Below are 115,343 nucleotides of genomic sequence, written 5' to 3' on the forward strand. Positions count from 1 at the left end.
ATTCTGTAATGCAGACTTCTTCCATGCATCGGCATACCATTTTATGGACATAGCAACCAAGCTATTCACGCCAATCTTTGTGATGAGTCGTGTAACAGGTTGGGCTGCACATGTCATGGAGCAACGTGCAGACAATCGTATTATTCGTCCAAGTGCGGATTATACGGGTTATGAACTTCGTAAAGTATTGCCGATTGAAGAGCGTGAAGCTGCTTAATCATATATTAGTTTCATGCATCAGTTTATAAATGCATGATGTAAAAGATAAAAATGCCCAATCTAATGATTGGGCATTTTTAATTCTATTTTTTTCCGCTGTATAGATTTCTTTGAACGAAATGGATGAATTCACTACAGATGCGATATAGCGATCATTTCAGCAAAACGGTATGATGAAGATACTGAAATGTGGAATAACACTATGAACATCGTTGCAGATGAAAATCTCGCATTTACTGAATATTTTTTTGCCGAATTTGGAGAAATTAACAATCAAGCAGGGCGTACAATTACACATGAAGATGTAAAAAATGCAGATGCTTTATTGGTGCGTTCAGTGACGAAGGTGAATCAGCAACTGATTGAAAATACAAAACTAAAATTTGTCGGTAGTGCAACCATTGGCACAGATCATTTAGATATTAACACATTGGAACAACAGGGAATTGCATGGTCAAATGCAGCTGGTTGCAATGCGCAAGCGGTTTCTGAATATGTCATTACTGCTTTATTGCACATTGATGCTCAATTTTTAGATTTGGGTAAACAATTTACTTTAGGTATTATTGGTTTAGGGAATGTCGGTTCACGTTTGGCATATATGGCACAACTTTTAGGTTGGAATGTGATTGGTTATGATCCATTTGTAAAAAATTTAAATATTCAACAGGTTGAGCTAGATACATTATTAAAGCAAGCTAATGCCATTACTACGCATGTACCACTGACCCAAACAGGTGAGCATCCAACCTATCATTTAATCAATGCAGAAACTTTGGCAATGATGAAACCTGAAACCATTTTAATTAATTCAGCACGCGGTGCAGTGGTTGAAGAAGCGGCTTTAATTGCAGATATTTTAAAAAATCAGCGTAGAGTAGTGCTTGATGTTTTTGAGCATGAGCCAGAAATTTCAGAAGAATTATTAAAAATTATTACGCTTGTTACGCCACACATTGCTGGTTATAGCCTAGAAGGTAAAGCTCGTGGTACACAGATGATTTATGATGCATTTTGCAAAACATTTGATTTTAGCGCGCATAAAAAATTTGAAACGAAGTTACCTGCCTGTGAACAATATTTTTATGGCAATAACATTAAACAAACCCTGAAAAAATATTTATCAACCATTTATGACATTGCCCGCGATGATGCCAATTTAAGAGCAACATTAAAAGATGGCAAAGTGGATCAAAAAGCTTTTGATTATTTACGAAAAACCTATCCTTTACGTCGTGAATGGGCTGCACATGGTGGGCCAAAAGCATGAATGATTCTCGTATCAAATATCAGCCAACGTGTGACCTCAACGCCTTAAAAGCCCGTGCCAAAATGTATGCACAATTGCGTCAGTTTTTTTCTGAACGTAATGTGTTGGAGGTTGAGACTCCTGTACTTTCGCAAGCTGGCGTCACTGATATACATTTGGCTTCTGTACAGGCATTGCGTCATATCGGTGGTCGAAAACAAACGCATTATTTACAGACTTCACCTGAGTTTGCCATGAAGCGATTATTGGCGAATGGCAGTGGGGCGATTTATCAGATTTGTAAGGTATTTCGTGATGATGAACATGGACGTAAGCACAATAGTGAATTTACCATGTTGGAATGGTATCGCCCTGAGTTTTCATTGAAAGATTTAATGCTTGAAGTGACCGATTTGCTCAATGTCGTTTTAGCACAACGTTTCGGAGAAGTTCGTCCGACCATTTATAGCTACAAACATGCTTTTATGGATCGTTTGGATCTCAATCCGCTCAAGGCGACTTTGCAGGAATTGAAAAATGCCTGTCACCGTGTTGGTTTAAATCTAGATTTGGGCAATGATCGTTTGGGTTATATTGACCTGTTGTTCTCTCACATGGTTGAACCGAGTTTAGGTTTTGATACGCCTGTATTTTTAACCGATTTTCCACCTGAAATGGCTTCTCTTGCCAAAACACGTATTGATGCAGATGGTGAGTTGGTTGCAGCTCGTTTTGAGTTATATATTGAAGGTTTAGAGCTTGCCAATGCTTATGATGAATTGATTGATGCCAATGTGTTGCGTAGTCGTTTTGAAGACGATAATGCAGAGCGTGAAAAGTTAGGTTTACATGTGATGCCAATTGACGAGTATTTACTCGCAGCTTTGCCGAATATGCCTGAGTGTTCAGGAATTGCTTTGGGAATAGACCGCTTGTTGATGGTGGTACAAAATCAGATGAAGTTAGAAAAAGTCATCAGTTTCCCTGCTGAGGTGTCGTAATTTATAAACGATAAATAGATGAAAATGGGATTTAATATAATTTTTCTTTTCTGTAAGGAACAAAAGTTCTCCACAAAAAGATGTATAGATAGCGATGCTTAACTAAATAAGGTTTATTGGTACTTATCCAAAAATATTATTTTTAATTGTAAAATGGATCAAAATAAACTAAACAAATCCGATATGGTTTCATATCGGATTTGTTGTAGATGACAAGTCAATTTTTCGATATAAGCATTTAATTTTAAATAAAAATATTTTTCATAAGTGCCATTATATAGAATGATTACGTTACATTTGTATCAAGACCAACCTTGTTGACGATTACGTACGTAAGGCAGAAGTGAAGCCAATGCCAATATTGCCAATACTGCACCAATCCATAAGCCTGAACGTAAGCCATAACCATTTGTAATTGCTAAACCACCTATATAGGAACCTCCACCTAAGCCAATGTTAATCACTGAGGTATGTACTGCATTGACCATAGGACCCGGATGCGCAACACTGACAATTCTTGCCATCATTGCAGGATTCATTGGAACACCAGATAATCCAATCAAAATTATTGCAATGATTGCTACAGTTTTATATTCGGCAAATATTGCAAAGGCAAACAAAGATATACTTAATACGGTTAGTCCAATCAGCATAATTTTAAGGCTATGGTCATGTGCTAAGCGACCTGTGATCATATTCCCTACAATGTTTGAGAAACCAAATGCCATTAAAATAAATGGAACGACTTGCATACTAAATCCAGTGATATCGACCAAAACAGGAACGAAATAACTAAAAGCTGCAAAGCTAGCACCTAAAATTAGGCAACTTGTTGCACAAGCTTTCCAATACGCTTTATTTTTAAAGGCTTTGATCTCTTCTTCCATTCTAAGTTGCCCACCGCCTGATACTTCAGGTAAAAGACGTACTAGAGCAATCAAACAAATGAATACCAATACTGCGACTAAACCAAAGGTAATACGCCAGCCCCATTGTTGATCAATCATTGTCGCAAGAGGGACTCCAAACACATTGGAAATCATAAAGCCGCCAATAACAATGGCTGCTGCTCGAGGTTTATTATGGTTTGGAACCATCGCCATGCTTATGGCAAGAGAAAGACTCAGACAGCCTGCGCATAAGACACCCGTGACAAAACGGATTACAATTAAAATAGCATGGCTAGAGTTGAAAGCGCTTAAACCTTGGATCACAACATAAAGTATGAAAAGAATTAGCAAAACTTTTCGATATTGGACTTTATATTTTAGAAAAAAGTAGGTGAGTACAGGCCCGCCGAACATGACACCAAAGGCATAATATGAAATTAAATGTCCAACGTCACCTACGCTGATTCCAAAGGCTTGGGATAAAGTGGCGGTCATACCTGCGACCATCAATTCGGCTGTACCAATTGAAAAAATTGCTAGACCTAATATATATACTGCTAACGGCATTTTGTTAATACATTCCTATTTCTTTAACGATCATTACAAAAATAAAAAGTTTAATTACTTTCGCAGTGATGACGCAGTTAGAGGTTGGCTAAGAGACCATTAACGACATCTTCTAGAAAGCTTTTATCTGAAATATTTTTGTTTAGTACACGCAAACCGTAGTATCCAGCTAAAAAGCCTCTTGCCATTTCAAGAGCTGAGGCTTTTGTACTGAATTCCCCATTTGCTTGTCCTTCGACAAATACCGTGAGGAGAGAATTCTCTAGGCGTTGTCGATATTCTAGATTCAGGCTTGAAACAACCTGATCTTTATCTCCCATCTCTAAAGCAGAGAATAAGACCATGGCTTCATGCTGTTCTGATTGTGAAAGATCCTCAGCAATCCCCCAAAGTAAAAGGGATCGTAATCGTTCTTTGAACAGTCCTGACTGTGTGAGAATGGATAATTGTGCTGCCATGGTTTTTTCATGGCTACGTAGCAAAGCTTGTTCATATAAAGCTTGTTTGCTACCAAAGGCGTTATATAAACTTCCTCGCCCTAATCCAGTAACATCACATAAATTTTGCGCAGAAGTACCTGCATAGCCATTACTACTAAAGACAGTTATAGCGGCATCAATGATTTCTTTATCTTCAAACTGTCTAGGACGGCCTGGATAATTAGATTTGTCATCACTCATGGATGATCCTGAGTGGGAGTGAACTGAGAGGAATACTAAATATTATGGAACGACTTGTCAAATATTAAATCAAAAAAATAATTGCTAGTTCATGGATTGTCTAAAATTAATGCTATACTCCTTCTGGAAAATTAAATAAATGAATTAAATCAATATTTTATAATAAGTTGTGAAGAATATTATATTAGATACTTAATAGTTTAGAAATTTTTATTAAAGAAAACAACATCCATATTTAAAAAATTAGATCTGAAAGTTGTACTGAATCCTAACTTCTTTAGAAGATTATGAGCTGGTAAGTTTTGTTCTTCAGAAAAGGCTATTACATTTTTAAAGCCTCTATTTTTCATATTTTCTATTAATTTAGAGGCAGCTTCAACGATGTACCCTTGACCTCGTTCACTTTTGATTAATCTGAATCCTAATTCGGCTTGATCTCTTCCATCTAAAGTACATATTTCAAAACCACAGTAACCAATAATCTTAGTTGTATTTTTGGAGATAATAGCCATTTTTCCAAATCCGTATTTTTCATAATGCTCTAAAATTTCATAAAAACGGTTTGTAGCATCTTTAACATTTAATGAACCATTAGGTGAAAAAGCCATAAAGTCCTCATCTTGAAATAGTAAGATAGCTTCATTTAAATTTTCTTTAGAAAATGGTCTTAAAGATAAATTTTTGGTCTCAAATGTGCTCATCTTTTCAATTCACCTAAAATTATCATAATAAAACTTATACGGAAGAGATGGAATAAATTAATTAATTTCAATGTGTTATGGGAAATAAAATAGCTGGTCTTAAAAAATGGAAGTTTTTAAGTAAATTTTTATGATTGCATGAAAACCACGATCAAGAAGTTCCTGAAAATTGTAAATGCTTTATATTAGCTGAAGAGCTATTAAAATCTGCTAGCTCTTCGAGCGTTCCCGCTATTTCTGAGTAGGATTTTTAAACCACTTGATCAGGCTGAGTATAATTTTGCTTAAAGTCAGAAATCGCTTCAATTCGCTTTTGAATGAGCATTTCACCAATATCAGGACCTTTTACATCCGCAGGTAAGTCAGAAGCCTTAATGTTACGAACCTTATGCATCACATCCAACAAATACTGCGCTTGCGGATAAGCACGATCTTCTAAACCTAATCGACCTTTAGCATCACACTCACAGGCTTGAAGGAAAGCTTCAACACGTTCAGGGCGACGCAGCACATCTAAACGCTGTAACAAGCGCCAAACAGTACCTGCTTTTAAGGTAAATGCTTGATGACACTTTAAATGTTCCTTACACACAGCAAGTGCAAGTTGCTTAGTATTGGTTGGTACACGTAAACGATCACAGACTTGAGTGACAGGTGCGATACCACGTTCTTCATGCATAATATGACGAGGCAATTCATCGACTGGCGTCAGGGCTTTACCTAAATCATGTACCAAAACGGCAAAACGAACATCCAATGAATAGTGAGCTTTACAAGCTTGTCGTAAAGACATCATGGTATGAATCCCACAATCAATTTCAGGATGATATTCAGGACGTTGCGGCACACCATACAAAGCATCAATTTCAGGAAAGAGGATTTTTAAAGCACCACATTCACGTAATACTTCAAAATAAACATCAGCATGATCTTCCATAAGTGCACGAGAAGTTTCTTTCCAAACTCGCTCAGGTGTCAATGCATTGAGTTCACCCGATTCAGTCAATTGACACATTAAAACTAGAGTTTCATCGGCGACAGTAAAACCATACTGTGCATAACGAGCTGCAAAACGAGCCACACGTAAAACACGTAAAGGGTCTTCGGCAAAAGCAGGAGAAACATGGCGTAAAATTTTGTTGGCTAAATCTTGTTGTCCACCATAAGGGTCATAAACTGTACCCTCGTCATCCATAGCCATCGCATTGATGGTTAAGTCACGACGAATCAGGTCATCTTCAAGGGTAACAGAAGGGTCGGTATAAAATTCAAAGCCATGATAACCATGCCCAGACTTACGTTCAGTACGGGCAAGTGCATATTCTTCTTTTGTTTTAGGATGTAAAAACACAGGGAAATCTTTACCCACAGGTTGGTAACCTTGAGCAATCAGTTGTTCAGGTGTTGCACCGACAACCACATAATCTTTTTCGTGATAGGGATGCCCTAACAAACGATCTCGGACAGCACCACCGACTAAATAAACACGCATGAAAAAACCTCTATTCTTAATGCCATCATGCAACAGAATAGAGGTTTTCTCAAGTGACTCGATGTGAATTCAAGTCACAAAGTGAATACCAATTACAGAGCGTCTTTTTCAGCTTCCTGAATTTCAGCAACAGTAAGTGCAGTCATATTCACTAAACGACGAGTTGTTGCCGTTGGTGTTAAAATATGAACAGGTTTCGCTGCACCCAATAAAATTGGACCAATGGTGACATTGTTGCCTGAAGTTGCTTTTAACAAGTTGAATGAAATGTTTGCAGCATCCAAGTTTGGCATAATCAACAAGTTTGCAGAACCCTTGAAGCGTGAGTTCGGGAATGCAAAATGACGAATATTTTCATCAAGTGCAGCATCAGCATGCATTTCACCCTCAACTTCAAGCTCAGGTGCAATTTCAGTCAAGATTTCAAACACTTTACGCATTTTTTGTGCGCTCGCATCGTTTTGATCTGAACCAAAGCTCGAGTGAGAAAGGAGTGCAACACGAGGTGTCATACCAAAACGGCGCACTTCTTCAGCCGCTAATATGGTCATTTCAGCCAATTGTTCAGCCGTTGGATTACGGTTGATATATGTGTCTGCAATAAACAAATTACGATCTTCAAGCATCAATGCATTGAGAGTAAAGAAGTTATTACGACCTTCTTTTAAACCAATGACATTTTGTACGAAATCTAAATGAATATCATAGCTTGAGTAAGTACCGCAAAGCATACCGTCCGCTTTACCAAATTTGACCAACATTGCAGCAATGAGCGTAGAGCGACGGCGTGATTCACGTTGTGCATACTCAGGTGTAACCCCTTTACGCTGCATAATGCTGTGGTAGTCGGCTGCAAACTCTTCATAATCAGGATTTTTTTCCTGATCAACGATCGTGATATTTTCACCATTTTCAAGGCGTAAACCAAGCTTTTTGATGTTTGCTTCAATCACTGAAGTACGACCGACAAGAATTGGATGCGCTAGACCTTCATCAACGGCAATTTGTACAGCACGAAGTACACGTAAATCTTCGCCTTCTGCGTAAGCGATACGCTTAGGATCAGATTTAGCTTGTGCAAAAATCGGTTTCATCATAAGTGCTGAGTTATAAACAAACTCAGAAAGACGTTGACGATATGCTGAGAAATCTTGAATTGGACGGCTTGCAACACCTGAATCCATTGCCGCTTGTGCAACAGCAGGCGCAATTTCCAAAATCAAACGCTGATCAAGTGGACGTGGAATAAGATAATCACGACCAAATGATGCAGATTTTTCACCATAAGATGCGGCATCTGCTTCAACGTGTGCCATACGTGCAATTGCATGTACACATGCAATCTTCATTTCTTCGTTAATGGTGGTTGCACCAACGTCCAAAGCACCACGGAAAATATATGGGAAACAAAGTGCGTTATTCACTTGGTTCGGATAGTCTGAACGACCTGTTGCCATGATCACATCATTACGAACTTCGTGTGCATGTTCAGGTAAAATTTCTGGATCTGGGTTGGCAAGGGCAAAGATAATAGGATCTTTCGCCATGACTTTAACCATTTCTTTGGTTAAAATACCTGCGGCAGAAAGACCTAAGAACATATCTGCATCTGCAATAACATCAGCAAGTTGAGTGCCTTCAATGTCTTGTACATAACGTTTTTTAGAGTCGTCTAGACCTTCACGTTTTGTTGTCAGTAGACCTCGTGAGTCCGCAACAATAATGTTTTCTTTTTTCGCACCAATCGCACAAAGCAAGTCTAGGCAAGACAGTGCCGCAGCACCTGCGCCTGAAGCAACGATTTTAATTTCGTCAATTTTTTTGCCATTTAATTGCAACGCATTCAGTAGAGCAGATCCAACGATAATGGATGTACCGTGCTGATCATCGTGGAACACAGGGATATTCATACGTTCACGAAGTTTTTGTTCAATATAAAAGCATTCTGGTGCTTTAATGTCTTCTAAGTTGATACCACCAAAAGTAGGTTCGAGTGCAGCAACAATATCGACAATTTTGTCTGGATCATTTTCGTCAATTTCAATGTCAAATACATCAACACCAGCGAATTTTTTAAATAAAACGCCTTTGCCTTCCATCACAGGTTTAGAAGCAAGAGGACCAATATTCCCTAGGCCCAATACAGCAGTACCATTAGTGATCACGGCAACTAAGTTACCACGTGCTGTATAAAGTGCTGCCTTAGATGGGTCTTTTTCAATTTCAAGACATGGTGCAGCAACACCTGGTGAGTACGCTAAAGCTAAATCGTGTTGATTAACAAGCTGTTTGCTTGGCGTAACACTGATTTTTCCTGGCGTAGGAAATTCATGATAATAAAGGGCTTGTTGCTTTAATGATTGATCGTCCATCTGAATCTCTATTGTTACAATGTTCCAGCGAGGCTGGCAGTTTTGGCTAAATTCAACCGAATATAACACTTGTTGAGCAATACGGACAGTCATTCAGCCCGTTTTTTAGGCTAACTTAGACTTAAAAAGTTATTTTTAAGAGAAATTAGCAATCAGCTCATTTTGTTCAAGATACTGTGTACTTTGAGTGGCAGTCAGTGGTTTTGAGTAATAAAAACCTTGGAAAATATAACAACCACGATTTTTTAAAAACTCAATTTGTTCAATAGTTTCGACACCTTCAGCCACCAACATCATGCCAATGGTTTGTCCTAAAACAATTATGGCATTTACAATGGCTTCATCTTTTTCTTTCCCAATACGGCTAATAAAAGCTTTATCAATTTTTAAAGTATCAATAGGGTAGTTGGTAAGGTAAGCGAGGGAAGAGTAGCCTGTGCCAAAGTCATCTAATGAAATTGAAATTTTTCGCTCTTTAATTTGTTTTAATAATTCAATGACATGATCGGATTTATCGAGTAATGATGATTCAGTCAATTCAACTTCAAGCATCTCACCCGAAAGTTGATTACTTTCAAGTGCATGATCAATATCATTTAGTAAATGACCTCGGTGAATTTGTTGCGCCACAATGTTGACCGAAACACGAATGTAATCAAAACCTGCATTTTGCCATTTTTTCAGTTGTTTACAGGTTTCGAATAGTACAAATTGTCCAATTTCATTAATTAAACTCGTTTCTTCTGCAAGGGGAATAAACATATCTGGACGGACTAATCCGAGTTCAGGATGTTGCCATCGAACCAATGCCTCAAAACCAAAAATTCGATTGGTCTTAATACATACTTTGGGCTGATAATAGACCATAAATTCTTTATTTTTAATGGCTTTTCTTAGCTCACTTTCAAGGTTTACTCCATGATTAAGCAGTTGTCCCGATTTATTGGCATAAAAATGTATGGTATTGCCCCCAACATTTTTCGCTTCTGACAGTGCAAGCTCAGCGTGGCTATTTAGGCTATCAATTTGACGACCATGTTCAGGGTAAAGTGCAACTCCAATAGAAATGGAAATTGTTTGTTCTTTTTTTAAAATAGTAAAAGGTAATTGGAAGGCATCTAAGATGATTTTTGCACGTTTCTGAATAGAAAAATTATTCTGATTGAGATTGTAAATAATCGCAAAATCATCATTGTTTAAATAGGAAATTAGCAGCGCATCTGAGCATGATTGACGTAGGCGTTCAGATACTTGTTTTAGCAGTTCATCGCCTGCATCATTACTTAAAGACTCATTGAATGATCTGAAACGGTCAATATTAATGCGAATAAGTGCAAAGTATTTTAAAGCCTGATTTTTACTCGTAACATAATGATGTAATTGCTGATTGAAATAAAAGCGATTTGGTAAATCTGTCAGTAAATCAAAGTTTTCCAAATAGGAAAGTCGTTGCTCACGTTCAATACGTTCAGTTAAATCGGTAATAATACCAACATAATTGATGACTTTATTTTTATCATCTTTAATGGCATTAATATGCACCCAAAGGGTCAGTTTTTTACCCGAAATAAATTGCTCAGTGATTTCAATTTCATGTTCGCCTTTGGTAATGAGTTGTTTCGCAAACTCAGTATGTCTCTGATAGTCTATAGGCTCATCATGAATGGTGACATCAAAAAGGTGCTTTCCAATGATTTCATTGAGCTTGAAACCTAAGAGTTGTTCAAAATAAGGATTCACATCGAGGTAACATAAATTATTATCGAGGACAAATACACCTTCAGCAACCTGATCAAAAACATTGGTCGCTAAGCGAATTTGTTCTTGATCTTTCTTTTCTTTTTGTACATCACGATGTATTCCAACCATGCGAAGTGGTTTGTGATTGGTTGGATGTCTTGCAATTACTTTGCCAATATCTTGAATCCATGTCCACTCATCATTATGTTTTATACGATAAGTTGCTTCAAAACGTTCTGTACGACCACGTAAATGTTGACGCATATTTTGACGGTAATATCCAAAATCATCAGGATGAATATTTAATTCGGTCATGATTGTCGATGGGAGTGTCTGGCTAAAATTATTTACGAATTTATTTTTGGATAAAGAAAAAACTCGTTTTTCAATATTCCATAGCCAAGAATTTATACCCGCTGTTTCATGAGCAAAATCTAAGTTTGCCTGATGATCTTCAAGATGATCATTAATCTGTTTAATGTCGTGTGTACGTTCTTTAACTTTTTGTTCAAGCAATTGATTGTTAATTTGTAGTTCTTGTTTCACAGTTTTTGTGATTGTGACTTCTGCTTGTAATTGTTGCTGTAATTGTTGTGCTTCTTCTAAATGTTTTTGTGATTGGTTAAATAGCTCAATATTTTTAATATTCATACTATCAAGTTTTTGATGATTTTTATGAGAAATAAAGGCGCCCATAAAAATCATGACAAACCAAATATCTTGCATTAATAGATATTGTATTGGAATTGATTTAGGAAACAATAATTCAATACAAAATGCAGGAAGAATGGAGGGGAGATAGATCCAAAGAAAGTAGCGAAAACGTTGTGTGAGATAAATAATTCCCATGATATATACCATGCTCAGCATGGTATTTGCCATAATCATAAGGTGTAAAATGGTTTGGTTATCACTTTTAATCACAAGATAATGGTGAATGAGATATACCCCCACTCCAATTACACAACCAGTCAATAAACAATACAGTTGATTTAAGGCATCAAGATTGAGCGGGTTTAAACTTGAACGGGATATACCATGATGAATGTTGAACCAAGCAATCCCTGCAATTAAACAAAGGGCTAAAAACCAATACTTTAACGTGATTGGACCATGAGTAAAGTTTAATTGAAAAAGATTTAAGGTAAAAAAACCAATAAATACAACCCATATAAAAAAAACTCTTACATGATGGCTGACACTTTTAATTTGTGATGCATACGAACTCGGAGAAAGAGGCTCGCCTTGAACTTCAATCATATGCATTACACCTATCGCTGTATTAATTTAATATATTGGAAGTATGATTGAACAATATTTTCAATATAAAGCCACGTTGAATCAATGATTAAATTTATTCTTTTCATCAATATTACGTTACTTTTGTTAGGCTTAAAAATCAATATAATTCTAACTAATTAACATTTTTTATGTAAATGTTGATTTAGGTAAAGTTTATGAGTGTAAGTGCGACTACGGGTGCGGTTTCTGTGCGTAAAATCCGATCACCAATACACCAACTCATAAAGCCTGTCTCGTTGGCCATATTGATTTCAGTTTCACTCAATCCGCCTTCAGGACCAATCAGTACAGCAAGTGATGAGCCTGTATTTTGTAAGACATTTTGTTGATTTTTATTGGGTGCTAGGACAAGACGGCTTTCAGGTAAATCACTTTGTAGCCATGCCTCTAATGAGATTGGTGCTAAAATTTCAGGTACACGGTTCATACCACATTGTTCACAAGCAGCAATAGCAATACCTTGCCAATGTTCAATTTTCTTTTGGTCACGATCGTATTTAAGGCGCATTTCACAACGTTCAGAGGTTAAAAGTTGAATTTTTACAACACCCAATTCTACAGCCTTTTGAATAGCGTAATCCATCCGATCACCTTTGCTCATGACCTGTCCGAGCAGAGTGCTTTTGGACGGAGTACGATTATCAGCATTAAAAGCATCAACAAAAACCTGTGCAGATTTTTTATTGATTTCTGACAATGTCACATAATATTCACCACCTTGTCCATTGAACAAGGTGGCTGTTTCACCCAATTTAGCACGTAAGACTTTAACCCAATGATGAAATACTGTTTCAGTCAGTTCAACCGTAGTATTTACTGCTAAATCAGTTTCAATATAAAAACGAGGCATTCAGGCTTACTCTTTTAAATGTACAAAATTGGATGATATATAATTAGGCTAAACCGAGGTCAAGCACCAATTGGCGATTTGGTTCTGTATGGTTCATGGTATAGAAATGCAGACTTGGCGCACCACCTGCAATCAGGCGTTCGCAAAGCTTAACATTCACTTCATGACCGAATGCTTTAATACTTGCAGTATCATCACCATAGGCCGCAAGTTGTTTGCGAATCCAACGCGGAATTTCAGCACCTGTACCATCAGCAAAGCGAATTAAGTTGCTTGCATTTGTGATTGGCATAATGCCTGGTGCAACAGGAATATCAAGACCTTCTTTTTGAATGCGATCGATAAAGTAGAAATACGCATCTGGATTGAAGAAGAATTGAGTTAATGCTGCATTTGCACCTGCACGAACTTTTTCACAAAAACGTTGAATGTCTTTATCAAAACTATCGGCTTGAGGATGCATTTCAGGGTAGGCTGCTACTTCAATGTGGAAATGATCACCTGAATGTTCACGAATAAAGCGAACTAAATCCTGTGCATAAGGCAATTCACCTAAGCCGACTTGACCTGAAGGTAAGTCACCACGAAGCGCTACAATACGGTCAATGCCTTGATTTTTATAAATATCTAAAAGCTCAGCGATACGGACTTTGTCATCACCAATACAAGACAGGTGAGGGGCAACAGGCGTACCTTTACCATTAAAATCATTAATTGCAGCTAAAGTGCGTTCACGAGTTGAACCACCCGCACCATAAGTAATGGAAAAAAACTCAGGGTTTAATCGCTGTAATTCTTGATGAACGATTTTAAGTTTTTCCGCACCTGCATCGGTTTTTGTTGGGAAAAACTCAAACGAAATAGGAACACGTTTGGTCATGGTTAAATCCTTTTTATCAAAGACTTGTTTTTTTATTAACCCTCATTCCAACCTTCTCCCTGAGCCATATATGGCGTAAGAAAAAGAGAATCCATTACATTATTTAAAACCGTAATGAAAAGTCCCTCTCCTAACAAGAGAGGTTAGGAGAGGTGAAAAAACTTAGTACTTATAAGTCTCAGACTTAAACGGACCTTCAACAGCTACACCTAAGTAATCTGCTTGTAATTGAGTCAATTGAGTCAAGACGCCGCCAAAACCAACAACCATTGCAGCAGCAACTTCTTCATCTAATTTCTTAGGAATAAGTTCTACACGAATTTGAGCTGCTTTTTCAGATTCTGGAAGATCAGCAAATTTTTCTGCAAATAAATGCATTTGACCCAATACTTGGTTAGCAAAAGAACCATCCATAATACGTGATGGGTGACCTGTTGCATTCCCAAGGTTCACTAAACGACCTTCAGAAAGAAGGATTAGGTAGTTATTTTCGTCTTCTGAACGATATACTTGGTGTACTTGTGGCTTAACTTCAACCCATTTGTAACTACGTAAGTAGTTGGTGTCGATTTCAGTATCAAAGTGACCGATGTTACATACAACTGAACCTGCTTTTAATGAATCAAGCATAGCTGAGTCACAAACGTGATAGTTACCTGTTGTTGTTACGATCAAGTCAGTATTTTGAAGAAGATCAAGATTGATGTCTTCTTTCTTACCTGTTTGTACGCCATTTTTGTATGGAGAAACAACTTCATAACCATCCATACATGCTTGCATAGCACAGATTGGATCAACTTCAGTTACACGTACAATCATACCTTCTTGACGAAGTGATTGTGCAGAACCTTTACCAACGTCACCATAACCGATCACAAGCGCACGACGACCAGATAAAAGCATATCTGTACCACGCTTAATCGCATCATTTAACGAGTGACGGCAACCGTATTTGTTGTCGTTTTTAGACTTCGTTACAGAGTCATTTACGTTGATTGCAGGCACTTTCAACGTACCGTCACGAAGCATTTCATACAGACGTTGAACACCTGTAGTTGTTTCTTCAGTAACACCGTGAATTTTTGCAATCACTTGTGGATATTTTTCATGAACAAGTAATGTTAAATCACCACCATCATCCAAGATCATGTTGGCATCCCAAGGCGTACCATTTACATTAACTTGTTGATCTAAACACCAGTTGTATTCTTCTTCAGTTTCGCCTTTCCAAGCAAAAACAGGAATACCTGCAGCAGCAATAGCAGCAGCAGCATGGTCTTGAGTTGAGAAAATATTACAAGATGTCCAACGAACTTCTGCGCCTAATTCTACTAGGGTTTCAATAAGAACCGCAGTTTGAATGGTCATATGAATACAACCAAGAATTTTTGCGCCAGCAAGTGGTTTTGCAACAGCATAGCGTTTACGCAAACCCATTAGAGCAGGCATTTCAGCTTCAGCAAGTTTGATTTCTTTACGGCCGTAATCTGCAAGTGAAATATCGGCAACTTTATAATCTGTAAATGAAGCATTAACCGCGTTCATCACGATCTCCTATATGAAAAAATGGATCAGTATGTTCGCGGATGCCGTTTTTGGTTGTTCTAAATAGAAATACCGATGGTCGAGCCTAGCGATTTCACATTTATGAGCCTGTGAAAAAGTCGCAGCACCCCTCGACTGCGGGCTATTGTACTTGGATTCGAAAAGTGTTCCAAGTTGAAAGCGCTAATATTCTATATTTTCGTCAGACTCATTTTTTAATTGATCAAAAACTTGTCAGCGTGTCATTTGATCTTTTAGCATGTATTGATGAGGGTTTATTGTGATGCATGAGAAGGGAACGCGATGTTAAAGCTGATTTATTATGTGCCTGAGGCTTATTTAGAAAGTACTAAAACTGCCATTTTTAATGTAGGTGCAGGTGGAATAGGAAATTATGAGCATTGTGCATGGCAAGTATTAGGCACAGGGCAATTTAAGCCTATTAAAGGTGCAAATCCGTTTATTGGTGAATTGGATACTTTAGAGCTAGTGCCTGAATGGCGAGTGGAAACTATCGTACCTGATGAATTTGCTGGTGCAGTGGCAAAAGCATTAAAAGTAAGCCATCCTTATGAAGAGCCTGCATTTGAGTTTATTCAGATGGTTGAGATTGGATAAATAAAGCCCCTCCTTTTTAAAGGGATAGGAGCTTAGCTTCGCAAAGAGGGATTAAAGTACAAAAAGTAAATGAAAATAAGTCAATCTCTATGTCTAAAGGTTAAGGACTTATAAAAGGTTAAACTTTCTGAATAAATAATTCACGATCAAAGCGATATTGTGGGAAGAATACGCCATCTTCAGCACGTTCGCCTGCACCAATCACCATGACAGGGTATTGTTGATCATTGAGGTCTAAAATTTTACGTACTAAAGGTTCATCAAAGCCTTCCATCATACAGCTGTCAAAACTATGTGCGCGCAAAGCTAAAACTAAGTTTTCACAAGCCAAAGCTGTGGTTTTACTTGCCCAAAGTACAGCATCGGCAGGGGTAAATGCAGTCACTGGGAGCTGCTTGTCGAGTGTACGTGCAACCTTAAATGCCACTTTCTTAAAGTTACCCAATGCATTGAAGTAACCTGTTTTATAGTTCAGTGGAATATACGTGTAATATTTTTTAACCAAAGGTGGAACTTCAGGAAATGGAAATTCGTTGATATTACGTTTTGCCATGTCATCAATACGGTCAGTACGAGCTACACAAACAATCAGTTCAGCAGCAGTTTTTGCCGCAAGTTGACCTAAACACGCTTTAATTAATAGCTTCTTCTTAGATGGATTTTGCACAACATAAAATGTCCATGGCTGTAAATTGGACGAGTTTGGTGCTAATAATGCCATGTCGAGACAATCATCTAAAATTTCAGCAGGAATCACCTTGTCGGTAAATTTACGTACGGAACGTCGGCTTTGAACCACTTTTTTAAAGTTTTCAACATCAATATCTTGAGGTGCAGGTTCATAGTAACGTTTTTTTTCTGTATTGGCTTTAGACATGATTTTTAACCTTTTTAATGATTTACATTGTTTTAAAATAATATGTTTTAAAAAATAAAACCACTGTACTCATAAAGTCAGTGGTTTTATTTTCAATTCATTTTTAGTTTTAAAACTTAGTTGAATTGTGCAAAATCAGGTTTGCGTTTTTGCATAAATGCGGCAACAGCTTCAGCCATTTCAGGAGATTTAACACGTTGCATAAAGATAACAGCTTCATCATCAACACATTGGATGATTTCTTCAAGATTATGTTTCATCATCGCTTTAGTTTGTTTGATTGAAGCCAATGGAAGAGCAGCAAGGGTTTGCGCTTGACGTAATGCGTGACCGTAAACATCATCTTCAATGCTATTGATTAAACCTGCGCTTAAGGCTTTTTCACTGTTAAATTTCTGAGCAGTTAAAAGTAATTCAGCCGCTTTATGATAGCCTGCTTGCTGAATGAGTAATTTACTCGAAGCACCTTCTGGAGAAAGACCAAGGCTCACAAACGGAATTTGGAATAGGGCAGTATTGTCTGCATAAACCATATCTGCATGTAATAAAACAGTTACACCGATTCCAATTGCAACACCACGCACAGCACAGATCAATGGTTTAGATAAACGTGCGGCAGATTTTAATAGCACAAAAGGTGGACCATCACCTTCTTTACCTTCAAGGGGTTGTGAAATGAAAGCCATGAAGTCTTTCATATCATTACCTGCGCTAAAATCAGTATCTGCACCACGTAGAATCACGACACGTACATCATTATCTTGATCTGCTTCATCGAATGCTTTGGCAATCCAAAGGTACAATTCACCATACAATGCATTTTTTGCTTCTGGTCGGTTAATGGCTAAAGTCAGTACACCATTTTCCAAATTTGCGTTTAAATGTTGATGTGGTTGTTGAATACAACTGAGTGTCATCGTACTATCCTTGCTTTCAATTGAAATATTCTTATGAGTCCATTATGTCGCATATTTGCAAATGTGGTGCAACTCATGAGTTCATAAAAAAGAATCAGCATGAACTATATATTTGATTACCTCGTTTTTATTGGTCGTTTTCAGCCTTTTCATTTGGCACATTTGGAAACTGTGAATATTGCGCTACAACACAGTAAACACGTTATTTTGGCATTAGGTTCTGCCCAAAATGAACGTAATATTAAAAATCCATTTCTTGCTGATGAACGTGCACAGATGATTTTATCGAATTTTTCTGCTGAGGATCAAAAACGGATTCATTTTGTTCCTGTAATTGATGTTTATAATGATGAAAAATGGCAAAAAATAGTTAAACTCAAAGTGGGTGGAGTGATTCAAAAAGGGGATCGGGTCGGTTTAATTGGGCACTTTAAAGATGACTCTTCGTATTATTTGAAATTTTTTCCTGAGTGGAAAATGCTTGAGCTTGACAGTTTAGTCGGAGCGATGTCTGCAACACCACTGCGTGAAGCTTACTATCGTGGAGAAATTTTGAAGAACGCCTTTCCACAAGGGAGCATTGATTTTTTACACAATTTTCAACAAACGCCTATTTATACACAATTAAGTAAAAAATTTGCACTAAATGATAAGTCTAATCTTGAATAGATTTTTTATATAAATATTAATGTTCTATATATGAATCTTAATGTGTGAGGTTTTGAGCGAGATTCATCGCATGATTTGCATGAATTTTAATATGTTCAGTTAATATTGACAACGGTTCAGATTGTTGTTTCCAATGATGCCAATACAGTTGCAGATCAATCGCTAATTCATTTGATATCTCAACTAATTTTCCGCTGTCTAAATGTGGATTAAGTTGATAATCAGGTAGCCATCCATACCCCAATCCCATGACAATCGCATCAACAAATGCACTTGATGACGGAATAAAATGATGTGGATATTGGGTTGGATTTAAGCCAAATTTTTGCTGAATATATCCAGTGTGCATATGATCTTTCTCATTGAAAATCAGTGCAGGTGCGTCACGTAAAGCATCACGGTTTACGCCGTGTGGAAACCACTGTGCAATATATTGTGGTGTAGCAACAAAACGATAATGCATTTGTCCTAAAGAATGTGCTACGCAACCTTTCATTGCATTCGGCTCAGTTGTTAGACAAGCATTAACTAAGCCAGCTTCTAGCAAATGATGCGTTTGTGATTGATCATCCAATTGAAAATGCACAACAATTTTATGTTCAATCAAAATATTTTTGAATAATGGCAGTAGCCAAGTGGCAAGTGTGTCGGCATTGGTGGCAATGTTAATTCGATAAAACTGTGATTTTTCAGTTTTTCCTGTCAAATTTTGCAATAAATTTTGTTCAAGTAAACGACTGTGCTGTAGATAGTGCAATAAAGACTGACCTGCTTGTGTGATTCGACATGGACGCTCACGAACAATCAGTAAATGTCCGAGTAGTTTTTCTAAACTTTGCACACGTAAAGTCACTGCCGAAGCTGTAATGCACAACTGTACTGCGGCAAGATCAAAGCTACCTGTTTCTGCAACAGCTAAAAATGCTGCACAATGTTTATGATTAAGCATAATTTTTAATCCTACTTGAAATTTTCTATTCGTGTAAAAATAGTACTTTTAGTGTATTTAATTCCAATTATAAACTTAATTAAATTTAGTTAGATTGATATTTTCTAAGAAATAATCAATATTATGAAAATTTCAGGATAATACATCCACAATTTTTTGAATGTTACATGGTCATGGTAAATAGTTACATACAGGGACTAATGATGGGTTTTAGCCTGATCATTCCAATTGGGGCACAAAATGCATTTGTACTGAAACAAGGCTTAAAAAAACAATCTGTGTTTTGGGTCTGTTTGGTATGTGCATTGTCCGATTCTATTCTCATTATTTTAGGTGTAACGGGTTTTTCAGTGGTGATACAACAGTACCCTCAATTAATACAATGGGCTAAATGGGGTGGGGCGCTGTTTTTATTTTGGTATGGATTACAACATGCCTTGCAATCCTTTGGTTCAGAACAAAAGATGCAAATTAGTGCAGATGAAACGCAACATTTAAGTAAAATCATTTTAATTTGTTTGACTTTAACATGGCTCAATCCGCATGTATATTTGGATACGGTGGTTTTGCTCGGTTCAATTTCGACACAATTTGAAAATACGAAATTATATTTTGCTTTAGGTGCAGTGACGGCATCTTGGTTATTCTTTTTTGCATTGGGCTATAGTGCAAGAATATTTATTCCTATTTTTGAAAATCCAAAGGCTTGGAAGATTTTAGATGGAGTGATTGCATTGGTAATGTGGGGAATTGCAATTTCACTGATTTTAAATGTATGATATTTAGATGAATGATTTGAAATTTAAGGCTGTTTATATTTGTTTTAGGATAGGTTTTTTAACTATAAGATCAGCCCAAATATTCAATCATCAATATATTTATACATCTAAAAAATGAAGTATGTGGGCTAATCGTTATACAGCGTAATTACTTAAGCTTGAAGTGCTTTTAAATCTGCTAAAACTTGTTCAGCATGCCCTGCAGCTTTGACTTTACGATATTCTTTGACCAATGTACCGTTATGGAAAATAAACGTTGAGCGTTCAATGCCCATCACTTTCTTACCATACATATTTTTTTCTTTAATTACATCAAAATGCTGACACAGTACTTCTTCTTTATCACTAATCAAGTTAATGCTGAGATTTTGCTTCTCAGTAAAATTCTGATGTGCTTTTACAGAATCACGAGATACCCCAATAATCGTGGTATTTAGTGCAGAAAACTGCTCTTTCAGTGTTGAAAAATCAACAGCTTGGACTGTACAGCCTGGTGTTGAATCTTTTGGGTAAAAATAAATGAGTAACCATTCTGATGTAACTTCAGCTAAATTAATTTCGCCTGAAGTTGTTTGGAAAGTTTGATTTGGTAAAGTAATACTTGAACTCATATTCATATTCTCCATAAAAATTCAGCCACATAAAAGTGGCTGAATTTAGACTGTGGTTAACGATTATTTTTTCGCTTGTGCAGCTTTCATTTCAGCTTCAGCAAGTGTTTGAATCTTGCTAACCAGTGGTGCACCAAGACATGCCTTCATGTCTGCATTTTGCTTCTGAACAAATGCTAACGTAGATGGGCTTTTCTTCGCATTGAGTGTGCTTTGTAGCTCCCACTGTTGAGCAAGTGTTGTTTTACCTTTGATATCGGTATCACAAGTACAGTATTTACCTGCTTCAGTTGCAGTTAAACCACCTTTTTTAGTGATTTGAGTTTTACACTCAGCAATGATCGCAGCTTTCACGTTAGTGCTTTTTGCAATACTTGCCGCATCTGCTGAAGCAAGTGTAGAACCGAACATTGCAGCAGAAAAAAGTGAAGTCAGTAGTAAACCTGTTTTAGAAATTTTCATCATCATTACCTATTATTACGGTATATAGCGTGTAGGATCTGTTACACCTGCATCAGCAAAACCTTGTTTGCGTAAACGGCAGCTATCACATTTTCCACAAGCACGTCCCTGGTCGTCAGCTTGGTAGCATGACACTGTTTGACTGTAGTCTACGCCATGTTCTATACCCAAGCGAATGATATTTGCTTTGGATAAATGTAACAGAGGTGTTTCAAATTTAAGTGGTTTTCCTTCCACGCCAACTTTAGTTGCAAGGCGCGCCATATTGGCAAAGGCATCAATAAACTCAGGACGGCAATCAGGGTAACCTGAATAATCAACAGCATTAATACCAATGACAATGGCTTGTGCATCAAATACTTCGGCAGCTGCAAGCGCATAAGACAAGAAAATGGTGTTACGTGCAGGCACATAAGTAATTGGGATACCAGCTTGTTCATGATCTGGGATTTCAATACTATGATCGGTGAGGGCAGAACCACCCAAATTACCTAAATCAATATTGATTACACGGTGTTCCACACCAGCACGTTGAGTTAATGCACGGGCAGCATCTAACTCAGTTGTTGAGCGTTGACCATACATAAAGCTGATTGCAATACAGTCGTAATTGGCTTGAGCCCAAGCTAAACAAGTGGTGGAATCTAAACCACCTGACAATAAAACGATCGCACGAGGACGCATAACACTTCTCCAATTTTATAACAGGGCGGATTAACGACCAGTTTCATCATTCCATAACAATTTATGCAATTGTAATTGAAAGCGAACAGGGAGTTGGTCGTCTAAAATCCATTGCGCTAAATCACGCGCTAAAGCAGGTAGCCGAGCTGTATTTTTTTCGACAGCAAAAGCTGGTGAAAACCACACAGTACTGACCCGCTCATTTAACTCAAATTCTGCAACTTGCTGTTTTGACCATTCGTAATCCTCACGATTACAGATGACAAACTTAATTTGATCATGTGGGGTTAAATGATCAAGGTTACTTAAAAGATTACGTGTGTGCTCACCAGATGTAGGCGTTTTGAGATCGAGCACTTTTGATACACGTGTATCTACAGAAGATACATCAAGTGCACCACTTGTTTCGAGTGAAACATCAAAACCTAAATCACATAATTGTTGTAATAATGGAATGCAATTTGGCTGTGCAAGTGGTTCACCGCCTGTAACACAAATATAAGGGGTATTAAAATCTGTTGCGGTTTGGATAATACTGTCCAATGACTGACGTTGACCACCCTCAAAAGAATAAGTTGTATCGCAGTAGGTGCAGCGTAAAGGGCAACCCGTTAAACGAATAAAAACAGTCGGTAAGCCTGCTGCATTGGCTTCACCTTGTAGGGAATAAAAAATCTCCGTAATACGTAAACCCGCAGACGGATCAGAAACAGGAATAGCAGAAGAGCGGAGAGTATTCATAACATTTACCACAGTGTACAAAATGAAAAATCTCTACGATCAGAATTGACCGTAGAGACGAGGAGCTATTGCGCCAATAGGCGGCGAAAGTTCCGCAACAAATAAAGGAATTAGTCTTCGCGAAGTAAGTCGTTTAAGCTCGTTTTTGAACGAGTTTTTGCATCAACTTTTTTCACGATAATTGCAGCGTAAAGGCTGTAAGTACCGCATTTAGACGGCAAGCTACCCGCAACAACAACTGAACCTGCTGGGACACGACCATAGTGAACTTCGCCGGTTGCACGGTCAAAGATTTTAGTTGATTGACCAATGAATACACCCATTGAAATCACAGAACCTTCTTCAACAATCACGCCTTCAACAATTTCAGAACGTGCACCAATGAAGCAGTTATCTTCAATAATGGTCGGGTTTGCTTGAAGTGGCTCAAGAACACCACCAATACCTACGCCACCTGACAAGTGTACATTTTTACCAATTTGAGCACATGAACCAACAGTTGCCCATGTATCAACCATAGTACCTTCATCAACATATGCACCAATGTTCACATATGAAGGCATCAAGATCACGCCTTTTGCTTGGAAAGAACCTTTACGTGCAACAGCAGGAGGTACTACACGTACGCCAGCGGCTTTAAATTGTTCTTCAGTCCAACCTGTAAACTTAGTATCAACTTTGTCATAGAACTGAAGGTCGCATGATTCAATTGGTTTGTTGTCGTTGAGTTTAAACGATAATAATACCGCTTTTTTCAACCATTGATGAACAATCCATTCACCGTCAATTTTTTCAGCGACACGTAATGTACCGTTATCTAAAGCTGAAATCGCTTCTTCAACTGCAGTACGGATTTCAGCTGGACAATCTGCCGCTGTGAAATTTGCACGGTTTTCAAATGCTTGCTCGATGATCGTTGAAAGCTGAGACATGATCTTCTCTTTCCAAAAAATTTTACAGATTCTACACCAAATTGGTTGGTAAATTCTCTAAAAATCAAATCACAATGCTAAAAGTAGTAAATAAAAAAATGGCGCTTACAGAAATGTATAAAAGCTGAAAAAATTTGTAAATTTTAAGCGTTTAAATACCGATACTTATACTAAATTGTATCAAAAGTTAACATAATTAAGCAAAAATTCATCAAGAAGTCACCTTTTTATCAGGGGTTTTGAACTAAGATAAAACTGAAATCAAAAAAACATGAATGAATTAAATAACAAGCTCAATTTTTGAGGAGATACAAATGAAAGTGTTTAAACTTTTTGCGATTACAGCAGCATTAACTGCATCTGGTTTTGCAATGGCAGATTATCAAGTGGTTGATAGCGGTAAAACTTTTGATACAAACCAACTCATTCCAACAGGTGCGCGTGTAGAAGTCGGTACGACAGGTTACGGTGGTGCACTTTTATGGACAGCTAATCCATATGTTGGTTTGGCACTGGGTTATAACGGGGGAGATATTTCTTGGTCAGATGATTTATCTATCAATGGTACAAAATACGATGTAGATATGGATAATAAGCTTGCGTATTTAAATGCGGAGATTCGTCCATGGGGTACAAGTCAAAGCCGTTGGGCTCAAGGGGTGTATGTAGCCGCTGGTGTGGGCTATATCGATTCTGAATATGATCTTAGCAAACGTTCAAGTGATGGCGTAATTAAAGTGAATGGTAATAACTATAACTTTAATGGTGAAGTGAATGGTAAAATGGATTATGAGAACAAAATTTCCCCATATGTAGGTTTAGGTTTTGCACCTAAAATTAATAAAAACTGGGGTGTATTTGGTGAGGTTGGTGCATATTACACAGGTAATCCTAATGTGAATTTACAATCTCGCGGAGATTTTGTAAATGTCAATGGTGCAGATTTCGATAGAGATTTAGCCGCTGAAGAAGATAAAATTAGTAATGATGACAAGTACCAATGGTTACCCGTTGGTAAAGTGGGTGTAAGTTTCCATTGGTAAGTTTTGATCCGAATGTAATGTAACAAAAAAAAACAGGCATAAGCCTGTTTTTTTTGTTGTTGGGGTTATTAAAAATACGTTTTAGTCTTCAGGGTAAGCAATTTTTTTCAATGCTTTAACATCGGCATCGGGTGCACAAATCGAAATGAATTCATAGCCATAACCACGTAGAAGATGTCCTTTACGGACAGCTATCCATGTTGTATTGACTCCAAATAAATCGGTATCAATTTGTTTTAAACGATGATCACGTTCAGTGTCATAAGCCACATCATTGACAATACCGACACCCATACCGAGTTCAACGTAGGTTTTAATGACATCGGCATCGAGCGCTGACATCACAATATCGGCATTGAGTCCTGCATCATCAAAAGCAGTATCAATTTTAGAACGTCCTGTGAAACCACCGTGGTAGGTAATAATTGGATATTGAGCCAATTTTTCTAAGGTGATTTCTCTTGGATTAAGCTGTGCTAATGGGTGATCATTAGGTGTAATGATGCAGTGCTTCCAATTATAAAATGACACACTTCCTAAATTATCTTCAGCCATGAGTGATTCAGTCGCAATACCAATATCAGCTAGACCCAGTAACAGCATTTCAACAATTTCAGTCGGGCTTGCTTGTTGCAAAATCAAATGGACTTTTGGAAATAATTTTTTAAATGCATTGACGATAGGTGGAAGAACGTAACGAGCTTGTGTATGTGTTGTTGCAATCGTTAACGTTCCTTCATCGACTTTATTAAAGTCATCAGCAAGGCGTTTAATATTATCTGAATCAATGAGCATGCGTTCAACAATACTGAGCAGTGCTTGACCAGGTTCTGTTAAACCCAATAAGCGTTTACCTTTACGTACAAAAAGTTGAACACCTAGCTCATCCTCAAGGTCTTTGATGTGTTTACTCACGCCCGATTGAGAGGTGTAGAGTGCAGCCGAAGCTTCGGTTAAATTATAATTTTGACGAACTGTTTCTCGGATAATTCTTAATTGCTGAAAGTTCATGTTCTTCGGTACCTTAAATAAGGACGAGTCAGCTAATGTACTGCTCATCCTGAGGTTGTGTTACGCAACCTGATTTGCAAAAAGATGTAGTGTAGATGCGCTGATCCATACGGTTTGGTTTGGTCGGAACTGATGTAATTTAGCATCTTCCGAACTGAGTGCAATTTCAATCAGATTACCTGCGCTGTCTTGTAACTCAGCCATGATTTTTCCTGCAATCCAAATTTCACGTAAGAAGGTTGCTTGGAATGCATTTTCAGTCGGTTGTGCATGAATACGTAATTCATGTGGGCGTGCAAAAGCAATCACCTGACCGTCTGATACATTTTGTGGCTCAGGCAGTAGAATGCTGTCAGAACCGATTTGAATCAGTCCTTGAGATTTCGTACCTTCAAAACGATTGGCTTGACCTAAGAAGTCAAAGACAAATGGCGTGGTCGGATTTTCATACACTTCTCGTGGTGAACCAATTTGTTCGATATCACCTTTGTTCATCACCACAATTTGGTCAGCAACTTCAAGTGCTTCCTCTTGATCATGTGTCACAAAAATAGAAGTGATATGTAATTCATCATGTAAAGTACGTAACCAACGGCGTAATTCTTTACGGACTTTAGCATCGAGGGCACCAAAAGGTTCATCAAGTAAAAGTACACGAGGTTCAACCGCCAAGGCACGCGCAAGCGCAATACGTTGACGCTGACCACCTGAAAGCTGAGCAGGGTAACGATCAGTAAGGAAGCCAAGTTGTACCAAATCAAGCAAACGTGTCACACGCTTTTTAATTTCTGCTTCATTTGGACGTGTTGCGCGTGGACGTACACGTAAACCAAAAGCAATGTTGTCAAATACAGTCATATGACGGAACAAAGCATAATGTTGGAATACAAAGCCGACTTGGCGTTCACGAACGTGAATATTCGTGGCATCTTGACCTTCTAAAATCACCTGACCTTTGTCTGCAGATTCAAGACCAGCAATGATGCGAAGCAGTGTTGTTTTACCACAACCCGATGGTCCAAGTAATGCAACCAACTGACCTTCAGGAAAGTCTAAAGAGATGTCTTTAAGTGCATGGAACGCACCAAAATGTTTTTCAATATTTTTAACTTGAATACTCATAATGTAATTCCTTAAACAGTTGCATCGTCATTGCGTCGGTCTTGTTTTTCCTGACGGATTTCAACCCACGTTTTTAAAATTAGGGTAAGAATCGCAAGCAGAGCAAGCAGCGATGACACAGCAAATGCTGCACTAAACGTATATTCGTTATATAAAATTTCAACATGGAGAGGCAATGTATTGGTTTCACCACGAATGTGACCAGAAACGACAGAAACTGCACCAAACTCACCCATTGCACGGGCATTACACAGAATGATGCCGTAAATCAGACCCCATTTAATATTGGGTAAAGTCACATTCCAAAATGTTTGCCAACCAGATGCACCTAGTACAATTGCTGCTTCTTCTTCCTCTGTGCCTTGTGCTTCCATTAGAGGAATCAATTCACGAGCAACAAAAGGGACGGTAATGAATATAGTCGCCAATACAATTGCAGGAGTCGCATACAAAATCTTGATGTCATTGTCCATCAACCAACCGCCGAACCAACCTTGTGAACCAAAAATCAACACAAGCATTAAACCTGCAATTACAGGTGATACTGAAAATGGTGTATCAATAATGGTGGTGAGAATAGCTTTACCACGAAAGTTAAATTTCGCCACACACCATGCAGCAGCAACACCAAATACCACGTTAAGTGGAACAGCAATAGCAGCAGTGAGTAATGTTAATTTAACAGCAGACAATGTATCAGGATTGACCAATGCTGAAAAATAAACAGCAACACCTTGTTTAAACGCTTCCACGAAAACTAAAATCAGAGGAAGAATTAAGCAACTTAAAAAGAAAATCATTGCAATGACAATAAGGGTGACTTTGACCCAAGTAGGTTCTCGTGTCGCATCTCGAGATTGTAATTTTTGTGCTAAAGCACTGCTAGAAGATGAACTCATCGTGCAGTTCTCCCTGTACGGCGACTTGCCCAAGCTTGAATAAGATTAATCAAAAAGAGAATAAAAAATGAAAGTACAAGCATCACCACAGCAATCGTGGTTGCACCAGCATAGTCATATTCTTCGAGGCGTGAAATGATCATCAATGGTGCAATTTCAGTTTCAAAAGGTTGATTACCTGCAATGAAAATCACTGAGCCGTATTCACCGACGCCCCGTGCAAATGCAAGTGCAAAGCCTGTCAGTAATGCAGGAAATAAAATTGGTAAAATGATTTTGGTGATAATTTGAAAACGATTTGCGCCAAGCGCAGATGCCGCTTCTTCAAGTTCGGTTTCTAAATCGGCAAGGACGGGTTGTACCGTACGTACCACAAAAGGAATACCAATAAAAATTAAGGCCAAGGTAATCCCAATCGGGGTATATGCGACTTTAATACCAATAGGTTCAAGGTATTGCCCAATCCAGCCTGTAGGTGCATACAGCGATGTGAGTGCAATACCTGCCACAGCCGTTGGCAGTGCAAAAGGTAAATCAACCAATGCGTCAACAATACGTTTGCCGGGAAAACTATAACGAACAAGGCACCAAGCAAGCAATAAACCAAAAACAACATTAATAAGTGCAGCAATAATCGCTGTACCAAAACTCAGTTGTAGTGATTTTAAAATTCGTTCAGAACTGAGGATTTCCCATAAACCATCCCAACCAATTCCAAGGGATTTGATGAATACGGCAGACAATGGGATCAGCACAATTAATGATAAATACGCTAGGGTGAAGCCTAGTGAAAGACCAAATCCTGGCAGCACTCGGGAACGCTGCGACATGAGAACTCCTCAAAGAGAGAAAGCTGACTGAAATCAGTGAGCTATAAAATAAATTTTGCCAAGCATAAAAGGCAGGGACTAAATTGCAAATTTAAAAAACAACTTGTTATCATCAATATTATTGATATAAGCGTGCTGTGGCTCACTGATGAGGTGGTCATAAATTTCTGGAAAAGATCCAAAACCTGAAGCAACATTGATGTGTCCGACTTGACCTAAGTTGCGAGGTTTAATTCGCCAAGCTTTCGCCAAAGCAAGTGCATCATCGAAGTTTAACCAAGGATCATTTTCAGAAATAATCATTTCAGTGGGTACGGCAATTTTGAGTTGATGAAAGTAAGCTGCATAATCATTTGGACTATTGCGTGCAAAACCATTCGCACCGAAGCGGGCAGGGTTAGCAGGCGCAACTAAAATCAATTTTTTGATTTTTGATGTAAGCTCTGGATGTTGTGCTAATGCAGCAACACTGGTCAAACAACCGAAACTATGTGCAACGATTTGGATTGGTGCTTCAGTTTTGGCAACTAAAGTCACAAAACTCTTCATCCAATCTTTGAGTATAGGAAGATTCCAATCCTTTTGTTGCACACGAGAGCAAGACATAAGTTCACGTTGTAACCAAGACTGCCAATGATCAGAATCACTGCCACCCACTCCCGGAACAATTATCGTGTGAATCATGTCTTTACTCCTTACTTTTACCTACGTGATGCGTATTGATTGATGATTATTTACTATTCTCTTTTACAATTTGATCAAATACACCGTTATTCTCAAAATGTTGCTTTTGAACTTTAGCCCAACCACCAAACTCTTTATCAATCGTTACCAGTTTTAAAGGTTTAAATACAGTGCTGTATTGCTTCAAAATGCTTGCATTACGTGGACGATAGTAATTTTTTGCTGCAATAGTTTGTCCCGCAGGCGAATACAAGAAGTTTAAGTAAGCTTTTGCGACATTGGCATTACCATCTTTTTGTACATTTTTTTCGACAATTGCTACAGGTGGCTCAGCCAAAATAGATAAAGTTGGTGTGATGATCTCAAATTTACCTGGTTGCTCACGTTGTGCTAAGAAAGCTTCATTTTCCCAAGCAAGTAACACATCACCAATACCGCGCTCGGCAAAGGTTGTGGTTGAACCACGTGCGCCTGAATCGAGTACTTTGGTTTGTTTGTAAATTTGACGAACAAAATCTTGTGCTTTTGCATCTGTGCCGTATTTATGTTTTGCCCAAGCCCATGCAGCAAGATAGTTCCAACGCGCACCACCTGAAGTTTTTGGATTTGGTGTCACAATTTCTACGCCTGGTTTAACCAAATCCCCCCAATCTTTAATGCCTTTTGGGTTGCCTTTACGTACAAGAAATACAATGGTTGATGTATATGGTGTTGAGTTTTGAGGGAATTTCTTTTGCCAATCTTTTGGAAGTAAATTCGTCTTTTCAGCAATTGCATCAATATCGGCAGCTAAAGCCAATGTAACAACATCTGCACTTAAGCCATCGATCACGGCGCGCGCTTGTTTACCTGAACCGCCGTGTGATTGTTTGAAGTTAATATCTTGCCCCGTACTTTTTTTCCAATAAGCACCGAACTGTTTATTAAAATCATCGTATAATTCACGAGTTGGATCATAAGAGACATTTAAAAAGTCTTTTGCAGCAAAAGTGATTGATGAAACAGAAACGAGAGCGACAAGTAAGCTTACTTTTAGTTTTGAAAATTGCATGGTGATTGTTCCCATATTTTTGTGAAGTTCATAAATATGGATGAAGCATAGCGGTTGTCTTTATTCATAAAAAATAATAAAAAATGAATTTTATATGAATATTTATGCTAATTGGTGTCGTAATTTAGAGGTGGATTATGCTGAATACAGGAAGGTTTTGATCAAATGTTATATCTTAAAAATGCTCAATGGGTTGATTCAGTTTCAATTTTAGATCGAGCATTTCAGTATGGTGATGGTTGTTTTACCACCGCACGTTTTCATCAAGATATTTTTGAGCTTGAAACCGCTCATCGAAATCGTTTGGTTGATTCGGCACATCGCTTATTGCTTGATGTAGATTTCACGTTAATCGATATTAGTATTGCATTATTAAGACAGCATTTTGAGCAGTTGAATGGCACATTAAAAATTATGCTTTCACGTGGAGAGGGCAATCGTGGCTATGCATTGCCTGAGCATCCTGCTGATATCTATGTTTTGTTTTATCCGCAAGAGACATCTGATTTTAAGTTTGAGCAGATCAATAGCGGTGTATTAGAGCGGAAAATAGGCTTAAATATGCCTGAATTGGTCGGTATAAAGACATTAAACCGACTTGAGCAAGTTATGTTGAAGCAAGAAGCTGTACAGAAACAGTGGTTAGAGGCATTGGTTTGCGATTTAAATGGGCAGATTGTTGAAGGTATAAGCAGTAATTGTCTTCTACGCATAAACAATACATGGGTTACGCCTGAACTTCGTTATAATGGTGTGCATGGTGTGATGCGTGCAGAAATTTTGCAACGTATGCAACAACATAGTATTGCTTGTGAGCGACGTCAGGTGAATATTGATGAAATTCAAACTATACAAAGCTTATTTTTCTGTAATGCACTGAGTCCCATGAAAGTTGTAGAGACATTTGACTTAGATGCATTTCAACAACGCAGATTAGACCTTCAACCTTGTGTTGAGTTATTTGAAACTTTAAAATTGAATCAGTTTAAGCCTTATGTCTAAAACCCAGCCTAAATCTAATAAAAAAGCACAGCAACAGCTTGCTCTAAAGCGTAAAAAGATTTTAAAAGTGATTGCAATAGCCCTTATTGCAATTCTCGTTGTTATTGGTATTGTTTTGAAAATGAGCTTGTTTAAACCTTTTCCTGTAGCAGGAGAAAAACAAAAGCTTTCAGTGACTAATGGTGAAAATTATACTCGTTTTATTGATCAACAAGCACAAGATGGTAAGGTTAGCTTTCCACTTGTTCTAAAGTTATATCGTAAATTTTTCATACACGACACCATGAAAGCAGGTGTATATGAAGTAACTCAGGGCATGAGTTATCGTCAAGTTTTGGAAATGGTTTCTAATGCTGAAAATGCGCAAATGAATCGCATTTTGGTCATTGAAGGAACAACTGCTAAAGATTTAATCAAAGCACTCAAAAAAGACAGCTTGGTTGTGCATGAGGTGACAAACCTACCAACTCGTGAAATGTTGCAAGCGCTTAATATTCCTTTTGAGCATCCTGAAGGATTATTTGCCCCCGATACGTATTTTTTTGCAAAAGAAACTTCAGATAAACAAATTTTATTAGATTTGTATCAGCGTCAAATGAAAATTTTAGACGATGCTTGGGAAAAACGTGATCCAACTGTGCCGTATAAAACCAAATATGAGGCGTTGATTATGGCGTCAATTATCGAGAAAGAAACCAGTGTTGATCGTGAATTAGAACAAGTTTCAGGTGTTTTTGTGCGTCGTTTAAAATTGGGGATGCGTTTGCAAACAGATCCAACTGTAATTTATGGTATGGGTGATCAATATAAAGGTAATATTACCAAGCAAGATTTACGCACACCAACAGTATATAATACTTATACTATCAATGGCTTACCGCCAACACCAATTGCACTTCCAAGCAAAAAAGCCATTGAAGCTGCAATGCATCCTGATAATTCAGACAATATTTACTTTGTGGCAACAGGCAATGGTGGTCATAAATTTACCGCTAATTTGTCTGATCACAACCAAGCAGTGCAAGAATACCGCGCTGTTATGCAATCTAAAAATTAAGGAGCGGTGATGTTTATTAGTTTTGAAGGCACCGAAGGTGTAGGAAAAACCACACTGATCCAAAAATTGTATGATCATTTTCAGTTTGCAGGTAAAGATGTTGTTTTAACTCGTGAGCCAGGTGGAACACCGCTTGCAGAGCAAATTCGTTCTTTATTACTTTCAGTCAATCATGATGAAAAAATGAGTCATGATACTGAGTTGCTCTTGATGTATGCCGCACGTGCGCAGCATTTAGAACGTGTGATTTTACCTGCATTGGCAGAAGGTAAAATTGTTCTGTGTGACCGTTTTAGTGATTCAAGTTTTGCCTATCAATGTGCAGGGCGGGGGTTAAGTCGTGACAAGTTACAGTTACTAAATATTAACTTTGTCGCTAAAATGCCTGATATTACGTTTTGGTTAGATGCACCTATTGAACTTGGGATGACTCGTGCACGTGAGCGCGGTGCATTAGATCGTTTTGAGCAAGAAAAAGTCAGCTTCTTTGAAAAAGTTCGTACAGGTTTTGAGGAAATTCATCAAAATGAACCTGAGCGTATGAAACGCTTGGATGCGACTCAAGTGCCTGAACAGGTCTTTAAAGAGGCTTTGTCTTATCTAAATTAATATTTTGTTTACTTGATAAAATAGAACCATTGGGTTCATGTTTTTCAATGATAAAGTCTTTATATTTTGATGTACAAAAGAACATAAAGATGGAATTTCATGAAAAGTAATAAACAAGAAATTATTCAATTTTTACAGCAATACTTTCCACAAAGTTTGGAAAAGTGTGAAATCGAAGAAGTCACTGATTGCGGTGCAACCATGTTATGGCATGTTGGTGGCAATGATTTACGTCCAGGTGGCACGATTTCAGGACCAACTATGATGACACTTGCCGATTTTGCCATGTATGTTGCTATTTTAGGTGAAATTGGCATTATTGGTTTGGCTGTGACTACCAACATGAATATCAATTTTTTACGCAAGCCTTCAGGTGGTGTTGATTTGCGTGGGGTATGTAAATTGATGAAAGTAGGTAAAGTCTTAATTGTGGCTGAAGTTTGGATTTATTCTATAGATCAGGATGAACCTGTTGCGCATGTGACAGGAACCTATTCAATTCCACCGCAAAAATCTTAATTGATATCTTTGATATATAAAATTTGATGAATAAAAATGCCTGAATTAATCAGGCATTTTTTATGGTCTTAATCGACTGATTAAGCAATCGATGCGACTTGAGATACATCGACATTGACCAATGGTGTTTCAATGCCAAAATCAGGTGGCGTTAAAATGGTTTTTCTTAATTCATTGGACTGTTCAGGATAATCAAGCGTGTAATGCAAGCCACGAGATTCTTTGCGCTGCATCGCACAGCGTACAATCATTTCTGAAACCAAGACCAAATTACGCAGTTCAATTAAGTTTTTACTCACATGGTAATCTTGATAGTATTCGGTAATTTCACGCTTCAACATTTCAATGCGGTGCAAGGCACGTTGTAGACGTTTTGTAGTTCGTACAATACCGACATAGTTCCACATGGTCTGTCGTAATTCATCCCAGTTCTGTAAAATTACGACATCTTCATCGGCATTAGTCACTTGTGTCGCATCCCATTCAGGTACAGTCGGTGCTTTGAAATGCTGATTCGATTGCTCGGTCATATGTTTTGCTGCACTCATACCATAAACAAAGCACTCTAATAAAGAGTTACTCGCCATACGATTTGCACCGTGTAACCCTGTATAAGAGGTTTCACCAATCGCATATAGACCGGCAATATCAGTTTGACTGTGTTCATCAACCACAACACCGCCACAGGTATAGTGTGCAGCAGGTACAACAGGAATCATTTCTGTAGTGATATCAATGCCGAGTTCAAGCAGACGTGCATATAAAGTTGGAAAATGTTCTTTCACAAATTCAGGGGGCTGATGAGTAATGTCTAACCACACATGACGGATACCTAAACGTTTAATTTCATGGTCAATGGTACGAGCAACAATGTCACGAGGAGCAAGTTCAGCACGCTCATCAAAACGGAGCATAAAGCGTTCACCATCAGGCAAACGTAAATATGCACCTTCGCCACGCATGGCTTCAGTAATTAAAAAAGAACGAGCTTGAGGATGATACAAACAGGTGGGATGGAATTGGTTGAACTCCATATTGGCAACCCGACAACCTGCACGGTAAGCCATCGCAATCCCATCACCTGTGGCAATGTCGGGATTAGAGGTATATAAATAGGCTTTCATGGCACCACCACAAGCAAGGGCGGTAAAGGGTGCTAAAAATGTATGAACTTTTTCATTGGCTTCATCGAGTGCATAAAGTCCTACAGCACGATTTTCGACATCAAATTGTCCGAGTTTTTGTGTGGTAATGAGGTCAATAGCAATAAAATTTTCAAAGATACTAATGTTTTCTTTTTGTTGTGCACGTTCAACCAAAGTGGTCGAAATAGCTTTGCCTGTAGCATCTGCGGCATGAATAATTCGACGTTGTGAATGTCCACCCTCACGGGTTAAATGCAATTGAGCATCATGATCTAATGTAAATTGAACACCTTGTTCAAGCAGAAAATCTACAGAAGGACGACCCCCTTCAACGGTTTGGCGAACTGCATCTATTTCACACAAATGCGAACCTGCAATCATGGTGTCATCAATATGTTGCTGAATAGAATCAGTTTTATCTAAAACCGCAGCGACACCTCCTTGAGCAAAATAGGTGCTTGCATCGGTTAGGGTTGATTTAGCTAAAACTGCAATTTTAAAATGATCAGGTAGAGACAATGCTAGACTTAGCCCTGCGCCACCACTCCCCACAACGATGACATCAAATTGATGTGATGTTTCGAAATTAGACATGTCCATCAGCTAATTTAAAAAAGTCCGATCATCACACTCTTTTTTTGATCAAAATTCAATAGCTTTATGAGGCAAAAGCGTACTTTTGGCAGATTAATTTAATAAAATATTCATTTAGGCTTAATACTTACTTAAGTAAGCAATTGTTTTATAAAACATCGCAACATATTATTACGCAAAGATATAATTTTGTATGTTACAAACAGTTTTATTAAAAATATCACAGATGGGTTCAAATATTTATGAATAGTCGCCTAATACAAAACGGAATGTATGCCGCTGTTTTTACTGTTGCAGTAACCCAAGCACAGGCAGCCACCCCAGTTGATTTTTCTAATTTAGTTGAGCAAGTCAGTCCTGCTGTTGTGAGTGTCAATGTTGTAAAAAAAATGACTCAGGAAGAGCTTTTACAACAACAAGTGCCTGAGATTTTAAAACGCTTCTTTGGTAATCAGATCATTATTCCACAGCAACAAGCCCCACAAGAAAAAACAGCGTATGGTAGTGCATTTTTTATCAGTAAAGATGGTTATTTATTGACAAACCACCATGTGGTGGAGGATGCATCTAAAGTTACGATTATGTTGAATGATCGCCGTGAAATTGATGCTACTGTGGTCGGAAGTGATGCACGCACAGACGTTGCATTATTAAAAGTAGAGGGCAATAATTTTCCATCACTTGCAACAGGCAATGTTGATCAGCTTAAAGTTGGACAGCCTGTACTTGCGATTGGTTCGCCTTTTGGTTTTGATTATTCTGCATCGGCAGGGATTGTGAGTGCTAAATCTCGTAATATGATGGGTGAAACCTCAGTACCGTTTATTCAGACCGATGTAGCATTAAATCCAGGTAATTCAGGTGGGCCATTGTTTAATCAACAAGGTCAAGTGATTGGTGTGAACTCACGAATTTTTAGTGGGACAGGCGGTTACATGGGCTTGTCATTCTCTATCCCTATTGATGTGGCAATGGATGTTGCAGATCAGTTAAAGAAAAATGGTAAAGTAACACGTTCATATTTGGGTGTGATGTTACAAGATATTGACCGTAATTTGGCTGAAGCTTATAAATTACCAAAACCTGAAGGTTCATTGATTACACAGGTCGCTTCGGGTTCTCCAGCAGATAGAGCTGGTTTTAGATCGGGCGATGTGATTATGAAATATAATGGCTCACCAATTTCAAGAACCTCAGAATTACTCAATTATTTGAACCGAACTCAGCCAAATCAAAATATTCAGCTTGAAGTTTTACGTGATGATAAAGCGAAAGTCATTTCGGCAACATTAACTTCAGCGCCAGATGATACCCCAGCAAAAGCTGAGAATACCAATACGGCAAAACCGCAAAAAGGTCCTATATTGGGCGTGTCTATTCGTGCCTTATCGGATGTTGAAAAGAGCCGTTTAAATATCAAGGGTGGTGTGTTGATTCAAGATGTAGTGCGAGGCGGTTTGGCATATCAATCAAATATTCAAGCGGGTGATGTGATTACTCAAGTTAATAATATAAAAGTTGATAACCCTAATGATTTTGTTTCAGCAGTTTCAGAATTAAAGAAAAATACAGTGGCTCGTGTTGCTATTGTCCGTGAAGGTCAGCATGCAATATTGGGTTTACGCATTCAATAATTGTTAATTGTTTTGTCAAAATAAATGATTGTTGGTTGTTTTATGAAAAATGAATGAAGATTCAATCAACCACTTTTCGGAGTGGTTTTTTGTTGCCAAAGATTTCAACTTGGCGAGTACTTTGTTAAATTGCCGATAAAATACTTGAAAAATCACAGGATGGATACGTGAGCACCTCATATTTTGACCTAAATATTACAGTTAAACCTGAGCATATTGATGTGTTAGGGCATGTTAATAATGTAGTTTATGTGGCATGGATGCAAGATGTCGCAACAGCACATATTGAGGCATTAGGTGTTGGTCTTGAACAATATTTAGAGCTAAAGCATGCTATGGTTGCAGTAGAGCATCATGTTCAATATCGAAAAGCTGCAATGCTTGGTGATGATGTAATTCTACGGACATGGTTCTATGATATCAATGCTTTATATTCTTTTCGTCAGTATGCATTTTTCCGAGCAAGTGACAAAAGCGTACTTTTTACGGGCAATACCAAGTGGGCATGTATTGAAATTGCAACAGGGCGACCAAAACGGATGTCACCGACATTTATTCAGGCTTATCAACCGTTAAATTCTGAACTTGATCCGTATCATTTTTAGAAAAGCCATATATTAATTGTGTTGAGTCGTGATTTGTGAAGGTTACTGTATTGACGGTTGAAAACAGTACATTGAAATAATTATTTAACTGCTATGATTAATATGAATACTTTAAAAAAGTCATCTGTTATAATCTCACGCAATTTATTAATCGCTTTTGTTGTGTATTTTCTTTTTGTACGCAACGCAATTGAATGTTCAAGGTAGCCCATGGCGCAAGCTAAAAAATCTGTAGATATTAAAAATATCCGTAATTTCAGTATTATTGCTCATATTGACCACGGCAAGTCGACACTTGCTGATCGTTTTATTCAAACGTGTGGTGGTTTGCAAGATCGGGAAATGCAAGCGCAAGTTCTTGACTCTATGGATATTGAGCGTGAACGTGGGATTACCATTAAAGCGGCTTCAGTTACGCTGTATTATACGCATCCAAATGGTGAAGAGTATCAACTCAACTTTATTGATACCCCAGGACACGTTGACTTTTCCTATGAAGTATCTCGTTCGTTAGCGGCATGCGAAGGTGCGTTATTGGTTGTTGATGCTGCACAGGGTGTAGAAGCACAATCGGTAGCAAACTGTTATACAGCCATTGAGCAAGGTCTTGAAGTTCTACCTGTTTTGAACAAGATTGATTTACCTCAAGCAGAACCTGAGCGTGTTATTGAAGAAATTGAAAATATTATTGGTGTTGAAGCAACAGAAGCACCAACATGTTCTGCAAAAACTGGTTTAGGCGTTGAAGGCGTTTTAGAAACACTAGTCAATGTTATTCCACCACCAACAGGTGATCGTGATGCTGCATTACAAGCCCTAATTGTTGACTCATGGTTCGATAACTATCTTGGTGTGGTTTCTCTTGTTCGTGTGAAGCATGGTCGTATTCGCAAAGGCGATAAAATGCTTGTTAAATCAACAGGTCAAACGCACATTGTGACATCCGTGGGTATTTTTAACCCGAAACATACAGAAACAGGTATGTTGGAAGCGGGTGAAGTAGGCTTTGTGATTGCAGGTATTAAAGATATTTTTGGTGCGCCAGTGGGCGATACCATTACTTTATCGAATACTCCAGAAGTTGAAGTTTTACCAGGATTTAAAAAGGTTAAACCACAGGTTTATGCGGGTTTATTCCCTATTGACGCTAGTGATTTTGAACCGTTCCGTGAAGCTTTACATAAACTTCAAATTAACGATTCTGCACTTTTCTTTGAACCTGAAAGTTCAGATGCTTTAGGTTTTGGTTTCCGTTGTGGCTTCTTGGGTATGCTCCACATGGAAATCGTACAAGAGCGTTTAGAGCGTGAATACGATCTTGATTTGATTTCTTCTGCACCGACTGTAATTTATGAAGCATTGATGAAAAATGGCGAAACGATTTATATCGATAGTCCATCTAAAATGCCTGAAGGTTCTACAGTTGAAGATTTACGTGAGCCAATTGCTGAATGTAATATTCTTGTTCCGCAAGAGTATTTGGGTAATGTGATGACTTTATGTGTTGAACGTCGTGGCGTTCAGAAAGATATGAAGTTTGTCAGTAACCAAGTTGCAATCACGTTTGAAATACCAATGGCTGAAGTGGTGATGGATTTCTTTGATAAATTGAAATCTTGTTCACGTGGCTTTGCATCACTTGATTATAACTTTGTACGTTTCGAAAGTTCATCTTTGGTTAAAGTTGATGTGTTAATTAATGGTGATAAAGTCGACGCTTTAGCTATGATTTGTCACCGTAATGATGCACGTCATCGTGGTATTGCACTCGTTGAAAAGATGAAAGACTTGATTCCGCGTCAAATGTTTGATGTGGCGATTCAAGCTGCCATTGGTGCACAAATTATTGCGCGTTCTACTGTGAAAGCAATGCGTAAAAACGTATTGGCTAAATGTTATGGTGGTGACGTTTCTCGTAAGAAGAAACTTCTCTCTAAACAGAAAGAAGGTAAGAAACGTATGAAGCAAGTGGGTAGTGTTGAAATCCCACAAGAAGCGTTCCTTGCTGTGTTGAAAGTAGATAGATAAAATAAGAGAAAAAGGTCAGATAGCTCATGGATTTTGATTTTAATTTAATACTCGTTCCTGCAACGCTGTTGTTTTTTGGCATTTGGCTGCTCGATAAATTTGTTTTCAAGCAACGTGCAGAAAAGGGGCGTGGTAATGAAAATTTCATTATTTCATGGGCATATGATTTTTGGCCAGTTTTAGCAGTTGTATTGGTGTTGCGTTCATTTTTCTTTGAACCATTTAATATTCCATCGGACTCTATGGTACCTACCTTAGAAACTGGTGATTATATTTTGGTGAATAAATATCAGTATGGTGTACGTTTACCGATTACCAATACAAAAATTTTAGATATTGGCGAGCCGAAACGTGGTGATGTTGCGGTATTTCGTTATCCAGCAAATCCAAAAATTAGTTATATCAAACGTATTATTGGTTTACCTGGTGATAAAATAGAATCGGATCATGGTCAGTTATTCATTAATGGTCAGAAAGTGACACAAACGCCAACCCAGTTTAGTCGCCCGAAAGATATTTATGATACAGCACAGTCGATCTATTATTATGAAACGATGGGTGAGCATAAGCACTTGGTGCGTTTACTTGAAGGTCAAAATACGCTTGTTTCAGCATTTAATTATGCACAGAAAAAACAAGATTTACCTTATGTTGCCAAAGCTAATGATCGTTTTGTAAAATCTAATGGGGAAAATTGGGAAGTGATTGTACCAAAAGGACATTACTTTGCTATGGGTGATAACCGTGATCAAAGTGCTGATAGTCGTTTTTGGGGTTTTGTACCTGAAGAGAACTTAACAGGTCATGCGATTTATATTTGGATGCATAAGGAACCGGGTTTGAAAGTTCCTTCATTCAGTCGTAATGGTACAATTGACTAATTATATTGCAGCGAAAGACGGATAATAAAAATGCGCAAGACTCAACAAGGTGTATCCTATATCGGGATTTTATTAGGGGTGGTTGCTTTTGCTTTTATGGCAAAGATTGTAATCGCAGTATGGCCATCTTATTGGGATGATCGTGTGATTGATGGGCAGATTGCTGAGTTGGTTAAAAGTAGTCCAAATGATATTACACCATCTAATTTTATCAATCAGATGGATAAACGTTTAGTCATGAACAATATCCATGATATTCATTTCAAAGATATTGCGACTGTTTCAACAAAAAATGGTTTAGAAGTGATGAAAAAATATGAAGTGCGAAAAAAATTCATGCTGAATATTGATATCATCCTAACATTCGAGAAGAGTTTTGATCAAAGGTCAGTTCAAAGTAAGTGATCCACGCTTACTCAGCCGTATCGGTTATCAGTTTAAAAACATTGAATTACTTCAATTAGCACTGACACACCGATCGGTCAGTCATAAAACCAATTATGAACGCTTAGAGTTTTTGGGTGATGCATTGTTGGGTATGATCATTGCAAATTATCTATATCATGCTTACCCAAACGAAAATGAAGGTCGCTTGACACGCATGCGAGCGACTTTGGTTCGTCAGGAAGCATTAGGGAAAATTGCACATGATCTTAAACTTAGTCATAGTTTGATTTTAAGTACGGGGGAGTTGAAATCAGGTGGTCATCACCGAGAATCAATTTTAGCCGATACAGTAGAATCAATTATTGGGGCAATTTATACCGATTGTCAGGATTTGCCTCAACTACAGAATATTGTTTTAAAATGGTATGAACCTTATTTAGAACATATTGAGCCAACAGATCAGTTGAAAGATCCTAAATCACGCTTACAAGAGTATTTACAAGCACGTAAAAAACCTCTCCCGGTTTACGAGGTTGTAGATATTCAGGGCGATGCACCTAATCAACATTTCAAAGTGGAATGTGAAGTGGCAGGTTTACCTGTCATGATGGGCGAAGGCTTAAGTCGCCGCTTTGCTGAACAGGCAGTGGCGGCAGAATTTTTAAAATTACTGGAGCAGTAATCTACATGAATACACATTCCGATCACATCGATGCTGATCACGAGTCGCAAGACAGCGGCAATGATTTAATTAATCAATTCTTTAGCGAGCAAGGCACAGAAATTCCTGCGGACTATAAAAGTGGTTTTGTTGCCATTGTTGGGCGACCAAACGTGGGTAAATCGACATTAATGAACCATATTTTAGGTCAAAAATTATCGATTACCTCACGTAAGCCACAAACGACTCGTCATAAAATTGTTGGTATTGATAGTCGTGAAAAATCTCAAGCTGTTTTTGTCGATACACCAGGTATGCACAAAAAAGAAGTGCGTGCTATCAATAAAATGATGAATAAAGCAGCTTCTTCTGCATTGCGTGATGTAAATCTTGTGTTGTTTGTACTCGATGCGGACAAGTGGACACAAAATGATGAATTGGTTTTAGAGAAACTGAAGAATGCGGAAATGCCTGTGATTCTAGTGATCAATAAAATTGATACGCTTGAAAATAAAAATCATGCATTACCGCTGATTCAAGAACGTGCAAAATTGATGAATTTTGCTGAAATTGTTCCAGTATCTGCGCTTCGTGGTGCAAATCTGGATCATTTACGTAATACAATTGAGAAATATTTGCCGTTTCAACCACCACTGTATTCACTTGAACAAATTACAGATCGTTCTGAGCGTTTCTTAGCATCAGAAGTGATTCGTGAAAAAATCATGCGTCAGTTGGGTGAAGAGTTACCTTACGATTTGACAGTACAGATTGAATCATTTAAGACAGAAGATGCGACTGTTAATGAAAAAACAGGTCGTCCAAAGCCTGCTTGTACTTATATTGATGCCACTATTTTTGTAGATCGTTCAGGTCAGAAAGCAATCGTGATTGGTGAAAAAGGTGCTAAGCTGAAAAAAATTGGTATGGATGCACGTGTCGACATGGAGAAAATGTTCGAACAAAAAATCATGCTAACGCTTTGGGTTAAAGTTAAAGGCGGTTGGTCTGATGATGAGCGTGCACTGAAAAGTTTGGGTTATAGCGATATTTAATCGTTAAGTCCTTCATTCGAGCGATAAATAAGGAACTGTGATGATTCGTATTTTTACTGTGTTGACATGTGTATTCATGTTGCAAGGATGTATTCACAAACTTGTTACAGTTCCTGTTAAAGCTGCGTATGGTGTGACTAAAGGTGTCGTTAAAGGTACGGCTGCTGTCGTTGGCGCAGTCATTCCTGATGGCGATGATGAAGATGAAAAGAAGAAAGATAAAGACGATTAATATCCAATAAAGTGATCGTTGAATGCGTAATGAAGTTCTACATGGTTATTTGATTCATCACCGTAAATACCGTGAGCGTAGCCATATTGTTCATCTATTTACGCAGGAGCATGGGCGTGTCGATGGTATTTTGCGGCAAACACCTCCACCACAATATCAACCGATTACCGTGCAAGCCTCAGGTAAATCTGAACTCAAAAATTTCTCTAAACTGGAAATACTTAATCAGCCTATATTTTTTCATGGTGATGCCTTTTTTTCAGGTTTTTATTTGAATGAAATTATTTTGCGACTTTGTCCTTTAGAAGAGGCAATGGTAGAAACTTTTGCACAATATCATCAAACTTTAAATCAACTACAAAATATGGCAACACAGGCTGATCAAAATGCTTTTCTCAGGCAAATTTTACGTCAGTTTGAGTATGCCTTAATTGAAGAGTTGGGCTATCCGCTCGATTACAGTCAAGATTCAATGCAGAATCAAATATTAAGCAATCAGCGTTATCAGTTTCAATTGACCGATGGCTTTATTCCTGTTTCACATACCGCTTCTACTGTGCTGACAGGGGAGCAGATTCTGTGTATGCAGTATTATGAAAAAGGTATGGATTTCAACTTAGAACAGTTACAATTACTGACGAAGCTTTATCGGCAAATGATTAGTGCTTTATTGGGCGATCGTCCATTGAAAAGCCGTCAATTGTGGATTCAAAACGCACAATCAAAAATTGCAAATCGATAACGTTTTATCGATCAAACTTATTAGGAAAATGTTATGGCTGCATTGCTTGGTGTGAACATTGATCATGTTGCAACGCTTAGACAGGCACGTGGTACGACTTATCCTGATCCTGTAAAAGCGGCATTAGTTTGTGAGCAAGCAGGGGCAGAGGGGATTACACTGCATTTACGTGAAGATCGTCGTCATATCCAAGATGATGATGTGCGCCGTATGCGTCCTTTACTGAAAACTCATATGAACCTTGAGTTGGCTGTGACCGATGAAATGGTTGCCTTTGCAAAAGAAATTCAGCCACAGCATGTTTGTTTTGTACCTGAAAAACGTCAAGAAATCACAACAGAAGGTGGTTTAGATGTGGTTGGACACTTTGATGATGTTAAAGCTGCAACACAGGCACTGTCAGTAATCGGTTGTGATGTTTCTTTATTTATTGATGCTGATTTTGCACAAATTGATGCAGCAGTGGCATGTGGTGCACCGACCATTGAGTTGCACACAGGTGCTTATGCAGATGCTGAGTCAGAAGAAGCACAGCACGCTGAATTACAGCGTATTGTTCAGGGTGCTGAATATGCAGCATCGAAAGGTTTAGTCGTGAATGCAGGTCATGGTTTGAACTTACAAAATGTTGCACCTATTGCAGCAATTCCACAAATTCACGAGTTAAATATTGGTCATTCGATTATTGCTGAAAGTGTGTTTGTTGGGCTTGAGCAAGCTGTACAAGATATGAAGAAAGCGATTCGAGCAGCACGTTAATTCGTGCTTTTGAGTCGAATGTAAAACGGATAGAAAAATCAAGCATGTCAAATTTAAATTATGATGAACTGATGCAACCTGTTATCGCTTTTTTGGGTTGTGAAACACCAAAAGCATGGTTGGATGAGGCATTAAACAATCTTCCATTACTCATGCAAGATCATGCCAATTGTGAAAAAAAAGCCGCAGGAACAGCAATGAATTTGATGTTCCGATACAGTTTTTTCACTGATTTACAGGTCAAGCTTGCGCAGTTGGTACGTGAGGAAATGTTGCACTATGAACAAGTACTTGAGTTTATGACCAAACGTGGTCAGAAATGGGAAGGTTTGAGTGCAGGGCGTTATGCGGGTGGTCTCCGTAAAGAAATTCGCACTTATGAGCCTGAAGCACTGATTGATGTTATGGTGATTGGTGCATTTGTGGAGGCGCGTTCATGTGAGCGTTTTTATGCGCTTGCACCGCTTGTTGATGATGAGTTGGGTAAATACTATCGTTATTTACTTAAGTCGGAATCACGTCATTATGAGGATTACTTGGCGCTTGCTCTCGATGTTGCTAAATCAGCGAAATTGAAAGATCCTGAAGAGGATATCCAAAAACGCATTGAGTATATTCGTGAAGTGGAAAAAAATCTGATTTTAGAACCTGATGCGCTATTTCGTTTTCATAGCGGTGTACCTGTATCGGCTTAATCAAACCTCCTACGGGAGGTTTGTTTATGATTGAATATTTTTTATATCATCGGATTGATTTGATTTCTTATTCAAATAAAGTTTGGAAATAGTGGGCAGAAAAAAGCCCACTTCAGATGAGTGGGCTTTTTAGTATTTGGCTCTCCAACCTGGGCTCGAACCAGGGACCTGCGGATTAACAGTCCGTCGCTCTACCGACTGAGCTATTGGAGAATCTGAGTGCGATTATAAGGGGATTTTAAATTGGGTCAAGTTAAAATTGTCATAACAACTTCATTTTTTTATCGTATGGTTTTTATTTAATCGAAAAAATGAGAAATCGTAAAAAAATGAATTTCTGCCTTGCATCCTTAGTTTTAGCTTGCTAGATTTAATGCATAACTTAATGTTTAAGTACAAACTTAAACTGTGTGGATTTCAACCAACTTGCCAGCACTAAAATGGCTAAACAGGAGACAGCGAATGAATACGCTTAGCATTTCAGATATTTTCCAAAACCTTGATTATTACAAGACACATTATCTTTCTATCTTATCTCACCCTGACCAATATTTTACACCTGTTGAAAATGCTTATATTCGTGTGTGGCCTTTGGGGCATATTGATTTATTTTTAGGTGATTTATTACATCTTTGGTTTAGTGAAAAATGGTTAATCAATGATTCATGCTTACGTTTAGGTGAGCATAAAGATGATGGTCGTAAAACATCATTTCAACGTGAAAATGATTTATATCTATACCAATTGGCAGGCAGTGCATTGTCAGGGAGTAATCGTTCTCAGGTATGGTCACAGTCTGAAAATAAAGCAGTACATGTTAGTTTAAATAGGGTATTTCAATATTATGCGAACTATAAAGGTACTTCAGCACACAAGTTGGATCGTAAGCAATTACTAACTGCTTTAAAGTCAGCAGTTTAATGTACTCAAAATACTTGATTCAAATAGTTTCTGTGTTTATTTTTAAGTGCAATCGAGTGATTGCACTTTTAAAGTAATCGATGCGTATATATTTAAAACTATTTATTTGGATGAATAATCATGCATGTTGCCGTTGCATGGGCATAGAGTTTTCCATCCTCATCGACAATTTTTCCTTCAGAAATACCTAGGTTTTTACTCATATTGATGGTTGTACCAATTGCAGTCAGTTCTTTATCTTTGGGAATAGGACGGCACATTTTAATATTCAAATCAATTGTACCGTAGCCTATACCTGCATCGAGTAGGGTGTGAATCGCACAACCCGTTACAGAATCAAGCACCGTTGCTGCAAAACCACCATGTACGCCCCCTAAAGGATTGAGGTGTTGATTGCCTGCTTTAACCATGAAAATAGCCGTGCCTGCTGAAAACTCTTTCATTTCCATTGGAATGGTTTCACTGATGCTTGCACGTGGAATATGACCTGCAGCCATGGCTTGTAAAAATTCAATACCTGTCATTTCTTTTGGGTGCTTCATTTTAAGATCCTTTATCTGGTTTGTTATGTTTTTATAGTTCCAAAAAGGAACTTATAAGTCAAAGAAATAGTGTGAACCAATGAGGTTGAAAATTAAATAGCAGGGTAATATTATTATTTTTGTTCTTTTAGTGGTCAGATTCGTAAAATTTATCGAGGCTATCTGCGCTGTGGAGAATATTTAAGGCAATATTTTCACCTGTCGCCCATGATGCAGACATGAGATTGAGATTGACATCAATAATATCAGTTTCTTTACACAATATACGACTGCTAGAAATAATAATAAAACGAGGAGAGTGTTGCTTTAGGCATTGAGCGATGTATTGAGGGAGGTTTTGTTGTTGGAATACATCAATAATTTTGTAGCGCATATTTCTCCAAACAGTATATTTAATTTGTTGTATTTGCATATTTAAAAATATTTTTATTAAATATTCAAACAAAAAAATGTTTTTTTAATTTTTTGTATAATTTTCAACTTTTAATTTATACATAAAATATAAGCGTAGTTAAGTGAATGGTTTGTCATCATACAGAATTAAAATTAGAGTTTTAACTGCGTGTGATGAATTAAAGCGTTGTATTGTTGTGACCTATAACATTATTACTAGATTCATTACTTTGGGCGCGCTTTATATTTATCTAGATGTTTTTGATAAACGTATTTTGAAATTTAAAAACCTCGCCATTTTTTCAAAAAACGAGGTTTTCTAAACATCAACTGGAGAGGTTTAAATTATTTTTCGGCAGCAATTGATGCAATCGCAGCGTCAACGCCTTCAATTGAATCAGCCGCTTTTTTGATACGAGCAAGCGCATCAACAAGGACTTCATCAGCAGTAGCATAAGAAATACGCATGAAACCGCCTAGACCGAATGCATCACCAGGAACAACAGCAACGCCTGTTTCTTCAAGTAACCATTCAGAGAATTCTGTGCAAGATTTTAAACCTTTTGCACGAATCAATGGGCGAATGTTTGCATATGCATAAAATGCACCATCAGCAGGTAAGCAAGAAATACCTTTAATATCATTCAAACCAGCCATTACTAAGTCATGACGACGTTTGAATGCTTCAATCATTGGCTCAAGAACATCTTGAGGACCATTCAATGCAGCTTCAGCAGCAACTTGTGAAATAGAAGTTGGGTTTGAAGTTGATTGAGATTGGATTTTTTTCATTGCGCCAATAAGTTTTGCAGGACCCGCTGCATAGCCAATACGCCAGCCTGTCATTGCATAAGCTTTAGATACACCGTTTAACACGATTGTGCGGTCGTAAAGGTCTGGTGCAACAGTTGCGATGTTATAAAATTCATCATCCCAACGAATCGGTTCATACATATCGTCAGATGCAACATATACTTCAGGGTATTTACGAAGTACTTCAGCCAATGCCTCAAGCTCAGCTTTGGTATAGATCATACCTGTTGGGTTAGAAGGGCTGTTTAATACGACTAGACGTGTTTTGTCTGTAATTGCAGCTTCAAGTTGCGCAGGTGTGATTTTGAAGCGTTGTTCTTCACCACATTTTACAATAACAGGAACGCCTTCAGCGATGATCACCATATCTGGATAGCTTACCCAAAATGGTGCAGGAATAATCACTTCATCACCTTTGTTTAACAATGCAAGTGCAAGGTTAAAGAAAGATTGTTTACCACCACATGAAACCAAAATTTGGTTTGCAGCATAGTCAAGATTATTGTCACGCTTAAATTTTGCAATAATTGCTTTTTTTAAGCTAGGTGTACCATCAACAGCGGTGTACTTTGTAAAACCATTGTTAATTGCAGCAATTGCAGCATCTTTGATGTGTTGCGGAGTGTCGAAATCAGGTTCGCCAGCACCCAGACCAATTACGTTCTTACCAGCTGCTTTTAATTCAGCAGCTTTATTGGTAACAGCAAGCGTTGGGGACGGTTTGATGGCATTTACACGATCAGAGAGACGTACGTCCACGGCAATATTCCTTCTTATTGGGATAAAAAATAAAAGCACACCATCTTAGCCTAAAAAGTTGTATTTAGCCGTACAAAATGTCACCAAACCTTAAAAAAAGAACAAAAACTGAAGAATTACTGTTTCAAAAAAAATCTAAACAACGAACTTTGTAATGCTGACTCGCACTGTTTATAAAATTTCCGTACAATATACGCAGATTGAATTGAGTGAATCATATGAGCTCCCCAAGTACTCCCAAGAAAAAAGCCATTGTAAAATTACCCTTTCCTGTAAAACAGGCGAATGATGCGAAAGCTGCAGATGAAGAGGTTGAAGATATGCGTCCGAAACCACAACCTTATGCAGATCGCACTTGGATGCCACCTCGTGGTACACGTCGCTCTATGGGTAAACGTTAAGTTTATGGTTTGAGTTGTAATAAAAAACAGGTGCATGTGCGCCTGTTTTTTTATCTGAAAAATTTATAAATTTAAATATAATGTTGTTGATAGTCTAAATTTTTAAGATAAAAGCAGTCATCATTGCCAAATTGAAACGATTCAACTTTATATCCACTGCCTTTTAGTAGCATCTTTAGTGGTAATTTGATCTCCCAACTTATGAATGATATGGAACAGTTTACCAAAGCGGATTTCTAATAAGACCAATTGGAATAGTAAAGCAACATCTAAGATTGTATTTACAGTGATCATGCAATTCTAAGCTTCTTTCAGCGCTATATAATCATAATATTTCTTTTTATTTTCATACATATGAGTATCTGCACGCTTAAGCATACATTCTATGCTTTCATGTAGAAGAGTTGTTGCTTGACCCAAAGAAATACTAATTTGATGGCTTGAGTAGTATTGATTATCAATGTTTAATAATTCTTCAATTGACATCACAATCGCATCGGTCGTCTTTTCTTCTGCACCTGACATCAGTATGACAAATTCATCTCCACCTATACGTGAAGCAGTGTAAGTCGTGTGCTGAATACTGCGTGAGAGTATATTGCCCATACGGCGTAACATATCATCGCCAACGTCATGCCCAAGATTATCGTTTGTTGATTTTAAACCATTCATGTCAATAAAAATTGCAGAAACAGGGCGCAGTAAGCTGCGTTGCAGGCGATTAATTTCATCGGTATGAAATGAACGGTTAAATAATTTGGTGAGCACATCGTGTTTGCCTAAATATTCGAGGTAACTTTCAGCTTTTTTACGTGCAGTAATATCAGTCAAGGCGAGTTGGACTAAGCCCCAATCATGTTCATAACCCGGAAAAACCGTAAATTGTAAAAGTACATTGCGGATCGATCCATCTAAAGCATAGTTCACTGCTTCACGTTGATGATGAATATTACCATTCCATAGTTCAATCAGTTGTTCACGGAAAGTTTGGTGCATCTCTTTAGTGAGTATTTTGTGTAAATTTTTAAATAAAGTTTCTTTATCTGGTGCTTTAAATAAATCGAGTGTGGCTTGGTTAACATCGATTAAAATAATATCTTCTATGCATTGTTGAATAAAATCGGTATGCACATCAAGGAAAGTTCGAAAATCCTCAATGCCAATCTGGCGCAGTTGATCCATACGGATTTTAACGCGACTAAAATCTTCGACCCAAAGTGAGCAAGGTGAATAATTAAATCGTGATTCGGCTAAAATACGATTTTTTTCTTCCATCCGTGAAGCATTTTTATAATCGGTAATATCTTCAGTAGTGAGTAAAATACGAGATAAATTTTGCTCAGCTCCTGGTAAAATAACACCACGCAATTTAATATCAAGACGTTTTCCACTCAATGTATAATTGATGGTAGTACTCGAAAACTCTTTTTCACCATTCCATAATGCAACTAACTCATAAATATGTGACTCAAACATTTCTTGTTTGAAAATGGTATGTATATTATCGCAAATATGATTTAAATTTTGCGCTTCAAATAGCTCTAATGTTTTACGATTAACTTGTAAAATTTTAATTTTTCGCGAACATAACGTAACACGGCTTTGATCTTCTTTAAGAAATCCAGCTAAATTATTAACACCTTGCTGTTTCCAAATGTCAAACTGTTGTTTTACTTCACTGTAGTCTTCTAGCCACATTGGTATAGGCGATAAATCAAAAATTGATGATTCAAATATTTCCATTGCGCTATCCAAGCATATTATTGGTTTTAATTATTAAAAATATAACATTAATATTGTGATTAAAAAATAGTTAAATTTTAAATAGGTGATGTGGTTTGCAAAATATGAATTTATTGTTTGTTTTTGGTTAGTAATTCTTTATTTTTTACCTTTAATCGTTTGTTGTGGTGCTACTCGGTTTTAATATGTTTATTAGGTTGGATTTTAAAGCCCTTCAATATATTAATTGAATTTCGCCTGATTTAATTTTTCCTGATAATATTTAGTTTTCTTTTTATACATTTTTTGATTGGCACGTTTTAGTGATTCATCGGGTGTACTTTGATTGATATGTACAGTTTCAATAGTCGCAAGACGAGGGCGAAAACGATTCGGATCTTCCAGCAGATATTGCTTAATATCGGTAACTCCTTGCACAGTCCACTCATCAAAAAATCGTCTTACGCTACTAAAGTCTTGTAACTACAAGCGAATAGGGGAAAGAGCAAAGATAGATAAATCTAACTTTGCCATATGCCTATAACGTTCATAATGAAAAGTTGTGTATTAAAAAAATATTTTGTGCATCTGAAATCTAATACATGTATCTAGCAGCTAAATGATTTTATTTAGTCATTATGGTGTATACAAAACATACTATAATTTATCTCTTTGCATGATGCTCAGGTTTAGGGGGAGCAATGGTTTTTTCACCATTCCAAAGTTCTATGAAATCACGCTCATTGAATTGGTAAAGTTCCATCAGTGCAAGGATGACACCACCAAAAATCATTGGACCTTCAGAATTACTTTGGAATTCAAAAATTTTGCCATTGAGTGCTTGTAAAATATCACTAATTTCAAAAGTACGATCACGTCCATTACTATCTTCAGGATACATCGGGGTGTTGATGACAATGGTCGCTAAACTTTTTTCAGCCTCTGTTAGATTTAATGTTTGAATGGTTTCACTTGGATTATCACTAAAAATTACACTGTCTTGAATAAAAGTACGAACTAATTTTTGTGTTAGTTTGGGCAGGGTTTTTTCAACAAATGGTCGAAAAGATACAGGAAAAATGACATTGCGTGAAATACCTTTGAACATGGGTGCAATTTCTTCAACTTTATAGCCTGCAACACCACAGCCTACGGCAGTAATGAAATATTTCATTTTTGGATGATTTTTGGTGTAGATTTTAAAATCTTCAATATAGTGCTGAATTTGAGAGAGTGGCATTTGCTGTAAATGTTCATTCATCGTTGGAATGGCAAAGCTTTGCCCCGCCCAACCTCGTCCTACACCTTTAGTTGCACCAAAATGTAAAAGTGCTGTTTTTGCTGCACCACCTTGATGTGTTCCAGCCATGTTACTACCAAAAACAAAAATGGTATCATCAGGTAAATTTTTTATAATGGTTTCATCATGATAGTGATATGTCATGGCAGCTCACATAGTAGATTGATCTAGCTTTCATGTTGCAGTTGAAATCGGGCAGGGTCAAGTGGAAAATACTTGATTATTGATCATAGACCCCAATAATGTGATTAAGCTGTATTTTATGGATTCACTAAAATGCGCTCTATATTTTTATGCCATCGGGGAATTAATTGTGAATGACCATCAGCCATTTGAACTTGTGACCAATTATGAACCTGCGGGTGATCAGCCACAGGCGATTGCAAAACTTGTTGACGGCGTCAATAAAGGTTTTCATGATCAACTTTTGCTTGGGGTGACAGGGTCGGGTAAAACCTACACTATGGCGAATGTGATTTCACAATTACAACGCCCAACCATTGTTATGGCACATAATAAAACCCTTGCTGCACAGCTTTATGGCGAATTTAAAGCATTTTTCCCGAATAATGCGGTTGAATACTTCGTTAGTTATTATGATTACTATCAACCCGAAGCCTATGTGCCATCTTCCGATACGTTCATCGAAAAAGATTCAGCGATTAATGACCATATTGATCAGATGCGTCTATCAGCGACTCGGACTTTACTTGAACGCCGTGATGCTATTATTGTCGCATCGGTTTCAGCAATTTATGGTTTAGGCGACCCGAATGCCTATATGAATATGCTGTTGCATATTGTACAGGGCGATCGTATTAGTCGTGATGACATTATTCGTCGTTTGGTTGAAATGCAATATACCCGTAATGAACTTGAGTTTTTACGCGGTACATATCGAATTCGTGGGGAAATTATTGATATTTTTCCTGCGGAATCGGATCAACATGCCATTCGTATTGAGTTGTTTGATGATGAAGTGGATTCCATTCGATGGTTCGATCCATTGACAGGGAAGATGGTTCGCAAAGCACCACGCGTGACGATTTATCCAAAAAGCCACTATGTAACACCTAAAGATAATTTAGAACGTGCGATTGGTACGATTCGTGAGGAGCTTAAAGAGCGTCTAGGCTTTTTTAAAGCACATGATAAATTGCTTGAAGCACAACGTATTGAACAACGCACACGTTATGATTTAGAAATGATGCAACAGTTGGGTTATACCAATGGTATTGAAAACTATTCCCGCCATTTATCAGGACGTCCTGCGGGAGAAGCACCACCGACATTATTTGACTATTTACCTGATGATGCGTTGCTAATTATTGATGAATCGCATGTGACTGTTCCGCAAATTGGAGCAATGTATAAAGGTGACCGTTCACGTAAAGAGAACCTCGTAAATTATGGCTTCCGTTTGCCAAGTGCGCTCGACAATCGTCCCATGCAGTTTGAAGAATGGGAACGCATTATTCCAACCACCGTCTATGTCAGCGCAACACCTGCCAAATACGAATTGGAAAAGTCAGAACAAGTCGCAGAGCAGGTGGTACGTCCAACAGGTTTGCTCGATCCGATTTTAGAAGTACGTCCTGTTTTAACCCAAGTTGACGATGTTCTATCCGAAATCAATATTCGTAAAGAATTAGATGAACGTGTCCTTGTCACCACATTGACTAAGCGTATGGCGGAAGATTTAACCTCATATTTAAAAGAATATGGCGTGAAAGTTGCCTATTTACATTCCGATATTGATACCGTTGAACGTGTAAAAATTATTCATGATTTACGTACAGGTATTTATGATGTACTTGTGGGGATTAACCTTTTACGTGAAGGCTTAGATATGCCTGAAGTATCGCTTGTGGCTATTTTAGATGCCGATAAAGAAGGATTTTTACGCTCAGAACGCTCACTGATTCAGACCATTGGTCGAGCAGCACGTAATGTGAAAGGTAAAGCAATTCTATATGCTGATCGTATTACTGACTCTATGCAAAAAGCCATTGATGAAACAGAACGTCGTCGACAAAAACAAATGGAATTTAATGCTGAGCATGGTATTACACCACGTAGTACAGTACGTCAAATGACCAAGTCGATTGATACAGGTGAGGTGTTTGAAGATGAGCAACTTGATGAGTCTGCGCTGCAAAAAAATCGAAGTGTGACAGCAGATGAGCAGCATTTGTTGTCTGATCCAAAACTGTTGGCAAAACACATGAGCAAACTTGAAAAAGAAATGCTCAAAGCATCGAAAGAACTTCAGTTTGAACAAGCAGCACGTTTACGTGATGAAATTTTACGCATGAAGGCAATGTTGATTCAATAATCAAGATTATTTGAATAGATACATTTATCTACACTTATTCGATGTGAATATCGTTATCTTAAATTGAAATAAAGCCAATTTTTCGGTCTTGGTAACGAATGTTGATAAGAAAAGTGAATGACCAAAATCAACAGAGCCGATGGGGATTTGTCATTTCTCTATTTGGTCTGTTGTTCTTATTTAGTCATGTGACATATGCAGAGGACAAAAAACTACCTGTAGTTTCACATGTTGAACTTGATAAATATTTAGGGCTTTGGTATGAAGTTGCAAGAAAACCGCTCTATTTTCAAAGAGATTGTGTAGGAAATGTCACCGCACGTTATACCTTAAATGAAAATGGTAATATCGTGGTCGACAATCGTTGTGAAGATGGTGAAGCCCAAGAAAAACGCTCTATAGGTGAGGCTTTTGTCATTAATCAGCCTTATAACAGTAAACTTAGAGTGAGTTTTATTCCTGAAGCTATTCGATGGTTACCTGTAGGGCGAGGGGATTATTGGATTTTAAAAATAGACAAAAGCTATCAAATGGCTTTGGTTGGTGAACCACATCGCAAATATTTATGGGTGTTGTCTAGAGATCCAAAACCGAATCCGCATTTAATCGGTGAATATTTAAAATATGCGAGTTCTTTGGGCTATCAACTTGATGATGTAATTTATACAAAGCAGAGTCATCCATAGCGGTATTGATGTTGTAATAACGTTGTATTGTGAAAGGTTGACTTTTAACTTAATTAATGTGGAAATAACCATTCTTTTTTTTGTGATGGTGTGCAGAAATGTATAAAGGAATCGCATTATCTGTATTGGCTTCAATCACATTTGGTATTTTATATTTTTACACCCGTTTATTGGGTGATTTTGATGGTCAGCAAACCTTTGGTTGGCGTATTGTTTCGACTTTACCATTTTTGACTTTGTTTATGTTGTTTAGTGGTGATTTTGCACATGTAAGATCTATTGGGCAGCGATTACTAAAAAATCCGGTTCTCATTTTTGTTTTCTTACTTACCTCTTTTCTCACCTGTTTCCAATTGTGGTTGTTTTTGTGGGGGCCGATGAATGGTCGTGGATTACAGGTCTCTTTGGGCTATTTCCTTTTACCTTTAGCATTGGTTTTGACGGGACGTTTTGTCTATAAAGAAAAATTATCCATTTTACAAAAAATAGCAGTGGCGCTTGCTATTTTTGGTGTTGGGCATGAATTTTGGCGTCTAGGTAGTATTGCGTGGGAAACGGTTTCAGTTGCCGTAGGATATTGTTTGTATTTCATGATTCGTAAAAAAATCCAGACCGATAACTTGGGCGGCTTTTGGTGGGATATATTGCTTTGCATTCCTGTGGCAATTTACTTTATTCAAGCAAGTGGTGAGTCCATAACACAAGTAATAGGGGCTCCAATTTTATTATTGGTCATTGCAGGGTTAGGCTTACTCAGTGCTATTGGTTTGGGTAGCTATATTCTCGCAAGTCGTTATTTACCTATGGTTTTATTTGGCTTGCTGAGTTACTTAGAACCAGTATTACTTGCAGGTGCATCGTTGGTTTTAGGGGAAAGTATTGGGCCTGATGAATGGCTGACATATATCCCAATTTGGATGGCAGTGATTGTACTTGTGATCGAAGGTATTCGTCATATGTATATACAGCAACGTAAAACTCAGAATTTAAAAAGGAATGTTGAAAAGTATAATGAGCGAATTGAGTGACAAAAAACAGCCATTTATGGCATTAAATGGTTGATTTATACTTCCTTAAAAGATAATTGTTGAATGATAATTTATAAAAATGTTAAATTGGTCACAATAAAATGAAATAGTGTTTGCTAAATTAGAAGCAATAAGATGGTGCTAAAATGAACACAGTCATGATTCCTTATCAAATCCGAGCAACATTATTGCAATTAGAGCCAAGCACTGATTTGAATTGGAAAGAAATCGTGTCTGAAATTTTAGAACATGAAGAAATTGATGTTCGAGAAGAAATTGATCGTCAAATTTTAAAACCTAAAGAAATTCAGTGGAATCGTGTTACAAATAGTTTTGAGTATAAGATCAGTAACTCATTGCATATTTTAAAACACAGTTTTTCAAATGAACGTATGCGTTCAATTGCTGCAAAACTTACGAACTCGACTGAATGGTTGAAAAAAACTACAGACAGTTTGCAGATTGCCGATTATTTAGAAAATGCATTACAACAAATTGATTTGATTCCTGTAAATGATGACCTTACTTTACAACGCGAAAAATTATTGATTCGCCGTGTTTTTTTACAAGATGTTGCCAATATTATTCGTAAGTTGAAACTTGTTCCACCCAAAGGTATTCGTCAGTTAACGGCTGAACAAATTAAGTGTTTTATTATTGAGGTCTATATTAAACAACAATTGTTAGGCTATTGGTTTAAACCTTTGTTGCCAAAATATTCTCAAATGATGCAACATCCATTTTTTAAATATTTCCTTTTAAAAGAACAAGATTTTCGTAAATTTGATATTGTGCAAACATCAGAATTTATTTTTTTAATCGCACCAATTCAGCATTTTGGCCATAATCCGTATTCGATACGCCGTTTTCTCATTGAAGAGCAAATGGAGTATGAGTGGCATCAGCAGATTTACTTAAATAGTGTAGTTGTTGAACTGAGCCGAATTAAAGAGGGAACTTATGCAGAAGAAGTATCAAATTATTTACAAAAGATGATTACCATTCAGCATCAAGTACATAAAGACGTGCTTGAAATTGTCGCTGATTTTGAACATTTTGTAGATAAAAAATTGGTTCCATACTTAATGGAGCCATTGGGTTTGAATACTAAAAATAGCGAAGGAATCGTGAATGATTACCTGAAAAATATTGAAAATATGATCATGAGTTATATATTTTTACCTCTTCGGAATGCTGTGAAAAGTGATTTATCGCATATTGAAGAGTTTGAATATTTATTTATGAGTGTACATCGGATTTTGTCTGAAATTTTGGGACATTATCGTGATTTTAAAGAACAGCCATCTTTGTTTTTTAACACCGATATTCAGTTGCTTGAATATCGAATTATGGCATATTTGAAATTACTTGAAAAACGTAAAGATGAAATTTTTATTCCCATGTATGGTACCGAATGGGCAAAAATGAATGAGCGCTCACAGCAACCTGTGCGTAAAATCCAAGATTTACTTGAATTTCATATGCAGGATTTCTGTGATTTAAAAACCTATATGGGACATTTATTAGAAGAACAAACCATGACCAAGGGTTCGTTTTTAAAACGTATTATTAAAGGTGAAAAAGTTGAAAAAGATTTAATTCAGGCTGAAGCAGCAGCTATGCGTATGAAAAAACAAGCCTATCTTGATATTATTGCTGTACCAAAAAGTTTACTTAGATATAGCGTATTTATTGAGTTTGAAAGCTTAACTTCAATGAATGAGTTTGAACGTCATTATGCTTTTCCAAATGGGGATAATGGACTTACTCGTTTACCTGTGTTGATGAAAATACCTGAAAACTTGGGTGATTTTGATTTTGAAGCATTTAATGCATCAATTATGCGTTATGACGTTAGATTTTCTTCGGTAACAAAGTAAATGATTTTTGTGAAAGCATTACTTGAAAACTTAATATTCGAGTTGTTTTTGTGATAAGAAAGATTTTTATACTGTCATAACAATTTACAATAACCTATGGTTTTTACTAACAAAAGTAAAGTGTTCGTTTTGAGAGTTTTTTAAAAATGATGATTGCTCATTTTCTGTTAAAACAACGATTGTTTTTATATGACGGAAAATTTGGGCTATTTTTTTAATAATATTTTAAATCATATATTAAGCTTTAATTGAATGGCAAATATTTTATTGGTGAATAAAAAAGATGAACCGTTTAGATATCAACTTTAGTTGAATTCTAGTACAATTGTGGGGTTTTGAAATTAAGTTTAGATCTACATAAATAGAGGACGCATCTGTGAGCAAAGACACTATCATCGCCCTACATACTGAGCATCAAGGTCGTTGGAAAAACCGTGAAGAAATCGCGGAGCGTATGATCGCATTAATCGGTCAATTGTACCGTGAAAAAAATATTGTGACTTCTGTTTACGGTCGTTCTTTAGTAAACCGTTCAGTAATTCAAATTCTTAAAGCACACCGTCGTACACGTATGATGGATGTTGAGCTTTCTGTTATCCATACTTTTCCTATTTTGGAAGCTTTAGCAAAATTAGAAACAATTGGTTCTGCTGAAGTTGATTTAGGTAAACTTGCTGTTGAATTTAAAGAAAAAGGCGGCGACATAGATGCATTTATTGCTCAAGCTGTTCAATCTTTAGAGGGTCGTCCTGCACAAGTTGAACCTAAAGATGTTGTTCTATATGGTTTTGGTCGTATTGGTCGTATTCTTGCACGTTTAATCATTGGTCAGTCGGGTCTTGGTCGTGGTTTAAACTTGAAAGCAATTGTTGTACGTAAATCATCTGATGGTGATTTAGAGAAACGTGCTTCATTGTTACGCCGTGATTCAATTCATGGTCCTTTTGCAGGCACAATTTCTGTTGATGAAGCAAATGAAGCAATCATTGCCAATGGTAACTTCATTAAAGTGATTTATGCATCTAGTCCTGCTGAAGTAGATTACACAGCTTATGGTCTTGAAAATGCACTTGTAATTGATAATACAGGTAAATGGCGTGATGCCGAAGGTCTTGCTCAGCATTTGGCTTGCCCTGGTGCTGCTCGTGTGATTTTAACTGCACCTGGTAAAGGTGATATGAAGAACGTTGTATTTGGTGTGAACCAAACTGACATTCTTGATGAAGATAAAATCATCTCTGCTGCAAGCTGTACAACAAATGCGATCACACCAACACTAAAAGTTTTACATGATAAATATACAGTGTTAAATGGTCACGTTGAAACTGTACACTCATTTACAAATGACCAAAACTTGATTGATAACTATCATAAAGCGGATCGTCGTGGCCGTGCGGCAACATTGAACATGGTGATTACAGAAACAGGTGCAGCAAAAGCAGTTGCGAAAGCACTTCCAGCGCTTCAAGGTAAATTGACAGGTAACTCTGTACGTGTACCTACACCGAACGTTTCTTTGGCGATTTTGAACTTAACGTTAGATAAAGAAGTTGATCGTGAAGAAGTGAATGAATATATTCGCCAAATCTCAATTAGCTCTAGCCTTCAAGGTCAAATTGGTTATACAAATTCAACTGAAGTTGTATCTTCTGACTTTATTGGTTCACGTACAGCAGGCGTATTTGATGCTCAAGCAACAATAGCTACGGGTAACCGTTTAACTGCGTATGTTTGGTATGACAATGAAGTAGGTTATAGCTGTCAAGTATTGCGTATTGCTGAACAAATGGGCGGCGTAAGCTATCCTAAAGTTCCTGCTGAAACCAATGCATAATTTGTAAGATGTATAAAAAAGAGCTTCTATTGAAGCTCTTTTTTATTATAAATTTTAGATTTACGACATCATTAAATACAAAAATAAAGATTTAAAATTAATGCAAATTATGGTTTTAATCGGCTGTAAATAATGCCTCTATTTGGGATTGTATCGATATAGTTTTGCGACCAATTAATTGTTCAAGGTCTTTACTTTCACTATACATTGCACCTTCAACTGTCTGTATGTCAGCATCAACAATGACTGAAATAAGTGTTTCAGGTAAGCCTGCCTGTTGAAGTCCATGAGTTAAATCTGAAGCACTCAGTTCAATACGTGATACTTTTTTTCCTGAAGCCTTTTCAATAAATTTAGCTAAATCAAGTTTAGTGAAATTTTCGGAACCTGCAAGTTCATAGGTTTTATTGTCATGATTTGTGGATGCTAAAACAATTGCAGCAGCTTCAGCATAATCAGTACGAGATGCAGAGCTAATTTTTCCATCTTTCGCAGCACTGAATAATTGCCCTGATGCTGCATTTTGAACTACACCTGCAATATAGTTTTCGCTATACCAATTATTACGCAAAAATGTATAGGTCAAACCACTTGCTTGAATGAGGGCTTCAGTTTCACGATGTTCTTGTGCTAAGCCTAAAGGTGAAGTATTCGCTCGAAGTAAACTTGTGTAGGCAATATAAGGTACTTTTGCATTTTTCACGGCTTCAATCACTGCTTGATGCTGTGCTGTACGTCGACCAATTTCATTGGCAGAAATCAGTAATAATTTATCAATTCCTATAAGTGCAGGAGCTAAAGTTTCAGGTGAATCATAATCAAAATGGCGTAATTCAATATTTTGTTGTTTAAGCTTAAGAGCTTTGGTTTTATTGCGTACCAAAGCGACAATATTGTCGGCAGGTATATGAGTTAACAAAGCTTGAATGATGAGTTCACCTAGCTGTCCTGTTGCACCTGTAATTGCAATTTTCATTATTTCGACCTCTGTACTTTGTGTGCATAAAATAAACTTGATGAAGAAATATTAATCTGATAACTTACAAATTGTAAGTACGTACCGAAAAGTAAGTTTATTACCTTTAGGAGATATTTGATGAGTACATATGCTTCAAGTACAGTGTTGGGTCAAGTTTTATCGACAGAATGTCCTTCTCGTGAAATTTTAGAGCATTTGACCCATAAATGGTCGGTGTTAGTTTTGCGTTGCTTAAGTGATGGGGTGCATCGCTTTAGTGAGCTAAGGCAACGTATTGAAGGTATTAGTGAGAAAATGCTTGCACAAACACTTAAGTTTTTAGAAAAAGATGGTTTTATTTTGAGAACTGTTTATCCTGTTGTTCCGCCAAAAGTTGAGTACCAATTGACAATTTTAGGTGCACAAGCTGCGGAAAAATTAAATTATTTAATAACTTGGGTTGAAAGAAGTCTGCCTGAAATTTTAGAAAATAAAAATGCATTGAAATGAGAAAGCTACAGAAAAATTTAATTGAAGCGATATTGTTATTTTAAGATTAAATATTTGTTTTTAATTATTCAAAATTGTTAATTTTCATATAGGTAGATATGATAAGTGCTTACCACTCGGTGATCATCTACCGTTATATTTTAATGTGAATATAGCTAATACTTAAATTGACGAATTGCACTGCCTCTTTCTATAAGTGCATGTTGTTGATGCTGCTTATTTTTTTGTGATTCATGTTGCGCATCTAATTGTTGTTGTATTTTCATGGCCAAGAGTTCTTTAGCTATTTTTTTATTGGCATGTTGGCTACGCTCAGACATGACTTTTACGCTGATACCTGTTGCAACATGAATTGCATGTATAGCAGAATCTGTCGTATTGACATGTTGACCACCAGCACCTGATGCTCGACAAGCCTGAAAAACAATAGCATCATCTTGAGGAAGTTCTTTAGGTTGCACAAATTCAGTTATGCCAACGAACCAATTTTTACGTTTATGATTAGGTCGAATTTTACTTTGAAATGTCCATTGAATCGTACCAAGCCAAGTATTGAGCCAAAGCGTAGATTTTTCGGGAGATGTGCCTTCAAGTTTAAAAAGAACAGAAGAATATCCATATTTAGTACTGTTTTCTTCTAAAATATCGAAGGATATTTGATGTTTTTTAGCGTCTTTTAATATTTCTTGTAGGGTGAGCTTTACAGCGAGTTCACATTCTGCAGGTCCGAGCGCAGCACTAATTTGGACAATAGACAATAGAATATATTTCCTAAATAAACGAATATATTGCTTTTGAAAAATTCAAAAAGTATATGAGAAAAAATCAAAAAATTCGATTTTAAAATTTGCTACTTTATTTGCCCATGAGTTTAATTGTAGTTTGGAAAATAATCAAATTATATCTAATTTAACAAATTGAAGGGCGATCTTAGGTATTTATTCAAAAAGTTAAGCGAAATTCATGTTGTGTTGAATAATACTTATCGAGAAATTTTTCAAAATATGGCAGAATATGCGGTTTTAAAGATTTTAGAGGATTGGCAACATGCGCTTTGTTGATGAAGCAGTCATTACCGTAGAGGCTGGCGACGGTGGCAATGGCGTAGCTAGTTTTCGCCGTGAAAAATTTGTACCATTCGGTGGACCTGATGGTGGCGATGGTGGCCGTGGTGGTAGCGTTTATGTTCAAGCAGATGAGAACACGAGCACCCTAGTCGATTTTCGTTATACCCGTAAATTCCGCGCAGAACGTGCTAAAAATGGTCGCGGTGCAAACTGTGCTGGTCGTGGTGGTGACAACACAGTGTTACTTGTTCCAGTGGGGACAACAATTGTAGATACAGAATCGGGCGATATTATCGGCGATTTGGTGGAAAGTGGTCAGAGTGTAATGGTTGCAGCAGGTGGTGATGGTGGTTTGGGCAATACCCATTTCAAATCATCAACTAACCGTTCACCACGTAAATGTACACATGGTATCAAAGGCGAATTCCGTGAAATTCGTCTTGAATTGAAAGTACTTGCAGATGTTGGTCTATTAGGTATGCCAAATGCGGGTAAATCAACATTTATTCGTGCGGTATCGGCAGCAAAACCGAAAGTTGCAGATTATCCATTTACGACGATGGTGCCAAACTTAGGTGTGGTCGATGCTGATAGTCATCGTTCATTTGTGATGGCAGATATTCCAGGGCTTATCGAGGGTGCATCGGATGGTGCAGGCTTAGGTATTCGCTTCTTAAAACATTTGGCGCGTACACGTATTCTTTTGCATATTGTCGATGTTCAGCCAATTGATGGCTCTGATCCAGCATATAACGCAAAAGCAATTATGGCAGAATTGGAAAAATTCTCTCCAACTTTGGCACAGTTGCCGATTGTTTTAGTTTTGAATAAAGTCGATCAACTCGCAGATGATACACGTGACGAATGGTGTCAGCACATTTTGGATGAACTCAAATGGGAAGGACCTGTTTTTAAAACTTCAGGCTTAACCTTTGAAGGAACAAAAGATGTTGTGTATTACTTGATGGATCAGATTGAAGAACAACATGAGTTAGAAGCTGAAGATCCTGAATATGCAGCAAAAGTGAAAGCATTCCGTGATCAGCTTGAAGCTGAAACACGTGAACAAACACTTGCAGCGAAAGAAGCATATCGTTTGATGCGCCGTCAACAACGCCTAGAAGGTATTTTAGGTGAAGATGACGAAGATGAAGACGATGATGGTGATGACGGCGATATGGAAGTGTTTTACGTACGTTAATTTTCAGGTCAATACTCTTAAAGGTGAAGGCTTTGGAAAAGGATAACTGAGGGCAAAATGGTAGAAGTGGTGGATGGGCAACGTCAGCTTGGTGCGTTAAAACGCATTGTTGTGAAAATCGGATCTGCATTACTTACAGCAAATGGCAAGGGTTTGGATCTCAATGCAATTTCGCATTGGGCAAAACAAATTGCCGATTTACATCGTGTAGGACATGAAATTATTTTGGTGTCTTCAGGTGCGGTTGCTGAAGGTATGGTTCGTATGAAGCTTGACAACCGACCCACCGATCTACCAAGTCTTCAGGCTTGTGCGGCTATTGGGCAAATGGGCTTGATTCATACGTGGTCAAGTGTGTTAGAGCAACATTCTATTCAAACGGCTCAGGTTTTATTGACTCACGATGATCTAGCAGATCGTCGCCGTTACTTAAATTCGTGTGATGCATTACAAAATTTAATTGATTGGCGTGTGATTCCTGTTATTAATGAAAATGACACTGTTTCCACAGATGAAATTCGCTTTGGAGATAACGATACTTTAGCTGCGATGGTTGCAGGTCAAGTCCATGCCGATTTGTTAATTATTTTGACCGATCAGCAGGGTATGTTTGACTCAGATCCACGTTCAAATCCCAATGCGAAATTGTTTTCAACGGTTCGTGCGATGGATGAAACACTGTTTGATATGGCGGGCGGCGGTGGTAAGTTTGGTCGTGGTGGCATGTTGACCAAAGTTCGTGCTGCACGTTTGGCGGCAAAGTCAGGTTGTCCAACGCTCATTGCAAGTGGTGAAAGTGACAATGTACTTTCACGTTTAATGTCAGGTGAATTGCTCGGTACGTTCTTTATAACCGATGATGACCGCGTCACAGCACATCAACAATGGCTTGCAGCACATTTGCAAACAGCAGGGCGTTTGGTTATTGATGATGGAGCTGTAAAAGCGATTAAAGAAAATCACCGTAGTTTATTGCCTGTGGGTGTAAAAGCTGTAGAAGGGCATTTTGAACGTGGTGATGTAGTGGAATGCGTTGATATTGCAGGTAATCGGATTGCAGTTGGGCGTGTGAATTTTAGTTCTCGTTCAGCTGAAATTGTGAAAGGTTTATCATCAGATAAAGTGCATCAAGTGCTAGGTGAAGCTCGTTCACTTGAAATGATTCATCGTAATCATATGGCAATATATTAGCAATAACGCAACATAACGCTAAGGCTTTATTCTGCAAGGGGTAGAGCCTTTTTGTTGTGTCGTGCAAAAAGCATGCAATAGACTAGGGTGAGAGGTTAAATGGAGATTAAATGGGAGGTTTTAAAATTAATCGCTATAAATTTTAAAACCTCCCAACCGTGTGAGTTATTGAGGGAATACTCATTTTATCCAAATTGCAAATTGATGCTATTAAGCCAACCTCCAAATTACAAAAAATCAATGACAGTGAATGCTGTATTTGTTCGTATCCCCTAACAGGTCGCATGATGTGTAAGGTTCTCTATAATACGCTCGATGGTAAAAAGAACACAGTCACATTGAGAGAGTACCCAAAGGTACTCAATGCCAAAGATGCACGATTAAGATGTGATGAGATAAAAAAATAAATAGCAAAGGGTATTCACCTTACAGAGCAGAAAAGACAAGAAAAATTAAAAAACCTATCCGACATGGCATTTGCCGATCTGATACAGCTCTATGCTGAAAAGATCAAACCACATAAAAGAGGTGGACATGTGGAAGTTATTATTTTGAATAGCTATATAAAATCATTCCAACGGTTAATGAAGAAGCCTATTAATCAGCTTGGATAATTGGACATGATTCAGTTTAGGAATGGGCGTTTATTTTTGCCATTGAAACAACAATGAGAACAAGCGAAATCACAGGTTTAAAGTGGGCAGATATATATGACAAGCATGTAGAGCTTGAAATCACAAAGAATGGCACAGCTGGAAAAGTCCCTTTATCAAAACGTGCTATTGAGATTTTAAGTTATATGGATGGAATAGAGACCTTAGCACTGTCAAAAATAAAGTTGCTGATGGTTCTGCATACTTTACCCAAGTATTAAAGGGTAAATTAAAAATTAAGGATTTAACATTCCACGACACACGGCATGAAGCTTTTTCCTGAATGGTTAAGAATGCAAAGCTCCTTATAGAGGTACTGGCAAAAATTACAGGGCATAACACCATAAGTATTTTAATCAATACTTACTAAACCTTGACATTGAAAAATTTGCCGACCATCTACACCAAGAAGATGACCCCGACATTATCCTATTTAAAAAGTCTATATAAGTACGACAGGCTAGGACGTGCAATAACTAGCAATGAATCACTATGTTGATTAAAATAACACCGTTTAGTATAGCCTGACAGGGCGAAAATACACTACTTAAGTGTATTGGCTTAATTTTTTTTTTCGGGGTGATATGGGAGGTATGTATGGATTTATTAGATTTAATAAAAGAAGATGAAAGCCTCGAATTTATTTCATTAAAAGAAGTTATTAATTTATTAGCCGAAAAAACAAAGTCTACTACTTTTGGAATAAATAGGCTTGAAAACTATACGGTATAGGGTTTATGCGATATTCAATAAATAACTGTTTCGTAAGTCTATTTAAGGGTAAATAGCCATAAGGCACACTAATATTTTCTTTGATTTATTAATGTCATTTTGTACTTCATTTAGGTTTATTTGTATTCAAGTTAAGTGTTTGTTTTATAATTGAATGAGGGGTGACTAAATTCGTTAAACTTCCTTGATGAATCATAAATAATTAATTAGTAAAAAGAATCTGTAATCCATATAAGGTACATCAAGGAAAACTGTAATTAAGCGAGCTCGAATCAAACATGTTGTTATTGCTAATATTGTCTAAAGGTATCGAATTCTATAGGTTTAAATATGACGAACTCGTTGTAATGTGGAAAGCTTAGAATTTAAAATAACTTAAAAACGTCATGGTTTGTCATGTTAAATGAAATATTGAGGAATAATCAACCGTTAGTATAAATGTACTTTGAAAACACTTATTGTTTAAATTTTCTTAAAAACACGCTATAAATGTGAAGAATTTAACTATAATTTTATAAGAGTATGGAATATGCCGGCATTTATAACAAAAGAATGTTATACCACTCATGGTGGAAGAATTGAACAATGTGCTGATTTTTGGCAAGTCGATGGCAGAGGTATTCACCTAGAAGGTATGACGCACTACTGTCCCAAATGCAAAGTTATGTCTAAAGCCCTTGGAAGCGAAAGAGGTTTTATTCAAATTAATGGGAAAAACCCAATTGTTGATGGGGATTTATCTACTTGTGGCTCACGCTATATGAAAATATCTGATCTTGCTATACGTGAGTGTGGATCAAGATCAAGTCATTCAAGGGCTATGACTATTAGTAACTCAAGTGAAATAAAAAATAATTCACTAGTTGATGAAAAAACGAATAAAACAGGACAAACCCTTATATTTTTTAGACCGAACCGAAATTATAAAGGTGAGTTCGGTTTCGACTGGTTAAGAGAGGATGACAGTCCTGTTGCGCCACAAGTACAAGGTGAGCCACCCTATAAAGATATTATTTTAGGTAGTCATAAAAGTGGTTACACACCTAAAACACCTAATCCATCGGCGTATGAAGATTTAAAAACAGAATATGAAAAACAAAGTATTGCAGATCGTTCAGCACCATTAAATGAATATTATACGCCATACTTAAATTTGTTCGCTGAAGATGTTGTGGAACGCCTCAATCATGAACATCAAAATCGAGTAGCAAAAGAAAACTCACCTGAAGAAGAAACATTACCTTTTTTAATGCCACCAACAACAGCAGAATTGCGTTTAATTGCAAATGTGCAAGGTCAAAAGCCTGAAAAGGTTGAACTTGAATTTGATGGCCAATTTATTTCGATCAATGGGAATACTCAAGCTTTTACTTTAGCACTAGATAAAGCATTTACACCTGATGCAACCAACCGAGAAGTTTCAACTAAACTTAAAATTCAATGTTTAAAGGGCAATCCTTTTGCTCAATATATAAAAGTATGGGCATATATAGCAGGAGATAAGAAGTTCGCAGGGCAATTTAAACTATTAGCAAATGCATATAACGATGTAAAACAACTGAATGTTTTTTTTGGTGAGGTATCTACTCCTAACCCACTAAAACCAACAGAGACTTTGAAAGGTGGAGTAAAGGAAGAGGAGCTTAAACTGTTTTATAAAGGACTTTATCAGTCATTGGTTATTCTAGTGATTCAAAAGATAGCTATGGATATGAGCGATGACCAGCATTTTACAGGAGTTATGGGAGAATCTGCTTTTGTAACAAGTCAATATGGTTTATTAAAAACAGTTCAGCGAGATAACTATTTAAAGGCATTACAAAATAAATTTTATAGTACTTTAAAGGAATCAAACATACAAAATTATTATTTATTATTTTTTATGGGGAATAAAAGTGAGCAAGCCAATGGCTTTGCATTACGCGGTAAAAAAATAGGCATTATGTTTGAGGGGCGAGATGTAATGACTTTGGTACATGAGGGAATGCATGGTTTAGGTTTATATCATACTCATATGGATTATCTGCGAGAAGGAACAAATAAGTATGCAAAGCCTGTTTATGAATTATCTAATTATCCATTATTTAAATACATTTATCCTTATGGCTTACCAGAAGTAACACACCCAGATTTTATGCATCTTGAAAAAGCAACTTCAAACATTATGGGTTATAAAAGTGGTCAAGATTCGGTGCGCTATGATACATGGAAATGGCAATGGGATATTCTAAGAGGTGCTGTTAAATGAAATTTTTAGTCAAAATATTTTTAATTTTATTTGTTTTTAGTGGTTTAGCCCATGCTAAACAGTGCATTTTTGAAGAGTTAGATGGTTATGATAATAGTCAGAAGTTCGATCTGGAGAACTATAACAAGTTAGTGAAAAAAAATACTAGGATAGATGTTAATAAACATGGAAATAAAGTGGAAAACCAGCCTTTAGGGAATGGGGAATATAGGCAGTTTATAACTATCTTAGATACTCCTTATTTGGTAGAAAAAAGATATGATGCAAATGGAAGCCTATATTCTTTTAGTCGACATATTCATGACATGGAGTTTGGTAAATCAAAAAGTTACGATAAAAAAACAGGTACTTTAACTATTTATGATATGGATAAAGATTATAAGTTTAGTTTATGTGACCTCATTAAAAAAATGGAAAGTGAATACTCAATAAATATTGAAGATAAGCACACTTTATATAAGCTTTCTAGAATTATTGATGAAGAAAAATCTAATCGCCCAATATATTCAGTAGTTGTTCATGTTAATCCTAATCCTAATATTCCAATTTTTGAATTTAAAGTAGATGGAACAACTGGGGAAATTTTAAAAATTGGTTATGGTGACTATGGATTAGATAACGTTGTAGAGGCATCGCCTTAATTATTTATCTGTATTCTTTGAATATATAAAGTGTCATACCACAAGGATGTGGTGTGTGTATCAACATCACTAGTTTCCCCAAAGAACAAGTAGTCAGAGAACAGTTCCTGTTTTTAAGCTTAAAAAGAAACCTGAGTTGAACTATATTTCCCCTTTCTCGTTATCACAAGTTAACCATCATGACTTTTTTGGCTATGAAAAATAGACTGCAAATATTATGAGTTATAAAAAATGATAACAGATGATCGAATTGATACATTGTAATGGTAATCGGATATTTTAAGAGAGTCGGTTAAATGAAATTTTAAGTCAAAATATTTTTAATTTTATTAAGTGAATCAGCTTATGCTAAACAGTGCATCATGGGAGAGTGGGATCATTATGATAATAAAAAAGAAATTTGCTATTAATGAGTATAAGGAGGTTGCTGATAATACATACGGAGTTCCTTTAGAACTTATTATGATAAAAATGGCAATGAAATTATAAACAGGAGTGGGCATGATGGTATAAACATTCAGATTGTGAAACTACCTGACAACCTTTAAGCTGTGGAAAGAAGATATATATAGAATAAGGTGTTCTACATTACTTTAATAAAACTATGAAAGGGATGATCTTCGAGAAGTGAAAAGTTTATGATCGAAATAATAGGAAATTAATAAGAAAAAATAATTTTGATGAAAACTTTCCATTTGCTTATGTGATTTAGTCAAGAAAATGGCAAGTGAGTATTTAGCTAATATTGAGGATAATAAAGTTCTATATAGATTAAATAGTGGGTATGACTCAGAAGAATACAATCATTATATCTATTAGGTTGTCGTAAAAAAACATGATTATGTCACTTTAATCACATATATCGTTGCTGGTTCAACTAGTGAAATTTTAAAAACTACCAAAGGTAGTGTGGCTGATTATATAAATTAAAAATTAGATTCATATGGATGTGAATATTTAAATTAACGAGGCCTAAAATTAAGTCCAATAAAATTCATCGGACTTTTTTATTTATAAAATTTACAATCATGTCATCTAACAAGATAAGCTAGAGTGAATTTTTCCTGATCGAAAAAACACAGTAAACGGCTACACTAGTACAGCACTATTCAAAAACAAAAGGCGTGAGTGAGCGAAGGAGAGTGATACATTGCTAAAAAAACTATATATTTTTAAAAATATCGACATAAATAAATATTGTTAGTTAAATTCTTCCTTCGCTATTTGGGGTAAAACTCGATCTTCTCCGACCATATATTTGAAATCGGCAAGGCTAAGCATATCTAAATCTTCTTCACTATTACCATAGGCATAAATTTTTTGATATTGATCAAGATTATATCGTTCTAAAATGCGTATTTTTTTTTGTTCGCAACTGCAATCGGGTGTGGAATAGTCACCTGAATATTTCCCATTAATGATTTTAGTACCTGTGCAAATCAAATTTATATTTAAAAGATGACAAATAATTTCTAAATAAATATCAATAGAGGCGGAAACGAGAACAACATCATCCCCTTGTTCTTGGTGATCTAATAATTGTTGATAGATTTTGACATCTAATTGTCCCATCAACTGATGTGCATATTCCTCAGCAATATCTTGTATTTCAGAAGCTTTAGCATCTTTAAACATGGCATTAAAAAGTTTTATGCGCATTGAGTTGGCAGGATAAATATTTAAATAATACGCTTGAATCCAAGGTAGTATTTTAAGACCTTGCTTCACAATATGTCTTTTAGATAAAGCATAGAAAATGAATCCTGTGAAACTGTCTTTTTTACACAGGGTTCCATCAAAATCAAATAATGCGAGATTTATATTCTTTTTGCCCGTTGTATGCATGTGTCATATCGTCCATTGACCCGGCTTGCATACCAATTGGTATTGTAGTCACGGCTCAGTTTAGGGCCTGAAATAACGACTTCAGGCATAATGGCATAAATAGGATCTTTTTGAGTTTTTTCAGTATAAATTTTAGAAACAGCAGCATAAGTCTGTGTTTTTTCAAAGCCTTTTTCTTTCTCTTTTTCTAAATCATTACGTAACTGACGTGGTGTAATTAAAACATTATTTTGTACAAATAGATTGAGCAGGGCTTTTTCAGTGGTTGTTGTTGCGGCGCGTGGATTGCCATTTTTATCATAGGACAGCAAATCACCATCAAGATCTAAATCGATACCGGATGATTTTTCTATCATTTTTTGAAATGCTGCATTGCGACTTGAATACATACCTGAGTTATAGTCTGCAAAACGATAAATTGGTTTGTCATAATTTGCAGGATACATCATTAAACGATGAATCCCATAGTATAAACCGCCGTATTGAGTATATAAATCATCACGCAATTCATTGATATTCATACTGCTACGCTTATTATCTTTGGCGTAGTTGATATGGACTTGCATTGAACCCAGAGTCGTAATTGGATTTAATTTTTCGGCAAAATCCTGCCCAACCAATTTGGCAGCACCTGTTAAGGCACTTACGTGATAATGCTTTGACATATAAGCAAAAATTTCTCGGTATAATACATCGAGCTCTTTTTCATTTTTGACTTTGCTCATTTGCTTTAAATAATTATTTTCAGGTGATGGTTGATTTTTTAAGACATCCTGAAAATAGCCTGCCAATGGTGCACCAATGGTTGTACCTAATTTATCTTCAAATTTTTCTTGTAAACGACTACTGACTTCTTTAACCGCTTTTGCACCTAGACCGGGAACATTAGGATTGGCAATAAAGTTCGACTCTTGATCGACGACAGCAATAATTGAACAGATATTCTCTTTATTGCGTGGAATTTTTAACTCTTCAGTAATTGCGTAAATATCTTTTGCCCAAGACGAGCGATCATTAACCCGAGAGGGAATGAGTTTTCTGATTTGATCACTTTCTAATTTTGGCTCGTCATCATTAGACCACCATGAACCATTACCACAGCCAGCAATGCTGATTGTCAGTGCAAGCAAAGCACTGCTACGAACGAATAAATTACGATGTACAGATTTTTTCATAATGATGAAAACGCATCCAGAAAAGGGTGAGTCAGAAACAAGGTTGCAGTATACTATGATCGTCAAAAAATGTATGAATATATATGTATATCGGTCCGTATCAACTGTCAAATAATTTAATCGTTGCTCCGATGGCGGGTGTGACAGATCGCCCTTTTAGAACACTTTGTAAGTACTTTGGTGCAGGGCATGCGGTCAGTGAAATGATGACATCAGATCAAACTTTACGAATGAGTAAAAAAAGTTTGTATCGTGCAAATTTTGATGGCGAACTTGCGCCTATTTCTGCACAGATTGCAGGTTCTGAGCCTCAAGAATTAGCTGAAGCAGCACGTTATCAAGTGGCGAATGGCGCACAAATTGTCGATATTAATATGGGTTGTCCTGCTAAAAAAGTCTGTAGCAAGCTTGCAGGTTCGGCATTACTCAAAGATGAAGATTTGGTTGCGCGTATTTTAGATACAGTTGTTGCAGCGGTTGATGTCCCTGTAACCTTAAAGACACGTTTGGGTTATTTGAATGGTAATGAAAATATCATGCGCGTTGCAAAACGTGCTGAAGAAGCAGGCATTGCAGCACTTGCTTTACATGGTCGTACACGTGAAGATATGTATTTAAATACAGCACGTTATAGCTTGATTAAAGACGTTAAAAGCATGCTATCGATTCCCGTCATCGCCAATGGTGATATTGATAGCCCTGAAAAAGCCAAGTATGTATTGGATTATACCGGTGCGGATGCAGTCATGATTGGACGTGCTGCGCAAGGTCGTCCGTGGATTTTTCGTGAAATTGCCCATTATTTACAAACAGGTGAGCATTTAGCAGCGCCTGAAATTCAAGAAGTCAAAGATGTACTTTTAGGGCATTTATCTGAGCTATATCAGTTTTATGGTGAATATTCAGGTTGCCGTATTGCACGTAAACATATTGCTTGGTACACCAAAGGCTTACGTTCGAGTAATGAATTTCGTCAAAGTATGTATAAGGTTGAAAATACTGCTGATCAGGCTAAAGTGGTTGAAGCGTATTTCAATCATTTACTTTCGGAAGGAAACATTATGAGCGATGTTCAAGTTGAGCAAGTGAATTTACTCGATACTAAATAAGTTGAAATATAGAGAAATTAAAGTTGCCTTTGTCGTATGGTTGAATCAGTTTAGTGTGAGAATTTGTTAGGGAAAATAGATGGATTTAGACAGTTTATTGCTCATGGCGCAATACAATATTTGGGCAACTCAGCGGCTATGTCAAAATTTAGAAAGTGTATCTGATGATGATTTTTATAAAGATGTAGGGCTTCATTTTAAGAGTATATTTGGAACTTTGAATCACTTATTACTCGGTGAACATTATTTATGGTATTCGCGATTTGCACAGGGAATATCACCAAGCTTAAAACTCAATAATATTATTGAAGCAGACCGAAATAAGAGTTTAGAGCAATTACGATTAAAGTCTTATCAGTGGCTTCCCTTTATTGAAACACTCGATCATGAACGTTTACACGGAAATTTAAGCTATACCCGAGTAAATGGTGAACAGTTAACGTTACCATTTATGCCAACTTTATTGCATGTTTTCAATCATGGTACGCATCATCGTGGACAGGTTACAGCTGCTATGACAGCAATGGGTTATGAATGTCCAGAATTGGATTTGGTTTATATGCTTGTAGAACAAGGGAGTGCCAAAGCCAATTCTAATCAGGCATAACTACATCAAATATGCTTTATATTTGATTCATTTCTAAAATCAATTGATTAATTAAATCTCTTGCTTCAAGTTCACGAATTTGAGCGACATTACTACCTGCCCAAAAAGCGCCATAACCAACATCGCCATTTTTTATAGCCAAAGCATTCAACTGTTTAGCAAGATCATAAGCATAAGGATAAGGTGCAGTTTTAGGACGTTCAGGTAAATCAATTTCCATTTGCCAATGGTTGATAATGCCGCGTGCAGGACGACCTGAAATACTTGCAGTCACTTGAGTAATCGGTTGATTCAGTAAGGCTTGACGATAAGTAGAGTTGGCACTTGAAGTTTTACATTGGACGAATGCTGTCCCAAGTTGCACAGCACTTGCACCCAAGTTCAGCATGTATTTGATTTGTTGTCCATTCATAATACCACCCGCTGCAACTACGGGCAGAGTGCAATTTTGAGTGATCAATCGAACTAAATCTGCAGTTGTAATCGCTGCATCAAAAGTAGGATTGAAAATACCACGATGTCCTCCTGCTTCAATACCTTGAGCAATAATGATATCGATGCCTGCCTTTTCAATGGCACGAGCTTCAGCAAGATTGGTTGCAGATACTAAAGTTAATATACCTGCTTCTTTGAGTTTGGTAATTTGATGTGGATGTGGAATGCCAAAATGAAAACTCACAGCTTTGGGTTTAGTTTCTAAAACTAAATTGAGAAAGTCATCATTATCTTTAAAACTTGGATAAATACGTTTTAATTCCGTCGGTGCAGGGCTATTGTATTTTTCAAATACAGGACGAATGTAATCAATCCAAATTTGCTGTGATTCAGCACTAGATTCAACAGATTCATGGCAGAAAAAATTAACTTGAAAGGGATGATCGGTTAGGACTTGCGTGTCTAAAATTTGTTTACGTGCAGATTCAACAGAATTTGCACCTAAGCCGAGTGAACCAAGTCCACCTTGATTGGATACTTCGGCGGCTAACTCCGGAGTTGAAACGCCTGCCATTGGTGCGAGTAAAATCGGGTGTTTAATGCCGAGTTGTTGGACGAAAGACATACGCTTGCTCCTGTTGTTGATCGGATTACTTTGCCCAAGCCTTTAGTAATATGCAAATTATGTTGGTTATTTATTTAAAAAATGTATTTTAAATATACCTTATTGGTGAGCTTATATTGTTTGCCTTAAATAATCAGACAGTGTTGGACTTTACTGTCTTCATTTAAAAGGCGTAGTGTATTAAAGCGGTGTCACTTGGAACATCGATCCAATCCAACTTGAAAAAGCCATGGCTAAAATACCCCACATCGTGACACGTAAACTGCCTTTCCATAACGATGTTCCTGCATAATAACTCGATAATGCACCAAGTAAGGCAAGAGAAATCACACCAACAATGATTACTGATGATTCAATATATTGCTCAGGCGTAAATAAAATGGATAATGTTGGAAATAATGCACCCATTGAAAAGGATAGGGCAGAATACAGTGCCGCTTGAATTGGTTTTGCAGATGTGGCATCAACAATACCAATTTCATCTCGCGCATGGGCTGCAAGTGCATCTTTATCCGTCAATTGAACAGCGACTTCATGTGCTAATTCAGGTGAGAGTCCGCGATGAATATAAATTTGTGTCAGTTCTTTAAGTTCTAAATGCGGATTGCGGTCTAACTCTTGAGCTTCAAATTTTAAATCGGCTTCCTCAATGTCAGCTTGTGATTTGACAGAAATATACTCACCCGCAGCCATAGAGGTTGCACCTGAAATTAAGCCTGCAATACAGGTAATTAGCAATGTGTGTGTAGATGCACCACTGGCAGCCATTCCCATAACAAGGCTTGTTACCGAAATAATGCCATCATTTGCCCCTAAGACTGAGGCACGTAACCATCCTGTACGATGGATAAAATGTTGCTCAGGATGTTGTGAATATGACATTATAAATGATTCTCAATATTATTTTAGTGGGTGCAATGTTAATGTAATTGCGTTACGTTGTCATGCTTGGTATGGATCACTTTTTACTTAAAAATAGTCCTGCAAATACGGCACCAATCGTTGCAAGGAACATATCTTTGTGTGCATCCCAAATATCACCTTGTTGGCCGTTGTAGTTTTCGGCTTCTTCGGGAGATAAGCCAATAGCAATCCACCATTCAATCCATTCATAAAATAAACTGCTTGCCATGACAAATTGAATCACCAGAATAAACCATATTTTGGGACTTAGACTGGGTAACCAAACTTGAAATAGTCGATAAAAAAATGGATATAACAATAGACCATAAAAAAAATGTACTAAACGATCGAACATATTACGATCCCAACCCATGGCGTTGTTCAGGTCAAAATGTAGATATTGAATCATCCAATCATTATAGGGGACATAAGAATAGAGATAATGTGCCGCTAAAACATGCACAAGTAAAAAGCATATATAAAGGAGGAATGTAGAGAAACTCAGTCCAATTTTCTTTTGACAGAGAATCAGTACAATCAACATGAAAGCCGTACCGACTTGATGCAATAGATAAGATGAAAATTCTAATGGATGGATGCTGGCAAGTATGATTGCAATAAAAAGTATAGTTAAAGTGAACCAGTGTTTTTGAGTGAAGCTGTGATAGATTGTTGTATGGAGCATGTTATTGTTTTCTTACGTTTAGTCCATGCTAGTTTAAACAGAATAGAATAAAAAACGAAGCCGAAGCTTCGTTTTTTAAGAATGATGTTTGTAAGTTTTTAGATTTTTGAAATTAAATCTTTAACTTGTTTTGCTTGCTCAGCGGCATTACCTGTATAAGTTGCAGGTGTCATTTCGGCTAAACGTGCACGGTCTGCTACTGGTACAGCTTCAAGTTCGTTACCATTGACAAAATCAACCATCATGTCACGCGTCATTGCTTGACCACGAGTCAACGCCTTTAATTTTTCGTATGGTTTTTCCACATTGTAACGACGCATAACGGTTTGAATTGGTTCAGCCAATACTTCTTGTGCATTGTCTAAATCTTCATTAATGCGTGTTGCATTGAGCTCAAGTTTACCAATCCCTTTTAAGCATGCTTCAAAAGCGATTAAGCTTTGTGCTAAGCCAACACCCATGTTACGAAGAACAGTTGAGTCAGTCAGATCACGCTGCCAGCGAGAAATTGGCAATTTTTCGCCAAGATGAGCAAGGACTGCATTGGCAAGACCTAAGTTTCCTTCAGAGTTTTCAAAGTCAATCGGGTTTACTTTGTGTGGCATCGTTGAAGAGCCTACTTCGCCATCTTTCAAACGTTGTTTGAAGAAACCTAGAGAGATATAACCCCAAACATCACGGTTAAAATCGATTAAGATTGTATTGAAACGGCGTAATGCATCGAACATTTCAGCGATGTAATCGTGTGGTTCAATTTGTGTGGTGTACGGGTTGAAATCTAAACCTAAAGATTCAACAAAAGCTTGCGAATGTGCAGGCCAGTTAATTTCAGGGTAAGCAGAGTAGTGAGCGTTATAGTTGCCTACAGCACCATTAATTTTACCTAACAATTCAACTTGTTTAAATTGTTTGATTTGACGTGCAAGGCGGTAAGCCACGTTTGCCATTTCTTTACCCAAAGTTGTTGGGCTTGCAGTTTGGCCATGTGTACGTGACAACATAGGTTGTTCTGCATGTGTTTCAGCAAGAGTTGCAATCGCATCAACGATTTGTTGCATAGATTCAACAAGGACTTCACGACCGCTTTTGAGCATTAATGCATGAGACAAATTGTTAATATCTTCAGATGTACACGCAAAGTGAATGAATTCACCTGCATTTTTAAGCTCATCAATGTGTGCAATTTTTTCTTTTAGGAAATATTCAACCGCTTTTACATCGTGGTTCGTTGTACGTTCAATGTCTTTAATGCGATTGGCATCGGCTTCGGAGAAATCAGTCAAAATCGCATCTAAAGCTGTATTGGTTACAGTAGAAAATGGTGGAACTTCAGTGATTTCAGGACGATTTGCAAGCGCTTGCAACCAACGTACTTCAACGGTCACACGAGCATGGATTAAGCCAAACTCAGAGAGGAAAGGACGAAGAGCATCACATTTGCTAGCGTAGCGTCCATCTAATGGAGAAAGTGCGGTTAAAGCGTTCATAACGATTCCTTAAAGGCTGGAATTAAACGTAAAACAAAAAAGCGTGTTACACATCAGTTAAACCACCTGATACTGTAAACGAGCGAGATCCTGAATATCTTGAAGTAACTTACGTTTACTGAAAATCATATTCCACGAACTACCACCGAGCTGTCGCCACAAGTGCGCCATCTGTAAGCCTGTAAAGAGCGAAGCACGAATACGGTTGGTATGGGATGAATCTTTAAATGCCTCAGCATTGCCGCGAACCATAATGCGAGGATTAATTTGTCCTGCTGTTTCTACATAGGTTTGCGCTAAGTTGGCAATAATGCTGGGGTGCATATAATTATTGTCGAAAAAAGACAGTTGTCGCAGTATTTTTTGCTGAGACTGCTCAATAATTTCGACATATTTAGGGTTGCTATAAACCTTTTTTTCCAATGCTAAAAGCGACATGGCATAGGACATGGGTAGTTTTGCAGCGGATAGTTTAGGCAATTTTGATTTAGGTGAGGTATTGAACGGCTGACTAATACTACTTTCTAATGTTTTTAGACCAAGTGAGATATCGGCCAATTGGGTAAAAAAATTGAGTGTTTGGCATGATGCAGTTTTACTTGAACGAATATTAAGGCTAGCTTTTATCAATTGTTCAAAATAAAAGTTGCTACTGTCCCCCACGTTTTGGCGACCAGATAGGGCTGTCATATGCGTTAACTGTGTTGCCTGAAAAACGGCAGCCAACGCCAAAGCTCTATTTTGACGTTGGTTGAGTGTTTGAGGCTGTTGAAAGGGCAACTCAACCATGCCTAATTCCTTTACACATTAATGATCATGATGTTAGTCAATAAAATCAGGTTTTGGTGCATTGGTATGATGAATAACACCACCACCTAAACACACTTCATCTGTATAGAATACAACGCTTTGACCTGGAGTAACAGCACGTTGCGGTTCATCAAACTCAACACGTACTCCATTGGATGTATTGCTATCTTTAAACAATGTACAGGCTTGATCGGCTTGGCGATAACGTGTTTTTGCAGTACAGCGGAAACCTGTTTCAGGAATTGCTTGTTCACCTGCAACCCAGTCAATCGCTTCAGACCACAGCATAGTGCTTTGCATGAGCGGATGTTCGTGGCCTTGACCAATCACGAGGCGATTATTTTCAATATCTTTATGTAGAACAAACCAAGCACCTTCTTCAGTACCTTTTAGTCCACCAATACCAATGCCGCCACGCTGACCGAGCGTATAGTACATTAAGCCGTGATGATCACCAACCACTTTCCCATCATCAAGTACGATTTTACCTGGTTGTGCCGGAAGGTATTGTTTTAAAAAGTCATTAAAACGGCGTTCACCAATAAAACAAATACCTGTAGAGTCTTTTTTCTTCGCAGTTGCTAGACCTAGTTCTTCTGCAATCTTGCGTACTTGAGGCTTTTCAATTTCACCAACAGGGAATAATGTCTTATTAATTTCACGGCCATGTACAGCATGTAAAAAGTAAGTTTGGTCTTTGTTATTATCTACACCACGTAGTAAAGGTGCATATTGATCACCTTTAGAATTGGTTTGTGTTGCGCTACGACGACAGTAATGACCTGTAGCAATAAAGTCTGCACCTAAGTTTACGGCGTGATCTAAAAAAGCACGAAATTTAATTTCTTTATTACATAAAATGTCAGGATTTGGCGTTCGACCCGCAGCATATTCTGCTAGAAAATGCTCAAACACACGATCCCAATATTCCATTGCAAAGTTTGCTGTATGTAGTTTGATGCCAATTTTATCGCAGACGGCTTGCGCATCGGCAAGGTCATCCATAGCGGTGCAATATTCCGTACCATCATCTTCTTCCCAGTTTTTCATGAAAAGCCCTTCAACTTGATATCCTTGTTGAAGTAAAAGTGCAGCAGAAACAGATGAATCTACACCACCCGACATACCGACGATGACACGTTGTTGCATAGGATTAGGCATCCAAATTTGAGATGAAAGGAGAGTTTTGGTGCTCATAGATGAGCGAAAGTGGGTATTTTTGCCCAGAAAGCGCATCTTGTACAGCTTTAATCACTAAGGGGCTACGTGCGCGAGCGGTTTCGAGTAATTCATCGAGTGTCATCCACTTTGGGCCGACAATGCCTGTATCAAGTTCAGCTTCAGGGAAATATTCAAGTACATGCGCTAAAAAGCAAAATCTATAATAAGTACGGTCAGGAAACATAGGGGGGGTATAAGTATAAATGCCAAGTAAGGCATCGACATCGACCGCATGACCTGTTTCTTCCATGGTTTCACGAATTGCCGCTTGAATAATAGATTCACCTGCTTCGACATGACCCGCAGGTTGATTGAACACAGTATGCATTACACCTTCGCCATGTTCTTCTACAAACAGGAATTTTCCGTCTTTTTCGACAACGGTTGCAACAGTAACGTGGGCAGTCCAAGCGGTCATGATCAGCACCATAGGAAAGAGAGGGCTTATTCTACAAAATTTAGAGCGTGGTGGCTATGTCGATTTACGATTTCTATGTTTAGACGACTTTAAATTGTAAGAGATGATCATACATAGTATTGCTAGGAAAATCCTTGCCAAGGATTGTGTCATTACAATAAATCGAGTAGTTTGTTGTGCATGAAATTGTAGGACTGTGATGATGCAAAATGATTCCCAAAAAAAATCCCGTATTATTCTGTTTGGAACCTTAGCAGTCATGATTCCAATCGTAATTTTGGCGATTGTTTTTTTTGCGGCAAAAAATGATGCAGAAAATAAACGTGAATATGATCAAATTCGATTGGAACAAGCTCAGAGAATTGCAGAGCGTGAAACTCAAGAAACGGCTGAACATGTTTCAACTGTAGTCGCACATTAAGTGCTTTTATTTTTAGTGAATAATATCTTTTTTTAATGTTCGAATACTTGGGATTTCGGTATAACGAGAAACCTTGTAACCTGCCTGAGTTAACATCTTATCTCGCATTGCATCTTCCTTCTTCTTGCCAATGTGGGAAGGATCATCAAGTTCAATAATTGCGATCACCTGCATTTGCATATCTAAAATCACAAAATCAGTCACTTTACGATTGAATTTCGCTCGTAGTTTATATTGTTGGCTGGTGATCAGTGCGCTAAAGGCGACTTGTGCAAGAATGTGGTGTTGTGGAAAAGCTTCATTTAAACGGAGAAACATTTTTTGTTCAAATGGGGTAATCACTCTGCGAGCATAATAATCTTGAGAATGAAAAAAACGCTGTCCAAAAAGAATAAACAAGAGTGCCAACGTTGCACAGCAACCAATGAAAAAAAAGACTAACTGTGATGTGTCAGGCATGAGAATGAAAAAATCAGTTAAATAAGAAAAACCCACTCAATTGAGTGGGTTTTCAGAATTTGGCTCTCCAACCTGGGCTCGAACCAGGGACCTGCGGATTAACAGTCCGTCGCTCTACCGACTGAGCTATTGGAGAATCTGATGCGCATTCTATGTGGCAAATGCGAATCGGTCAAGGAAGAAAGTCATAAAAAGCCATATTTTTTATTTAAATGTTTTAAAAATAAGCATTATTAAGTTTAATTGAACATTATGCTTATATGATTAAAGGTAAATGGATTGCCTTTTATTTTAAGAGGAGGCTACAGTATTATCTTTATGTGATTTGGCATTATTGAAGAGCTATTTTAGAAAATATATGCATAAAAAAGCCCACTTCATAATGAGTGGGCTTTTTAGAATCTGGCTCTTCCACCTGGGTTCGAACCAGGGACCTGCGGATTAACAGTCCGTCGCTCTACCGACTGAGCTATGGAAGAATAGATGGCTCTCCAACCTGGGCTCGAACCAGGGACCTGCGGATTAACAGTCCGTCGCTCTACCGACTGAGCTATTGGAGAATCTGATGCGCATTCTATGGATGAAATGGAAAGTGGTCAAGCAAAATGACAAGAAAAAAAGGTTAAGTGTTTTTTTATTGTTCAGATTCGAAGTTTTTGCTTATATATTGATTATTTTTGAAGTTTTTAAACTCATTTGGGTGAATGATTTGATTATATTTCAACATTTTGTATTGTCAGTGCTTAAGTTTTTTCAATAATTTTTATATTTTGATCTTATATTGCAGTCATAAAGAAGTATGGATTGTAAAAATTATAAATTTTTACATAGGTGTTTTTCACGGAATAGGAAAAAACAACTCTATTGTTTAATCCATTTTAAACTGGGTTCAATTTATTGAGTACACATGTATCATTCAATATAAAAAAATCGCCCAAATGGACGATTTTTTAAAGAATTAAAATTTTAATTCTTATTTTTCAACGCCAGCAGCAAGACCTGCATATTTAGCGTTTGCATAATCCCAGTTTACAAGGCTTTCAAGGAAAGTTTTGATGTAAACAGGACGTGCATTACGGAAATCGATGTAATAAGCATGTTCCCAAACGTCAATTGTTAATACTGCAACTTTGCCATGAGCAAGTGGAGTATCTGCATTTGCAGTTTTAAGAATAGAAAGGTCACCATTTGCTTTATCAGCAACTAACCAAGCCCAACCTGAGCCGAATTGAGTTGTTGCAGCGGCAGCAAATTCTTCAGCAAATTTTTCATAAGAACCGAAAGCCTCATCAATTTTAGTCGCTAAAGCACCAGTCGCTGCGCCGCCACCATTTTTAGCCATACAGTTCCAATAGAACGTGTGGTTCCATACTTGAGCAGCATTGTTGAACACACCTGCTTTAGAAGCATCGCCTGCAACAGCAACGATGATTTCTTCTAAAGTTTTACCTTCAAGGTCAGTACCTTTGATCAGGTTGTTTAGGTTTACAACATAAGTGTTGTGGTGTTTGTCATGGTGAAATTCTAAAGTTTCTTTGCTGATGTGCGGTGCAAGATCTTCGTAACCATATGGAAGTGCTGGTAAAGTAATCGTTGTCATGTTTTCAATTCCTTGCTTTTTGCTGGGTTTTGACATTAAGTGGCTTTATTGTAATAGATTCTAAGAGTAAATGTGCATTGCGACAAATAACAATACACAATAATGTCTGAATTTATACGAATAAAGAAAAATGCCAAAATCAGATCGATGAAAATAACCCAAAATATTAAATCGGATTGTTCAATTCGAAATAACTATACTCAATATTAAACTGTTCTGAAATAGCTTTGGCGAGTCGTTGCACACCATAGCGTTCAGTTGCATGGTGCCCACAGGCATAATAATGCACATTTAATTCTTTGGCTTCATAGAAGGTGCGCTCTGAAACTTCACCTGAAATATAGGCGTCACAGTTCATTTTTGCTGCTTGAGCAATAAAATCTTGTGCACCACCTGTACAGAAACCAACTTTTTGAATGAGTGATTTTTCTGCAGGTAAGTGAATCGCATTAAAACCTAATTTTTCAGTGACTAAGTTTTTGAAGCCTTCAGGTGAGATGGCATTTTTTAAATAGCCAATATTGCCAATAGGATGACGCTCACTAGGATCTAAAGGTTCAATATTGTCTAACTCTAAAATATCTGCAATGGCAGCATTATTTCCTAAAGTTGGGTGACTATCTAAAGGAAGATGGTAGCCGACCAAAGAAATATCATTTTGAATGAGTGATTTAATCCGTTTACCACGCATGCCTGTAATAGGGTAGGCTTCACCTTTCCAAAAAAAGCCATGATGTACAAGTAACAGGTCAGCATTTTGAGCAATTGCTGCATCAATCGCATCTTGGGATGCAGTCACCGCGCATAAAATTTTACGTACTTCAGTCTTACCTTCAATTTGTAAGCCGTTTGGTGCGTAATCTTTGAATTCTGCTGCTTTGAGGGTGTGATCACACCACTGAATAATGTCCTGAAGTGTTGTCATATCAAACCTAAAATAGAACAAAAAAATATACAGACATCAAAGCATATTTTGAATTGTAACTAAAGCTGAACAAATCTTTAAAATGAAATTTAGGTATTGGACTAAAATTTGATTACAATAATGAAAATGTTAGATTCATCAATATATTAAAAAAAATTCGAGGATAATACAGTGCGCCGTTCATTTACTTGGTTACCTTGGGTATTACTTGTGATTGTGATTGCTAGCTTTATCGGTTGGCAGAAGTTCCATCAGCCAAAAGCACCCATTTCAGCTGATGGTGTGAAAATGCCTGCGGAAAAAGTTGAACCGTTGGTCGATACGACCCGTACAGGTGGGGTAGTTTCTTATAATGCTGCGGTAAAAGTAGCAGCACCTGCTGTGGTCAATATTTTTACGACACAAAAAGTAAAACAAAAACATCCTTTACTTAATGATCCTGCATTCCGTGAATTTTTTGGTAATCAAATACCTGAAGAAAATCAGGGTGATAGTGAAAATAGTTTAGGTTCAGGCGTGATTGTGCGCCCAGATGGTTATATTTTGACAAATAATCATGTGATTGCGCAGGCTGATCAAATTGTTGTTGCATTACAAGATGGTCGCCGTGCAGTTGCGAAAGTGATTGGTACAGATCCCGATACCGATATCGCAGTAATTAAAATTGAGCTTGATAAATTACCCGTTTTACCTTTTAAACTCAGTGGTAATGAAGTCGGTGATGTTGTTTTAGCGATTGGTAACCCATTTGGTGTAGGGCAAACGGTGACACAAGGGATTATTTCTGCGACAGGTCGTTCAGATTTAGGAATTAATACTTACGAAGATTTTATTCAAACGGATGCTGCGATTAATCCTGGTAACTCAGGTGGCGCGTTGATTGATGTTGCAGGAAATTTAATTGGTGTCAATACGGCTATTTTTTCTCAATCCGGTGGTTCATTGGGCATTGGTTTCGCGATTCCTGCAAAAATCTGTCAACAAGTGATGAATTCGATTTTGAAAGATGGTCGAGTCGTTCGTGGATGGTTAGGCATTAGTCTAATGGCACCGCAACAAGATGATGTGTTGAAACCGCGTCAAGCAGGTGTAGTCGTTGCAGATGTGTTGAAAACAGGGCCGGCAGCAATGGCAGGGTTGAAAGTGGGTGATAATATAATTAAAGTAAATGATGAAGTCATTACATCAACTTCACATCTAATTAATTATGTTGCGCTTCAAGCACCAAATTCTGAGATTAAAATTGTGGTCATTCGTGATGGTAAACAACTTGATCTAACCGTGAAAGTGGGTGAGCGTAAGGTTCAGCCAACTAACTCTCAGTTCATTCCGTTACCGCAACGTTAATTTTGAATTATGTTTAAATAAAAAGCTCTGACAATTCAGGGCTTTTTTTTATGATTAAAAAAATGATATTTTCATGAGCATCACAAGTGATATAAAAAAGCATGCTATAAGTGATAAGACGTATTGTTGTAATACGAAAATAAGCATTAAAACAATGATTCAAAAAGGATTTTAAAAATGGATAGACTTGAACAGACTAGACCAAGTCATATTAAGGAGGCTGAGTGGAATGCACGTTGTGAATTGGCAGCCCTGTATCGACTGATTGCCTATTATAAAATGACCGATTTAATTGATACCCATATCAGTTTACGTGTACCTAATGAACCAGAACATTTTTTAATAAATTGTTATGGTGTGACTTTTGACCGTATGAAAGCATCTGATTTGGTTAAAATTGATCATGAAGGAAGAATTGTTGAAGAATATGATCAAGGTAAAATGGTAAATGTTGCTGGTTTTGTTATTCATTCAGCTTTACATCATGCACGCGAGAATATCCACTGTGTCATTCATACCCATACTGCTGATGGAATTGCGGTTTCAGCACAGGAGCAGGGTTTATTGCCACTATCACAACATGCACTCAAATTTTATAACAATATTGCCTATCATGAGTACGAAGGTATTGCATTTTCAACGGCTGAGCGTGAGCGTTTAGTTACAGATATGGGGCAGTATAGATGCATGATTTTGCGTAATCATGGATTATTATCCACAGGAGATAGTGTGGCTCGGGCATTCCATGAAATCTACTTTTTAGAGCGAGCTTGTCAGGTGCAAATTAAAGCCATGAGTAGTTCTACATTACACTATCCTAGTGCGGAAGTTTGTGCATATACAGTGAAGCAGTTTGAGAGTGATGCTGCCGAACCGATTATCCAAATTGCATGGAAAGCGGCATTGTCTTTAATAGAAAATCAACAAATAGATTATTGTTCTTAATCTTTATTCAAAACAAAAAAACCAGTGTCGAAACACTGGTTTTTTTGTTTGTTCACTTTCAATAAGAAATTAACTTTCTTGTTGAATGCCTGCAACTAACCAATCTTGTGTCGAACCAACAGGTTTCACAAAATGCCAAATTTCAGAGAATGGGACAGGTGCACTGTTTAAGTCTTCACTGACTGTACCAGTAAAACGTACGCTGACAATGAATTGACCATTGTCAGTTGCGCTATCTGCAACCATTGCATTTAGGTTTGAAAATTCAGCAACATCTTGATCTTGGTTCGTCATAATGTCGTTATACATCGACTGGTAAAGATCAGGTGTTAAATAACGCTGAATTTCAGTGATATTGCTTGCCGTATTCATTGACTGAATGTGATTGAAACGCTGACGAGCAATACGTAAGAATGCAGCAGGTTCAGTACCGTCGGGTAACTGGTTTCCACTTTGAGTAGATGCAGAACCAAAAGGTGCTTGAACAGGCGCACCGCCACCGACTGATTGACCAAAAATATTGGTGTTCGTGCCTGAAGCAGTACGTTGTGTTGCATTATTCTGACCAAACGGTGCAGATGTAGGACCTGCATTGTTTGGTGCATAAGGATTATTGGTTGTTAATTTTTTTTTTGCGCCGAATTTACGGAACAAGAAGAATGCAGCACCACCAATCACAAGAAGCCAAATCCAACTAGGGATTCCACCTTTCTCTTCTTCCTGTTGAGCTGCTTGTGCTTGCTGTTGTGCAGTCGCATCAGTTTTTGCAGGATTAGCATTGTCATCCGCCATTGCATTGGCAGCAACCGCACCAATTGCAGCACCAGCAACACCAGCTGCAACCATACCACCGACACCTGGACCAGATTTCTGTGGTGCTGTAGCAGGAGCCATCGGTTGTTGAGCAGGGGTTGCTTGGCGGGTTTGCTGAGATGACTGACTTGGAGCAGCAGAACGGCTCATACCATGACTTTTACCGCCACCAGCACGTTTCGCTTCAGCTAAAGGAGCAACCACTAAAGTTGCCATTAATAGACCTGCCATCAAGCCACGCTGTCGAACTTCCATTGAGAATTCCTATTTTTAATAAATCAAAAAGTATCAATGTTCTTTATGCAGTCTTTTGCTATGAATTTCAATGGATGTGTTAGATTTTTGGACTAAAATTCACACAAATATAACGAATATTTTTAAAGAGGAATAATGAGGTTGTCAGATATAAATTTAAAAAATAGCTATGAAGTTGAATGCGTTTATCATATGAGATGAATTGATCTTTAAAAAGAGAATTCAGCGGATATTCTTAACGCTGAATTCTCAAAAAGTACTTTTAAAATTATTTTTTATAACTGGTGGTCAAAATTATGATTCATCACTGAGTTGCATTGCTTCTGTCAAAGCTTCGTGTAAACGAGCTACTGCAATAATTTGTACACCGGGAATGTTTTTTTGTGGTGCATTACCACGTGGGACAATAATGTATTTGAAACCATGTTTAATGGCTTCTTTTAAGCGTTCTTGACCGTTAGGTACGGGGCGAATTTCACCTGATAATCCGACTTCACCAAATACAGCTAAATGTTGAGGAAGCGCTTTGGAGCGTAAACTTGAAGCGCAAGCCAGTAGTACCGCAAGATCTGAACCTGTTTCAGTAATTTTTAAGCCACCCACAACATTGACATATACGTCTTGTCCTGAGGTTTGAACACCGCCATGGCGATGCATGACGGCAAGAAGCATATTTAAGCGGTTTTGCTCTAAGCCAAGTGCAACACGACGAGGCTGTCCATGAGCATCATCAACTAATGCCTGTACTTCAACTAAAAGTGGACGTGTGCCTTCTCGGCTAATCATTACAATTGAACCGGGAATGGCTTCATCATAGCGACTAAGGAAAATTGCAGATGGATTGGCAACTTCTTTTAGACCTTTATCGGTCATACCAAAAACACCGAGTTCATTGACTGCACCAAAACGATTTTTGACTGCACGAATCATACGGTAGCGCGAATCAGACTGTCCTTCAAAATATAAAACGCAATCGACCATATGTTCTAGTACACGAGGACCTGCAAGAGAACCTTCTTTGGTTACATGACCGACAATAAATAGTGCAGTGCCACTATTTTTCGCAAAACGTGTGAGTAGCGCGGCAGATTCACGAATTTGTGAAACTCCACCTGGCGCAGATTGTAATGTTTCGGTATAAAGCGTTTGAATTGAGTCAAGGATGGCAACAGCAGGCCGTATTTGAGCTAAAGTTTCACAAATACGTTCTACGCAGGTTTCTGCCATGACTTGTAGTCGATCTGTCGGTAAATCAAGTCGATTGGCGCGTAAAGCCACTTGAGAAAGAGACTCTTCACCTGTTACATAGAGTGCTGAACTATTTGCGGCTGCCATATAAGTGGCAGTTTGTAACAAAATGGTCGATTTACCAATACCCGGATCACCACCAATCAGTACGACAGATCCTGTGACCAGACCACCGCCCAATACACGGTCAAATTCACCTATTCCCGTGCCTAGACGTGTTTCATTGGATACGGTGATTTGATTAAGCAAGGTAACATTGGCAGCTTGTCCTGTATAACCGCCACCCATAGGTTTAGCACGATGTGTGACCGTTGGCTCAATACGAACTTCGGTTAAAGAATTCCATTCACCACACTCTGAACATTGACCTGCCCATTTAGAATGGTCAGCACCACATTGTTCGCAACGGTAAACAGATTTAACTTTAGCCATAATTGAGATCATCCATAAAAAGCTCAATCACTATACATGATTTTACTAGTGATTTTAGAAGATGATTTTAATGAGAAAATGAGACTATAAAAAGTGGATTAAAGAAAAGAGCGACTATTTTTGTCGCCCTGATGCGATGCTATTTTTGTTTAATAATCTAAATCAAGAAATTATACTTAGTACAATTCACCTGATTTTCGTTTATCCAAAAAGTCTTTGGTTTCTTTCACAATAACGGTTGACAGAAGTAAGAGTGCAATTAAGTTTGGAATTGCCATGAGACCATTAAATGTATCTGCGAAGAGCCATACTAAATCTAGTGTTGCGACTGTGCCGATAAACACTGTAGCGATATAAATCAGGCGATAAATGAGAACAAATTTTTCACCTAATAAATAAGTTGCGCATTTTTCCCCATAATAGCACCAACCTAAAATTGTAGAATAGGCAAAGAAGATAATACCAAAAGTGACAACCCAACCACCGACACCAGGAAGTAATCGATCAAAAATATGGGTGGTCAATACTGCACCTGTTTCCGTACCAAATGTATTACCTGCAACAATATATCCCATAACAAGTACAATGCCTGTAATACTACAAACAATAATCGTGTCAATAAATGTCCCTGTCATAGAGACTAGACCTTGACGAACAGGGTGATCGGTTTTAGCTGCTGCAGCAGCAATGGGCGCAGAACCCATGCCAGCTTCATTTGAGAAGACACCTCGCGCTACACCATAGCGAATCACTGCACCAATCGCACCTCCAGCAACAGCCTGACCTGTAAAAGCATCGACAAAAATGAGTTTGAGTGCGGGAATTACCAAATTTAAATTTGTTAAAATAATGGCTAAACCACCTAATACATAACCAATTGCCATAATAGGAACGATGAATGTTGCAGCTTTTGCAATGGATTTAATACCACCTAAAATGACCAATGCAGAAAATACCGTAATGACAACACCTGTAATCCACGTTTCAATGCCCATACTGTTTTGTACAGCGAGTGCGACAGTGTTGGATTGGACTGAGCTACCAATTCCAAAAGAAGCAATGGTTCCAAATAGGGCAAATAAAACAGCAAGCCATTTCCACTTGAGACCATGCTCAATATAGTACATAGGCCCGCCTGATTTTTGCCCATTTTCATTTGTGGTTCTATACTTTACTGCAAGCACAGCTTCACCGTATTTGGTTGCCATACCTACAAGTGCGGTCATCCACATCCAGAAAACTGCCCCAGGACCACCGAGTACGCATGCAGTGGCGACCCCAGCAATATTGCCTGTCCCAATGGTCGCTGACAGTGCAGTCATAAGTGCACCAAAATGGGAAATATCACCCTCATGATCTTTAGATTTTTCATGACGACCAAAGACTTGCTTAAAGGCAAAAGGAAGTAAGCGGAATTGTAAAAACATCAGTCGAAAGGTGAGAAATACACCTGTTCCAACCAGTAAAATCAGCATATAAGGTCCCCAGACCCAAGCGCTGAGTGTTTCCATAATCGATTGAATATTTTGCATAGTACCTTCTTTTTATCTGTCCATTTTTATACATAACAGCCTGATTAAGCGAGCAATTGTTATGCCATCCTTGTTATTTTGATGATGCACTATTCTATTTTTCGTGGTATTGATTACTCCTTAATTAATTTTTATGACTGATCTATATTGTTTTTTTCAATCTTTTTCTTTTTTGACATAGATTTAATTGAGATACAAGTCCGAATGTTTTTCTATAATGCTAAAATCATAATAAATTTTAATATATGATTTTTATTATTTTATTTTAATAGAGCTTAAATGTTGTAGTGGTCGTAGTTTGGTGTATTTGACCGTTGTTTAAAAACAAGTGGTAATAATTAATAATCAGTTCAAAAAAAAATTTTTACTTTAGAAAAAAATCAGCTAATTTGTGAAGACTATTTGCTTTAGTCGAATTAAAAAATGTCAAATGGAAATTACAACGCTTCCGAAGGTGGAGAGTTAGCAAGAAGTCTTTCAAATAGACACTTGCAGTTAATCGCGATTGGTGGTGCGATTGGTACAGGGTTATTTATGGGGTCAGGTAAGACCATCAGTTTAGCTGGACCCTCAATTTTATTTATTTACATGATCATTGGTTTGATGGTGTTTTTCGTCATGCGTGCGCTTGGTGAATTATTACTTTCAAATTTACAATACAAATCATTTATCGATTTCTCTACAGACTTAATTGGTCCTTGGGCAGGTTATTTTGTCGGATGGACCTACTGGTTGTGTTGGATCACGATTGGTATCGCAGATTTATCGGCGATTATTTATTACTTACAGTTTTTCAATAACGGACTACCCTTTAGTCCAACTGAAGGTGCTTTGATTAGTGTTGCCGCTATTTTTTTTATCATGGGGCTAAATTTAGTCACTGTAAAATTGTTTGGTGAACTCGAGTTCTGGTTTGCACTGATTAAAATTATTGCAATTGTCGTACTGATTTTAGTCGGTTTTTGGATGATCTTTACAGGCTTTGAATCTGCTGCAACAGGTCAAGTTGCTTCATTTACCAATCTTTGGTCTCATGGAGGTTTTTTCCCGAAAGGTTTTGAAGGCTTCTTGGCCGGCTTCCAAATTGCAATTTTTGCATTCGTAGGTGTTGAGCTCGTCGGTACAACGGCTGCGGAAACCAAAGATCCTGAAAAGAATTTACCAAAAGCGGTAAATTCAATTCCAATTCGTATCATTTTCTTCTATGTATTGGCATTGATTATTGTGATGTCAGTAACACCGTGGAATGCTATTGATCCAAAAGTCAGCCCATTTGTAAACTTGTTTAGCCAAGCAGGTATTGCTGCTGCTGCAATCATTATGAATTTGGTGGTGTTATCTTCAGTGATGTCATCAATGAACAGTGGTGTATTCTCAACAAGCCGTATGTTATTTGGTTTGTCACGTGAAGAGCAAGGTCCGAAAGCATTTGGTCGCTTAAATAAACGCGCTGTACCAGCAAACGCATTGTACTTTTCAGGTGTGTGTTTATTAGGTGGGGCTGCATTACAGTACTTTGTACCAAATACCGTTGAAGCCTTTACTTTGGCGACAACACTATCAACCATCTTGTTTATTTTGGTGTGGATTATCATTTTGTGGAGCTACTTGGTGTATTACAAAACACGCCCAGAGTTACATGCAAAATCGGTATTTAAACTACCAGGTGGTCCAATCACATGTTATGTGGTTATGGCATTTTTTGTTGGTACGATTGGTATTTTAGCTTTAGAACCAGATACACTTAAATCTTTGATGGTAAGCCCAATTTGGTTGATTATCCTTGCAATTGGTTATTTTACTTTTTATAAGAAAAAATAATCGCATCGAAGTTGTATGATAAAAAACTGTCGAATGGGAACATTCGGCAGTTTTTATTTTTACGACAGTGTGTGTCGTTTGATATTGGAAAATATTGTTTTTTAATTATTTTATTTTTATATAAATAAATTTAAAGACTAAAAGAGAAAAATATGCCGACCATTGCGACTCAGAAAGAAACGAGTACAGGGAAAATCTAGGATTATTTAAAACTTGAAATTGAGTATCAAATAACAACACTGAAGCAGATTTTTGAACAGTGTATTGTTGCTCAATTTCAGATCATTGCAGATAAAATGTCAACAGATACAGCAGAAAAGGTTTTAAACGTCTAGAGAATTAAAAGATTTATGGCAGCGTGTGAGTGAATTGAGTAAAAATTTAAATATTTACGCCAAAGATTTTGAGCATTATTTTATTCAACAACGTCAATGGGAATATTCTTTTTGGTAAGACCATGTTATTTCACACGGTATTTTGAGATGGATAGGATAATGTGAGTGCGCCATCTCGTTATTGTAATGGGATTCATGCTATTTTAAATATAGATTTTCCATACAATCTGGAATTGCTCACTAATACTGGGGTATATGCATATATTAAAACTCAATATGTTGAGTTCTATAGTGATAATGGAAAATTAGCCTTAGAAAAAGTACCTGAATAGTTTTGTCTGAAGTGATGAGAAATGTTGATTACTTAATTCAGGGTTGTTCAATTGGTTTGGATTTATCTTAGATTTGCATGGTTTTCCTGAAGATATGCTTCAATATTATCAGGTAGGTCATCCATATTCGAATAGTCAGTTGATAGCCACTCGCGGACATACGCTCGATTTAATTGTATCTAAACTGAATATTGCAGCACAGTGACGTTTAGAACAAGCATTTATTTACGTTGTAGGAACGAACACTGCATGAATACAAAATTCATTTAGGTACAGGGCGCATATTTGGATGTCACTGAATGATCATTATTTATGTATTGTGCCTGAAAAGTGTTTGGAGGATATCTCGCTACAAAGCATTTTATTGCCTTTTGAAGATGATGAAATGCTGAGCCCGATTTTAAGTAAAATTTTGCTACTAAGTACAGATGATCAGATTAAAGCTCAACTAATTCTCAAGCAAATACAGGCAACATAAGCACGTAACTTGCTATTTTAGTAGCTTAACCTATTTCACTTATATGAAAAGCCTATGAGTAAATCGTGGGCTTTTGCTTTTATCGTACAAGTGATCAGGCTATACTTTAGAAAATCGTTTTATTGGGTACAGTGATGTATCGTACTATATTAAATTCACACAAAATTGCCTTATTGTCACTGAGTATTTTTTTGACAGCTTGTGGTCAGACAGGGTCTTTACAGTTGGCAAATGATGTAAATGTCGACAAACGTGCAAAATATTTGATTTATCCAGATCAGCCTACACAGATGAAAGAGCAAAGCCAAAAATCTGTTGCAACGACACATTCATCTGCTGCATCTGAAGCAGTCGCTCAATAATCTACATTTAAACGTTCATTGAAAGGATACATTCATGAGTTTTTCCCGCATTAATGGGGTATTGCATGCAGAGCAATGTTCACTCGAACAGCTTGCACAGCAATTTTCGACGCCGCTTTATGTTTATTCAAAAGCAGCATTTGAAAAGCATTATTTAGATATGGATCAAGCATTCAATTTTATTGATCATCAAATTTGCTTTGCAGTAAAGTCGAACTCAAATATTGCGGTGTTGAATGTCCTCGCTAAACTTGGTTCAGGTTTTGACATTGTTACAGGTGGTGAGCTTGCGCGTGTTTTAGCTGCGGGCGGTGATGCCTCTAAAATTGTATTTTCAGGTTTAGGCAAGCAAGAAGGTGATATCCAAAAAGCACTTGAAGTGGGTATTGCTTGCTTCAATGTCGAATCTTATGCCGAGCTTGATCGTATTCAAAAAGTGGCTGAAAAATTAGGTAAAAAAGCCCCGATTTCTTTACGTGTTAATCCTGATGTTGATGCCAAAACACATCCTTATATTTCGACAGGTTTGAAAGAAAACAAGTTTGGTATTCCCTCAGATGTGGTTTTTGAAACTTATCAATATGCAGCATCATTGCCAAATTTAGATGTGGTAGGTATCGATTGCCATATTGGTTCACAGTTAACAGAAACACAGCCTTTTGTTGATGCGCTTGATCGTGTTATCTCAATGATTGATCAATTAAAAAAATTGGGCATTAACTTAAAGCACATCGATATTGGTGGTGGTTTAGGGGTGACCTATAAAGATGAAACGCCACCAACTGTAGCTGAATATGCCAATGCGATGCGTCCTGCGCTCGAAAAATTGGGTATGAAAGTGTACATGGAGCCAGGTCGTAGTATTTCTGCCAATGCAGGTGTTTTGGTGACTAAAGTTGATTTGTTAAAACCGACCAATCACCGTAACTTTGCCATTATTGATGCTGCAATGAATGACTTGATCCGCCCATCTTTATATCAGGCATGGATGGATATTCAGCCTGTGACAGTACGTACAGATGTCGATGCGAAAGAGTGGGATTTGGTGGGTGCAATTTGTGAAACAGGTGATTTTCTTGGTAAAGAGCGTGAGCTAGCACTGAAAGAAAATGATCATTTGGCTGTACTTGGTGCAGGTGCATACGGTTTTGTGATGAGTTCAAATTACAATACTCGTGGTCGTGCAGCAGAAGTGATGGTCGATGGTGATCAGGCACATGTGATTCGTCAACGTGAAACGATTGAGTCATTGTGGGCAAATGAATGTTTATTGCCACAGGAGTAAATGAAAATGTTATTTGAATTTACAAAAATGCATGGCTTGGGCAATGATTTTGTAGTGATTGACCTGATTTCTCAGCGTTTAATGCTCGATAAAACGACCATTCAACGTATGGCAGACCGTCATTTTGGCATTGGTTTTGATCAGCTTTTGATTGTTGAACCACCTGATTTACCCAATGTTGATTTTAAATATCGAATTTTTAATGCAGATGGCTCAGAAGTTGAACAATGTGGTAATGGTGTACGTTGTTTTGCACGTTTTGTGCATGAACGTCAGTTGACCAATAAAACTAAATTTAAGGTACAAACGACTGCAGGGATTGTTGAGCCTGAACTGGGTGCAAATGGTTGGGTGCGTGTCAATATGGGCTATCCAAAGTTTTTACCTGTGGAAATTCCATTTATTGCAGAAGAACCTGAAGCTTTGTATGACATTGATTTGCTTAATAATGAAAAATTGAGCATTGATGTGGTTAATATGGGCAATCCACATGCAGTGACAATCGTTCCTGATGTGCTCACCGCTGATGTGGCAAATATTGGTCCACAAGTCGAGTCACATGAGCGTTTTCCACATCGTGTCAATGCTGGCTTTATGCAAATCATTGACGGCAAGCATGCGCGTTTACGTGTATTTGAACGTGGTGTGGGTGAAACTATGGCATGTGGTACAGGTGCTTGTGCTGCTGCTGTTTCTGGTATGCGCCGTGGCTTACTTGAAAAGTCGGTTAAAATTGAACTTGCAGGCGGTACATTACAAATTGAGTGGGAAGAAGGCGGTGTCGTGTGGATGACAGGTCCGACTGCAACAGTATATGAAGGTCGTACCGATTTACGTTTATTTCAAAGTTAAATGGCTATTATTTTTAAAAATCTGTTTAAAAGACCCTGAATTAATTTCAGGGTCTTTTACATAACAAAGCTTAAATTACTGATTGAATGTATTCATAATGATTTTAATATAATGTTGATGATATAACAAAGAAGAATAGGTAAAACTAAAATGGCAATAGATCGTATAGATTGGCATGGTGAATCTGCAGAAACAGCGGGTTTCCCTTATGAAAATGGTGGTACACATATTGGTATTTATCTCGCATGGATTATCAATAATCACTTAGAAGGTGAAATGCACCTAGAAGAAAGCGAAGAAGAATTACAGCAAGTTCGTGACCATATAATTACAGGTCGAGATTTTTTAAGCACGATGTGTGATGAAAAATTCTGGGAAGATGACTTAAACGAAGAGGCATTTGCATTTACACAGTATTATTACGAGAGTAATCAGTATTTTAACGACTACGATGTAACATTGGTGCATTCAAAAGGATTAAGTGATACCTATGCCGTTGAAGATACGTGGGAAAATTATGATTTAATGGCTGTTGTGATTGATCAAAAATACCAACAATGGAAAAAATTAAACTTAGCATAAAATTTTATTGCGCATCATTGTCAAATAATTATAAATTCCATCGGAATATAGAAAATAATCATTCAACATAATGAAATTATTTAAGGTTACATACGAAAATTTTTTCGAGAGGACTACGGGTGCATATTTACTGTTAAATCCCGACTCTAACGTCAGTAAAGAGCTTTATCCTAAAAAGGTGGAAGGATTATTAGAGGGATATTTTAGACCGAAACCTGAAGCATACGAATTTACAGAAGATACGCAAGTTTTACTGAGCCAGCCTTTACCCTGTCCAGTTGAAATGGTGATTTATTAATCAGCTTTTAAAAACAAAAGGAAGTAATAGTGCTGCATATTTGGCTCAAATACATATGTGAAAAGAGATCCTGAACGGGCATTGGTTTGACGATTTCATCATTATTCACAGAGAAAGAGCGTAAAAAAAATAAATGTTCAAGTTGGACAAACGGCATTTAATACACTTGTTAAGAAAACAGCGGTTGATTTGATATTTATTGATGAGCATAAGCAAGAAGGTCTAAGTCATTATTTTTAAGCGATACACAATCATTTTATATTCGAGAGCAAGAGAGAAAGAAAGGATTTTTTGCTAAACTGTTTTCATAAATAAATATTTAGGCGATTAGAGAAATGCTTGTGCAACATGGTGCGATGCAATTGCTCTCTATGTGGATAGATGAACGCAAAATACAAAATCAGTCAGAACATACTTTAGATGCTTACTTTCGAGATGTATCAGGATTTATTGACTTTTGTTATAACAAAAAACTTGAATTACATAATGTTGAAAAAGCTGATTTACGTGAGTATATGGCGTATAAGGTTGAGCAAAATCAGCTCAGTACAAGCAGCTTACAGCGCCATTTGACTTCTATTCGTCAATTTATGAAGTGGGCAACGCAGGGTAATTATTTGGCTTTTAACCCTGCACATGATTTACAGCTAAAACGGCAACCCCGTCCTTTGCCTGGTCTAATAGATATTGAAACGATCAACCAAATTATAGATCAAGTTGCACCTGAAAAACCCGTTGAACATCAGTTGTGGCTACGTGATAGAGCTATTCTTGAACTATTGTACTCAAGTGGTCTGCGTCTAGCGGAAATACAAGGTTTAACTATTCGAGATATTGATTTTGGTCGACACTTACTACGTGTAACAGGGAAGGGAAATAAAACTCGTATTGTACCTTTTGGTGGTAAAGCGAGAGAAAGTTTAATTGAATGGTTGAAAATTTATCGTATTTGGCAAGGTGATTTTAAGGCAGATTTTCCAGTATTTATTACTCAACGCGGTAATGTCATTACCCCACGACAAATTGAAAATCGAGTCAAACTACAAGCGCAACGAGCTGGGGTAAATGTCGATTTACATCCACATTTATTACGTCATTGTTTTGCGAGTCATATGCTATCGAATAGTGGTGATTTACGTGCAGTACAAGAAATGCTTGGCCATAGTAATTTGACCACGACACAAATTTATACACATATTGATTTTGATCATTTGGCTCAGGTATATGATAGAGCACATCCACGTGCAAGTAAGTCTAAAAATTAAGGTTATTTATATATGTTTTCAATGTGATAACGCATAAATTTTCTGTATCTGCATAAAAACTTTTTATGGTTGATGATATTAAGGGTTAATCACAGACACTCTTTTTTATGAAATCTATTGATCATTTTTACCTTTGAATACGTCTTTTGGATAATTGTTTTTTAAGTACGACTGCGGTATAAATTTTACTCGGTTAATGTCGGCATACTTTATGCTTATATTATAAAGTTCACACGTGTTTTTATATTCCTAGGTATCACCATGACTCCTGAGCTTGAGCAAAAATATCTACAACTCTCAGATGTGCAAAAAGAAATTTTTAAAGGCTATGGCTTACGCCAGGTCAAACATTTTGTTGAACTCAGCATTCCGAAAGTAGAGCATTGTTTACCTGAAGGTGCGGTTGTAGTTGGGGTAAATACAGAAGGACGTGTGCAAGCGGTCAATGCGGATACACAGCAAATTTATTTGTGGATTTCAGATCAACAATGGCAATTAAGCAATAAACCATCTTTACATGTCGATACAAAGGAGGATTTTCTACAAATTTGGACTATTTTTGAATTGGAAAAACAAGATCTTATTCATTTAAGTCATATCCATCGTGACTTTATACAAAGCCAAGTGAGCTAAGCCTACCCAAGCTCACATGATTTAAAGTGATTTTTGTACGATCTTATATAAGATATGCCGTGAGAGTGGACTTTCTTGTGTTAATGCAGGGTGATTAAATTCGAACATGGCTTGCATGCCTAAGCGTTGCATCACATGTTCGGAAGCTGTGTTATGCACTGCGGTAAATGAAACGACTTCTTTGAGTTGTAATGTTTCAAAAGCAAATTTTAAACAGGCTTTAGCCGCTTCTGTTGCATAGCCTTGATGCCAATATTGTTTTGCAAATCGCCAACCAATTTCTACGCAAGGTGAAAAAATAAATTGTTCAGGTTGTATATTTAAACCCGTAAATCCAATAAATTGTCCTGTCACTTTCAGTTCAACTGCCCAAAATCCCCAACCATGATCTAAGATTAAATGCTGAAATTTATCTGCTAAATTATCACTTTGTTCACGCGTAAGCACGGATGGGAAGTAATGCATAACATCTTTGTCAGCATTTAGTTCTGCGAAAGGCTGTAAATCAGACTCTTGCCAAGCTCGAAGTTTCAGACGCTCAGTTTCAAGTTCAATCAGTTGTTTAGTGGATGTTGAAATTGGTATTGATGGTAATTTTATTAATTCAATCATTAGACAAACCCCATTTTAGATACTTCTGAGAATCATATTCTTATCTTTAAGACCTTACAGCTTAATCTCTTTAATGTCATCCAGCGGTAACTGATAACTTTGTTTAATAATTTGGCTTGGTAAATCGGTTTTAACACTAGTAATACCATTCTTTTTAGTTAAATGTGCAGTTTGAAATTTACGATAACTTTCAAGGTCGGGGACAACCACTTTGAGCAGCGCATCGGATTCACCTAAAATAATGTAGCATTCCATGACCTGTGGAAGTCCTTTCATTGCCTCAATAAAGGTGTCAATCGTTTCAGCATCTTGACCTGTTAGCCAAATGCGTGAAAACAAAATCAGTTGAAAACCAATTTTAAGCGGATCAACCACGGCAGTGTAATTTTGAATGACACCAGCTTCTTCAAGTAATTTAACTCGACGTAGACAGGATGATGGGGATAATCCAATTTCACGGGCTAAATCATTATTTTGAATACGTCCATTATTTTGTAAAGTACGAATGATATTTTTATCAATACGATCAAGCTTTACTGAAATAGATTTAGAATATAATTTCATAAATTAGAATATAATTCGAAAAATAATCATTATTATAGAATATTTGAAATCCTATTTTAAGTCATTTACAAGATACTATTTTTTATCTTCAGAGATACAGAAAGGAACTTGAAATGACTGTATTCGTACTTTTTGCCTTGACGGTGTTGCCGTTAATTTTCACACCAGGACCCGATATGTTATTTATCCTGTCACAAGTGATGGGTAAAGATGCGAAAGCAGGCATGATGGCAACATTAGGGGTTTGCTCAGGTTATTTGGTACATTCTATTTTGGTAGCATTGGGGATTGCAGCGATTATTGTATCGTTTCCTGTATTGTTTGATGCGATTCGTTATTTGGGCATTGCTTATTTATTGTATTTGGCTTTTCACTTGTTTAAATCGGTGTTCAGTAATAAAACTTTAAAGATTGAGCAAAGTACGACAGCACATCCAATTCGCAAAGGATTCTTTACCGCACTTTTAAATCCTAAAGGTATGCTGATTTATTTTGCGATTTTACCGCAGTTTATTAATCAATCAGGTAATACAGTACAACAAGGTTTGATTCTATCTTTCATTTTTATTGGCTTAATTTTATTGGTTTACTGTGCATTGAGTTTGATTTTAGGGAAAATAATTAGCAATAAGCCGTTAGACGTGCAGAAACAAAAATGGATTGATGGTGGTTCAGGGACTTTATTGACGGTTGCAGCAGTGTGGTTAACCGTAAGTTAAAAGTGATTTAAAAAATTGAGAAAAATGATTTTTTGAAGAACGAGTAACTAAAAAGATCGCCATTTTCTAATTTTTGCTTTTTGTTACACTTTTATTGTGGAAAATTTGATGATTTATTTGATTAGGCTTCTTCGTAAAATAGAGATGCTGTCTAAAATGACATAAAAACTGTTGAGAAACTGTTATGTTATTTAAATTGAATAAGCATTTAAAATAAAGTTGTAATTGTTTAGATATATCAGTGTGATTTTAATAAATTATGATATTTATCAATATATAAAAAATGTATAAATCACATACGAAAAAAACAGACTAAAACCCTTAATAAAAAGTGTGAACGGTACGTTCAAGCTTTTTTAGGAAATTTTAATGCTCTTTTTCCAATTGTGACTTGACCGAAATGCCAAACGCATTGCAAGATAGGACACCTAATAAATTTTAAAAGAAGGGTTATGATGACTCTTCTTAACATTTACATTTGCTAAAACAGCCGAGGAATACATGAAGGCTCTTGTTGCTGTAAAACGTGTGGTTGATGCCAACGTTAAAGTTCGCGTTAAACCGGACAATAGTGGTGTTGACCTAACTAACGTAAAAATGTCGATCAACCCATTCTGTGAAATCGCAGTGGAAGAAGCGGTTCGCTTAAAAGAAAAAGGAACTGTTTCGGAAATCGTTGTTGTTTCTATTGGTCCTAAAGAAGCGCAAGAACAGATTCGTTCTGCTATGGCGCTTGGTGCAGATCGCGGTATCTTGGTTGAAGCTGATGACAGCCAACTTGGTGCTTTAGAAATTGCTAAAATCCTGAAAGGAATTGTTGAAGCTGAACAGCCTCAATTGGTTCTTCTTGGTAAACAAGCAATTGATGATGATTCTAACCAAGTGGGTCAGATGTTGGGTGCTTTACTTGGCGCAGGTCAAGGTACATTTGCTTCTGTAGTGACAGTAAATGGCGATAAAGTACAAGTGACTCGTGAAGTTGATGGTGGTTTACAAACGGTTGAATTAAACACACCTGCGATCATTACGACTGACTTACGTTTAAATGAGCCACGTTATGCTGCATTGCCTAACATCATGAAAGCTCGTAAAAAGCCACTTGAAACGAAATCTCCTGCAGATTATGGTGTAACTTCAACGTCTAAACTTAAAACAGTTAAAGTTGAACCACCTGCAGAGCGTAAAGCTGGCGTACAAGTGAAGTCTGTAGATGAGCTTGTTGAAAAACTTAAAAATGAAGCGAAAGTGATCTAATACAGAAGGATAAAAATCATGAGTATTTTAGTTATCGCTGAGCACGACAACAAAGCACTAAACGGTGCAACTTTAAACGTTGTTGCTGCGGCGCAAAAAATCGGTGGTGATATCACTGTATTGGTTGCAGGTTCAGGCGCACAAGCTGTTGCTGACCAAGCAGCTAAAGTTGCAGGCGTAAGCAAAGTATTGCTTGCTGATGATGCTGCTTATGCAAATCAATTGGCTGAAAACGTTGCTAAATTAGTCGCTTCTCTTGGTGCGGGTTATTCTCACATCCTTGCTGCCTCTACAACAACGGGTAAGAATATTCTTCCTCGCGCTGCTGCACTTTTAGACGTAAGCATGATTACTGATATTACTGCTGTTGATGGTCCTAAGACTTTCAAACGTCCAATTTATGCAGGTAACGCAATTGCAACTGTAGAATCTGGTGAATCAGTTGTTGTTGCAACTGTTCGTGGTACTGCATTTGATCCTGTTGCTACTGAAGGTGGTTCGGCTGCTGTTGAAGCTATTGCTTCTACTGGCGATGCAGGCATCTCTAAATTTATCTCTGAAGAAATTGTAAAATCAGAGCGTCCAGAATTGACAGCGGCTCGTATTGTTGTTTCTGGTGGTCGTGGTGTGGGTTCAGGTGAAAATTATCACACTGTACTTGATCCATTGGCTGACAAGTTGGGTGCTGCTCAAGGCGCTTCACGTGCTGCGGTTGATGCTGGCTTCGTTCCAAATGATATGCAAGTCGGTCAAACAGGTAAAATTGTTGCTCCTGATTTATATATCGCTGTGGGTATTTCTGGTGCGATTCAGCATTTGGCGGGTATGAAAGATTCTAAAGTGATCGTTGCGATCAACAAAGATGAAGAAGCACCAATCAATGCTGTAGCTGACTACTGGTTAGTTGGTGATTTAAATACTGTAGTTCCTGAATTGGTTTCTAAAATCTAATTCTCGAATTTCGTATTGAATAAAAAATGCTCCTTTTAAGGAGCATTTTTTATTCTGCCGAAAGGTTTATATGTTATAGATTAGGTTATAAAATAAATAAAAGATGAATGAGTATGAAATGCCAAAAGTGTAAAGCTGAAAATATCAATGAAGCAGTTCGATGTGGTATATGCGGAACACGATTAAAACACCCAAAATTTGTTGATATATTTACGAGTAGTACTCAGGTGCAATCATCTATTCGGCGTGATCAAACTAAGCCATTCAGTCGAGATCAAACTAAGCCATTCAGTCGAGATCAGAATTCATCGATAAGCCGATCATCAAATAAAACCACTCAGCGAACAGGCACGCCAAGACCTCAAAAACCAAATGATCAACAATCATCTTCGTTACTCAATACAATTTTTGATCAAAATACAAAACTAGAAGATAAAGCAAAAAGATTACTCAGTTATTGGCAACAAAAAGCCCGTCAATCATCCGACGTTAAAAAGCCATCTAAAGGGCTAGGTGGGAAAATCGTTTGGATTTTATTGGTTATTTTTATGTTTGGATCAGTTGCTTTAGAGATCGTAAAAAAGAACGTGATGCCTCATATTGCAAATATTTTTACAGCGTCTGTACCTACTGAAGCGGTGGAAGATATGGCAATTGATCAAGTTACTACGATTGCGAGTGAGTCTTTAGAGTATCAGGTTATTCGGAGATTGGATGAGCTGAAAGAGGTAACAAGTGCGGCAGATCACTATTATAAAACTACAGATCAGTTAACCACCGAGTATCAGGATTTGGTTGATTCAGACTTAATTGTTCATTTTATCAATGATGGGCAGACCCAGTTTAACTCAACAGGCATGCTTGAAAGTAGTTTTACGGATGATGCAGAGGTCAAAATATTTTTAAAACCTTACTATGATACAGATAGTGATCAATCGGCATGGATGTGTTTTAGCGCGGGTATAGATGTTTCTGAACAAACAGACTGTAAAATGATTCCAGCAGGAACTAAGCCGTAGCTTTTTATCAAATGATGCTTTATTTGAGTGCGAAAAAAAAATGTTTATATGGGGCGAATTTTGTTGGCGTGTTGGGTGAAAAATAATGAAGTCGGACTTGCTTCACAAATTTAAAAAATGTCTGAAATGTCGTCATTAAATTATCGAAAATTAACAGTATTGGGCAGGATTAATACAGACAAAACAGGCAGATTTTGTGCTATAATTTACGGCTGTATTTTAGATTTTAACTCAGAATATTTGAGCTAAGTTTTTGCAAGATTGATGATATAAATCAGACAACAAAACGTTGTCTGTTATAAGGAGTATGCATGAGCGTATCGGAAATCAGACCGATTGCCATTGAGGATGAACTTAAAAGCTCATATCTCGACTATGCCATGAGCGTCATTGTCTCTCGTGCATTGCCAGACGTCAGAGATGGCTTAAAACCCGTTCATCGTCGTGTACTTTTTGCGATGCACGAATTGGGTAACGACTACAACAAAGCCTACAAAAAATCTGCACGTGTTGTTGGTGATGTCATCGGTAAATATCACCCACATGGTGATTCTGCTGTTTATGAAACCATTGTTCGTATGGCGCAAGATTTTAGCCTGCGTTATCAATTGGTTGATGGTCAAGGTAACTTCGGTTCTGTTGATGGTGATAGTGCGGCAGCAATGCGTTATACCGAAGTTCGTATGCGTAAACTGACCCATGAAATGCTTGCTGATCTTGAAAAAGATACCGTTGAGTGGGAAGACAACTACGATGGCTCTGAGCGTATTCCTCAGGTAATGCCGACGCGTATTCCCAACTTATTGATTAATGGTGTGACAGGTATTGCAGTCGGTATGGCGACCAACATGGCGCCACACAACATGACTGAAGTGGTCAATGCATGTTTGGCATATGCTGAAAACCCGAATATTTCCATTGAAGGTTTGATGGAACATATTTCAGGACCAGATTTTCCTACAGGTGGTATTATTTATGGTAAATCGGGTATTGTAGATGCTTACCGTACAGGTAAAGGTCGTCTACATATTCGTGGTAAATACCATATTGAAGAAGATCCGAAAACTAGTCGTAATACGATTGTTTTCACGGAAATTCCGTATCAGGTCAATAAAGCAAGAACCATTGAGCGTATTGCAGAGTTGGTCAAAGAGAAGAAATTAGAAGGTATTTCTGAACTTCGTGATGAGTCAGATAAAGATGGTATGCGTATCGCGATTGATTTGAAGCGTGGTGAGAACGCTGAAGTCATCGTTAATAACTTATTCCAAAATACGCAACTTGAAAATTCATTCAGCATTAACATGGTTTGTCTAGATAATGGTCAGCCTAAGTTAATGAATTTAAAAGATATCATTGCTGCATTTATTCGCCATCGTCAAGAAGTTGTGACACGTCGTACCATGTACGAACTGCGTAAAGCACGTGAACGTGGTCATATCTTAGAAGGATTGACAGTTGCGCTTGCCAATATCGATGAAATTATTGAAACTATTAAAACTTCTGCAAATCCTGCCGAAGCGCGTGAGCGTTTACAAGCAGGTGAGTGGGCAGGTGGTGGTGTTGTTGCATTACTTGAAAAAGCGGGTTCAATTTCAATTCGTCCTGATGAAATTGAAGGTGAAGATCCATCAAAACCATTTGGTTTAGAAGGAGACATTTATCGCTTATCGCCAACGCAAGTGGCTGCGATTCTTGAATTGCGCTTACACCGTTTAACGGGTCTTGAACAAGATAAATTACATGCAGAATATACTGAAATCTTGGGTCAAATTGCAGAATTAACTGCAATTTTGAACGATTTCAATCTATTGATGGCTGTGATTAAAGAAGAGTTAGCGCTAATTTTACAACAGTATGGTGATGCGCGTAAAACGTCTATTGTTGAATCTCGTATTGATTTTTCACGTGAAGATTTAATTCCTGAAGAGCAAATGGTATTAACCGTTTCTAAAACAGGGTATGCGAAAACTCAACCATTGTCAGACTACGCTGCACAGCGCCGTGGTGGACGTGGTAAATCTGCAACTTCAATGAAAGAAGATGATTACATTCAACATTTGATTGTAACATCAAGTCATGCGACCGTACTTTGCTTTACCAATGTCGGTAAGGTGTACCGTTTACGCGTATTTGAAGTACCTCAAGCATCTCGTGGTGCAAAAGGTCGTCCAATGGTGAACTTGTTACCATTAGATGCAGATGAAACAATTACAGCGATTCTTCCTGTAATTGATGCACCGAAAAAATTCAAAGAGCGTTTAACTGAATTTAGGACATTTGTTCGTGCCAATGTTGCAAAACTTCGTGAAAATGAAATTATTGATGCACATTACGAACCGTTAAAAGCTGCATTTGCAGAATTGGGCGAAAACCCTGATGACTTGTCAGATGCTTTGCGTATTCAACTGAAAGAAATCGGTTTAGAACTTTCTACAACAGATGTGCAAGATGATCTTGTTGCTGAGTTTGCTGAACGTGTTGAAAATGTTCGTAAAAACTTCTATGTCTTTATGGCAACAGCATCAGGTACAGTAAAACGTGTTGAATTAGAGCAGTTTAGTAATGTTCGTTCAAATGGTTTACGTGCGATTGAGTTGAAAGATGAAGATACCTTGATTGGTGTTGCGATTACAGATGGTGAACAGCAAATTATGTTGTTCTCAAATGAAGGTAAAGCTATTCGCTTCTCTGAAACTGATGCTCGTGTGATGGGGCGTAGTGCAAAAGGTGTTCGCGGTATGCGTGTAACACTTGCTGCTGCTCAAGCTGAGGAAGACGTTGGAGCAGATGTAGAACCAGACGATGAGGATTCTATAGATACGAATTTTGTCAGTCGTATTGTTTCACTTGTTGTGGTCCCTGAAACAGGTGAAGTATTGTGTGCTTCTGCGAATGGTTATGGTAAACGTACATCTGTAGATGATTTCCCGACCAAAAAACGTGGTGGTAAAGGTGTTATTGCCATTAAAACATCTGAACGTAATGGTGAGTTGGTTGGTGCAGTTGCGATTGATGTAACGAAAGAAGTGATGTTGATTTCTGATGGCGGTACTTTAGTTCGTACTCGCGCTTCTGAGATTGCACATACTGGTCGTAATGCACAAGGTGTTCGTCTAATCCGTTTAGGTAATGACGAAGTCTTAGTTGGCGTAGTTGCGGTTGAAGCGGTTGAAGATGATTTGATTGATGAAAGCGTTGTCGATGTCGATGCTAATCATCAAGCGGAAACAATCGATTCAGTTGATGGTGAAGCATTAATTGACAACGAAAAGCTAATTGGTGATGAAACCATTATGGATGAAACGGATCCAAATGAATCTGATGAGTAATTATTTAAAATATTAAAATAACAAAAGGATGCTTCGGCATCCTTTTGTTATTTTAAACGAATGAAATACGGTATTTCTTAAAAATAGCGTATTATTTTAATGAATAGCATGATCTCGATGCTCTGGATTCATTGGTTTAGACAGTATGATGATTTAAAAAAGCAGTGTTTAAAATGAAATATAAAAATACCCTTTTAGTGATAACCTAGATTTTTCCATTGGTTGTATGTAATCAAGTGAAACAAACGATGAGTGAAAAAATATAGAACTTCATTACTGATGCTAGTGAATAACAAAATGAAAAAGAAGCAACACTATTTCAAGTGATTATTGATCGTGATCAATCAACAATATTGAGTTTGAGTGAGGCAAATTTACGTCAAGAATTGCTTAAAAATTCACAAGAACCCATGCAGATTTATGCGTCTTTATCTGAGTATATGCTAGAACAACCTCAAGAAAATAAAAGCCTTTGAATTGGCTTATGGGAAAGTCACTAAAATAGGCTATAAGTATAATTATTCTGATAACATCATGATTTTTGTGGTGACTTTTTTAGGATCGTGGTGGCAATAATATTGTTGGTATTTGGATGCAAGAGCTGCATAATTGAATATTAGCAATGTGAATGATGGGTAACGGAGTACAAATTATTTAAATTTATAGGTTTTGCTATTTGTACTATGAGTTGGTATTTAAACTTAATTATTTTGTTAAATTGTGAGATAAAGAATATATTAACTTAAATGGGGCGAAGAATGATGATCAAAAATAAGATGAAAAGTACTGTTTTAATTTTAAGTCTGATATTCCCATTGTCTGCATGTGAAAAAGTAAAAGAAACTATTTTAGATAAAATTGAGGAAAAAATGCCCGACTTAGAGGCTTCAGAGCAACAAAATACAAAAGCAAAAATATTGTTTCAAGCTTTGATTGATCATGATCAGGCTAAAATTCTGAGTTTGAGCGAGCAAGATATTAGAGATGAGTTGACTAAAAATCCTCAAATCTTACAAACAGTTTTTGATGCTTTACCTGATAATGTTGCAGATAATCCTGAACTTGTATTGACTGCTAAATCTATTGAAACAACGTATGGTAAAGTGACAAAAATTGGTTATAAATATATTTATCCCAATCAAACGATTATATTTTCTGTGGTGTTCGATGGGCATGATGGTGGTGATAAAATTGTGGGGTTTTGGGTGCAAGAAGTAGAAAAATAAAGTGATTTGAAAAATAGGTATCGATATAAAATGGAAGCCGAAGCTCCCATTTTATATAAGAAAAAATGTTTAAATGTTAGTGAGTGGCATCAAAATTATAATTTTTTTGCTTTTCACTATCAAATTGACCTTCCCATTTACTAATCACAAGAACAGCCAAAGCATTACCAATTACGTTCAATACAGTACGTGCCATATCTAAGATACGGTCAATACCTGCAATAAATGCTAAGCCTTCAAGTGGAATACCAACACTACCTAGGGTTGCAAGTAGAACCACGAAAGAAACACCTGGTACGCCTGCAATCCCTTTAGAAGTGATCATGAGTGTGAGCACAAGTACAACTTGCTGTGTAATGGTTAAATCGATACCGTAAAGCTGTGCAATAAAGATTGCTGCAATACTTTGGTATAGTGTTGAACCATCAAGATTAAACGAATAACCAATTGGAACAACAAAGCTAGTGATCGATTTTGGAGCGCCATAGGCTTCCATTTTTTCCATCATACGAGGTAAAACAGTTTCAGAACTTGCAGTTGAATAGGCTAAAATTAATTCATCTTTTAAGATTTTGATAATCGTCCAAATGCTGAATCCACAGAATTTAGCCACAAAACCAAGTACAATAAAGATAAAGAAGAAGATTGCACCATAAACCAATAAAGCAAGTTTCACGAGTGGAACCAATGAGCTAAAACCGAAGTTCGCAACAGTCGCAGCGATCAAACCAAATACACCAATCGGTGCAAAAAGCATAATCATGTGCGTCACTTTGAACATTGTTTCAGAGATCGCTTTTAAAACATCAATGAGCGGTTGTTTTGTTTCTTTAGCAAGTGATCCAAGACCAATACCGAATATCACGGCAAAGAAAATAATTGGCAACATATGCCCATCATTCATTGCAGAGAAAATATTAGATGGAATCAAAGACAAAACAGTGTTAACTAAACCATGTGCATGCTGACTAACTTCTTGTGTAGTTTGCTGATATTGGGAGATATCAGAAGTTGTCAGTTGTGACATATCAATGCCAGCGCCTGGCTTGAAAATGTTTGCAGCAAAAAGACCGACAATAATAGCAATTGTGGTAATGATTTCGAAGTAAACAATGGTTTTAAAACCGAGCTTTCCTATACTTTTACTGTCACCTGCATTAGCAATACCCAAAATTAACATGGATAAAACCAACGGGATCACAATCATTTTGATCAGATTAATGAAAATCTTACCCAAAGGTTGTAGGAAGTTATGGACGATGTCGTCACGGATTTCAGGTTGGTTATGTAAAACAGCACCAACCAAAATACCTAAAAAGAGCGCAATAACGATTTGCCATGCTAGGCTAATTTTCAGTTTATTCATACTGAGCCCTTAAAAAATCAGATTTTGGCGAAAAAAAAATTAAATGATCAAAACGCGAAATCGCCAATTCCAAGCATGAATATGGGTATGCTAGAAGGGGGGAGAGCGTGATTGTTGAGCGCATTTCTCAGAAGCGTTTATTTTGCATCTATTTTTATCTGCTCGACTAATTATTTCTGATTGAATGTATTTTGATTGGGTGAAATTAATACAGTTTAATTTAATTATCCAATCAATTAATTTAGTTTAATTTAATATATAGATGTAAGTTAGCTTATTTATGGATTTTTTTTATGAATACTCCAAGGCGATACCAAGATAAACTTAATAAAATTAATGAGATAAATAGTAAATAAATTAATTTAGGTAATATCAATTGAGTTGATACCCCCATTTGGTTAAGTTGTACAAACAAGTTGATACCCTGAGTGGATGGTAGTAATTGAGAAAACATTTGCATCCATTCAGGCATGGCTTGTAAGGGCCAAGCCGTTCCTGATAATAAAAATAATGGTACAGAGCTAAAGACAATGAGATGTCCTGCACGTTCAGAGGTATCTAAATAACTTGCAATGAAGAAGGCAAGTCCAATCACTGCACTAATAAAAATAGGTACAGCGCATAGCATTCCAAAGAAATTTCCGCCTCTAGGATAATCATTTAGCCAAAAAGTGAAACCGAAAAGATAGAGACAGCCCAAAGTCCCAATAGTAAGAGCCACCAAATAAATAGCTAAAAATTCAGCACGGGAAGCACGCCATTGTTTTTCACGGTATCCACCAATCAGCATACATAAACCGAGTAATACTGTTTGGTGAATAATGAGTGGTGCTACAGCGGGGAATATATAACTACCATAACCAGATAAAGTATTGAAAAGTGGGATTTGGTGAATAGGTAGGGCAGGTGAAAAATGTGTAACTTGTGCAAAACGAGAAAGATATTCAGCAATAGCATTTTCAACGGCTGTTGCTATTCCTAAGCCGATTTGTTTGGTTTTTAAAAAATTAGCACCGCTTAGGTAAAGTCCAATTCCTCCAGTTTCTCCTCTAATGAGGCTTTCTGAAAGGTGTTCTGGAAGAAGTAATATTCCATCAGCTTTTTGTGTTTGTACCAGATATTTAGCTTCTTCAAAATTATGACTAATATCGATTATGGCTACATTTGGACTATTACTGATTGCTGTAATGAGTTGGGTTGTGAGTACACTTTGTTCTTCATCAACAATTACGATAGGCAATTGTTCTGCGGTCTGTGATTTATAGGCAATTGGATAAAAAAAACTATAGAAAATTACAGATAGAATCATCGTGGTTAAAATTGAAAAATTACCTGCAATATTCTTAAACGTCTGAATATAGTCTTGCCCAACTTGCTTCCAAAAAGTGATGATTTTTATGAATTGCTCATTTTTCATTGACTGCTCCCCAAATAATTTTTTTGAGTAGGGTGCTAGATATTGCTAAATAAAAAATACAATATAACGTGAGAATGAATAAAGGAGTAAGTGAAGTAGTTGGTGGGCTACCAATGACCCATTGTTCAGTTTGTAATTTTGCATAAGGTGTATAAGGAATAATGTTTGACCAAAATTTAGTGAAAAGTGGTGCATTATTTAAAGGTAAAGTAACACCTGCAAAGCTCAGAGAAGAGCCACCATATACAGCAAGAAAACCAAAAGTTTTTGAAAGATTCTTTGTGGCGAGAACAACAGTCACACTAATTAATGCATAAGCGAGATAAAATAAAAACTGAGCAAATAAAATAAGACTCAGTGACCCCGCGACTGTCCAGCCTCGAATAACAATTAACCAAAACATCCATAACCATGTCCAAAAGCAAAAAATAATGACATACACGAAGCTTTTGGCAAAAATGGCTTGAAGTACTGTTGTTGAATCTCTCCATTGTTGAGTGGTATTTAGTTTGAGTTCTTGCCCAACTGAAAAGGCAATACAACAACATAATAATAAATGTAAAACCGCAGGAATTACGAATGGTTCAAGATAAAGTTCATAATTTAAATTCGGGTTGAAAAGAGGAGAAATTTTGATATGTGCTGTATCAATATCGATATAAGGTATTTCATTTACAAAATAATTATTTTTTAAAAAATCAGTAGAAGCTTGAACTGTGGACAATAACATTGCTGAAGAAATAGTATTGCCAATGCTAAAATAGGACTGGTTATAGACAATACTAATTTGTGCATCCTCTCCTTTGACTAAGCGTTGTTCAGCACCCTCAGGAATCATTACATAACCCCAGATTCGGGTCTGATTTAAATTTTTCTCTACCTCTGTTTGATCTTCAGAAATCTGTTGTACGTGCAATGTTGTATTTAGTTTAAGATACTTTTCAATCGTATGACTCAGTTCGCTTTGATCTTGATTAATAATAGCAATAGGTACATGTTCAGCTTTACCTGAATAAAACATACTACAAAACAGAATAATAATGCATAACGGCGCTAGACTCACCATGCATAAATCCCATTTATGCGTGAGTAAATATCTAATTTCACGTTTGATGGTGCTGAGCATGAATAATTATCCAGTCATTGACTCGCCTAAAATTTATTCTGCTTGTGCAGAACCTTGTTTTAACTTGAAGATGACACTCATTCCAACTTTTAAATTTTCAGCTTCTTTAGGTGGGGTCAGATGAATTTTAAAGCTACGAATATCATAACCACCACTTTGACGCGTGGTTTTAATTGTGGCGAACTCACCCTCGGCATCAATGTTTTTAATTTGAAATCTGAAATTCTGGTTTAAAGCAGGAACATAACCTTCAAGAGATTTTGCTTGGTAAACTTGACTATACTGATCCTCACGAATATTTAAGCTCACCCATTTTTCATCTTTAATAATACTGACAATAGGAACGCCAATTGCGACGAGTTCTGTCGGTTTTCCATAAGTTTTAGAAACAATACCTTGAATAGGGGAAAATAAGCGTGTTTCTGATTCGAGTGCATTGGCTTCTGCTACAGCAGCTTTGGCAATTTCTACTTGTGCATCTGCTCCCGACTTTTGCTGTTCTGTACTACCACGCTTAGCACGTAAATATTGTTGCCGAGAAGCTTCGGATAGTTCTTTTGCAGACTGTGCAGCTGCAAACATTTCATCACGACGCTGTCTAGAAATGACGCCTTGAGTATAAAGATTCTGACCTCGTTGATAGGTTGTCTGAGCAAGGTTTTCTTGAGCTTTTAGGCTTTGCCAATTTGCATAAAGCGTATCAATATTTTCTTGTTGTGAACCCCGCTCAACAGTAGATTGCAGGGCTAAAGCCGATTGTAAAGTTGCTAATGCTTGCTGTTTTTTTGTCTCAATTTCTGGACTGCTTAATGTAACGAGTAATTGTCCTTTTTCAATGGCTTGTCCATCATGTACAAAAATTTCTTCAATTCGGCTGGGAATTTTTGTGCTGACATGTAACGTCTCGGCTTCTACACGTCCTTGTACATCAATAATTTGCGGTTGATAGCTTTTCCATAAACCAAATGCAATAAAACCCAGAGCAACAAGGATAAGAATACAAAGTAATAATATTTTATATTTAGAGGGTTTTTCTGCATGAGTATTTTGAATGGGCAGATCAGTTGATACATTTTCAACATCAGTTTCTAGGTTGTGATGCAATTGATCTGTTGCCGAGTGTGATGTGCTTGGATCAACTGTAGTACTTTGTTCATCTACAGATTCATTCGGTGGTGTCTGTGTATTAGGATCTTGAGTCATTCAACATACTCCATTAACGAATATAATCAGTATTAGATTGATGAATATAATTTTGAAATTGTTCTAAACTACCATGGCTTTGAAGTAACGTCGCGAGTGACATAATGTATTTATAGGAATTGAGTGCTTTTTCTGCTTTCAATATACTGAGTTGATTTTGAGCATCAATAACTTGTGTAGCAGTTCCCATATCTTCTTTAAAAGAAAGCTGTTGAATTCTTAAGTTTTCCATTACAGCAGGTTCATTATTTTGTAGAAGCTGATTATTTTGTTGTGCTGAATGTAGTTCACTATAAGATTTATAAATAATATTTTCAATTTCTTGTTGAGTGCGTGCAGTGAGTAGTTCTGTTGCTTGTTTTTGCAGTTGAGCTGCTTGCACATTTTTATTTTTATCTAAACCTGAAAATAAGTTATATCTTGCAGCAACACCGACAATCCAATTTTGATCTGAGTCTAAACTGTATTCACCAAATGCGAATAACGTTGGTTTCTTACTCGCACTTTGTAGTTTGATATTTTCATTCGCGAGTTGAGTATCCGTTTGTAGTTTTTTAACTAAGCTTGAGCTTTCAGAATAACTAGCTAAAAGTTGTTGTACTGATTGGCTTTGTTCGCGATTAACAAAAAGTGGCGTAGTCAATTTTTCGATGGATGATTGGTTGAGTAGGTTTTTCAGATGAAATTGACTCGATTGTAAATTGGAAAAGGCATTTTGATTGACACGTTGGGCATTGTTACGAGCAACCTCAAACTGCATACGCTGTCCTTTGCTAATAAATCCTGCTTGTTCTAGTTTTAGAGCATTATCATAATGCTTTTGCATGGACGTTAAGTTGAATTGGCTTGAAGCGAAAAGTTGTTGTTGTAATTGGACATTGAAATAAGATTGAATCATTTCAAATCGTTGTATATCTTGCTGCTGTTTACTATTTAACTCACTGCGTTCAGCATTTAAATGGGCGATATTTTTGGTAGCGGTCGTAACACCACCTGTATAAAGCGGCATCATGACAGAAATAGTTGGGCGTATCACTTCATCTTCTAAAATGACATTGGCTTTATCTGGAATTAAACCCACACCATTTTGTATTCCTTGTGTCAGACCTTGTTTTAAAGGGTCTACAATTGTTGATGGAATATTATTTTGTGATTGCCATTGGTCAATATGATCATTTACACCTTGAGAGAGTGATTGCTCTAGATTGTTTTTTACACCATTTAGCGGAATATCAGTTTCAGTGTGAAATTTATAAGCACGGACATTGAGGTCAACTCTAGGTAAACCAATATTTTTGACCGCTTCTGCTTGAAGTTTTGTTGCTTGATTTAAAGCTATATTTGCTTGAGTAGTATATGAGTGTTCAATAAAATATTGTTCTGCTTGGACATAGCTAAGCGACTCAGCATAAGTTAGTTGACTGAGAGTGGCTCCTGTAAAGCAAAGAAGCAAAAATTTCAGACGTGTTTGTACTTTTTGGTTATACATATTTTGCGTCGTTTTGAAAAACATAATCTTTCACATCTGACTTCATTTAAACTTATTCTAACCTTGAATGACTAGAATAAGTAATCTAAATCAATCTCTTAAAGTGTTTCGTTTTGTAGTTTACATGCGATTGTTAAAAATCTAATGTATGTATAGTCGATATACACTTTTGTTCATGTACTTTTAAAGTTTTATCGTTAAGATAAATTGAACATAATTCTATCAGGAAAATAAAAATGGCAAAAATTACAGTTGAATCTTTAATTAAGGCGCCCATTGATCTTGTTTGGAATACTTATAACAATCCTCAAGATATTCAAGAATGGAATACAGCTTCACCTGAATGGCATACGGTCAATTCAGTCAATGATCTAAGAGTTGGTGGGCAATTTTCAAATCGTATGGAAGCCAAAGATGGCAGTATGGGTTTTGATTTTGCAGGAACATATACTGAAATTATCCCCCATGAGAAAATTGCCTATTCATTTGGTGAGCGTAATGCAGAGATTATTTTTCAGCAAAAAGATCAGGCCGTTTTAGTACAAATCAGTTTTGACCCTGAACATGAATATCCATTTGAGCAACAGCAAGCAGGGTGGCAGGCAATTTTAGATAATTTTATGAAGTATGTAGAAAGTAAAAAGTAACGAGAGTAGTGCTTTGTTGAATTTTTTCAGTATGCAGAAAATTATTGTTCTATAAAGCTGAAGTCTCTTTCAGTGAGTGATTTAACACCAA

At 37.2% G+C, this 115,343-nt stretch carries 110 protein-coding genes and 4 tRNA genes; 56 read left to right on the forward strand and 58 right to left on the reverse strand.

Annotated elements, in window-relative coordinates; translation table 11 throughout:
• From FW754_RS01895 to epmA, 3 genes are all read left to right on the forward strand, one after another.
• A partial coding sequence (locus FW754_RS01895; RefSeq protein WP_446323702.1) for a citrate/2-methylcitrate synthase occupies positions 1-217 on the forward strand: 217 nt, incomplete at its 5' end.
• A gap of 204 nt (positions 218-421) precedes the next feature.
• A complete protein-coding gene (locus FW754_RS01900; protein ID WP_409511856.1) occupies positions 422-1,489 on the forward strand; it encodes a 4-phosphoerythronate dehydrogenase in 1,068 nt (355 codons plus the stop codon).
• Positions 1,486-2,469 carry an EF-P lysine aminoacylase EpmA gene (gene epmA / locus FW754_RS01905; protein WP_446323703.1) on the forward strand — a complete coding sequence of 328 codons (984 nt, stop codon included), beginning with the start codon at positions 1,486-1,488 and terminating at the stop codon, positions 2,467-2,469. The genes FW754_RS01900 and epmA overlap by 4 nt, the downstream gene beginning before the upstream one ends.
• Positions 2,470-2,771: 302 nt before the next feature.
• Here epmA and FW754_RS01910 read toward each other — a convergent pair whose 3' ends face one another.
• The 9 genes from FW754_RS01910 to ahcY form a co-directional block, all read right to left on the reverse strand.
• Entirely contained in the window at positions 2,772-3,926 is a 1,155-nt protein-coding gene (locus FW754_RS01910) for an MFS transporter (protein ID WP_446323704.1), read from the reverse strand.
• A 77-nt stretch (positions 3,927-4,003) separates the two neighbouring features.
• Positions 4,004-4,606 (reverse strand): TetR/AcrR family transcriptional regulator, encoded by a 603-nt coding sequence (locus FW754_RS01915; protein WP_409511859.1) that lies wholly within the window; start codon positions 4,604-4,606, stop codon positions 4,004-4,006.
• 200 nt (positions 4,607-4,806) lie between these two features.
• Complete coding sequence (locus tag FW754_RS01920) at positions 4,807-5,307, reverse strand: GNAT family N-acetyltransferase (RefSeq protein ID WP_409511860.1); 501 nt, start codon at positions 5,305-5,307, stop codon at positions 4,807-4,809.
• A gap of 250 nt (positions 5,308-5,557) precedes the next feature.
• On the reverse strand, positions 5,558-6,799 hold the full coding sequence (locus tag FW754_RS01925) for a multifunctional CCA addition/repair protein (RefSeq protein WP_446323705.1): 1,242 nt from the start codon (positions 6,797-6,799) through the stop codon (positions 5,558-5,560).
• Between the two features lie 92 nt (positions 6,800-6,891).
• On the reverse strand, positions 6,892-9,171 hold the full coding sequence (locus FW754_RS01930; RefSeq protein WP_409511938.1) for an NADP-dependent malic enzyme: 2,280 nt from the start codon (positions 9,169-9,171) through the stop codon (positions 6,892-6,894).
• Between the two features lie 135 nt (positions 9,172-9,306).
• A complete protein-coding gene (locus FW754_RS01935) occupies positions 9,307-12,171 on the reverse strand; it encodes a sensor domain-containing protein (protein ID WP_409511862.1) in 2,865 nt (954 codons plus the stop codon).
• A gap of 184 nt (positions 12,172-12,355) precedes the next feature.
• On the reverse strand, positions 12,356-13,063 hold the full coding sequence (locus FW754_RS01940) for a 16S rRNA (uracil(1498)-N(3))-methyltransferase (protein ID WP_409511863.1): 708 nt from the start codon (positions 13,061-13,063) through the stop codon (positions 12,356-12,358).
• 43 nt (positions 13,064-13,106) lie between these two features.
• Positions 13,107-13,943: a methylenetetrahydrofolate reductase [NAD(P)H] gene (metF, locus tag FW754_RS01945; RefSeq protein WP_409511864.1), complete on the reverse strand. Its 837-nt coding sequence runs from the start codon at positions 13,941-13,943 to the stop codon at positions 13,107-13,109.
• 162 nt (positions 13,944-14,105) lie between these two features.
• A complete protein-coding gene (gene ahcY, locus FW754_RS01950) occupies positions 14,106-15,488 on the reverse strand; it encodes an adenosylhomocysteinase (RefSeq protein ID WP_446323706.1) in 1,383 nt (460 codons plus the stop codon).
• Positions 15,489-15,791: 303 nt separating this feature from the next.
• Between ahcY and FW754_RS01955 the strand changes: the two genes are divergently transcribed.
• Positions 15,792-16,106 carry an NGG1p interacting factor NIF3 gene (locus FW754_RS01955; protein WP_446323707.1) on the forward strand — a complete coding sequence of 105 codons (315 nt, stop codon included), beginning with the start codon at positions 15,792-15,794 and terminating at the stop codon, positions 16,104-16,106.
• Positions 16,107-16,224: 118 nt separating this feature from the next.
• Here the strand turns inward: FW754_RS01955 and FW754_RS01960 are convergent, their stop codons facing one another.
• Both FW754_RS01960 and FW754_RS01965 read right to left on the reverse strand, forming a co-directional pair.
• Positions 16,225-16,983 (reverse strand): nitroreductase family protein, encoded by a 759-nt coding sequence (locus FW754_RS01960; RefSeq protein ID WP_409511867.1) that lies wholly within the window; start codon positions 16,981-16,983, stop codon positions 16,225-16,227.
• A 116-nt stretch (positions 16,984-17,099) separates the two neighbouring features.
• Positions 17,100-17,900: an enoyl-CoA hydratase-related protein gene (locus FW754_RS01965; protein ID WP_409511868.1), complete on the reverse strand. Its 801-nt coding sequence runs from the start codon at positions 17,898-17,900 to the stop codon at positions 17,100-17,102.
• 99 nt (positions 17,901-17,999) lie between these two features.
• On the opposite strand from FW754_RS01965, the gene FW754_RS01970 reads away from it, so the two are divergent.
• Complete coding sequence (locus FW754_RS01970; protein WP_446323708.1) at positions 18,000-18,569, forward strand: nicotinate-nicotinamide nucleotide adenylyltransferase; 570 nt, start codon at positions 18,000-18,002, stop codon at positions 18,567-18,569.
• A gap of 37 nt (positions 18,570-18,606) precedes the next feature.
• Here FW754_RS01970 and FW754_RS01975 read toward each other — a convergent pair whose 3' ends face one another.
• Positions 18,607-19,518 (reverse strand): LysR family transcriptional regulator ArgP, encoded by a 912-nt coding sequence (locus FW754_RS01975; protein WP_446323709.1) that lies wholly within the window; start codon positions 19,516-19,518, stop codon positions 18,607-18,609.
• Between the two features lie 173 nt (positions 19,519-19,691).
• Here FW754_RS01975 and FW754_RS01980 point away from each other — a divergent pair, with 173 nt between their 5' ends.
• A complete protein-coding gene (locus FW754_RS01980; protein WP_409511871.1) occupies positions 19,692-20,297 on the forward strand; it encodes a LysE/ArgO family amino acid transporter in 606 nt (201 codons plus the stop codon).
• 152 nt (positions 20,298-20,449) lie between these two features.
• On the opposite strand, the gene FW754_RS01985 is transcribed toward FW754_RS01980, so the two are convergent.
• The 5 genes from FW754_RS01985 to dapD all read right to left on the reverse strand — a co-directional run bounded on the left by FW754_RS01985 (position 20,450) and on the right by dapD (position 23,727).
• Positions 20,450-20,908, reverse strand: a complete 459-nt coding sequence (locus tag FW754_RS01985) for a peroxiredoxin (protein ID WP_446323710.1) — start codon at positions 20,906-20,908, stop codon at positions 20,450-20,452.
• Positions 20,909-20,971: 63 nt separating this feature from the next.
• Positions 20,972-21,370: a hypothetical protein gene (locus tag FW754_RS01990; RefSeq protein ID WP_409511873.1), complete on the reverse strand. Its 399-nt coding sequence runs from the start codon at positions 21,368-21,370 to the stop codon at positions 20,972-20,974.
• Between the two features lie 15 nt (positions 21,371-21,385).
• Positions 21,386-22,054, reverse strand: a complete 669-nt coding sequence (gene queC / locus FW754_RS01995; protein ID WP_409511874.1) for a 7-cyano-7-deazaguanine synthase QueC — start codon at positions 22,052-22,054, stop codon at positions 21,386-21,388.
• A gap of 30 nt (positions 22,055-22,084) precedes the next feature.
• On the reverse strand, positions 22,085-22,795 hold the full coding sequence (queE, locus tag FW754_RS02000) for a 7-carboxy-7-deazaguanine synthase QueE (RefSeq protein WP_409511875.1): 711 nt from the start codon (positions 22,793-22,795) through the stop codon (positions 22,085-22,087).
• Between the two features lie 110 nt (positions 22,796-22,905).
• The gene (gene dapD, locus FW754_RS02005; protein WP_409511876.1) at positions 22,906-23,727 is read right to left on the reverse strand and encodes a 2,3,4,5-tetrahydropyridine-2,6-dicarboxylate N-succinyltransferase; all 822 of its coding nucleotides are present in this window, start codon (positions 23,725-23,727) and stop codon (positions 22,906-22,908) included.
• A gap of 314 nt (positions 23,728-24,041) precedes the next feature.
• Here dapD and carO point away from each other — a divergent pair, with 314 nt between their 5' ends.
• Positions 24,042-24,770 (forward strand): ornithine uptake porin CarO, encoded by a 729-nt coding sequence (gene carO / locus FW754_RS02010; protein WP_409511877.1) that lies wholly within the window; start codon positions 24,042-24,044, stop codon positions 24,768-24,770.
• An 81-nt stretch (positions 24,771-24,851) separates the two neighbouring features.
• On the opposite strand, the gene FW754_RS02015 is transcribed toward carO, so the two are convergent.
• The 6 genes from FW754_RS02015 to FW754_RS02040 all read right to left on the reverse strand — a co-directional run bounded on the left by FW754_RS02015 (position 24,852) and on the right by FW754_RS02040 (position 30,367).
• Complete coding sequence (locus FW754_RS02015; RefSeq protein WP_409511878.1) at positions 24,852-25,781, reverse strand: CysB family HTH-type transcriptional regulator; 930 nt, start codon at positions 25,779-25,781, stop codon at positions 24,852-24,854.
• Between the two features lie 60 nt (positions 25,782-25,841).
• Positions 25,842-26,903, reverse strand: coding sequence for a sulfate/molybdate ABC transporter ATP-binding protein (locus FW754_RS02020; protein ID WP_446323711.1), 1,062 nt, complete (start codon positions 26,901-26,903; stop codon positions 25,842-25,844).
• Between the two features lie 11 nt (positions 26,904-26,914).
• Positions 26,915-27,802: a sulfate ABC transporter permease subunit CysW gene (gene cysW, locus FW754_RS02025; RefSeq protein ID WP_409511880.1), complete on the reverse strand. Its 888-nt coding sequence runs from the start codon at positions 27,800-27,802 to the stop codon at positions 26,915-26,917.
• Positions 27,799-28,632 (reverse strand): sulfate ABC transporter permease subunit CysT, encoded by an 834-nt coding sequence (gene cysT, locus FW754_RS02030; RefSeq protein ID WP_409511881.1) that lies wholly within the window; start codon positions 28,630-28,632, stop codon positions 27,799-27,801. Before cysT ends, cysW begins: the two co-directional genes overlap by 4 nt.
• A gap of 78 nt (positions 28,633-28,710) precedes the next feature.
• Positions 28,711-29,316, reverse strand: coding sequence for an RBBP9/YdeN family alpha/beta hydrolase (locus FW754_RS02035; RefSeq protein ID WP_409511882.1), 606 nt, complete (start codon positions 29,314-29,316; stop codon positions 28,711-28,713).
• 46 nt (positions 29,317-29,362) lie between these two features.
• Positions 29,363-30,367 carry a sulfate ABC transporter substrate-binding protein gene (locus FW754_RS02040; protein ID WP_409511883.1) on the reverse strand — a complete coding sequence of 335 codons (1,005 nt, stop codon included), beginning with the start codon at positions 30,365-30,367 and terminating at the stop codon, positions 29,363-29,365.
• 165 nt (positions 30,368-30,532) lie between these two features.
• On the opposite strand from FW754_RS02040, the gene pabC reads away from it, so the two are divergent.
• From pabC to FW754_RS02060, 4 genes are all read left to right on the forward strand, one after another.
• The gene (pabC, locus tag FW754_RS02045) at positions 30,533-31,369 is read left to right on the forward strand and encodes an aminodeoxychorismate lyase (RefSeq protein WP_446323712.1); all 837 of its coding nucleotides are present in this window, start codon (positions 30,533-30,535) and stop codon (positions 31,367-31,369) included.
• Entirely contained in the window at positions 31,362-32,426 is a 1,065-nt protein-coding gene (gene mltG, locus FW754_RS02050) for an endolytic transglycosylase MltG (RefSeq protein WP_409511885.1), read from the forward strand. Before pabC ends, mltG begins: the two co-directional genes overlap by 8 nt.
• Positions 32,427-32,435: 9 nt before the next feature.
• Entirely contained in the window at positions 32,436-33,035 is a 600-nt protein-coding gene (gene tmk, locus FW754_RS02055) for a dTMP kinase (RefSeq protein WP_446323713.1), read from the forward strand.
• A 99-nt stretch (positions 33,036-33,134) separates the two neighbouring features.
• Complete coding sequence (locus tag FW754_RS02060; protein ID WP_409511887.1) at positions 33,135-33,554, forward strand: PaaI family thioesterase; 420 nt, start codon at positions 33,135-33,137, stop codon at positions 33,552-33,554.
• Positions 33,555-33,634: 80 nt separating this feature from the next.
• Here FW754_RS02060 and nadB read toward each other — a convergent pair whose 3' ends face one another.
• Positions 33,635-35,299: an L-aspartate oxidase gene (gene nadB, locus FW754_RS02065; protein ID WP_446323714.1), complete on the reverse strand. Its 1,665-nt coding sequence runs from the start codon at positions 35,297-35,299 to the stop codon at positions 33,635-33,637.
• Between the two features lie 236 nt (positions 35,300-35,535).
• On the opposite strand from nadB, the gene FW754_RS02070 reads away from it, so the two are divergent.
• The 11 genes from FW754_RS02070 to miaE all read left to right on the forward strand — a co-directional run bounded on the left by FW754_RS02070 (position 35,536) and on the right by miaE (position 44,972).
• Positions 35,536-36,927, forward strand: coding sequence for a Do family serine endopeptidase (locus tag FW754_RS02070; protein WP_409511889.1), 1,392 nt, complete (start codon positions 35,536-35,538; stop codon positions 36,925-36,927).
• A gap of 167 nt (positions 36,928-37,094) precedes the next feature.
• Positions 37,095-37,532 carry an acyl-CoA thioesterase gene (locus FW754_RS02075; protein ID WP_446323715.1) on the forward strand — a complete coding sequence of 146 codons (438 nt, stop codon included), beginning with the start codon at positions 37,095-37,097 and terminating at the stop codon, positions 37,530-37,532.
• A gap of 210 nt (positions 37,533-37,742) precedes the next feature.
• Positions 37,743-39,560 (forward strand): translation elongation factor 4, encoded by a 1,818-nt coding sequence (lepA, locus tag FW754_RS02080; protein ID WP_419345914.1) that lies wholly within the window; start codon positions 37,743-37,745, stop codon positions 39,558-39,560.
• A gap of 26 nt (positions 39,561-39,586) precedes the next feature.
• Entirely contained in the window at positions 39,587-40,441 is an 855-nt protein-coding gene (lepB, locus tag FW754_RS02085) for a signal peptidase I (protein WP_409511892.1), read from the forward strand.
• A 30-nt stretch (positions 40,442-40,471) separates the two neighbouring features.
• A complete protein-coding gene (locus FW754_RS02090) occupies positions 40,472-40,846 on the forward strand; it encodes a DUF4845 domain-containing protein (protein WP_409511893.1) in 375 nt (124 codons plus the stop codon).
• Positions 40,818-41,510: a ribonuclease III gene (rnc, locus tag FW754_RS02095; protein ID WP_409511894.1), complete on the forward strand. Its 693-nt coding sequence runs from the start codon at positions 40,818-40,820 to the stop codon at positions 41,508-41,510. The genes FW754_RS02090 and rnc overlap by 29 nt, the downstream gene beginning before the upstream one ends.
• Before the next feature lie 5 nt (positions 41,511-41,515).
• Positions 41,516-42,544, forward strand: a complete 1,029-nt coding sequence (gene era, locus FW754_RS02100; protein ID WP_446323716.1) for a GTPase Era — start codon at positions 41,516-41,518, stop codon at positions 42,542-42,544.
• A gap of 40 nt (positions 42,545-42,584) precedes the next feature.
• Positions 42,585-42,776, forward strand: a complete 192-nt coding sequence (locus FW754_RS02105) for an NF038104 family lipoprotein (protein WP_409511896.1) — start codon at positions 42,585-42,587, stop codon at positions 42,774-42,776.
• A gap of 22 nt (positions 42,777-42,798) precedes the next feature.
• Positions 42,799-43,518, forward strand: a complete 720-nt coding sequence (recO, locus tag FW754_RS02110) for a DNA repair protein RecO (RefSeq protein WP_409511897.1) — start codon at positions 42,799-42,801, stop codon at positions 43,516-43,518.
• A gap of 33 nt (positions 43,519-43,551) precedes the next feature.
• Positions 43,552-44,277 (forward strand): pyridoxine 5'-phosphate synthase, encoded by a 726-nt coding sequence (gene pdxJ / locus FW754_RS02115; protein WP_446323717.1) that lies wholly within the window; start codon positions 43,552-43,554, stop codon positions 44,275-44,277.
• 44 nt (positions 44,278-44,321) lie between these two features.
• Positions 44,322-44,972: a tRNA isopentenyl-2-thiomethyl-A-37 hydroxylase MiaE gene (miaE, locus tag FW754_RS02120; protein ID WP_446323718.1), complete on the forward strand. Its 651-nt coding sequence runs from the start codon at positions 44,322-44,324 to the stop codon at positions 44,970-44,972.
• A 137-nt stretch (positions 44,973-45,109) separates the two neighbouring features.
• Here miaE and FW754_RS02125 read toward each other — a convergent pair.
• A tRNA-Asn gene (locus tag FW754_RS02125) sits at positions 45,110-45,185 on the reverse strand.
• 249 nt (positions 45,186-45,434) lie between these two features.
• On the opposite strand from FW754_RS02125, the gene FW754_RS02130 reads away from it, so the two are divergent.
• Positions 45,435-45,893, forward strand: a complete 459-nt coding sequence (locus FW754_RS02130; RefSeq protein WP_446323719.1) for a hypothetical protein — start codon at positions 45,435-45,437, stop codon at positions 45,891-45,893.
• A gap of 98 nt (positions 45,894-45,991) precedes the next feature.
• Here FW754_RS02130 and FW754_RS02135 read toward each other — a convergent pair whose 3' ends face one another.
• From FW754_RS02135 to FW754_RS02145, 3 genes are all read right to left on the reverse strand, one after another.
• On the reverse strand, positions 45,992-46,435 hold the full coding sequence (locus tag FW754_RS02135) for a PaaI family thioesterase (RefSeq protein WP_409511901.1): 444 nt from the start codon (positions 46,433-46,435) through the stop codon (positions 45,992-45,994).
• A 127-nt stretch (positions 46,436-46,562) separates the two neighbouring features.
• Positions 46,563-46,808, reverse strand: coding sequence for a hypothetical protein (locus tag FW754_RS02140; RefSeq protein ID WP_446323720.1), 246 nt, complete (start codon positions 46,806-46,808; stop codon positions 46,563-46,565).
• 365 nt (positions 46,809-47,173) lie between these two features.
• Positions 47,174-48,400, reverse strand: coding sequence for a pyridoxal phosphate-dependent aminotransferase (locus tag FW754_RS02145; RefSeq protein ID WP_446323721.1), 1,227 nt, complete (start codon positions 48,398-48,400; stop codon positions 47,174-47,176).
• Between the two features lie 218 nt (positions 48,401-48,618).
• Between FW754_RS02145 and FW754_RS02150 the strand changes: the two genes are divergently transcribed.
• On the forward strand, positions 48,619-48,801 hold the full coding sequence (locus FW754_RS02150; protein ID WP_409511904.1) for a hypothetical protein: 183 nt from the start codon (positions 48,619-48,621) through the stop codon (positions 48,799-48,801).
• Between the two features lie 300 nt (positions 48,802-49,101).
• Here the strand turns inward: FW754_RS02150 and FW754_RS02155 are convergent, their stop codons facing one another.
• The 3 genes from FW754_RS02155 to FW754_RS02165 form a co-directional block, all read right to left on the reverse strand.
• Positions 49,102-50,544 (reverse strand): sensor domain-containing diguanylate cyclase, encoded by a 1,443-nt coding sequence (locus FW754_RS02155; protein ID WP_409511905.1) that lies wholly within the window; start codon positions 50,542-50,544, stop codon positions 49,102-49,104.
• 222 nt (positions 50,545-50,766) lie between these two features.
• Positions 50,767-50,961: a hypothetical protein gene (locus FW754_RS02160; RefSeq protein WP_409511906.1), complete on the reverse strand. Its 195-nt coding sequence runs from the start codon at positions 50,959-50,961 to the stop codon at positions 50,767-50,769.
• Positions 50,962-51,187: 226 nt separating this feature from the next.
• Positions 51,188-51,967, reverse strand: coding sequence for an A1S_2505 family phage non-structural protein (locus FW754_RS02165; protein ID WP_419345920.1), 780 nt, complete (start codon positions 51,965-51,967; stop codon positions 51,188-51,190).
• Between the two features lie 169 nt (positions 51,968-52,136).
• Here FW754_RS02165 and uvrB point away from each other — a divergent pair, with 169 nt between their 5' ends.
• The 5 genes from uvrB to FW754_RS02190 all read left to right on the forward strand — a co-directional run bounded on the left by uvrB (position 52,137) and on the right by FW754_RS02190 (position 59,586).
• The gene (uvrB, locus tag FW754_RS02170; protein WP_446323722.1) at positions 52,137-54,158 is read left to right on the forward strand and encodes an excinuclease ABC subunit UvrB; all 2,022 of its coding nucleotides are present in this window, start codon (positions 52,137-52,139) and stop codon (positions 54,156-54,158) included.
• Positions 54,159-54,310: 152 nt separating this feature from the next.
• Positions 54,311-54,844: a lipocalin family protein gene (locus tag FW754_RS02175; RefSeq protein WP_409511939.1), complete on the forward strand. Its 534-nt coding sequence runs from the start codon at positions 54,311-54,313 to the stop codon at positions 54,842-54,844.
• Positions 54,845-54,942: 98 nt separating this feature from the next.
• Positions 54,943-55,872, forward strand: a complete 930-nt coding sequence (gene rarD, locus FW754_RS02180) for an EamA family transporter RarD (RefSeq protein ID WP_446323723.1) — start codon at positions 54,943-54,945, stop codon at positions 55,870-55,872.
• 146 nt (positions 55,873-56,018) lie between these two features.
• Positions 56,019-57,752 carry a hypothetical protein gene (locus FW754_RS02185; RefSeq protein ID WP_446323724.1) on the forward strand — a complete coding sequence of 578 codons (1,734 nt, stop codon included), beginning with the start codon at positions 56,019-56,021 and terminating at the stop codon, positions 57,750-57,752.
• Between the two features lie 376 nt (positions 57,753-58,128).
• A complete protein-coding gene (locus FW754_RS02190) occupies positions 58,129-59,586 on the forward strand; it encodes a glyceraldehyde-3-phosphate dehydrogenase (protein ID WP_409511911.1) in 1,458 nt (485 codons plus the stop codon).
• A 115-nt stretch (positions 59,587-59,701) separates the two neighbouring features.
• Here FW754_RS02190 and FW754_RS02195 read toward each other — a convergent pair whose 3' ends face one another.
• Complete coding sequence (locus FW754_RS02195; protein WP_446323725.1) at positions 59,702-60,562, reverse strand: SDR family oxidoreductase; 861 nt, start codon at positions 60,560-60,562, stop codon at positions 59,702-59,704.
• Between the two features lie 120 nt (positions 60,563-60,682).
• Here FW754_RS02195 and FW754_RS02200 point away from each other — a divergent pair, with 120 nt between their 5' ends.
• Positions 60,683-61,054: a winged helix-turn-helix transcriptional regulator gene (locus tag FW754_RS02200; RefSeq protein ID WP_409511913.1), complete on the forward strand. Its 372-nt coding sequence runs from the start codon at positions 60,683-60,685 to the stop codon at positions 61,052-61,054.
• A 155-nt stretch (positions 61,055-61,209) separates the two neighbouring features.
• Here FW754_RS02200 and prfH read toward each other — a convergent pair whose 3' ends face one another.
• Positions 61,210-61,812, reverse strand: coding sequence for a peptide chain release factor H (prfH, locus tag FW754_RS02205; protein WP_446323726.1), 603 nt, complete (start codon positions 61,810-61,812; stop codon positions 61,210-61,212).
• A gap of 289 nt (positions 61,813-62,101) precedes the next feature.
• On the opposite strand from prfH, the gene cgtA reads away from it, so the two are divergent.
• The 6 genes from cgtA (at position 62,102) to FW754_RS02235 (ending at position 68,787) form a co-directional block, all read left to right on the forward strand.
• Positions 62,102-63,322, forward strand: a complete 1,221-nt coding sequence (gene cgtA / locus FW754_RS02210; protein ID WP_409511915.1) for an Obg family GTPase CgtA — start codon at positions 62,102-62,104, stop codon at positions 63,320-63,322.
• A 57-nt stretch (positions 63,323-63,379) separates the two neighbouring features.
• Entirely contained in the window at positions 63,380-64,513 is a 1,134-nt protein-coding gene (gene proB, locus FW754_RS02215; RefSeq protein ID WP_446323727.1) for a glutamate 5-kinase, read from the forward strand.
• 667 nt (positions 64,514-65,180) lie between these two features.
• A complete protein-coding gene (locus FW754_RS02220; protein ID WP_446323728.1) occupies positions 65,181-65,387 on the forward strand; it encodes a hypothetical protein in 207 nt (68 codons plus the stop codon).
• A 376-nt stretch (positions 65,388-65,763) separates the two neighbouring features.
• Positions 65,764-65,898, forward strand: coding sequence for a hypothetical protein (locus FW754_RS02225; RefSeq protein WP_446323729.1), 135 nt, complete (start codon positions 65,764-65,766; stop codon positions 65,896-65,898).
• 529 nt (positions 65,899-66,427) lie between these two features.
• A complete protein-coding gene (locus tag FW754_RS02230) occupies positions 66,428-68,146 on the forward strand; it encodes a PAAR domain-containing protein (RefSeq protein ID WP_446323730.1) in 1,719 nt (572 codons plus the stop codon).
• Positions 68,143-68,787, forward strand: a complete 645-nt coding sequence (locus FW754_RS02235) for a hypothetical protein (RefSeq protein ID WP_446323731.1) — start codon at positions 68,143-68,145, stop codon at positions 68,785-68,787. The genes FW754_RS02230 and FW754_RS02235 overlap by 4 nt, the downstream gene beginning before the upstream one ends.
• A 1,200-nt stretch (positions 68,788-69,987) precedes the next feature.
• Here the strand turns inward: FW754_RS02235 and FW754_RS02240 are convergent.
• Positions 69,988-70,632: an HAD-IB family hydrolase gene (locus FW754_RS02240; protein ID WP_446323732.1), complete on the reverse strand. Its 645-nt coding sequence runs from the start codon at positions 70,630-70,632 to the stop codon at positions 69,988-69,990.
• Positions 70,605-71,807: a DUF1615 family protein gene (locus FW754_RS02245; RefSeq protein ID WP_446323733.1), complete on the reverse strand. Its 1,203-nt coding sequence runs from the start codon at positions 71,805-71,807 to the stop codon at positions 70,605-70,607. The genes FW754_RS02240 and FW754_RS02245 overlap by 28 nt, the downstream gene beginning before the upstream one ends.
• Positions 71,808-71,890: 83 nt before the next feature.
• On the opposite strand from FW754_RS02245, the gene dusB reads away from it, so the two are divergent.
• Both dusB and FW754_RS02255 read left to right on the forward strand, forming a co-directional pair.
• Positions 71,891-72,916, forward strand: coding sequence for a tRNA dihydrouridine synthase DusB (dusB, locus tag FW754_RS02250; RefSeq protein WP_446323734.1), 1,026 nt, complete (start codon positions 71,891-71,893; stop codon positions 72,914-72,916).
• A 79-nt stretch (positions 72,917-72,995) separates the two neighbouring features.
• Entirely contained in the window at positions 72,996-73,523 is a 528-nt protein-coding gene (locus FW754_RS02255; RefSeq protein WP_446323735.1) for a DinB family protein, read from the forward strand.
• A 16-nt stretch (positions 73,524-73,539) separates the two neighbouring features.
• Here the strand turns inward: FW754_RS02255 and FW754_RS02260 are convergent, their stop codons facing one another.
• From FW754_RS02260 to FW754_RS02290, 7 genes are all read right to left on the reverse strand, one after another.
• Positions 73,540-74,583 carry an NAD(P)H-dependent flavin oxidoreductase gene (locus tag FW754_RS02260; protein WP_446323736.1) on the reverse strand — a complete coding sequence of 348 codons (1,044 nt, stop codon included), beginning with the start codon at positions 74,581-74,583 and terminating at the stop codon, positions 73,540-73,542.
• Between the two features lie 180 nt (positions 74,584-74,763).
• Complete coding sequence (locus FW754_RS02265) at positions 74,764-75,465, reverse strand: VIT1/CCC1 transporter family protein (protein WP_446323737.1); 702 nt, start codon at positions 75,463-75,465, stop codon at positions 74,764-74,766.
• A 76-nt stretch (positions 75,466-75,541) separates the two neighbouring features.
• A complete protein-coding gene (locus FW754_RS02270; RefSeq protein WP_446323738.1) occupies positions 75,542-76,171 on the reverse strand; it encodes a DUF2238 domain-containing protein in 630 nt (209 codons plus the stop codon).
• 98 nt (positions 76,172-76,269) lie between these two features.
• Positions 76,270-77,658 (reverse strand): adenylosuccinate lyase, encoded by a 1,389-nt coding sequence (purB, locus tag FW754_RS02275; RefSeq protein ID WP_409511924.1) that lies wholly within the window; start codon positions 77,656-77,658, stop codon positions 76,270-76,272.
• A gap of 57 nt (positions 77,659-77,715) precedes the next feature.
• Positions 77,716-78,447, reverse strand: a complete 732-nt coding sequence (gene hflD, locus FW754_RS02280) for a high frequency lysogenization protein HflD (RefSeq protein WP_409511925.1) — start codon at positions 78,445-78,447, stop codon at positions 77,716-77,718.
• Positions 78,448-78,480: 33 nt separating this feature from the next.
• Positions 78,481-79,617 carry a tRNA 2-thiouridine(34) synthase MnmA gene (gene mnmA / locus FW754_RS02285; RefSeq protein ID WP_446323739.1) on the reverse strand — a complete coding sequence of 379 codons (1,137 nt, stop codon included), beginning with the start codon at positions 79,615-79,617 and terminating at the stop codon, positions 78,481-78,483.
• 4 nt (positions 79,618-79,621) lie between these two features.
• The gene (locus FW754_RS02290; protein ID WP_446323740.1) at positions 79,622-80,107 is read right to left on the reverse strand and encodes an NUDIX hydrolase; all 486 of its coding nucleotides are present in this window, start codon (positions 80,105-80,107) and stop codon (positions 79,622-79,624) included.
• Positions 80,108-80,309: 202 nt separating this feature from the next.
• Here FW754_RS02290 and FW754_RS02295 point away from each other — a divergent pair, with 202 nt between their 5' ends.
• Positions 80,310-80,528, forward strand: coding sequence for a hypothetical protein (locus FW754_RS02295; RefSeq protein WP_446323741.1), 219 nt, complete (start codon positions 80,310-80,312; stop codon positions 80,526-80,528).
• A gap of 12 nt (positions 80,529-80,540) precedes the next feature.
• Here the strand turns inward: FW754_RS02295 and FW754_RS02300 are convergent, their stop codons facing one another.
• The 6 genes from FW754_RS02300 to FW754_RS02325 all read right to left on the reverse strand — a co-directional run bounded on the left by FW754_RS02300 (position 80,541) and on the right by FW754_RS02325 (position 83,512).
• Complete coding sequence (locus tag FW754_RS02300; RefSeq protein ID WP_446323742.1) at positions 80,541-80,987, reverse strand: DUF2726 domain-containing protein; 447 nt, start codon at positions 80,985-80,987, stop codon at positions 80,541-80,543.
• Between the two features lie 60 nt (positions 80,988-81,047).
• Positions 81,048-81,123 (reverse strand) — tRNA-Asn (locus FW754_RS02305).
• Between the two features lie 267 nt (positions 81,124-81,390).
• A tRNA-Asn gene (locus FW754_RS02310) sits at positions 81,391-81,466 on the reverse strand.
• 5 nt (positions 81,467-81,471) lie between these two features.
• A tRNA-Asn gene (locus FW754_RS02315) sits at positions 81,472-81,547 on the reverse strand.
• Positions 81,548-81,960: 413 nt separating this feature from the next.
• Positions 81,961-82,587 (reverse strand): superoxide dismutase, encoded by a 627-nt coding sequence (locus FW754_RS02320; RefSeq protein ID WP_409511930.1) that lies wholly within the window; start codon positions 82,585-82,587, stop codon positions 81,961-81,963.
• 166 nt (positions 82,588-82,753) lie between these two features.
• A complete protein-coding gene (locus tag FW754_RS02325) occupies positions 82,754-83,512 on the reverse strand; it encodes a Nif3-like dinuclear metal center hexameric protein (protein ID WP_446323743.1) in 759 nt (252 codons plus the stop codon).
• Positions 83,513-83,683: 171 nt separating this feature from the next.
• On the opposite strand from FW754_RS02325, the gene FW754_RS02330 reads away from it, so the two are divergent.
• Positions 83,684-84,859, forward strand: a complete 1,176-nt coding sequence (locus FW754_RS02330; protein WP_419345932.1) for a S1C family serine protease — start codon at positions 83,684-83,686, stop codon at positions 84,857-84,859.
• 177 nt (positions 84,860-85,036) lie between these two features.
• Positions 85,037-85,804, forward strand: coding sequence for a class II aldolase/adducin family protein (locus FW754_RS02335; protein ID WP_409511933.1), 768 nt, complete (start codon positions 85,037-85,039; stop codon positions 85,802-85,804).
• Positions 85,805-85,873: 69 nt separating this feature from the next.
• Here the strand turns inward: FW754_RS02335 and FW754_RS02340 are convergent, their stop codons facing one another.
• The 3 genes from FW754_RS02340 to FW754_RS02350 form a co-directional block, all read right to left on the reverse strand.
• The gene (locus FW754_RS02340; RefSeq protein ID WP_446323744.1) at positions 85,874-86,872 is read right to left on the reverse strand and encodes a Tim44 domain-containing protein; all 999 of its coding nucleotides are present in this window, start codon (positions 86,870-86,872) and stop codon (positions 85,874-85,876) included.
• Positions 86,873-87,166: 294 nt separating this feature from the next.
• Entirely contained in the window at positions 87,167-88,552 is a 1,386-nt protein-coding gene (gene radA / locus FW754_RS02345) for a DNA repair protein RadA (protein ID WP_446323745.1), read from the reverse strand.
• A 176-nt stretch (positions 88,553-88,728) separates the two neighbouring features.
• A complete protein-coding gene (locus FW754_RS02350) occupies positions 88,729-90,084 on the reverse strand; it encodes an alanine/glycine:cation symporter family protein (protein WP_409511936.1) in 1,356 nt (451 codons plus the stop codon).
• A gap of 423 nt (positions 90,085-90,507) precedes the next feature.
• Between FW754_RS02350 and FW754_RS02355 the strand changes: the two genes are divergently transcribed.
• From FW754_RS02355 to FW754_RS02390, 8 genes are all read left to right on the forward strand, one after another.
• Positions 90,508-91,905 carry an amino acid permease gene (locus tag FW754_RS02355; protein ID WP_409511937.1) on the forward strand — a complete coding sequence of 466 codons (1,398 nt, stop codon included), beginning with the start codon at positions 90,508-90,510 and terminating at the stop codon, positions 91,903-91,905.
• Positions 91,906-92,861: 956 nt separating this feature from the next.
• Entirely contained in the window at positions 92,862-93,050 is a 189-nt protein-coding gene (locus FW754_RS02360; protein ID WP_409512118.1) for a DUF7737 domain-containing protein, read from the forward strand.
• Between the two features lie 134 nt (positions 93,051-93,184).
• Positions 93,185-93,412: an LPS translocon maturation chaperone LptM gene (lptM, locus tag FW754_RS02365; protein WP_446323746.1), complete on the forward strand. Its 228-nt coding sequence runs from the start codon at positions 93,185-93,187 to the stop codon at positions 93,410-93,412.
• 34 nt (positions 93,413-93,446) lie between these two features.
• On the forward strand, positions 93,447-94,697 hold the full coding sequence (gene lysA / locus FW754_RS02370) for a diaminopimelate decarboxylase (RefSeq protein WP_446323747.1): 1,251 nt from the start codon (positions 93,447-93,449) through the stop codon (positions 94,695-94,697).
• A gap of 6 nt (positions 94,698-94,703) precedes the next feature.
• The gene (gene dapF, locus FW754_RS02375) at positions 94,704-95,549 is read left to right on the forward strand and encodes a diaminopimelate epimerase (protein ID WP_409512121.1); all 846 of its coding nucleotides are present in this window, start codon (positions 94,704-94,706) and stop codon (positions 95,547-95,549) included.
• Between the two features lie 150 nt (positions 95,550-95,699).
• The gene (locus tag FW754_RS02380) at positions 95,700-96,131 is read left to right on the forward strand and encodes a DUF7832 domain-containing protein (RefSeq protein ID WP_409512122.1); all 432 of its coding nucleotides are present in this window, start codon (positions 95,700-95,702) and stop codon (positions 96,129-96,131) included.
• A 669-nt stretch (positions 96,132-96,800) separates the two neighbouring features.
• Positions 96,801-97,694 carry a tyrosine recombinase XerC gene (locus tag FW754_RS02385; protein WP_446323879.1) on the forward strand — a complete coding sequence of 298 codons (894 nt, stop codon included), beginning with the start codon at positions 96,801-96,803 and terminating at the stop codon, positions 97,692-97,694.
• Between the two features lie 261 nt (positions 97,695-97,955).
• A complete protein-coding gene (locus FW754_RS02390; RefSeq protein ID WP_446323748.1) occupies positions 97,956-98,327 on the forward strand; it encodes a hypothetical protein in 372 nt (123 codons plus the stop codon).
• A gap of 21 nt (positions 98,328-98,348) precedes the next feature.
• Here FW754_RS02390 and FW754_RS02395 read toward each other — a convergent pair whose 3' ends face one another.
• The gene (locus FW754_RS02395) at positions 98,349-98,939 is read right to left on the reverse strand and encodes a GNAT family N-acetyltransferase (protein WP_446323749.1); all 591 of its coding nucleotides are present in this window, start codon (positions 98,937-98,939) and stop codon (positions 98,349-98,351) included.
• 54 nt (positions 98,940-98,993) lie between these two features.
• The gene (locus FW754_RS02400) at positions 98,994-99,503 is read right to left on the reverse strand and encodes an Lrp/AsnC family transcriptional regulator (protein WP_409512125.1); all 510 of its coding nucleotides are present in this window, start codon (positions 99,501-99,503) and stop codon (positions 98,994-98,996) included.
• Positions 99,504-99,616: 113 nt separating this feature from the next.
• Here FW754_RS02400 and FW754_RS02405 point away from each other — a divergent pair, with 113 nt between their 5' ends.
• The 6 genes from FW754_RS02405 (at position 99,617) to FW754_RS02430 (ending at position 108,004) form a co-directional block, all read left to right on the forward strand.
• Entirely contained in the window at positions 99,617-100,222 is a 606-nt protein-coding gene (locus FW754_RS02405) for a LysE family translocator (protein ID WP_419345940.1), read from the forward strand.
• A gap of 501 nt (positions 100,223-100,723) precedes the next feature.
• Complete coding sequence (locus FW754_RS02410; RefSeq protein ID WP_409512127.1) at positions 100,724-101,476, forward strand: electron transfer flavoprotein subunit beta/FixA family protein; 753 nt, start codon at positions 100,724-100,726, stop codon at positions 101,474-101,476.
• Positions 101,477-101,494: 18 nt separating this feature from the next.
• The gene (locus FW754_RS02415; RefSeq protein WP_409512128.1) at positions 101,495-102,427 is read left to right on the forward strand and encodes an electron transfer flavoprotein subunit alpha/FixB family protein; all 933 of its coding nucleotides are present in this window, start codon (positions 101,495-101,497) and stop codon (positions 102,425-102,427) included.
• A gap of 113 nt (positions 102,428-102,540) precedes the next feature.
• Complete coding sequence (locus FW754_RS02420) at positions 102,541-103,446, forward strand: hypothetical protein (RefSeq protein WP_446323750.1); 906 nt, start codon at positions 102,541-102,543, stop codon at positions 103,444-103,446.
• A 311-nt stretch (positions 103,447-103,757) separates the two neighbouring features.
• On the forward strand, positions 103,758-106,778 hold the full coding sequence (gene gyrA / locus FW754_RS02425; RefSeq protein WP_419345943.1) for a DNA gyrase subunit A: 3,021 nt from the start codon (positions 103,758-103,760) through the stop codon (positions 106,776-106,778).
• Between the two features lie 758 nt (positions 106,779-107,536).
• Positions 107,537-108,004, forward strand: coding sequence for a hypothetical protein (locus FW754_RS02430; RefSeq protein WP_419345944.1), 468 nt, complete (start codon positions 107,537-107,539; stop codon positions 108,002-108,004).
• 76 nt (positions 108,005-108,080) lie between these two features.
• Here FW754_RS02430 and gltP read toward each other — a convergent pair whose 3' ends face one another.
• The 5 genes from gltP to FW754_RS02455 form a co-directional block, all read right to left on the reverse strand.
• Positions 108,081-109,370 (reverse strand): glutamate/aspartate:proton symporter GltP, encoded by a 1,290-nt coding sequence (gene gltP, locus FW754_RS02435; protein ID WP_409512133.1) that lies wholly within the window; start codon positions 109,368-109,370, stop codon positions 108,081-108,083.
• Between the two features lie 274 nt (positions 109,371-109,644).
• Complete coding sequence (locus FW754_RS02440) at positions 109,645-110,787, reverse strand: ABC transporter permease (protein WP_446323751.1); 1,143 nt, start codon at positions 110,785-110,787, stop codon at positions 109,645-109,647.
• Complete coding sequence (locus FW754_RS02445; protein ID WP_446323752.1) at positions 110,777-111,913, reverse strand: ABC transporter permease; 1,137 nt, start codon at positions 111,911-111,913, stop codon at positions 110,777-110,779. The genes FW754_RS02440 and FW754_RS02445 overlap by 11 nt, the downstream gene beginning before the upstream one ends.
• A 33-nt stretch (positions 111,914-111,946) precedes the next feature.
• Positions 111,947-113,116, reverse strand: a complete 1,170-nt coding sequence (locus tag FW754_RS02450) for an HlyD family secretion protein (RefSeq protein ID WP_409512136.1) — start codon at positions 113,114-113,116, stop codon at positions 111,947-111,949.
• A 13-nt stretch (positions 113,117-113,129) separates the two neighbouring features.
• The gene (locus FW754_RS02455) at positions 113,130-114,629 is read right to left on the reverse strand and encodes a TolC family protein (RefSeq protein WP_446323753.1); all 1,500 of its coding nucleotides are present in this window, start codon (positions 114,627-114,629) and stop codon (positions 113,130-113,132) included.
• Positions 114,630-114,841: 212 nt separating this feature from the next.
• Between FW754_RS02455 and FW754_RS02460 the strand changes: the two genes are divergently transcribed.
• Positions 114,842-115,252, forward strand: a complete 411-nt coding sequence (locus FW754_RS02460) for an SRPBCC domain-containing protein (protein ID WP_446323754.1) — start codon at positions 114,842-114,844, stop codon at positions 115,250-115,252.
• The last annotated feature ends 91 nt before the right edge of the window (positions 115,253-115,343 follow it).

This window comes from Acinetobacter sp. 1207_04, assembly GCF_052850415.1.

Coding starts and splice junctions, on each gene's coding strand:
- pdxJ (WP_446323717.1), top strand. CDS start 43,552: ATGGCTGCATTGCTTGGTGTGAACATTGATCATGTTGCAACGCTTAGA.
- FW754_RS02320 (WP_409511930.1), bottom strand. CDS start 82,587: ATGACAACGATTACTTTACCAGCACTTCCATATGGTTACGAAGATCTT.
- cysT (WP_409511881.1), bottom strand. CDS start 28,632: ATGTCGCAGCGTTCCCGAGTGCTGCCAGGATTTGGTCTTTCACTAGGC.
- pabC (WP_446323712.1), top strand. CDS start 30,533: ATGTTATATCTTAAAAATGCTCAATGGGTTGATTCAGTTTCAATTTTA.
- FW754_RS02240 (WP_446323732.1), bottom strand. CDS start 70,632: ATGCATACAACGGGCAAAAAGAATATAAATCTCGCATTATTTGATTTT.
- FW754_RS02340 (WP_446323744.1), bottom strand. CDS start 86,872: ATGGAAGTTCGACAGCGTGGCTTGATGGCAGGTCTATTAATGGCAACT.
- FW754_RS01910 (WP_446323704.1), bottom strand. CDS start 3,926: ATGCCGTTAGCAGTATATATATTAGGTCTAGCAATTTTTTCAATTGGT.
- gltP (WP_409512133.1), bottom strand. CDS start 109,370: ATGAATAAACTGAAAATTAGCCTAGCATGGCAAATCGTTATTGCGCTC.
- FW754_RS01975 (WP_446323709.1), bottom strand. CDS start 19,518: ATGCTTAATCATAAACATTGTGCAGCATTTTTAGCTGTTGCAGAAACA.
- FW754_RS02460 (WP_446323754.1), top strand. CDS start 114,842: ATGGCAAAAATTACAGTTGAATCTTTAATTAAGGCGCCCATTGATCTT.
- FW754_RS02385 (WP_446323879.1), top strand. CDS start 96,801: ATGTGGATAGATGAACGCAAAATACAAAATCAGTCAGAACATACTTTA.
- FW754_RS02415 (WP_409512128.1), top strand. CDS start 101,495: ATGAGTATTTTAGTTATCGCTGAGCACGACAACAAAGCACTAAACGGT.
- ahcY (WP_446323706.1), bottom strand. CDS start 15,488: ATGAACGCGGTTAATGCTTCATTTACAGATTATAAAGTTGCCGATATT.
- hflD (WP_409511925.1), bottom strand. CDS start 78,447: ATGGTTGAGTTGCCCTTTCAACAGCCTCAAACACTCAACCAACGTCAA.
- FW754_RS01930 (WP_409511938.1), bottom strand. CDS start 9,171: ATGGACGATCAATCATTAAAGCAACAAGCCCTTTATTATCATGAATTT.
- FW754_RS02350 (WP_409511936.1), bottom strand. CDS start 90,084: ATGCAAAATATTCAATCGATTATGGAAACACTCAGCGCTTGGGTCTGG.
- FW754_RS01965 (WP_409511868.1), bottom strand. CDS start 17,900: ATGACACTCAGTTGTATTCAACAACCACATCAACATTTAAACGCAAAT.
- dusB (WP_446323734.1), top strand. CDS start 71,891: ATGTATATCGGTCCGTATCAACTGTCAAATAATTTAATCGTTGCTCCG.
- dapF (WP_409512121.1), top strand. CDS start 94,704: ATGTTATTTGAATTTACAAAAATGCATGGCTTGGGCAATGATTTTGTA.
- FW754_RS01925 (WP_446323705.1), bottom strand. CDS start 6,799: ATGCGTGTTTATTTAGTCGGTGGTGCTGTCCGAGATCGTTTGTTAGGG.
- FW754_RS02430 (WP_419345944.1), top strand. CDS start 107,537: ATGATGATCAAAAATAAGATGAAAAGTACTGTTTTAATTTTAAGTCTG.
- FW754_RS02265 (WP_446323737.1), bottom strand. CDS start 75,465: ATGTCATATTCACAACATCCTGAGCAACATTTTATCCATCGTACAGGA.
- lysA (WP_446323747.1), top strand. CDS start 93,447: ATGAGTTTTTCCCGCATTAATGGGGTATTGCATGCAGAGCAATGTTCA.
- FW754_RS02035 (WP_409511882.1), bottom strand. CDS start 29,316: ATGATTCACACGATAATTGTTCCGGGAGTGGGTGGCAGTGATTCTGAT.
- FW754_RS02185 (WP_446323724.1), top strand. CDS start 56,019: ATGAACACAGTCATGATTCCTTATCAAATCCGAGCAACATTATTGCAA.
- tmk (WP_446323713.1), top strand. CDS start 32,436: ATGTTTATTAGTTTTGAAGGCACCGAAGGTGTAGGAAAAACCACACTG.
- FW754_RS02245 (WP_446323733.1), bottom strand. CDS start 71,807: ATGAAAAAATCTGTACATCGTAATTTATTCGTTCGTAGCAGTGCTTTG.
- FW754_RS02155 (WP_409511905.1), bottom strand. CDS start 50,544: ATGGAAATATTTGAATCATCAATTTTTGATTTATCGCCTATACCAATG.
- FW754_RS02090 (WP_409511893.1), top strand. CDS start 40,472: ATGCGCAAGACTCAACAAGGTGTATCCTATATCGGGATTTTATTAGGG.
- FW754_RS02440 (WP_446323751.1), bottom strand. CDS start 110,787: ATGAAAAATGAGCAATTCATAAAAATCATCACTTTTTGGAAGCAAGTT.
- FW754_RS02020 (WP_446323711.1), bottom strand. CDS start 26,903: ATGAGTATTCAAGTTAAAAATATTGAAAAACATTTTGGTGCGTTCCAT.
- FW754_RS02390 (WP_446323748.1), top strand. CDS start 97,956: ATGACTCCTGAGCTTGAGCAAAAATATCTACAACTCTCAGATGTGCAA.
- miaE (WP_446323718.1), top strand. CDS start 44,322: ATGTCAAATTTAAATTATGATGAACTGATGCAACCTGTTATCGCTTTT.
- FW754_RS02105 (WP_409511896.1), top strand. CDS start 42,585: ATGATTCGTATTTTTACTGTGTTGACATGTGTATTCATGTTGCAAGGA.
- FW754_RS02040 (WP_409511883.1), bottom strand. CDS start 30,367: ATGCAATTTTCAAAACTAAAAGTAAGCTTACTTGTCGCTCTCGTTTCT.
- FW754_RS02300 (WP_446323742.1), bottom strand. CDS start 80,987: ATGCCTGACACATCACAGTTAGTCTTTTTTTTCATTGGTTGCTGTGCA.
- FW754_RS02150 (WP_409511904.1), top strand. CDS start 48,619: ATGAGCTCCCCAAGTACTCCCAAGAAAAAAGCCATTGTAAAATTACCC.
- FW754_RS01940 (WP_409511863.1), bottom strand. CDS start 13,063: ATGCCTCGTTTTTATATTGAAACTGATTTAGCAGTAAATACTACGGTT.
- FW754_RS02220 (WP_446323728.1), top strand. CDS start 65,181: ATGAGAACAAGCGAAATCACAGGTTTAAAGTGGGCAGATATATATGAC.
- FW754_RS01900 (WP_409511856.1), top strand. CDS start 422: ATGAACATCGTTGCAGATGAAAATCTCGCATTTACTGAATATTTTTTT.
- FW754_RS02295 (WP_446323741.1), top strand. CDS start 80,310: ATGCAAAATGATTCCCAAAAAAAATCCCGTATTATTCTGTTTGGAACC.
- cgtA (WP_409511915.1), top strand. CDS start 62,102: ATGCGCTTTGTTGATGAAGCAGTCATTACCGTAGAGGCTGGCGACGGT.
- epmA (WP_446323703.1), top strand. CDS start 1,486: ATGAATGATTCTCGTATCAAATATCAGCCAACGTGTGACCTCAACGCC.
- cysW (WP_409511880.1), bottom strand. CDS start 27,802: ATGAGTTCATCTTCTAGCAGTGCTTTAGCACAAAAATTACAATCTCGA.
- FW754_RS01985 (WP_446323710.1), bottom strand. CDS start 20,908: ATGAGTTCAAGTATTACTTTACCAAATCAAACTTTCCAAACAACTTCA.
- FW754_RS02200 (WP_409511913.1), top strand. CDS start 60,683: ATGAGTACATATGCTTCAAGTACAGTGTTGGGTCAAGTTTTATCGACA.
- FW754_RS02335 (WP_409511933.1), top strand. CDS start 85,037: ATGGATAGACTTGAACAGACTAGACCAAGTCATATTAAGGAGGCTGAG.
- mltG (WP_409511885.1), top strand. CDS start 31,362: ATGTCTAAAACCCAGCCTAAATCTAATAAAAAAGCACAGCAACAGCTT.
- FW754_RS02400 (WP_409512125.1), bottom strand. CDS start 99,503: ATGAAATTATATTCTAAATCTATTTCAGTAAAGCTTGATCGTATTGAT.
- queE (WP_409511875.1), bottom strand. CDS start 22,795: ATGAATACTCTCCGCTCTTCTGCTATTCCTGTTTCTGATCCGTCTGCG.
- dapD (WP_409511876.1), bottom strand. CDS start 23,727: ATGTCTCAGCTTTCAACGATCATCGAGCAAGCATTTGAAAACCGTGCA.
- purB (WP_409511924.1), bottom strand. CDS start 77,658: ATGAACGCTTTAACCGCACTTTCTCCATTAGATGGACGCTACGCTAGC.
- FW754_RS01970 (WP_446323708.1), top strand. CDS start 18,000: ATGAACTATATATTTGATTACCTCGTTTTTATTGGTCGTTTTCAGCCT.
- FW754_RS02235 (WP_446323731.1), top strand. CDS start 68,143: ATGAAATTTTTAGTCAAAATATTTTTAATTTTATTTGTTTTTAGTGGT.
- FW754_RS02410 (WP_409512127.1), top strand. CDS start 100,724: ATGAAGGCTCTTGTTGCTGTAAAACGTGTGGTTGATGCCAACGTTAAA.
- recO (WP_409511897.1), top strand. CDS start 42,799: ATGCGTAATGAAGTTCTACATGGTTATTTGATTCATCACCGTAAATAC.
- FW754_RS02420 (WP_446323750.1), top strand. CDS start 102,541: ATGAAATGCCAAAAGTGTAAAGCTGAAAATATCAATGAAGCAGTTCGA.
- metF (WP_409511864.1), bottom strand. CDS start 13,943: ATGACCAAACGTGTTCCTATTTCGTTTGAGTTTTTCCCAACAAAAACC.
- FW754_RS02270 (WP_446323738.1), bottom strand. CDS start 76,171: ATGCTCCATACAACAATCTATCACAGCTTCACTCAAAAACACTGGTTC.
- FW754_RS02325 (WP_446323743.1), bottom strand. CDS start 83,512: ATGACAACACTTCAGGACATTATTCAGTGGTGTGATCACACCCTCAAA.
- FW754_RS02060 (WP_409511887.1), top strand. CDS start 33,135: ATGAAAAGTAATAAACAAGAAATTATTCAATTTTTACAGCAATACTTT.
- FW754_RS02395 (WP_446323749.1), bottom strand. CDS start 98,939: ATGATTGAATTAATAAAATTACCATCAATACCAATTTCAACATCCACT.
- FW754_RS02290 (WP_446323740.1), bottom strand. CDS start 80,107: ATGACCGCTTGGACTGCCCACGTTACTGTTGCAACCGTTGTCGAAAAA.
- FW754_RS02445 (WP_446323752.1), bottom strand. CDS start 111,913: ATGCTCAGCACCATCAAACGTGAAATTAGATATTTACTCACGCATAAA.
- lptM (WP_446323746.1), top strand. CDS start 93,185: ATGTATCGTACTATATTAAATTCACACAAAATTGCCTTATTGTCACTG.
- FW754_RS02135 (WP_409511901.1), bottom strand. CDS start 46,435: ATGAAGCACCCAAAAGAAATGACAGGTATTGAATTTTTACAAGCCATG.
- FW754_RS01990 (WP_409511873.1), bottom strand. CDS start 21,370: ATGAAAATTTCTAAAACAGGTTTACTACTGACTTCACTTTTTTCTGCT.
- FW754_RS02195 (WP_446323725.1), bottom strand. CDS start 60,562: ATGAAAATTGCAATTACAGGTGCAACAGGACAGCTAGGTGAACTCATC.
- queC (WP_409511874.1), bottom strand. CDS start 22,054: ATGCGTCCTCGTGCGATCGTTTTATTGTCAGGTGGTTTAGATTCCACC.
- FW754_RS02130 (WP_446323719.1), top strand. CDS start 45,435: ATGAATACGCTTAGCATTTCAGATATTTTCCAAAACCTTGATTATTAC.
- FW754_RS02380 (WP_409512122.1), top strand. CDS start 95,700: ATGGCAATAGATCGTATAGATTGGCATGGTGAATCTGCAGAAACAGCG.
- nadB (WP_446323714.1), bottom strand. CDS start 35,299: ATGGACATGTCTAATTTCGAAACATCACATCAATTTGATGTCATCGTT.
- FW754_RS02455 (WP_446323753.1), bottom strand. CDS start 114,629: ATGTTTTTCAAAACGACGCAAAATATGTATAACCAAAAAGTACAAACA.
- FW754_RS01920 (WP_409511860.1), bottom strand. CDS start 5,307: ATGAGCACATTTGAGACCAAAAATTTATCTTTAAGACCATTTTCTAAA.
- FW754_RS02015 (WP_409511878.1), bottom strand. CDS start 25,781: ATGAACTTTCAGCAATTAAGAATTATCCGAGAAACAGTTCGTCAAAAT.
- FW754_RS01960 (WP_409511867.1), bottom strand. CDS start 16,983: ATGTCTAAAGCCAATACAGAAAAAAAACGTTACTATGAACCTGCACCT.
- FW754_RS02255 (WP_446323735.1), top strand. CDS start 72,996: ATGGATTTAGACAGTTTATTGCTCATGGCGCAATACAATATTTGGGCA.
- FW754_RS01955 (WP_446323707.1), top strand. CDS start 15,792: ATGTTAAAGCTGATTTATTATGTGCCTGAGGCTTATTTAGAAAGTACT.
- lepA (WP_419345914.1), top strand. CDS start 37,743: ATGGCGCAAGCTAAAAAATCTGTAGATATTAAAAATATCCGTAATTTC.
- FW754_RS02225 (WP_446323729.1), top strand. CDS start 65,764: ATGGATTTATTAGATTTAATAAAAGAAGATGAAAGCCTCGAATTTATT.
- proB (WP_446323727.1), top strand. CDS start 63,380: ATGGTAGAAGTGGTGGATGGGCAACGTCAGCTTGGTGCGTTAAAACGC.
- FW754_RS02450 (WP_409512136.1), bottom strand. CDS start 113,116: ATGACTCAAGATCCTAATACACAGACACCACCGAATGAATCTGTAGAT.
- FW754_RS02165 (WP_419345920.1), bottom strand. CDS start 51,967: ATGACATATCACTATCATGATGAAACCATTATAAAAAATTTACCTGAT.
- FW754_RS02405 (WP_419345940.1), top strand. CDS start 99,617: ATGACTGTATTCGTACTTTTTGCCTTGACGGTGTTGCCGTTAATTTTC.
- FW754_RS02355 (WP_409511937.1), top strand. CDS start 90,508: ATGTCAAATGGAAATTACAACGCTTCCGAAGGTGGAGAGTTAGCAAGA.
- FW754_RS02230 (WP_446323730.1), top strand. CDS start 66,428: ATGCCGGCATTTATAACAAAAGAATGTTATACCACTCATGGTGGAAGA.
- lepB (WP_409511892.1), top strand. CDS start 39,587: ATGGATTTTGATTTTAATTTAATACTCGTTCCTGCAACGCTGTTGTTT.
- FW754_RS02360 (WP_409512118.1), top strand. CDS start 92,862: ATGTCACTGAATGATCATTATTTATGTATTGTGCCTGAAAAGTGTTTG.
- FW754_RS01980 (WP_409511871.1), top strand. CDS start 19,692: ATGGTAAATAGTTACATACAGGGACTAATGATGGGTTTTAGCCTGATC.
- gyrA (WP_419345943.1), top strand. CDS start 103,758: ATGAGCGTATCGGAAATCAGACCGATTGCCATTGAGGATGAACTTAAA.
- mnmA (WP_446323739.1), bottom strand. CDS start 79,617: ATGCAACAACGTGTCATCGTCGGTATGTCGGGTGGTGTAGATTCATCT.
- rarD (WP_446323723.1), top strand. CDS start 54,943: ATGTATAAAGGAATCGCATTATCTGTATTGGCTTCAATCACATTTGGT.
- carO (WP_409511877.1), top strand. CDS start 24,042: ATGAAAGTGTTTAAACTTTTTGCGATTACAGCAGCATTAACTGCATCT.
- FW754_RS01935 (WP_409511862.1), bottom strand. CDS start 12,171: ATGATTGAAGTTCAAGGCGAGCCTCTTTCTCCGAGTTCGTATGCATCA.
- era (WP_446323716.1), top strand. CDS start 41,516: ATGAATACACATTCCGATCACATCGATGCTGATCACGAGTCGCAAGAC.
- FW754_RS01915 (WP_409511859.1), bottom strand. CDS start 4,606: ATGAGTGATGACAAATCTAATTATCCAGGCCGTCCTAGACAGTTTGAA.
- FW754_RS02070 (WP_409511889.1), top strand. CDS start 35,536: ATGAATAGTCGCCTAATACAAAACGGAATGTATGCCGCTGTTTTTACT.
- radA (WP_446323745.1), bottom strand. CDS start 88,552: ATGGCTAAAGTTAAATCTGTTTACCGTTGCGAACAATGTGGTGCTGAC.
- FW754_RS02260 (WP_446323736.1), bottom strand. CDS start 74,583: ATGTCTTTCGTCCAACAACTCGGCATTAAACACCCGATTTTACTCGCA.
- FW754_RS02140 (WP_446323720.1), bottom strand. CDS start 46,808: ATGCGCTACAAAATTATTGATGTATTCCAACAACAAAACCTCCCTCAA.